Origin of the sequence: Streptomyces sp. NPDC093510, assembly GCF_040683555.1 — a bacterium.
Taxonomy (GTDB): domain Bacteria; phylum Actinomycetota; class Actinomycetes; order Streptomycetales; family Streptomycetaceae; genus Streptomyces.
In genome coordinates this window covers 1-114,855 of record NZ_JBFBEE010000023.1, presented here as the reverse complement: position 1 = coordinate 114,855, position 114,855 = coordinate 1, and the positions used below count along the sequence as shown (strand labels likewise).

Genomic DNA, 114,855 nt, shown 5'->3' with positions numbered 1-114,855 from the left:
GGCAGTGCCGGCCCGCCGTCACAATCCGTCTCGGAACCCTCTGAATCAAGGTTCCGAGACGGGTCCTCAGAGAACCACGGTTGCAGCTGGGCCCGGGGGTGCGAGGACCGTTTCCGCCCCACCCTGCTATGGATTCGAGGATCACCAGTGGGAGGGAAGGATGCCCTGCCAGCAGAAGAACAGCTGACGGCGATGAGAGGCCCCGGGGGCTGGACCTGACACCTCGTCGAAGCGCACCGTGCCGCCGGAGAACGTCGCGTAGTTGCAGTCCTCGGCGCCCTCCGCGGTCACCGTCACGTCGAGCGCGCTGCCGGCGGCCAGTGCCCGCATGGCGCAGACGAGCCCGGGTCGGTGAGGATCGGCGGATGGATGCCGCGCACGACGTGGCGCAGTTCGTACGAGCCCCCCGCGGATGAAACTTCCTGAACTGGCCTGACTTGCTTCGTCGGAGCCCTCCCCACCCTGGCGGGGCGCGAGCGGCGTCGGCTACCTGCCAGTAAGCACATCGGCAAGGTGTTCGTGAAGCTGGGGCTGCCGCCGAGCGACAGCGGACATCGGCGGGTGCTGGCCGTGCTGGCCTGTCTGAACGCGGGGGAGCGGGGTAGCGGGGCCGTCAGGCCGGTGCGGGGTGTGTGCTCGGGGCGTGAGCGAAACGTGAGCAAAACGTGAGCGGCGGATCTCACGCTGGACCGCGTAACGCCCCGCTTTGGACAGGAGTCCCATGCCCGGCCCTACTCCTCGCGCCGCCCGCGCCGGATCGCGCAGACGGTCCCGCCCGCTGGCACATCATATGACGGTCTGTGTCGCGCCCGGCGCGGCGCTGCTGACCCCGACCGCCGCTGGGGCGGCCGGGTCGACCAATGATGACTCCTACCACAACCTCGGCGCACCGGACCGGAACGAGTGGATGTGGGGCGTCGCGAGCAACACCATGCTGTCGGACATGTCCATCCCAGGGACTCACGACACGCTGTCCATCCACGGTGGTAACTACGTGGAGACGCAGGAGAACTACGGCGACAGCGGGCAGACGCTGAGGGCGCAGTTCGACCGCGGGATCCGTGCCATTGACATCCGGGTTCGCTCCATCGGTGGCAAGTTCACGATTCACCACGCGTCGTACTACCAGAAGGCCAACTTCGACGACGTCCTCAAGAAGACGCGGGACTTCCTCAAAGCCAACCCGCACGAGACGATCGTCATGCGACTGAGGGCCGAGTGCCTTGACAAGGACGAAAAGGGCAGCCCGACCGACTGTAAGAACGAGCCGGAGAACGTGACCCAGGAGCAGATCCGGTCGACCTTCGACACTTACGTGAAGGAGTACCCCGGTCTCTTCTATGCCCATTCGGTGAAGGGGGACGGCAAGGCGGGCATTCCCAGGCTGGGGGACGGCCGCGGCAAGCTGGTCCTGGCCGGCTTCGACAATGCGGAAGCCGGCGGATATGGCATCCGCACCCCCGTGCGAGCTACGGCGGAAGTGTCCACCGCGCGGTGACGATTCGAAGCCGGCGGATCCATAGCGTTGCGCACAGCCGCGGCGCTCCGGCTGCGGATTCGGCGGAGGAGTTTTGGTGAGGCTGGTATGGCAGCTTGTGGCCGTCGCGGCCATCGCCCTCATCGGCGGTCAGGGGATCGCCGCGGTGCATGAGGACAACCCCTGGCTCACGCTCGTCCTCAGCGTCCTCAGCGTCCTCAGCGTCCTCAGCGTCCTGACGGCTGCGCTCGCTGTGCTCCTTTACGGGTGGGTGGTACGCCGGACCGAGCGCCTCCCGGCCACGGAGGTGGCCGGGAGGGGGGGCCGGGGCCGGGCTCGGCGTGGGAACACTGATCGGCTTGGCGGTGTTCGGGCTTGTCATCCTGCAACTGGCCACCAACCAACGGGTACTACGAGATCAACGGCCGGGCTCGCCGACCGGAGCGGTAGGGCGAGTCGGTTTCACGGCCGCCGCCGTGGCAGAGGCGACCAAGACTTCTGCGTACACGTTGTGGCGTCCTCAGGCGGTAGAGGAGCGGCAGTTCTCGCGTTCGGTACCGAAGTGAGGCGGATCCACCCGCTTGTCTGCGCCCTACGGCCACGGCTCATGTCCTTCGTCTCGTGGTCATCCTCGTACCGGTGGTCGTCCGGCTGGTCGGAGCAGCTTGTGAGAGAGCGTTCGGCAACCGGCGTCCCAACGTCCCAACGTCCCGGCGTCCCGTTCCACGCCCACGACGTCTGTGCTGGTCAGGGCATGTTTCGGCGTTCCGGCGTCCCGTAGTGGTCGTCATCTGTGGCGGGCGGGACGGATCACCGAACAAGCTGCGGTCATCTCAGAAACCCGCTGGACGAACCACTTCCGCACCCTTCAGCACCATGGAGATCTAGATGCGTTGGCGCCTTGTCACCCGTTCCGCCCGCCTCGCCTTCGCCGCGGTCGCCGCGCTGGCCCTCACCGGCGCCGCGACGGCCGCCGCCACGGCCGACGGCCGCAGCACCGCTGCACCGGCCTGCGTAACCGACGACCTGACCTTCACGGTCACCGAGGAGACGCAGGCGGGCGGCTACCTCTTCCTCACCGCTAAGGCCAAGCCCGGTATCTCCTGCACCCTGGAGGGTGTCTTCCCCTCCGCGTCCTTGGGATCCTCCCCCGACACTGCCGTGTCGCCCGCCGAGCACGCTGTCAGCGAGAGCGTCACCCTCGAAGGCTCCACCACCGCCTACGCCGGCATCTACCCCAAGATCACCAACGACGGCCTCGGCTGGGAATTCGACCAGCTCCACCTCTCCGTCGCCGGCGACGAAGTCAACTCCATCACCCTCGACCTCCCCAAGACCGTTCTGGTCGACCAGCCCATCGCCACCAACTGGCATGCCGACCCCGCCGACGCCGTCCCCTTCTCCAGCTGACGCACTTCTCCGGCTGACCAGTCGTACCAGCTGACCCTTCACCTCACGCGCGCACCAACTCCCGGTCCTCGTCGGAGCCCTTCGGCCCGCCCTTGCAGTCTTAGGACGAAGGGCGATCATCGTTCGGTGCGGGGTTTTCCGATCTTGAGTCGGTCGACGGGTCGAGACGGCCGCTCCGGCGGATGCGCTGGAGTATGTCGCGGGGAAGGACGGTGCCGCGTTCGTATTTGCCGGCGAGGAACTCTTCGAGGTTCGGTTCGGTGTTGATGTCGTCGGCGAAGGTGATGGCGGGTGAGGAACGTCCGCACCGGCTGGCGGCGCGGGGTGAGAACTGGCGAGGAGAGAGCCTCCCGTACGAGGCGGCGGTGAACGCCGAAATAGATCGTGAACGAGGGACGTGAACCAGTAGTTGGATGAGTCCAAGAGACGTCGGCAAACACCGCCGTCCCGGTAAGCGCACGGCGGATCGCCCTGCCATGACGCCCCTCCATCCCTCTGCCTGCCGTCCATCTGCGAGTGCCATCCAGAGTGGGCACCAGCTCCAATGACGTGTCGCTGACCGTTGCGTGACGCAGAGGGTAATTTTTCCAGTCCGGTTCGAAATATGACGAACCTGGCGCCTGTCACTCCTCATTTCTCCGACCCACGCAAGGGAAAACTACGTGACCATTACGTGGCGAGACCAATCCTTTCAGAAACTCGTTGTGGAAGAGCAAGCCGCTGGACTCGACAGCGGCACCTGGACATATCAATTGTCGGATCAGTGGTTCGGCATCGTCACGCCAGTACGAGGTGTGTGTCAAATTGAACGTCGAGACAATCACGGTTGGCGAGGTACCACGCTCACGCCTGGAGAGGTCTGCCGGGTCGCACCCAACAACCTGATCCGGCTCAGCAGGACACCGCCCAGACGTCTCCCATTCGAAGTCGTTTATATCCAGCTTTCCGTAGAATTCCTTCAGCGAGCACTGGACACACACACCGCCGCCCCTGTCCGTGATGTTTCGGAATTGCAGACACTGCGCGCCTTCGATCCACATGTCGCATCCATGGCGCAAACCCTGCTTCACGCCCGAAAGACAGGTGCAGGAGAGCGCTATGCCCTGAGTGCAGCCCATTACCTGGCCGAACACCTGCTCCATCCATTCCGTCCCGCATCACCGGGCACGGGAGGTCTCAGACCGGAACAACTGCTCACCCTGCAGGCTTACATGGAGATGCACCTGTCCGAGAACATCACACTCGACCAGTTAGCCGGAGAAGCACGTCTCAGCCGGTACCACTTCCTGCGCCGATTCTCTGTCACCACGGGAAAGACGCCCATGCGGTACTTGACCGGGTTACGCATCGACGCTGCCCGTCATTTGCTCACAGCGGGCAGCGACCCCATATCCCAGGTCGGCAGGCTCTGTGGTTTCCCGAATCCGGAGAATTTCGCGCGGGTGTTCAGGAAGCACATGGGCTGCTCGCCCTCGGAGTACCGGCAGCGAGGGCAGTGTCCGCCCGCTCCTTGAACGCCGACACGTGACGACGGACCATGGCCCCAGCGAACACGGTGGTGGAGAAGGTGGCAGACACGTGCCGGACGAGGCCCCCGGGCAGAGCGATCAGGGCATTCCCGCTCGCGCTCACCCGCCCGAGAACCTCGTCGTGGCCCTGCTCCGCCGCTGGAGGGTCTGTAGGGTCTTCGGTCTTCGGTGTAAGGGCGTGCAGATCTTGAGTGGGGTCGGAAGCGGGGAATGTCGCGACGTCGGCTGGTGTCCGGAGGCGGGCGGTGGAGGCGTTGATGTAGTGCGTGTGCTTCCAAGGGTGGGTGGACTTTGATCCGCCCCGCCCTGGACACCAGCGGCGCGGATGGTCTTGAGGAGGTCGCCGCTCACGCTGTTCAGCGATATGCCCCGCCGAAATGTTCACGGTAGGCGGCTCGGAATCCGTCCAGCGTTCAGCAGGCGGGACAAGCCTTTCAGGACCGGAGTGGCCCCGGTGAACGAATTCGATCACATCCGACCTCGCAGCGGCCCGTGGGTCAAGGACCGGGCTCGCCGGAGTCCTCAATGGGCGATCTCGGCAGTGGTGAGGAAGCCGATGCCCCAGACGTCGGCGGCCAGCCGGCAGGGCTGGTTCTTCACAATCGAGATTGAGGCGTCACCGTACTTCTTGCAGATGCACGGCGATCGACGTGGAGATCTCCTCAGTCTGGAGGAAGAGCAAAACCGCCCGTCGAGTTCGAACGGGCCATCCAGGAAGCGCGAGCCCGGACCGATGAGGAAGGCCGGGCCGCATAACCAACGTCTCCGCACAACCAGGGGATTGACACGGCCCATGGATTGGGCCGCAGCATCGATACTTCCCCCCTTCACTGCCAACCCCTCCACGAAGAAAGCCCGTTGAGTGAGCTGACCAGCACCCGCATCCGCACCACCGCCGCCAAGCTCGGCCTGCCGCACCTGGCCGAAGCCCTGAACCAGTACATCCAGCGGGCGGACGAGGCCAAGACGGGCTACCTCGACCTGCTCGACTTGGTGCTGGCCGAGGAACTTGCTGGCCGCGACGACCGCCGCTTCCGCAACGGCCTGCGGCTGTCGAAGCTGCCGCACCACAAGACGCTGGAGGACTGCGACTTCGCCTTTCAGCCCGACCTCGACCCACGCAGGGTCAAAGACCTGGCCACCCTCTCCTTCGTCGAGGACAAAGCCAACGTCGCTCTGCTCGGGCCACCCGGAGTCGTCGATCACGATGGCCCCGCCGTCGTGCGGTGCCGTCGCCGGCTGCTCGCGCGGCAGTTCAGGCCGCCGGTCGTTGACCTGCTCGGCCTCCCAGGGCGACTCGGACAAGAAAGAACTGCAGCCGCTGCACCCCGGCTTCCCCGCGCCGGCGACCGGCTCCGCCCCGGCCAGGCAGGTGATCGCCTTGTTCCGCTCCCGCGGCGCCGACAGCCCGGTCAGGTACTCACGAAATCCCCGCCGCTCGCTGTGCCAGGCTGAAGAAGAGGTCATCGAACCGGGCCGCGTACTCCTCCAGCGGCCCCGGCGCAGGCGGACACGGACGGCGAGCAGTCATCTTCAGCCCCCAAGCCAGTTGACTCTTAGCACCGGCCTACGACCAGCCTGACCTGCCGTCAACCCACACCATCGCCGGATTTGACGAACCACCGGTAAGGGGGGGAGGGGGGAGCGATCCTGTGGCCAGCCGAGACAGCCCCGAAGCCGAAGCCGACGATGGCGTCGTACCAGTGGGCGGAGTCCTCGGACACGGCGCTGCCCGGAGCCGGGGCAGCGACATCCGGGAGGGACTCGCAGCAACGGTGCCTGGCCGAGGTCGAACGGGCGATCCGCCAGTTGCTGCACGGCATCATCAAGAACGCGCCTCCGGGTGTCGGCGTCCGCGATCATGCGAAGGTCGACGATGCCGGGCTCGCACACCGCCTCACGGTGGAACACCTGCTTAGGGGCCAGCTCGGCCGACAACGCGAACGGACTGCGCAACACCGGATGCGCGGCAAGAACGACGGAGAGGGCGCGGAGAATGCTCTCTTCTCAGAGGCAGCCCGCAGGTCAACCGTCCGACGGCGTTACGGGTCGGCCCGCTGTCGCCCAGCTCACAACTCCACATCAACGTGAGCTGTTGCCCCGTCAGCGGCAATGCGCCGACATCATGCCCCAAGGAACTCTCGTTCGGCCGAGACGAATGCCACATTCAGGCGATTGCCTCAAAAGTGATCGGAAGGGATGCAAGGAAGCGGAAGTTGATGCTTTCGAGCCACTCGGGCTGCGCCACCTCGCACTTCCAGTTGGTGGTCCGACGCAGCAGCGCCCGCAGTGCGACGTCGATCTCGGTGAGAGCTAGTGAGGCGCCCAGGCAGTAGTGGATGCCGTGCCCGAACGATAGGTGATCAGCAGCCGGTCGGGAGACATCCAATATGTCAGGGTCGGTGTAGCGGCGGGGGTCACGATTCCCTGAACCAAGAACCAGGGTCACCGACTGGCCGGCTTGGATCAGGTGCTCACCGAGGTCGATGTCGGCGAGCGCCTTCCGAGTGGTGAACTGGACCGAACTGTCGTATCTCATCAGTTCGTGCGTGGCGGGTGAAATCAGCTCAGGATCTCTGCGCAGCCGCTGAGTTTGCTCGTCGTCGTTCAACAGGGCGAGGACCGCGTTCCCGATCAGATGTGTGGTAGTCGCCTGCCCCGCGTCGATGAGCAGTAGGAGGTTGGCGAAGACTTCGTCCTCGGTGTAGTCGGCTGCCCGGAGTTGAGGACTGATCATCCGACTGAAGAAGTCGTCGGCCGTGCTGTTCCGACGAGCGGCGGCAGTGCGATCGAAGGACTCCCTCAGTGCCTGTATCCGCGCGTTCTGGGAGTCGGACTGGGTAAAGAACTCATGCAACAGCCCCTGCCAGCTCTCCATGAGGTGGGCGGCGTCGTCAGATACGCCTGCCAGTTTCGCGATGACGCCACGGCTGAGCGGTTCCGAGAAGTCGTGAATGATGTCCATGCGCCCGCTCGGCAGGACCTTGTCGAGTAGTGCGTCGGCCAACTCCTGGACATGAAAGCGTAGTTCCCGGGCGAGGCGAGGAGAAAGGCTCGGCCTGATCAGTCGGCGTAGCCGGGTGTGATGCGGTGGATCATTGAACAGCATCATGTCTGACAATGTGCGAGCCAGCAGTGCAACATCGCCACGGGCCTGTTCGGGGAGGCTCTCGTAGAAATCCGATATTCTGGCTACAGAAAGACGCTTGTCTTTCGAGAGATCGAGGATTTCCGGATGGCCGAACACCGCCCAGGTCTGCATCCATTCATCCCACTGCACCGGTGATTTTGTACGTAACTCGGCATACCATGAGTATGGCTCCGCCGCATGTTCGGGATCGAGCAGGTGAGAAAGATTCGTCGTATGGGGAGCGCGCATGGAAGATCCTCCAGTCCACCGCATCGAAGAAGTCGAAAAAACCCGAGGCGTCTAGTGTGTGGGGGATAGGTCGATAGGAGTCGGCCTTCAGTAAAGAAGAGGCGGATGAAGTCGCGGGCGATCGTCGTTCGTGCGCCTTCACCAACGCCGAGTCGTACTTCGTCTGTATATCGCCGGAACGGCCTGATCAAGCGGACCAGATGGAGTACTGCTATTCACCGTTCACGAAGATCAGATACTCTATACCTTATTGCTCGCGCACAGGATCCTTCCTAATATCGAGACAAGCTAGCAATGCCCGCGAGCTGGCGTCAAGCGTCGTCAGTAAAGCACGGTTGACGGTTATTGCGCTCTTCTGGACACGTATTGCGCGCGCCCTCGCTGGCCCTTCTTGTGGCGTTGACGCTGGGGTGAGCGGATGCCAGAGTGAATCCCCTTCGGTCTGAGTCAAGTTCAGTGACCGTCCGATGAGCGTGTACTGCTCATGTTCGCCCGCCACTCCTGTCCGTAGGAATGCAGTCTGTTTTCGGGAGTTGATACCGGTAGTACCTGATCCGTAGGCAACGCTAGCCGGGTTGCGGACTGAACTGCTTGGACACACCGATCTCCGTGACGACGAATTAGTGTGGGAATTTTGATGACCTTGCCAGAACAGAACTTTGTGTCGAACGCTCCACACGAGGAACTCAGCCCAGTCCATGCAGTCGTGGCTCGGATAGCCGGCAGTGATCCGCTGAGGGTCGCCGTTCGGAGCAGGGGCACCGAGCTGAGCTATGGCGAGCTCGACGCTTGGGCCAGGCGCATCGCAGCGTCTGTCCGTGCGGCAGGTGCGGGCAGAGGCGAGCGAATCGGTGTGCTCGTCGAACCTTCGAACGCGATGATTGCCGCCGTTCTCGGAATCCTGTACGCGGGTGCCGCGTACGTCCCGGCAGACCCGGCCCACCCTGATCAGCGGATCGCTGATGTGTTCGCTGACGCGGGCGTGTCTGCCGTGATCGTCGCAGACGGCACGTCTGCCCGACTGCCCACGCTCACATGCCCGGTCATTCGAGCGGAGGACGCCCGAGAAGGAGAAGAGACCGCGGCGGCGGCAGTCGCGGTGACACCCAATGACGCCGCTTACATCATCTACACTTCGGGCAGCACTGGCGAGCCCAAAGGCGTCCTGGTCGAGCACAGTCAGCTGTCCGCTTCCACTTGGGCACGCCGCGCGGTGTATCCCGGCGCTCCAGTCTTCTTGCTTGTGTCCCCCTTGGCCTTCGATTCCTCGGTTGCCGGGGTGTGGGGGACCTTGAGCGCGGGGGGATGCCTAGTCGTAGCTGCATCTGATGAAATCCGCGATCCTGAGCGGCTGGCCCGCCTGGTGGAACGCTTGCAGGTGACCCGGCTGCTCTGCGTACCGCTCCTCTACAGCGCACTGCTAGACGCGGCGGCACGGCAGGGCACGCGGCTGGATGCGCTGGATACGGTGATCGTGGCCGGCGAGTCGCTAGTTGAGGCATTGGTGGAACGCCATTTCGCCTTGCTCGGCCGCACAGTCGCCCTGGTCAATGAGTACGGCCCGACCGAGGCCACTGTATGGGCTAGCTTCCGCCGTTATGAGGCCCCTGGACCGATATCCATCGGCGGGCCGGTTCCTGGTGTCCGCCTATACCTGCTGAATGAGGAACTGGAGCCGGTCCCACGCGGTGTAAGAGGCGAGTTGTTCATTGGCGGCACAGGGGTAGCCCGAGGATACTTCGGCCGCCCTGAAGCGACTGCCCAGGCTTTCATCGGCGACCCTTTCACCGACGTCGAGGGCGCCAAGATGTACCGCACGGGAGACCTCGCCCTGTGGAAAGAAGATGGTGAGCTGGAATTCCTCGGCCGCCGCGATCAGCAAGTAAAGATCCGTGGCCATCGGATCGAGCTCGGCGCAGTCGAGGCTCATCTGCGTACTGCACCAGGGGTCAGCGACGCCGCCGTAGTGACGAACGCGGAGCGGACCCAGCTTGTCGGGTTCGTCCTGTCAACTCCTGACATTTCTCCAGGACCAATCCGCGAGCATGTGGCCAGCAGGCTGCCGCAGGCCATGGTTCCGAACTGGATTCATGTGCTCGATCGGTTTCCTGTGACTGGCAACGGAAAAATCGACCGAAAACGCCTTAGCACTCTGGCAGAAACCTATCCGGACTCCCAGACAGAGGAGGTAGCCGCCGCCCCCACGGACGACACGACTGGACGGGTGTCCGCCGCGTGGGCCGAGGTACTGAAGCGGAAAGACGTTCCGATCGAGGTGAATTTCTTCGATCTGGGCGGCCACTCGATCAAGCTCTTTGAGCTTCAGAACGCCCTTGAGCGACGTACGGGATTTCGGCTCTCGGTTGTTTCTCTGTTCTCGCATACCACGGTGGCGGCGCAGGCAACGCTGATCCGTAACGGCGTGCACTCGGACGATGGTTCGGCTGTGGTCGGGCAAGCGGCATCGGCGAGGCGCGCTCGCGCGCTGCGAGTACGGCGCCAGCGTTTGGAGGGAGGGGGACGGCGGTGACGGTGGAGTTGACCTGGACCCCATCGCAGTATGGGCGCCTTGGTAGCCCTGGAGACTGCCCGAGTCTTCCTGGCGCGCGGCACCCCAGTGGCACATCTATTCGCTTCGGGTAACCGCAACGCAGCCAGCTACCCACCGCCGGCCGACCCCGAGAACGACGCCGACGACCTGTTAATGGACACCCTGGTCGGGTGGGGACACAGCTCCGTTTCCACAATCTTCGGCGACGAAGACGAGCATGCGGACCGTCAACCATTCAGAACCTCCATACGCCCTGATCCGGAAATCCCTCAACGTCAAGGTAACCAGGCGGAAGGACTCGCCTCATGCAGGCTAATAGGGATGTAACCCCGACATGGGGAAATCCGTAGTGGGGTACGAGGCAAGGGAACCGGGGATTGACGTGACGCGGACGTTCACGACAACTTCTTCGACTCGGGTGGCAATTCGATACGGCTGCTGGCCGTCCTCGCGGCGCTCCAGAAACACCCGGAGTACCAGGACCTCATCACCCTGACCGACCTGTTCCGGCACCCGACGGTGGCCGCCGTGGCTGCCCATCTCGACCAGACGGCCGCGCAGGAGGCGGCCTGGCGCGGCAGCGACCGCCGGGCCGCCCCGCACAAACTCCGTTCCAGGAAAGGCACGATGCGATGACGACCGAGGAAGCCACACAGCACGACCTTGAGCAAGCGGTGGCCGTCGTGGGGATGAGCGGACGCTTCCCCGGCGCCCCCGACCTCGACGCCTACTGGGCCAACCTTCGCGACGGCGTCTGCTCGCTGTCCGAGTTCACCGAGAAGGAACTGCTCGCCGACGGGGCGGACCCGGCCGAGCTGCGCAATCCCGCGTTCGTCCCGGTGCAGGGGCATCTGGCTGACGCGGACCGCTTCGAGGCCGAGCTCTTCGGCTTCAACCGCACCGAGGCGGCCGCCCTGGACCCGCAGCACCGGGTGCTCCTGGAGACCGCCTGGTCGGCGCTGGAGGACGCCGGGTACGCCCCGCTGAACGCCCCGTCCCGCACCGGCGTCTACATGGGCGGCAGCTCGACGGAGCACGCGCTGGCCGCCGAGACGGACCCGGCGCTCGCCGCGTCGATCGGCGCGATCCAGGTGCGTCTGTTCACCGACCGTGAGTTCCTGGCGCCCTGGATCTCCTACCGGCTGGGCCTGGACGGGCCGAGCATGATGGTCCAGACGGCCTGCTCGTCCTCGCTGACGGCGATCCATGTTGCCGTCCAGGCCCTGCTGCTCGGCGAGTGCGACACCGCGCTCGCGGGCGGCGTCGCCATCGGCGCCCCGCGCAAGGAGGGCTACGTCTACTACCAGGGCGGGACCTCCTCCCCTGACGGCCGCTGCCGCCCCTTCGACGAAAAGGCGGCCGGCACGGTGCCGGGCAGCGGGGTGGGCGTGTTGGTGCTGCGGCGGCTGGAGGACGCGCTCGCCGACGGCGACCCGGTGCGCGCGGTGATCCGGGGCACGGCCGTCACCAACGACGGGGCCGGCAAGGTCGGTTTCACCGCTCCGGGCGTGGGCCGGCAGACGGCAGCGATCACCGAGGCGTGGACGGCGGCGGGGCTGGAGCCGTCGGCGGCGCAGTACGTGGAGGCGCACGGGACCGGGACCGAGCTGGGCGACCGGATCGAACTGGCGGCGGCGAGCGCGGCGTTCACCGCCCGATCCGGCCTCGACGGCGGCGTCGGCATCGCGCTCGGTTCGGTGAAGTCGAACATCGGGCACGCCGACGCGGCGGCCGGTGTGGCGGCGCTGATCAAAACGGTCCTGATGCTGGAGCACGCCACCCTGGCCCCGACGGTGAACGTCACGAGCCCGATGGCCGCCCTGCGGGACTCGCCGTTGCGGCTGGTGACCGAGACCCGTCACTGGCCGCGCAGGCCGGACCTGCCCCGGCTGGCCGGCGTGACGTCGGTCGGCATGGGCGGCACGAACGTGCACGTGGTGGTGGAGGAGGCACCGGCCCGCGAGCCGCGCGCGAAGGCCGACGCCCGCCCGACGGCCCTGCCGCTGTCGGCCCGCACCGAGCATCAACTCGCTCTCGTGGCATCACGGTTGGCGGCACGTCTGCGCGAGTCCGACGCCCCCGCCCTCGCCGATGTCGCGCTCACCCTGCGTACCGGCCGGGTCGGGATGCCCGTGCGTGCCTACGTGGTCGCCGCCGGAGTGCGGGAGGCGTCGGACAAGCTCATGGCACTGGCCGAGGGCCACCCGGATCCGGTGCGGGACCCGTCGGGGGAGGCGTGGCTGCGCGGCGAGGAGGTGACCTGGCCGACGCTCGAGGGCGCGGTGCGCCGGGTACGGCTCCCGTCGTACCCGTTCGCGGGTGAGAGCTACGGCGCCCTGACGCTGCGCGGCCCGGCCGCTCAGGCGCCGGCCGAGAGTGCGGCGCCCGCACTGGTGAGCGAACTGGAGTCCACGGTCGCCGAGTTGGTGATCGAGGCGCTGGATCTCGACGGACCCGCCGGTCTGGAGAAGACGTACATCGAGGCAGGCGGCGACTCGCTGACGTCCGTGCATTTGGCCGGACGGCTCCGCGACGAGCTGGGCATCGACGTACCGATCCAGCTGTTCCTGGAACCGGTCACGCTCAAGGAAATGACGATCCGCATCGTGGAGTTCAAGGAAGGCGACGAGGGCGCCGGGCGCTTTGCTCGCCGAGTTACGGCCGTGCGGCGGCCCACCTTCGCCTCGGTGCACGGCGAGGGCGTGACCGAGGTCCACGTGAAGGACCTCACCCTCGACAAGTTCCTCGACGCACGCCTCCTCGCCGACGCCCCCGCGCTGCCCCGCGCCGAGCGGGAGCCGCGCACCGTGCTGCTGACCGGCGCGAACGGCTACCTCGGCCGCTTCCTCGCCCTGGAATGGCTGCGCACCCTGGCGCCGGCTGGCGGCCGGCTGATCGCCCTGGTACGCGGCAAGGACACCGCCGCGGCCCGGCAGCGGCTGGACGCGGCCTTCGACAGCGGCGACCCGGAGCTGGTGCGGACGTACGAGGAACTGGCCGCGGTCCATCTCGAGGTCGTGGCGGGTGACATGGCGGAATCGCGGCTCGGCCTGGACGATGCGGCCTGGGACCGGCTGGCCGACGAGGTCGACCTGATCGTCCACGCCGGTGCGCTGGTGAACCACCTCCTGCCGTACCCGCACCTCTTCGACGCCAACGTCGTCGGCACCGCCGAACTCGTCCGGCTGGCCCTCACCCGCCGGGCGAAGCCGATCACCTACATCTCCAGCGTCGCGGTCGCCGACTCCTGCCGGCCGGCCCTCGACGAGGACACCGACGTCCGCGTCGCCATACCGGCCCTGAACGTCGACGACGGCTACGCCAACGGGTACGCGACCAGTAAATGGGCCGGTGAAGTGCTGCTGCGGGAGGCGCACGACCTGTGCGGACTGCCGGTCACGACCTTCCGGTCCAGCATGATCCTCGCGCACAGCCGGTACGGGGGACAGCTCAACGTCGACGATGTGTTCAGCCGCCTCCTGTTCAGCGTGCTCGCCACCGGGATCGCGCCGCGCAGCTTCTACCGTGCGGACGGCGAACGCGCCCACTACGACGGCCTGCCGGTCGACTTCACCGCCGCCGCCATGGTGGCGCTGGGGGGCCACGGCGCCTCTGAAGCCTCGTCCGGATACCGGACGTTCAGCCTCGTGAACCCCAACGACGACGGCGTCTCCCTCGACGCCATCGTCGACTGGTTCATCCAGGACGGCCACGCCATCGAGCGGGTGGACGACTACGCCGAGTGGTACCAGCGGTTCGAGACGGCGATGCGTACCCTGCCCCAGGCACAGCGGACGTACGCGGCGCTGCCCATCCTGCACGGCTACAAGGAGCCCGAGGACCCGGTACCCGGATCCGTCATCCCCTCCGACCGGTTCCGCGCCGCCGCCCGGGCCGGCGCGATCGCCGGGCACGGGGACATCCCGAGCGTCACGCGCGACCTCGTCGCCAAGTACGCCCGGGACCTGAAGAACCTGATGACAGCGGGGCGCCCCATGGACGGCGGCCACGTCAACCACTGACGTGCTGCCCGGGACGCGGGGCCGGGGCCATCCCCCGTCCTCGGCTCCGCGTCCCGCGGGTCAGGCAGGGGCGAGAGAGGCTGGGGGCGGCCGAGCAGCGCGTCAGGAGCGTGCGATGCGTACGCGTGAGGCCATCCATGGAAGCCATGGCGCGCCTGTTCATCGACGTCGGGTACGAAGCCCCCACCACCGCCGCACTCGTCGAACGGACCGGACTGAGGGGCTCGTTCCGCAGACGCACAAGCTCCAGGAATGGGTCGGCCTCGGGCTCCTGCTCGTACACCGGATGCCCCAGGAACCGATGCTGCGTGCTGGCCGTCCAACTTCCGCTCACCCCAAGGCACGCAGTATGTGCGGCACACGCGCTGGCCCGACGGGATCAGCCTGTTCGAGGACCTGCTCGTGGAGGCCGAGGAGCACGGCGAGCTGCTGCCGCACGCGGTCCCCGCGGAGATCGCACGGCTGGTCGTGGGCGCCTGGACCGGAGTGCAACTGGGGACCGAGGCGCGGCCGGAGAGCCCGGGTCTGTCCGAGGTGATAGCGCGGCGGCTCCAGGACGACGGCATCTACGACGGCAGCCGCGTCCTCTGGTCTGCTCACCCTGACGGCACTGGGTGATGGGTGTAGAGAGAGGTGGTCAACTGGGTCTCTGCCGTGGTGTTTTCGGAGTACGGCGAGGTCGCCTGGACAGCAAATCAACAGCGCCGCAGTCAGTTGCTGCAGCACCTGGTGGAGACGGCCGGGATTGCTGCTCGCCGGCCGAGGTGGCGTCCGGCTGCTGCAGATCCTGAAGGGCTGAACAGTGCCTTCGCGACGGAGATCCCGATCGTCGACTTCCCGGCCGACTCCTCGGTCATGAACGACGTCCGGCTTATCGGCCGGGCGCGAACCGTATCGGCAGAGCCTTGATCCCGTATACGGGGGTCAGATCCGGAAACCATTCGATCGCCGCGTCATCGGTGACGGTGTAGTCCGGTATCCGGTCGAACACCTCCTCCAGCATCGCCGTGAACATCTCTCGCACCATGGCCGCGCCCACGCAATAGTGCTGGCCGGCACCGAAAGCGAGGTGGCGGCCGGCGTCGCGGTTCAGGTCGATCCGGTCCGAGTGCGGGAAGACGGAATCGTCGCGGTTCGCCGCGGCCCACCCGAGCAGCACCTGCTCGCCTCGGGTGATGCGCTGCCCGCCGAGTTCGACGTCCTCGGCGGCAATCCGGCCCGTGCTTTGAACGGGCGAGACCCACCGCAGGAACTCGTCCACGGCGGTGCGGATCATCGAGCGGTCGGACATCAGCCGGGACCGCAGCTCGGGTTGCTGGGCGAGGGTACGGAGCGCGATAGCGGTCAGGCTTGACGTCGGATGGATGCCGAGCAGCAGCAAATACATCATCGAGATGATGTCATCGTCCGGTACCGGTGCTCCGTCGACCTCACAGGTCGCCAGGTGCCCGAGCAATCCCCGCTTGTCGCCGTCCCGTTGCGCGTCGAGTGCTTCTACCAGCTCCAGGCAGATCAGTTGTGCGCATTCGCGGGCTGTCGACGGATCGTGCGGAGCGGCGAAAAGCCCCCGGTAGAGCAGGGAGTCGATGTCGAACCACCGCTCCTCCGGCAGTCCGATGTCCCGCATGGTCAGAATGCTGGGCAGCTTCTCGGTCATCGCCAGAACGATGTCGCACTCGCCGCGCTCGATCACCTCGTCGATACAAGCCGCCGCCAACTGCCGGACCTCGCCGGCGCGCGTGGCGACCTGCTTCGGGGAATAGAACACGGAGATCAGCTTTCGGTACTTCAGGCACTCCGGCGAGTCGAGTTCCAGCGGTATCATCCGGTTGCTCTGCCCGAGTGAGGGAATGGTCACCCCCTGCACCGTACCGTCCGCCCTGTCCTGCGCGGTCTGGAAGGTCTGGGCATCGCGGGCCGCCGAGGAGACCTCACGGTGGCCGGTCGCGACCCAATAGCCGTCCCAGGCGCGACTCCACTGCACCGGGCAGGATTCGCGGAGTTTCGCATAGGTCGGAAACGGATCCACCGCTATCGCCGGGTCATGGCTGTCATAGTCAAACCCTGCTCGCATGTCCACCAAGGAAATCACCTTCGCTGTCACGGAGTTTGCTCGGCATCGCGCTCCGTGACCTTAACAGCCGCATCGACGAGGGAAGATGACGCAGCAATATTGATCGAGTATCGGGCAACGATGGACAACAGCCCATTCTGGGTCTACGAATGCGCATCGATTCTTCGGTGGGGTTTGGTCGTTAAGGGCTTGCCGGGAAACAAGGCGTGGCTCCCGGGGAGAGACCGGAGGGGATCGAGGCCGTCCTGGCTGCGAAGTTCCAGGTGTTGTTGCCGCATCTGGACGAGCGTCGGCGTCGGCCGGCCATAGGGGCGGAAGCGCTGTCGCTGGGGCATGGTGGGATCAGGATCGTCGGCTGCCGCGGCCGGGGTTCGCGAGGGCAGGGTCTCGCGCGGAGCGGCTGAACTGGAGTCCGGTGAAGCTCTGTTGGGGCGGGTGCGTCGTCCTGGTGGGGGCCGGAGGAAGGCTGTGGACCTTGAACAGCGTCACGTCCTCGGCCCGGGCCACCTGGGTCAGTGCTGTGTGTAACCCCTTCGTCCACGCTGAACGTGATCGTGCCGCAGACCCCGTCGGACACGACACCGGCCGACGCGTCCCGTCCAGCGACAGCCGCAGCTCCTCGGGCATGCCGTCCAGCGCGGCGGCCCCCACAGCACGTGGTCCGCGTAACTCACGGGAAGCCTCGGCGTATCCGGTGTGACGCCGCGCCGTCGCGCCGCGTAGGCGCGGGAGAGCCCGCGGGCGAGCAGCCGGCGCGACCAGCCGTCGCTGACCATGCGGTGCATCGAGAGGAGGAGTACGTGGTCGAGCGCGAACAGTCAGGCACGGAAGGGCAGTTAGCCGGTACCGAGAAGGGTCTGGAGCGCGACGCAGAGCGCCTCGCTACTGCCGTGCGTGGTCATCACCCGTTGTGCGTCCCCGTTGCCCCAAATCTTTGCGCAACGGCCTCGCGCAGGTCGGCGCACCCCAGAGACGTCATCATCCTCCGAACGCTGTCCGACGCCTTCGACGTGGGAATGGTGGTACGTCAAATCCGGCGATGGCGTGGGTTGATGGCAGGTCAGGCTGGTCGTAGGCCGGTGGTGGAAGTCAACTGGCGTGCTGGGGGCTGAAGATGACTGCTCGCTGTCCGTGTCCGCCTGCGCCGGGGCCGGGGCCGGGGCCGCTGGAGGAGTACGCGGCCCGGTTCGATGACTCCTTCTTCAGCCTGGCACAGCGGCGGGGATGTCGTGCGTACCTGACCGGGCTGCCGGCGCCGCGGGAGCGGAACGAGACGATCACCTGCCTGGCCGGGGCGGAGCCGGTCGCCGGCGCGGGGATGCCCGGGGTGCAGCGGCTGCAGTTCTTCTTGTCCGAGTCGCCCTGGGAGGCCGAGCAGGTCAACGACCGGCGGCCTGAACTGCCGCGCGAGCAGCCGGCGACGGCGCCGCACGACGGCGGGGTCATCGTGATCGACGACTCCGCGGACCGCAAGGACGGCACGGCCACCGCGCACGTGGGCCGGCAGCGGCTGGGCCGGCTGGGCAAGACGGACAACGCCATCGTCACGGTGACCACGGTGTGGACCGACGGCCGCGTGTACTACCCGCAGCACGCACAGCCGTACACGCCCGCCCACCACCACCCCGCAGCCGGTCCGACCCAGCCACCCGCACCAAGCCAGCCGCACACGGCGCCCGGCCCGGGCCGACAGCCCTGCGGTGAAGAGCAAGCCGAAACCGATCCAGTACTGGCCCGACATCGTCAAGGGGTGCCTCGCCGGAACATGCCTCACGCTCGAACCACCCCGACCTGCAACACCACTTGAAGGTCGCTGGTGCCTGGAGCGTGCCGCTCACCACGCTACGGAAGCCCCCTTCTTCCTCGATGCCGGTTATCGGCAGACGGTCACCCGACTCATCGACGCATGGGCAGCAACGTAGATCCCGCAGCGGGCAATATCTGTCAACTGCCCATATCGGGGAGGACATACATTGCTCCACAGAAGACCTCACGCCCTCGATCTGGGAGTTTGAGGAATCACAGTCATTGGACCAGAAATGCGAGATCAGCATCTCTGCCGAACTGAATCTACTTACCTCTTGTGATCTCTGTATGAGGTCGCGGTTCTCGGGTCGCGCGGATAAGGTTCTGGAGAACGATGAATTTTGATGGGGCATTGCTCGAAGACTGGATGCGCGACCACTATCATGACGCTGCGATAGACATCGGGTCGAGTGGGGTTCTTGACTACTCGCTCGGACAGGTGCGACAACTCGTCGGCATCGAGTCCGGTGATTTGGACGAGATCGTTTTCCGGGACAGTCCGTGCCTGGGCCGGGACGACCTGCGCGAGGCCATCGCCTCGCGCTGGGGGGACGGTGACGCGCGCAGGGTGATGCTTACGCACGGCGGCAGCGAGGCTATCTACGTCGCGCTCCAGACCCTCCTTGAGCCAGGTGACCAAGTCGTCGCCCTGCACCCGGCCTACCACTCGCACGTATCCGTCGCAGAGTCCATGGGGTGCGAAGTTCTGCGCTGGCGGCTGCGCGAGGAGGACAAATTCCGGCCTGACGTGGAGGAACTTGCGAAGCTGGTCACTGCGCGCACAAAGGTTATTGTGGTCAACTTTCCGCACAACCCGACCGGCGCGACACTCGACCTTGCTGGTTTCCGTCGCCTGCTCGAGATTGCTGACAATGTTGGCGCCCATCTCCTGTGGGACGGCGCTTTCACGGACCTGGTCTACGATGACGCACCGCTGCCGGACCCCGGACTGACCTATCCGCGCACTGTGTCGATCGGAACCTTTTCAAAATCTTTTGGTCTACCCGGCATGCGTTTCGGATGGTGCATGGCCGACCCGGAGCTTCTGCGTGCGATGACCAACCTGCGTGACCGCATCACACTCAGCCTCTCTCCGCTTCTCGAGTACATAGCGCTGCGCGTCGTACAGCGTGCAGACGTCTTCATCGCTCCCAGGCTGAAGAACGCCAGGGAGAACCGAGGCCTGTTGGCCGACTGGGCCGCGCGGCACGAGGATCGTGTCGACCTCCCGCTGCCCCTCGGCGGAGTGACGGCATTCCCGCGACTGCGCCCGTGGCGGGACACGACCGAGCTGTGCCGTCGGCTGGGAGAGACCAGCAACATACTGCTCGTCCCCGGCCGGGCATTCGACCACCCGTGCCGCGTCCGGCTCGGTTTCGGCGGCGATCGCAGCCAACTGAGCAAAGGCCTGGACATTTTGGGCGCTGAGTTCGCCGCGAGCCCCCAACCGTGAGGCGGAAAGGAACCCTGACGAACATGCAGAGCATTGAACTCTCAGACGTTGAGTTGAAGACAGTCAACGAAGTACTCGCTTCGCTCACGGCGAAGTTCGACTCGATCAGTGACCCGGAGTTCGTCCGGCAGTGCGCGGTGTACGCACACGAGCTGCCGCAGCGGCTGCGGGCTGAGTTGAACGCGTTCCGCCTGGAGGCTTCCGGTGGCGTGCTGTCCATCCGCGGCTTCCGGATTGACGACGTCGCTATCGGGCCCACTCCCGAGCACTGGCGTTCCCACGTCGGCCGAGCGTCCACGCTCCCCGCGGAGGTGTACTTCATGCTCTGCGCGGCCCTGCTGGGCGACCCCATCGCCTGGGCGACACAGCAGGACGGCCGGATCATGCACGACATCTTTCCGATCAAGGGTCACGAAAATGAGCAGCTTGGCTCCGGCAGCGAAGAACTGCTGACCTGGCACACCGAGGAGGCCTTCCACCCGCTGCGGGCCGACTACCTCGGCCTGGCCTGTCTACGCAATCACGACCAGGTGGCGACGACCTTCGCCTCGGTCGACGACCTCGAGCTCACTGGTGAGATCAGGGACCTGCTCTGTCAGGAGCGGTACCCGATCAAGCCCGACCGCTCGCATCTGCCGCACCACGACGAAGACAGCCGGGAGATGTCGACGCGCGAACGCGAGCTGCTCTCGCGCAGCTACGAATGGATCATGGCCAAGGACAGTGAGCCCGACCGAGTCGCAATCCTCTCCGGCGACCGCGAAGCACCCTATCTGCGCATCGATCCATTCTTCATGGAGGACGCATACGCCGTCCCGGACAGCGCCCGCGCAATGAAGGCCATCGTCGCGGAGGTCGATCGCAACATACGAGATTACGTGCTCGAACCGGGTGAACTGCTCTTCCTGGACAACTACAAGATCGTGCACGGCAGGGTGCCATTCACTGCCCGCTTCGATGGCACGGACCGCTGGCTCAAGAGGCTGAACGTGGCGCGCGACCTGCGGAAGTCGCGCGATCGCAGAATCAGCCACGACGCGCGAGTGATCCATTGACGACCTACAGCGCCTCGGCCCTCGCGGCCGGACGGACCCTACCCGGAAACGACTGGGAGACGTCGGTGTCGACTACCCAAGACTCTGCGATGCAACCGAAAGACAGCCAGGACCGCCGCGTTGACCGGGATTTTCCCCTTTCCCTGGCACAGGAGCGGATCTGGGTCTCCGAGGAGCTCGCCGATGCGGGCTCGCACTATGGGGCCCCGGTTGTGTTCGCCCTGCGCGGCGAGCTGGACCCCGGGCTGCTCGAGGTGGCTCTGACCCACATCGTTGAACGGCACGAAGTGCTGCACTCTGTGGTCTCCATCGCGTCTGGCTCGCCCCGGTTCGTCGTCGTCCCCGCACGCCCCGTACGACTCGATCCACAGGATGTGGCCTCGGAGCAGGAGATGACTGAGCGGGTGAGCGCCGCGACGGCAGCTCCGTTCGACCTCTTGCACGGGCCGCTCGTGCGGTTCGGCTTGTACCGCCTTGGTCCCGCGGATCACCGCCTGCTGGTGGACATACATCACCTGATCTTCGACGGAGTCTCGGCCGGCGTGTTGGTCCAGGAGCTTGCCGAACTTCTTGCCGCAGGGGCCGAGGGCCGCACACCCGAGCTCCCCGTGCTGCCTTTCGCCTACGGGCAGTACGCCGTTGCGCAACGTCGCTCGCTCGACGAGGGCCTGTTGGACAGTCAGGTCGAGCACTGGTGTACCCAGCTCAGGGACGCGTCCTTCACACTTGAACTGCCCACCGATTTCCAGCGTCCCTCACGCATGAGCTTCCAGGGCGCCAGCCACTCCTTCACATTGCCGGCTTCGCTGGGCGTCGAACTCGCGGAGGCGGCCCGCCGCTGGAGCGTCACCCCCTATGTGGTCATGCTCGCTGGCTGGGCTGCCGTTCTCGGCCGCTACGCAGGTCAAGAGGACCTGCTGGTGGGCACCGCCATGGCCGGTCGGACCGAGCCGGGCACCGAGGAAATGATCGGCATGTTCGTCAATGTCCTGGCCCTCCGGGTACGCCCAGAGCGAGATCAGACCTTCCACGGCCTGGTCAACCAGACACGCCGGGCTTCCATCGAAGGTCTCGCCTATCAGGAAGCGCCGATCGAGAAGGTCATCGAGCGACTTCGTACGCCACGCGACCCGAGCCGCAATCCGCTGTTCCAGACCGCGTTCATCTACGACGAGGCGCTTGAGGAGTCCATACACGTCGCGGGACTGACGATCGAGGGCGCCGCACCGCCACCGCGCACCGCCAGCAAACTCGACCTGAGTATCGAGGTCGTCGAGCGGGACGGCCGACTCGAAGCGGAAATCGAGTACGCGACCGACCTGTTCGCGCCGGAGACGATCCGCCGCATCGCAACGCACTACACCACCTTCCTCACCAACGCGGTCCGGTCGCCGAACCGACCGCTGTGCGAGATTCCACTGGCCTCAAAGGAGGAGCACGCTCTGCTGGCAACGCAGCAGAGCGGAGACGGCGCATCATACGATCCCGTCGATCTCCCCTCGCTCTTCGAGGCCCAGGTCGCGCGGCGCCCCGACGCATGCGCGGTCTCCTGCGGCGAATCGCGGTGGAGCTACCGACAACTCAACGAGCGGGCCAACCGGCTTGCCAGAGCCCTGATTGCCCGCGGAATGGGACCCGAGGAGCTGGTGGGGGTTGCGTTGCCCAGCGGCCCGCTCCTCGTCCTGGCCATCCTCGCGATCAGCAAGGCGGGTGCCGCGTTCCTACCGCTCGACCCGGCCTATCCGACCAAGCGAATCGAGTACATCGTCGGCGACGCGCGTCCCGCCCTGCTGCTGACCGATGCCGCCGGCGCCACGGCCCAGCCCTGGACTACGCCGATCCTGGTCCTCGACGAACAGCAGACCGGGCGTGACGCGGACGCGGACGCATCGAACCTCTCCGACGCACAGCGGTCGCACCCACTCACCCTCGCGCACCCGGCATACGTCATTTACACCTCCGGTTCGACCGGGACACCGAAGGGCGTGACGGTCACGCACGAGGGCCTCGCCGGGCTCTCCGGCGCGCAGATAGAGGCGTTCGGCGTACGGTCCGACAGCAGGGTCCTGCAATTCGCCAGTCCGAGTTTCGACGCCTCCGTCTCGGAGCTCTGCATGGCCCTGCTCAGCGGTGCTACGGCGGTGTTCGTCCCGGGTCTTCACGATTTCGTCGGGGGCTCGTTCGAAGCCGCGCTTGTCCGAGAGACCGTGACGCACGTAACCCTGCCGCCCTCGGTACTCGCCTCGCTTTCCCCCGACGAGGATCTGCCCGCGGATTTGACCGTCGTCGTTGCCGGGGAAAGCCTGACCGCCGACCTCGCCGCACGCTGGTCCGGGCGTTGCAGAATGTTCAACGCTTACGGGCCTACCGAGGCCACGGTGTGCGCAACGCTGATCGGCCCGCTGACGGGGAACGAGGGGAACGAACCGCCACCCATCGGCCGGCCGATCGCCGGCACCCAGATCTTCGTCCTGGACGAGGGCCTGCGGCCGCTGCCGGTGGGCGTGGCGGGCGAGCTGTACCTTGGCGGCGTTGGGCTGGCCCGCGGATATCTCAGCCGACCCGACCTCACTGCGGCCGGCTTCGTTGCCTGTCCCTTCGGTCCGGCCGGGGAGCGGATGTATCGCACCGGAGATCGGGCCCGCTGGCGTAGCGACGGGAATCTCGAGTTCGTCGGGCGCCGGGACGACCAGGTCAAGATGAACGGCTTCCGGATCGAGCTCGGCGAGATCGAGAACGTGATCGCAGCGCACCCAGGTGTGGAACAGACCGCCGTCGTGGTACGCGAGGACAGGCCGGGGCTGCGGCAAGTCGTCGCCTACGTAGTGGCCCAGGCGCCCAACGAGGAGATCCTCGCCCACGCCGCGTCACAGTTGCCCGGTTACATGCTCCCGTCCGCCGTGGTGCGCCTGCAGAACCTGCCGTTGACCACGAACGGCAAGGTGGACCGGCGTAACCTGCCTGCTCCGGATGATCGAACAGCTGTCGCCGATCGCGGCCCGGGCACCGCACGCGAGCAGCAACTGTGCAAGCTGATCAGCGAGGTGCTGGACCTCACCGCGGTCGGCGTGGATGAGAGCTTCTTCGAACTCGGCGGCCGGTCTCTGCACGCGGTGCGTCTGCTGAGCCGGATCCGCAGTGTCATGGGTGTGGAGATCGGTATCAAGGCCCTGTTCCAGGCGCCTACCGCGGCGTTGCTCGCGGCGCAGATCGACTCTGGTCAGACCGCCGTCATCACCCGGCCGGCACTCCTCCCGATGGTCCGCTGACCCACGGCACAGAGCAGTAGGGATTTGCTGATTGTGTCAAGCCGTTTGCATGACCGATCGGACCGAGGTGAGCAGCCTCTTGTCGGGCGGCATCATGCGCTCCGATCCTCCCGAAGCGCCAACATTATTTGGGACCAGTCATGATTCCTCTGTCGTTCGGCCAGCTCGGACTGTGGTTCATCCATCAGATGAATCCGGGCAACTCGATGTACACCATGCAGCTCGCTGCGCGGCTGACGGGGCAGCTGGACCGCACAGCCCTTGAGGAGGCATTGCGGGACGTCGTGCAGCGACATGAATCGCTGCGCACGGTGATCCGGGACGGTGAGGGCGGGCCGCACCAGGTTGTCCTGGACATCTCGGAATACGCGGTGAGACTGGAGTACGAGGAGCTTGCCGAGGAAGAGGTGTACGAGGCGATGCACGACGCCTCGGAGCACCTGTTCGACCTTGTGCACGACCTGCCTCTTCGGGCATGGCTGTTCGCACTGGGGCCGCAGGAGCACGTGCTGCTCATATCGATGCACCACATCGTCAGCGATGGCTGGTCGCTCGGGCCGTTCACCCGAGACCTCGCCCGGGCCTACGCGGCGCGGCGCCGTGGTGCCGAGCCGAATATGCCGCCGCTGCCTGTCCAGTACGCCGACTACGCACTCTGGCAGAGGCGGTTGCTGGGCCGCGAGGAGGACCCGGACAGCCTGGCGTCGAGACAGCTCGCGCACTGGCGTTCGGTGCTCGACGGCATTCCCCAGGAACTGCGGTTGCCGGTGGATCACCCGCGCCCGCCGATGTCCGACTTCGCCGGGGGCACCATCGAGTTCACCCTCGACGCCGATCCGCATACGGCACTGGCCGAGGTGGCCCGCACCGAAAATGCGACCATGTTCATGGTGTTGCAGGCCGGGTTTGCGGCCCTGCTGAGCAGGCTCGGTGCGGGCGCCGACATTCCGCTCGGCTCACCTGTGGCCGGCCGCATGGATGATGCGCTGACCGATCTCGTCGGGTACTTCGTCAATATGCTGGTATTCCGCGTCGACGTCTCCGGCGACCCGAGTCTGCGAGACCTGACCAAGCGGGTCCAGGCCGTCGCCCTTGATGCCTACGACAACCAGGACATCCCTTTCGATCGCCTGGTCAGGGAACTCAATCCTGCCCGCTCGCGGACCCGTCACCCGCTTTTCCAGGTCATGTTGACCCTGGAGGACAACACCGACGCCGGGCTCAAGTTCGACGGATTGACCGACGTGCCCTTGGACATCGACGTCGGCAGCTCCATGTTCGACTTGGCGTTGAGCCTGCGGGAGAACTTCGGCCCGGACAAGGAGCCGGCTGGAATGGATGCGCTCCTGGAGTACCAGCTCGACATGTTCGAACCGGAGACCGCACAGCACGTGGCCGACGGTTACCGGCGGATGCTGGCCGCTCTTGCCGCGGACCCGGATGCGCCGATCAGCACAGTCGACGTGCCACGCGTATCGGGTTGAGTGCCCGTTGACGAATGTTGACAACTTACCTAGGGGAGTGAAAGCAGTGGCGAATCCATTCGAGGACCAAGACGGCGTGTACCTGGTCCTTGTCAATGCCGAGGGACAGCACTCGTTGTGGCCCGCCGCCATCACCGTGCCCAAGGGCTGGACCGCAGTGCACGGCGAAGCCGGGCGAGAGGACTGCCTGGAGTACGTGAAACGGAACTGGACGGACATGCGGCCCAAGTCCCTGATCGAGGCAGCGACAACCTCTTGAGGGCCCAGCACGCGCGGAAAGAGACGCAATGAGCGATGTAGAGGTCTCCGACAAAAAAGGACGCCGAAGCAAACGCAGAAGGCTGCTGACCAACCGAAACTTCACCTGCCTATTGGCCGCCCGGCTGGGCTCCAGCATGGCCAACGGCTTCCTGCCGGTCGCGGAGAGCTTCGGCATCCTCCACACCACTGGTTCTGCGAGTGACCTCGGCCTTGTCCTCGGAGTTCAGGCGGCGGTTTCGCTCGCCTTGTCGCTGTTTGCCGGCGTCGCGGCGGACCGCTTTCCGCGTGCCGCTTTGCTCATCGTTTCGTCGATCGTACGCCTGACCGCGGCGGCGACCTTGGCGATAGGCCTCCTCACGGATACTGCAACCCTCGCCTGGTTCTTCGCTCTGGCAGTCGTGTATGGCGGCGCTGACGCGCTGTTCGGTCCGGCCAGCATGGCGATCATGCCGGACGTCGTTGCGAGGGAAGACCTGGACGAGGCCAATGCGCTGGTCGGCGCTTTTTCCTCGCTGGCTTGGACGGTGGCCCCTGCGGCGGCAGGAGTGGTCGTGGCGGCGTACGGTTCGGGAGCCGCTTTCCTGGTGGAGAGCGTGCTGATGGCTTTCATCACTCTCTGTCTCATATTCGCCAAGATCCCCGCCCGGGGCGAAGTCGAACCGGATCACGAAGGCGGGACGGTCACGCAGCTGAAGCAAGGCTGGTGGGAATTTCGAAAGCGCCCCTGGCTATGGCTGCTCACCTTGCAGTGGACGTTGTTCTCGATGGTCCTGCTGGCTCCCCTCGCGGTCCTCGGTCCGTTGGTGGCCGACACCCATCTGGGCGGTCCCGCAGCTTGGGGTGTCATCGGCACCTGCATGACCATCGGCGTGCTCTGCGCGGAGTTCACCTCCGGGCGGATCAAGCCGAAGCAACCGGTGGTCTTCATAGCGTGGCTGCCACCGCTGATCGTCTTCGAGGCGTTGGCCCTCGGTTCTGGCGTGCCGACGGTGGTGGTGGCGGGTGCCGCAGTGCTCTCCGGCTGCGCGATCGGCCTGCAAGGAGTGTTCTTCCAGACCCTCATGCAGCGAGCCGTACCGAGCGCGGTACTCGGCCGGGTGGCCGCCTTCGATCTGATGGCCTCGGAGATCGCCCAGCCGGTCGGCTTCGCCGTAGCCGGCCCACTGGGCATCCTGTTCGGCCTGCGCCCGGTGCTGGTGGGCTGTGCTGTGGTCGCGGTGGTGGGCACGGCACTGTTCGCCCTTGCCCTGACCAAGGTTGAGCAACCAGAGCTACAGGTGCAGAACGAACCGCACGTGCCGGACAGCGGCAGTGAGGCGACGGTCAGCTGAGCGGTACTCGACTGCGGACGAGCCTTTGACGAAGCCGGACCACCGCGGCACGAAGGAATCAGGAAGATGATCTACAAGGACAGATTGGCCATACCCGGTCCGACCCCGCTGCCGCCCGCGGTCATCGCGGCGGCGACGCATCCCATGGTCGACGAGCGCACCGTGGACTTCGCACGCATATTCACACGCATCATCGACGGGCTCAGGCATGTGCTCGGTACCGCGGGGGACGTGCTGGTCTTCACGTCAAGCACCACCGGTGCGTTCGAGAGTGCGGTGCAAAACCTCTTCAGTCCAGGGGAGAAGGTACTCGTGGTGGACAACGGTGCCTTTGGCAGGCGCTGGGTGGAGCTGTGCCGCGCTTACGGCCTCGAGACCGTCGTGCTCGACGTCGCACCGGGTTGCGAACCGGACCCTGCCGTTGTCGAAGCCTGTCTGGAGGCCGACTCGCAGATCGTCGCGGCGATCGTCGTGCACTGCGAGACCTCCACAGGCGTCGTCACCGACCTTGAGGCCTTCGGGCGAGCGACTCGCAACGTGCTGACGATAGTGGACTCGGCCTCCGGGGCCGGCGGCTGCGAAATGCAGGCCGACGCGTGGGGGTTGGACGTCGTGGTCAGCGGGACTCAGAAGGCGCTGATGGCGCCGCCAGGGGTCTCTTTCGTCTCGGTCAGTGAGCGCGCCTGGCGCCGGCACGCCGAGGCCAGGCATATGCGGTACTACTTCGACTGGACGATCACGCGTGACAGCCTGAACCACTCCATCCCGCGCACCCCCTGGACGCCGGCGGTCGGCGTGCTGCTCCAGTTGTCCGCGGCGCTCGAACAGGTACTCGCTGAAGGCATGGAGCAGCGCCACCGGCGGCATGCGGAGCTCGGCCGGATGGCCAGAGCGGGCTTGCGCGGCCTCGGACTCCGGCTGCTGACCCCAGAAGCGGCGCGCAACGGCATCGTGACGGCCGCGTTCACACCACCCGGAGTGGGCGCGCAATCTCTCGTCGATGCGGTGGTCGAGCACACAGGCGTCCAGCTGACCACCGGCAACGGAGAACTGGCCGACCAAGTCGTGCGGATCGGTCACTGCGGCCACGTCGACCCGCTCGACCTGGTCACCGCGCTGGCCGCACTCGAGACCGGGTTCGCAGCCCTCGGCGTCCCGGTGCTGCCGGGCAGTGGCGTCACACCCGTTGTGAAGCTGATGGCAGAGCAGGTGGACGCCGCCGCAGGCCCCTTGACGTCGATGTCGTCCAACCCTGAGGAGTCTGCTGCGTGAACGCCGACGTTCGATCAGCGCGCAACGACGCGCCGAAGCTCATCCCGAGCCTGCTCGAGCAGCACTCGAGGGTGACGCCGCACGCCCCCGCCACCGAGGATGCACAGCGGGCGCTGACCTACGCCGAACTCGCCGCCGAAGCCGAGCACATGGCGGCGCGCCTGGCGGAGGCGGGAGTGCTTCCCGGCGATCGCGTCGGCGTCATGATGCGTCACTCCGTCGACCTGCTTGTCGCGATTCTCGGCGTGCTGCGTGCGAGAGCGGCCTACGTGCCGATCGACCCGGACTACCCCGACCAGCGCAAGAGTTTCCTCGCGGGGGACTCCGGTATCAAGATTCTCATCGTGGACGGAGCGCATGAGGGGCCGACCAGCTTGCCCGTCACGACGCTTGCGCCGGACCGAGGGCGCTCGGCTCCCCGTCCGGGCGCCCCCGCAGCCGCGCCGGACGATCTGGCCTGCGTGATCTACACCTCGGGTTCCACCGGAGCGCCCAAAGGCGTCATGATCACCCATCTGGGCCTGGCGAATCTCGCAGCCGCCGCGAGTGCCGAGTTCGGCATGGGGCCGCGTGATCGCTACCTGATGCTGGCCGCCGCCGCGTTCTCCGCCTCACTCGAGGAGCTGTTCCCCCCACTGGTGCAGGGCGGGACAAGCGTGTTCCCGGCCGACCGGGTCGCGCTCTCCCCGGTGGAGGCCCTGCTCGACTTCCTCACCGCGCACGACGTCACGCTGCTGGAGATGCAGACCGCGCACTGGCACCTGCTGGTCCACCACCTCGTGGACACCGGCGGGGCACTGCCCCCGTCACTGCGCACGGTCGTCATGGGCGGAGACCGCGCCATGCCCGAAGCCGTCCAGCAGTGGAACCGCTTCCGCCTTCCGCTGGTGCACGTCTACGGGCCGACCGAGACCACTGCGACCGCGGCGTACTGGAGCGTGCCGCCCGGACAGACACCCAAGGACGGAGTGCTGTCCATAGGCGATGCCATCGCCGGAACCCGCATGTTCGTCGTCGACGAGCGGCTCGAACTCGTTCCCGCGGATACCGAGGGCGAGCTGCTCATCGGTGGTGACTCGCTGGCACGCGGTTACCTGGGCAGGCCCGACGTCACCGCGGAGAAGTTCGTCGCCGACCGCTACTCGGGGGTACCGGGGGCCAGGTTGTACCGCACCGGCGATCGGGTACGCCGTCTTCCCGACGGTCGGCTGCAATTCCTCGGACGCAGCGACCAGCAAGTCAAGGTGCGTGGTTATCGCGTCGAACCGGGCGAGATCGAGGCTGCGCTCGACCGGCACCCAGCAGTGCGTCAAGCCCTGGTCACGACTGGTCGGGACGCGTCGGGTGAGCAGCGTCTGATCGGCTACGTGACTGCTGACCGGGACACGGTGAGCGTCGGTGAGCTGCGTTCCTTCCTCGCCGACGAACTGCCGACCCATCTGATCCCCTCAGCCCTGATCCGGCTGGACGAGTTTCCGCTGACCACGCATCGCAAGATCGACCACGCGATGCTTCCGCAGCCGCCGAAGCGCCGGCCCGACCTGCCCACCGAGTTCGTGCCGCCGGCAGGTGAGATCGAGCGGCGCATCGGCGCCGCCGCGGCGGAGCTCCTGGGACTCGACGAGATCGGTGTGCTCGACAACCTGCTTGAGCTGGGTGGGGATTCGCTGTTCATGTTGCGGCTGATCAGCTGGATCCGCAAACACTTGGGCATCAGCCTCGGTCCGCGCGAGGTCTTCGACGCGTATTCGGTACGCGGAGTGGCAGCGCTGGCCGACGTGAAGGCGGACGTCACGGCGGTGGGTAAGCCGGGCAGTGGCTGGTGACCATGCTTCCCGACCTGCCAGTGGCAGTGCTTCCGCAGCCGGCGCCCGCCGATCTCATGCCAGCGCTGCATGATGCAGGCGTTCAACTGGCTCCGCCAGCCCGGGCTCAGGGCTTGATCTGGACCGGCGAGGAGCCCTCGGTGCTGGCGGCCGCGCTGGAGCGCGCGCCGTCGGTGCGTTGGGTTCAGCTGGCGAGCACCGGCGTCGAAAGCTACCTGCCGCTCATGGATCAGCGGATCCGCTGGAGCCGGGCCGTGGGCGTCCAGTCCGAGCTGGTGGCTGAACACGCCCTCATGCTCGCGCTGACCGTGCTGCGTCAGGGCACTGCCTCCGTGAAGGCCGGCGCCTGGCTGCCGCGCCCCGCCATCGGGCTGACGAACGCCGAGGTCCTTGTGGTGGGCGGCGGCGGGGTTGCCCGGGCACTGCTCGCACTGCTGCGCCCGTTCAGGGTCCGCCCCAAGGTGGTGTGCCGCAGCGGCGCCCCGATGGCGGGCGCCGAGGTCGGCACGCCCGATCGCCTCGACGAATGGCTGCCCGAGGCCCGTGTGGTCTGCCTCGCGGCGCCGCTGACCGCGGACACGGCCGGGCTGATCGACGCCGTCAGACTCAGGTCCATGCGTCGGGACGCGTGCCTGGTGAACGTGGCGCGCGGCGGGCTCGTCATCACAGATGACCTCGTTCGTGCGCTGACCTCCGGGTGGATCGCCGGCGCCGGCCTGGACGTCACCGACCCCGAGCCGCTTCCTCCGGAGCACCCGCTGTGGTCCCTTCCCACCTGTGTGATCACCGCGCACTGCGCGGGCGATCTGGACCACGCAATCGGACCCTTCGTCGACCTGGTCCGGCGCAACATTCGTCGACTGGCGAACGGCCTCGAGCCGATCGGCCTGGTCGACCGGGAACTCGGTTACTAGCCGACTGTCAGGAAGAGCGGATCACGATGACCGAGTCAACCACTACTCCGAAGGCCCCGTACCCGACCGGAGCACCCATGGGCAACCGACAGACCGAGAGGGTCTCCCTCCTGCAGGAGCAGATCTGGATTGCCGAACAACTCGCCCCGGGCCGCAGCGTTTACGGAATACCCATGGTGATCCGACTGCGTGGCGCGTTGGACACGGAACTCGCCGCGCGCTGCGTGACCGAGATCGTGCGCCGGCATGAGGTGCTGCGCTCCCGGGTGGGCGAGGAAAACGGTGAGCTGTACCTCGTCACAGATCCGCCGCAGCCCTTCGCCCTGCCTGTGTTCGACTTTCGCTCCCGGCCCGACGAGTGGCGTGTGTTCGTCGAGACCGCCGCTCGCGAGCCCTTCGACCTCGTGCACGGCCCGCTGCTGCGGGCTGCTGCGCTACGTCTTGAGGATGACGCCTACGCGTTTTTCCTCAACATGCACCACATCGTTGCGGACGGCTGGTCGCTGCGTCTGTTCTGGACCGAGTTCGCCGCGCTCTACACCGCATGGCACGCGGGCGATGAACCCGATCTGCCTGACCTCACCCTGCAGTACCGCGACTTCGCGGCCGAACAGCGGCGCCTCACCGAGGACGGCGGGTACGGCGACGCGCTCGACGCGTGGGCTCGGGCACTGGCCGGTGCGTCGACGACCCTCGCGCTGCCGGTCGATCACAGTGCAGGAGCGTCCCGGGAGTACCGGGGGGGCGAGTTCACGACAGTGGTGCCAAAGCAGCTCCGGGCTGATGCCTATGCCTGCGCCAAGCGGCTCGGAGTCACGCCGTTCGCGATGCTCGGAGGTGTCTGGGGCGTGCTGCTGGCCCGCTACACCCGTCAGGACGACCTGCTGATCGGAACGCCTCTGGCCGGCCGGACCCGGCCCGAGTACCAGTCGCTCATCGGGCTGTTCGCCAACACCATGCCGTTGCGACTGCGGCTGGACGCGGACGTGCCCTTCGCCTCGCTGGTCCGCGAACTCCAGCTGAGTACTTTCGACGCGCTCTCCTCGCAAGACGCGCCTTTCACCGAGCTTGCCAAACGGGTCGACTCCAAACGCACCTCGCATGAGACCCCGCTCTTCCAGACGGCGTACTCCTTCGAGCAGTCCACGGAGTTCGAGGCCACGCTGCCGGGCTGCGCGGTGACGGAGCTGTACGAGTTGTTCAATGGCGGGGCCCGGCTCCGTCTCGGTCTCGGCGCTGTGGACGCGCTGGGGGAGCTGAGCCTTCAGTTCGAATACGACAGTGCGCTGTTCGACCCGGGCACCATCGAGGCCATGGCCGAGAGCTACCTGGCGCTGCTCGGTGAGGCCGCGGCCCATCCCGAGTTCCCCCTGGGAGCGCTTCGCACGTCGACCGAGGCCGAGCCCGATCGGGAGCTGACCGGTCGGGAGCTGGCCGGTCGGCCCGTGCCGGGGGACGAGCCGGCCACCCTGCACGCGCTGTTCGAGCGACGGGTCCGACAGAGCCCGGATGCGCCGGCGATCGAGCTTGAAGACGGTACTCCAGTCAGTTACGCACAGCTCAACAGCCAGGCCAACCGGCTCGCGCGGCATCTGCGTCAGCTGGGTCTCCGGACGGGCGAGCGGGTGGCGCTCGCCTTGCCCCATGGCTCCTCCTGGCCGTCCGCCGTGCTCGCCGTGCTGAAGGCGGGCGGGGCCTACGTCCCTGTGGCTCCGGACGCGCCCGGCAGCCGCACGGCCCACGTCCTCGCCGAGACCGCGCCCCGCTTGGTGCTCACGGTCGTGGACCTTGCCGAGGACTTTGCCGAGGCCCACCATGTGCTCGCCCTCGACGATCCGGCGGTTGTTTCCTCGATCGAGGCCCAGTCCGGTGAAGATCTCGAGGACATCGCTGTGACAGGCCGTCAGGTCGCGTACGTCCCGTTCACCTCAGGCTCGACGGGAGTGCCCAAGGGCACCCTCGTCACCCATGTCAACCTGACTGCGTTCACCCGTGCCGCGGTGGACACGTTCGATCTGGGCCCGGAAGACAGGATGCTGCAGCTCGCCGCGATGACCTTCGACGTACATGTCGAGGAGCTCTTCCCCACCTGGCTGGCCGGTGGCTGCGTCGTCTTTTTCGATGGCGTGCTCGGCCGGACCAGCTCGGAGGAACTGCTGCACCTCCTCGGAGAGCGCGAGATCACTATGTGTGAGCTCCCCACCGCTTACTGGATCGAAGTAGTGCGCCTGATCGACCCGGCTGTTGTCCCCATTCCGCAAACCTTGCGGCGAGTGCTGGTCGGCGGCGAACGCGCGCCGATCGAGGTCTACCAGCGCTGGTTGGACTTCGGGATTCCGCTCACTAATGTCTATGGGCTCACCGAAACGGCGGTGACCAGCACGACCTACCAGCCTGGTGCTGACTTCGACCGCGAGGCGCTGCCGATCGGACGACCGATGCCGCACGCCGCCGTCTACGTGCTCGACGCTTTGCTCGCACCGGTTGGACGCGGTGTGCCAGGGGAGATCTACCTGGCCGGCCCCGGCGTCTGTGACGGCTTGCTCAACCGGCCCGAGCAGACCGCCGAGCGCTTCTTGGCGGACCCCTTCGCGGCCGAGCCCGGCGCACGTATGTATCGCACCGGCGACCAAGGCCGATGGACTACCGAAGGTGACCTCGAATTTCTCGGCCGCGTGGACCGTCAGCTCAAACTGCGCGGCCATCGGGTCGAGCTCGCCGAGATCGAATCGGTACTCGACGGCCATCCGGACGTGGCGCGCAGCCTGGTCGTGCCTCGGCGCACCGAGGCCGATCCGGCGGCCGAGCTTGAGCTGATCGCGTTCCTGATCGGTGCGTACGCCGACGAGGCAACAGTCGCGGCGTACGTTCGTACCCAGCTTCCCCCACACCTGGTTCCGGCTCAGTTCTCAGTAGTTGAACGGTTCCCGCTCACCTCGCACGGCAAGGTTGACCAAGCAGCCTTGCTCGCGCTGCAGATCCGCGAGCGTGTCGTCCCCGAGGAAGCGCAGGGCAGCGAGCTCGAAGTCAAGATCGCGAAGGTCTACTGTGAGGTACTCAAAGTACCGACGATCGACCTGCGGACGGACATCTTTGCACTGGGTTTCCACTCTCTGGCCGCGCTGCGGCTCGTTTCCCGCCTCAAGAGCGTGTTCACGGTGCAAGTCCCGATTGCCGAGTTCTTCGTGGACTCCTCAGTCACCAACGCCGCCCGACTGATCGTGGCGGCGGGGGCCGACCAACCAGTCGGCTGACTGCGCCATCGGCGCGTACGACCGACGTTCTGCGCGGGATCATGCCGGTCGCTCTCAAAGAGCTCTCCCGCAACTCCTGGAGCCGACCAACAGGGCGACCTCGCTAGAGTGACTTGTCCGCATCCGTCCCGACTCTCGACCGTGAGTGAGACTGTATGAGATCAGGGCGACCGGCGACACTCTCGAGCGGGACAAGCTCCCCGCATGATCAAACTGCCCAACGGCGAACTGACACGTGGCGATGAGTTACAACGTCCGTTCCTGGGACATACGCGAGCGCCCCGACCGGCGCAAGCCGTATATGGCCCGGTGGACGGTCAACGGACGCGAAGAATCCGAGTCATTCATGACTATCGGGCTCGCCGGGAGTCGGCATGCGAAGCTGCTGACGGCGGCGCGCGAAGGCGAGCCTTTCGACGAGCACACGGGTCTGCCAGCGTCTGAGCTGCGGGCTATCAAGCAGCGGACGACGTGGTACGACCTTGCCCACGAATACATCGACCAACGGAGGGACCGTACACCGGGAAACACCCGCCGCACCCTGGCCGACGCATTCGCCACCGGAGTGGCGGAAGGCCCTGGACTGGCTGAAGCGAAACTCTTTGCCCGTCGATATTCCTGTGTGGATCCGGCCGCATGCGCTCGCCGCGCCGGCCAGAGCATTGAGGTCCTCTTCCGGAACTACGCCAAGTTCCTGGATGGCGTGAGGGAGCAGGCCAACTGCTTGATCGAGCAGTCCATGTGGGAGTGGGACCGCGCCAGCAGGGAGGCGGCTCCTGAGGGGTAAGCCATGGTTTTGGTTCACATGGAAGGCGCCTGACGGGTAAAAGCCTAGGTCAGGCGCCTTTTCTCATGCCTCTAGAAGAAGCCGAGCTTCTTCGGTGAGTACGACACCAGGAGGTTCTTCGTCTGTTGGTGGTACATGTCTGAAGTCGCGTGGATCACGCGACGCGGGCCGGGCCCGGCCTTCCGCCGAGCCCGGCCCGTCGGCTCCATGCAGGAGCCGGAGCCGTGTCACGCCGTCAGCGCCGCAGTGTCAGCAGGCCCGGTCGGTAGGGCAGGAGGCCGTAGTCGCCGCCGGAGTTGGGGCTGCGGCCCTGGTACAGCAACTGCAGGTTGCAGGGATCGACGGTCATGGTCTGATCAGGGCTGGTGCGGATCAGTTCGCCGTGGCTGATGTCGTTGGTCCAGGTGGCGCCACTGTTGGCCTTGCCCGCGAAGGGATTGCTCTCGGTCGCGGCCTGGGGTGTCCATGAGCCGTTCAGGCTGGTGGCCGTGAACGAGCGGAAGTAGCGGCCCTGCGAGCCGATCGCCTCGACGATCATGAGGTAGCGGTTCTGGCCCTGCAGCTTGTAGACCTGCGGGGCTTCGAACAGATTGTTCGTCGTATCGCTCATGATCACTGTCGAGGTGGTGCCGAAGCTTCCGGGGAAGTTCCCGATCGGCATACTGGCCCGGTAGATCTTGCCGTTGTCACCGGCGAAGAACAGGTACATGTTCGACCCGTCGGCGATGAGCGTCTGGTCGATGGGGCCCGTACCGGAGTCGGCGATGCTCCCGGAGAAGAGCTCCTGCTCCGACGACCATCCGTTGGGGTTGGTGGGGTCGCTCGATGTCCGGTAGGAGAAGGCGGTCCTGCCCCACTGGTAGGCGAGCACCCAGATGTTCTTCGGCGCGAAGTAGAAGAGCGTGGGCGCGACGGTGGAGGACGACATCGTGTTCTGGCCCGCCGAGGCCATCTCCGACCAATTGGTGAACAGGTTGAAGTTCATCGAACCCCACCTCGTGCCCGTGTCGTGAGTCGTCGCGTAGACGAGTTGCCTGCCGTTGTAGGGGACGACGGTGAAGTCCTTGAGCGAGGCCCACCCGGGCTTGGGCTGCGCCAGCGCGCCCGTTGACGCCCAGCGGTACGTCGATGGAAGATCGCACGGGCCGGGGTTGTCGCCGCCGACCTTGACGAGCTTCCACTGCTGGTTGGTGCCACCCCAGTCGTCGTACTGGACGACATTCGCGTTGTCGGCGGTGGAGGCGCCTTGCACTTCGAGGGCCTTGTTGCTGTGCCGCGAGATGAGCCTCACGTGGCCATCGGAGCTGTCGGCCAGCCGCCACTGCTGATTGGTTCCGTTCAGGTCGGCCCACTGGACGATCGAGCCGCCGTTCGCCGTCGACCAGTTGTGTACGTCGAGGACCTTGCCCGAGTGGCGGGACTTGACGCGGTAGTAACCGCCCCCGGAATCGACGAACTGCCACTGCTGCTGGTTCTGGTCGTTCCGGGCCCACTGGGTGATGCGGGCGCCGTCGTCGGCCGCCATGTTGTGGACATCCAGGGCCTTGCCGCTGTTGCGGTTGACCAGCACGTACGAGGTGTTGGGGTCCACGGTCGCCTTCACGGTCGCCGCGTCGGCGGGCTGAGCGCCGAGGAAGGTTGCCACGAGCAGCAAGGGTGCGAGGGCGGCGAGTAAGCGTCTGAGACGGAGCGGGGACGGGTGGCGGATCCACATCAGGGGGCCTCCTTTGGTGTGGTGGTGTGGGGGGTGAGGTGACCCCGATGACCGCGGAGCGGCCGGGTCGGCGGGGCGGGGACCTCTCCGAAAATGTTTCGGAGGATTTCCGGATTCTTTGACGCCACAAGCTAGGAATGAGGAGCCTTCTGGTCAAGGCCCATCGCCGATCTGTCCACAAACAGCGCCTTCCGCCTCCGTAGATGCGTCCCGGCCCGGGCACCCGCCGAAGGCGGAACCGGAGGTTGACGTCTGGTTCGCCGGAACGCCGATAAGTTTCAGGCCAGTAACGGAACTTGCTCGGGCGTGCATATTGACGATCCACCGTCAATGCCTCAATCATTCCTGTCTGAGGACCCGGCAACAGTTCGAGATGTCGAACCAGGTCGGCCTTGAGCGATCTGTGCCGCACGGCGGTCCGCGTACAGCCGCACGACGAATCCGCATGTCACCCGACGGCCGGCCGGGTGTGCCGTTCCTGCCGATCATCCCCCTGCTCTTCAGACCTTCCGTGATTTCCACCTTGGAGGCACAGCTATGGGCCTGTATGTCCTACCCGGACCCGATACCCGTCGGAAGATCCGCAGCCTGCTGTTGGCGCTGATCATCGGCGTCCTCGGTGCGGCCGCCGCGCTTGTCGCGCCGCCGTCCGCACACGCCGCCGAGAGCACACTCGGCGCCGCGGCAGCGCAGAGCGGCCGCTACTTCGGCACCGCCATCGCCTCGGGCAGACTGGGCGATTCGGCGTACACGTCGATCGCGGGCCGCGAGTTCAACTCGGTGACGGCCGAGAACGAGATGAAGATAGACGCCACCGAACCGCAGAGAGGCCAGTTCAACTTCACCGCCGGTGACCGCGTCTACAACTGGGCGGTGCAGAACGGCAAACAGGTGCGCGGTCACACCCTGGCCTGGCACTCCCAGCAGCCCGGCTGGATGCAGAACCTCAGCGGCGGCACGCTGCGCCAGGCGATGGTCGACCACATCAAGGGCGTGATGACCCACTACAAGGGCAAGATCGCCCAGTGGGACGTCGTGAACGAGGCCTTCGCCGACGGCAGTTCGGGAGCCCGGCGCGACTCCAACCTGCAGCGCACCGGCAACGACTGGATCGAGGTCGCCTTCCGTGCCGCGCGCGCCGCCGACCCGGCCGCCAAGCTCTGCTACAACGACTACAACGTCGAGAACTGGACCTGGGCCAAGACCCAGGCCATGTACGCCATGGTCAAGGACTTCAAGCAGCGCGGCGTGCCGATCGACTGCGTCGGCTTCCAGGCGCACTTCAACAGCGGCAGCCCCTACAACAGCAACTTCCGCACCACCCTGCAGAACTTCGCCGCTCTCGGCGTCGACGTCGCCATCACCGAACTCGACATCCAGGGAGCCCCGGCCGCGACCTACGCCGACGTGACCAACGACTGCCTGGCCGTCCCGCGCTGCCTCGGCATCACCGTCTGGGGTGTGCGCGACACCGACTCCTGGCGACCGGAGCACACGCCACTGCTGTTCAACGGCGACGGCAGCAAGAAGCCCGCCTACACCGCCGTCCTCAACGCACTCAACAACGGCTCTTCTACGCCCCCTTCGGACTCCGAGCCGATCAAGGGCGTCGCTTCGGGCCGCTGCCTGGATGTGCCCGGCGCCGGCACCACCGACGGCACCCAGCTCCAGCTGTGGGACTGCCACAGCGGCACCAACCAGCAGTGGGCCCGCACCGCCGCGGGTGAGCTCAGGGTGTACGGCAACAAGTGCCTGGACGCCGCCGGCACCGGCAACGGCGCCAAGGTCCAGATCCACAGCTGCTGGGGTGGCGACAACCAGAAATGGCGCCTCGACTCCGACGGATCCATCGTCGGCCTCCAGTCCGGCCTCTGCCTCGATGCCGTCGCAGGCGGCACCGCGAACGGCACCCTGATCCAGCTCTACTCCTGCTCGAACGGCAGCAACCAACGCTGGACCCGCACCTGACCGCTGCCGGAGGCGGTCCTATTGGCGTAGGAAAGCGCGGAGCGCCTGCCCCTAGACTGCAGTTACTGCCAGTCTCAACCGGCTGACGGCTGACGGCAGTTCAGTGCATCAGGTGACGCCATGACACAGACGTACGGCTTGGGGCAGGCCCGCCCGCCTCACAGGCACCCTGCTGACCCGAGGCGAACGCCCGAGGCGAGTGAGGCCACGCGACTGCTGTGCGCCGGCACGTACCTCGACGGAGCATTCCGGGAAGCGGTCATCGACGAGCTGTACGTCCACGAGGAGCGCCTCGCGGCCCCGTCGTTCGGCATCGACGCTGCCCGGGTGCTCGCTCATGCCCTGCGCGCCCGGCGTATCGAACTGGCCTGGGCGGCCACCATCCTGTTCCTGTGGGTGGTGGCCGTACCACTCACCGAGGGAGTGGTCGCCTACTATCTGCTGTCCTTCGCGCTGATCGTTCTCGCGGGCTGGATTCGCGGGACAGGACAGCGGCCGGGCTGGGTCCGCCGTGCAGTCGCGTGGAACCTGCGCTGGACCGGGCGGGGCCTCTTCCTCCTGACCCTTCTGGGCTTGCTGTCGCTGACCACCAGCGGGCTGGGAAAGGGCAGTTGGGCCCTGCTGCCCGACGTGACGCGGACACAGGCATGGATCTCCTTCACCCTGCCCCTCCTGATGGCCTGGGCCGTGGCCGGGCAGCGCGGTCAGTTCGCCAAGGCGCTCACCGGTGAGCTGGCGAGATCCCGGTTCCCCGATATCGACTCCGACCCGGCGGAGCAGGCGGAGGGCGTCCGTTTCCGAAGGTTGAGCCGCCGCATCCGCTGGGAACAGCACGCACCCCTGATGATGTATCGACCGGTCGACCCCTTCTGCGGCGCGGGCATGCCGTACAAACCATGGTCTTTCTCCATCGAGTTGCGTCCGCAGGAGAACACCGAACCGACGCCGATGGACAACGGCGCGATCCTGCGCCGCATCGTCCCGCTCCTCGAAGCCCTGCGCGAACCGTCCCCGCACGGAGCGCCGTATCTCGCGGCCGCGGTGCGCGACCGCCTGCGGGAGCTGGAGGTCGAGGAGGTCGTGTTTCTGCCGGTGGATGGGCTGCCGGAGCGGTCCGGTGCCCCGTACACCGCTGAGGCCTTCGAGGAGCACAGGTTCCGTTCGGTCGAGGAGGGCGGCGAGACCCGCCGGCACTTCCTGCGGGTCCGGGTCGGCGGCTGGGACGAGGAGATCGTCACGACCGTGTTCGTACGCGTCCACACGCAGGGCGGGATGCTGATGCTGGAGGTCGCACCGCATGTGCTGCGTCCGGTCAAGCAGCTCTATCAGTATGCCGACAGAGTGGCCCACCAGTACCGGCACAACCACCGCTTCGGGAGGGCGGTCTGGGCGATGGGAAGGGTACCGTCCTCGGCCGGGAGCGCCGTGGTGACGCTGTGGCACGGTTGCCGTTCGCTGTGGGAGATCGCGTCCGGTGGCCACGCCAAGGCTCTCGCGGACGGTCCATGGGCGTCGGTACGAGAACTCGGCTCGGACGACGAAGCGTCGCTCTTCCAGGAGATGGACGTCAGCCGGTACCTCAAGTCCATCCAGGACCGGGTGACCGGAGGGGTGAAACTGGCGCTCTCCGAAGCCGGCTGGCAGACCGACGAGTTGGCGCAGAAGATCGTCAACTTGGCCGAAGGCGCGCAATACATCGAGCACGCGCATGGAGTGGCCATCGGGGACCACAACACTGTCACCAGTAACACTCACACTGCCCACACGAGCGCGACGCGCCGGACCGGGGGAGGCCATGCGAACACCTGACGGGCACCGTAGGGATATCCATATCGGCAGCGTGGAGGGGGCCTTCGCGATAGGCGACCGCAACCACGTGACGTACAACCAAGGCGTCGGGTCGATGAATGATCCGGCGCAGGCAGAACTGCTCGGCCTCGTGCGGCGGTTGCGCGACGATCTCGCCCGTACGGTCACGACCCCGCAGACTGCCCTGCTCAATGCCGAACTGGCAGACGCTGAAGTCGAGATGGTGGCAACGGGTGAGGCCGCGCCCGGCCGTCTCACGCGGCTCCGGCAGGCCCTGGCGGACGCGAGCGCTGTGACCGGGGTGCTGGCATCGGGAGCCGCGGTTGCCGAATCGGTACGGGCACTGCTGGGAGGCTGACCGTGAGCAAGAACAGGGGAGATGCGTACTGGAACGACGAGACGCAACGATGGGAGCCGGGCGTCGCCCCCGCTCCGGCAGCATCAAGCGCGGGGCGGAGCACCGACGAAGCGGGACCCCGAAGTGCTCCGGAGCACTTCGTCGGGTACGGGCCACCGAGCAGTCGGCCGCGCCGCTCGCGTGTCGGCGTGCCGGCCGTCGTCGCGATGGCTGTGCTGCTGGTCGCGGGGCTGGTCGGGGGTCGGCTGCTCTGGGGGGACGACAGCGACGGGGACCAGGCGGCGGGTGGCCGGGCCTCGGCGAGCGCCTCCGCCCCCGCGACCGAGGCGCCGCCGCCTGCGGATGAGCTGACGCCCTCCGTAGAGGCGCCGGAGGGAGATCGGGTGCCGGAGGGGGATCAGGCGCCGGAGGGGGATCAGGCGCCGGAGGGAGATCGGGTGCCGGTGGGATATGAACTCGTGCAGGACGACAAGGGGTTCTCGACCGCCGTTCCGGAAGGCTGGAAACGCAGCGAGGACGGGGTGCAGGTCTACTACACATCCCCGGACCGGCGTCGGATGCTGCAGATCTCCACACCCTCGGGCCTCGAGCTCACTCCCTACCAAGCGTTGCAGCAGGCGTCCGATGGTCTCAGGGCGGACGTGTCGGGCTATGAGGAGGTCGAGCTGAAACAGATGAACGATGGCACGGCCAAACTGGTCTACGCCTACGACAGTAGCTCTCTTGGGGAACGCCGAATGGCCATGGACGTCGCGTTCCTGACCAGCGGCAGCCACCAGTACGCCGTTCTCGCCATCGGCCCCGCCGCAGAGTGGCCTGATCAAGGAACGACGGTAGGAACCGCCCTGCATCATTTCGTGCCCGCGCCGGGTGAGTGAATCGACGAGGCGATCGGCGAACCGCAGGGACGCGTCGATCTGACGGTGGGGGTCACCGCGCCGTCGGTCAACTCCACCTCGTGGAAACACAGATGAAGCTCAGGCACGACTCCGTCCTGCTCCATGACAAAACCGAGAACGGATCGGCCGTCCTCACGCCGCCGGCCGGTGGCCCGGTACTCCTCGCCACGGCCGTCGCGCCGACCTGATGGAGCAGCACCTGACCGGCGCAGCCCCGCCGAACCGCCTTTCTCGAAGGGGGCTTTGGCGACCCGTGGAGAGGGAAGTGCACCCGAACACCGTCCCGGGAATGTGAGGAAAGGCGGACAACCCATGCACGACTACGTGAGCGATCTGCGGGCCCTGGTGGGACACCGGCCTCTGATCCTGCCCGGCGCCGCGGTGCTGCTCACCGACGAAGAGGGACGGGTCCTGCTGTTGGCGCGAGCAGACACCGGAGGATGGGGCCTGCCCGGTGGACTGATGGAACCCGGCGAGCGCCTCGAGGACACAGGCCGACGCGAGGTGCGAGAGGAAACGGGCCTCAGTGTCGGCGAGTTGCAGTTGTTCGGGGTCTACTCCGGAGCGGAGCAGTTCTACCGATACCCCAATGGCGACGAAATCCACAACGTCACCGTCGTCTATCGGGCACCCCTTCCCGAGGGCAGCACGCCGCAGGTGGAGGGCCGGGAGAACACCGACTGGCGTTTCTTTCCCCCTGATCGGCCCCCCACGACGCTCATTGCCCCCGAGAAGCCGATCCTTGCTGACTACGCCCGTGCCGCCGCCCGCTCTCCGCGTCCAGGAACCGCTACAGCCACCTGAGCTGTCGGAGGCCGTGCGGGGGCAGCACATCAAGAGGGGGCGTCATACGGATCCAGATCCGGCGCAGCGTCCGCATCCCCGGTGCAGCGTCCGCATCCTCTCGTACGTGAGGGGTGCTGGTCTCGTACGCGAGGGGTGTTGGTCGCGATCACCTTGCGTACGCTTCCCCGCATGTCCCTGTCTCCACGAGCCGTGCTGGTCGGCGTGGTGGCCGCGGTCCTCGCGGTCGCGGTCCTCGCGCTCGAAAGCTCGTCCGGCGATTCCGCAACCGTCACGGTCCTGTCCGGGGCGCTGACGCTGGCGGGCTTCGTCGCGCTCCGCTGGCGGCGGCGCCGGCCGGTGTGGGTGGCGGTGTTCGTGCTGGCCTGCAGCATGGCCTACTTCCCGATCTCGGAACGCGATGTGCCGGTGCTGCTGGTGGCCTTCGCCTTCGCGCTGTTCACCGTCGCGGCCGAGGGCTATCTGCTCGCCGCCGCCACCCTCGCGGTGTCGACCATGCTGATGATCGCCATTCCGGAGCAGCTCGGCTCATCGGACGGCCGCCACGTGGACGACACCTCGATCTTCCTGCTGCTCGGCTGGTTCGTCGGCCTGGTCGCGGCGGGTCACGCGTACAGCATCAGGCTGGCCTATCTGCGCGAGGTCGAGCAGCGGGCACTGGCGGCGGAGCGCGAACGCGACGTACGGGCACAGCAGTCGGTGATCGAGGAGCGGCTGCGGATCGCGCGCGAGCTGCATGACGTGCTCGGCCACAACATCTCGCTGATCAACGTGCAGTCGAGCGCCGCCATGCACCGGCACGCCAAGGGCAAGGCCGGCGCGGCCGAGATGGTGCCCGCGATGGAGGCCATCCGGGACACCAGCCGCGAGGCGCTGCGCGAACTGCGGGCCACGCTGGGCGTGCTCCGGCAGGTGGACGAGGCGGCGCCGACCGTCCCCGCCGACGTCGGCCTGACAGAGATCGCCGGACTGGCGGACCGGGCGTCCACGGCCGGACTCTCGGTGCGTACGGTGATGGAGGTACCGGAGGAAGTGCCACGGCTGCCGCCCCAGGTGGGGCTGGCGGCGTACCGGATCGTGCAGGAGTCGCTGACGAACATCGTGCGGCACGCGAAGGCGACGGAGGCGGTGGTCACGGTACGGCTGGAGCACGACGGCGCCGACGCCGGTGACAGCGGTGACAGCGGTGACAGCGGTGACAGCGGTGACAGCGGTGGCAGTGGTGGCAGCGGTGCCACGAGCGTGCGCGTACGCATCGAGGACAACGGCAAGGGCATGCCCGACGTGCTCGACGGCGCGGGCCGGCACAGTGCCACGGGCCTCGGCGGCAGCGGCCTCGGCGGCATGGCCGAACGGGCACGGGCCCTCGGCGGCGAACTGACGGCGGAGAACATCCCGGGCCGCACCGGAGGCATCTCCGGCTTCCGGGTGGAGGCACGGATTCCGGTGGAGGACAGAAGATGATCAGGGTTGTGCTGGCCGATGACCAGAGACTCGTGCGGGCCGGGTTCCGCTCGATACTCGACGACGAGGACGACATCGAGGTCGTCGGTGAGGCCGCGAACGGCGTCGAGGCCGTACGCCTTGCCCGCGAACTGCGGCCGGACGTCGTCCTCATGGACATCCGGATGCCGGAGAAGGACGGCATCGAGGCCACCGGTGAGATCGTCGGCGACCAGCGGCTGGAGGGCGTACGGGTGGTCATCCTCACCACCTTTGACGTCGACGACCACGTGTACGGGGCGCTGCGCGCGGGCGCATCGGGCTTCCTGGTCAAGGACACCGAACCGATGGAACTGCTGCACGGCGTACGGGTCGCCGCGCGCGGCGACGCACTGATCGCCCCGACCGTGACGCGGCGCCTGATCGCGGAGTTCGCGGGCCGCGTCAAGCGCCCCGAGCCGGACACTCGGCTCAACAGCCTCACCCAGCGGGAACGCGAGGTGATGGGCCTGGTGGGTGCGGGGCTGACCAACGACGAGATTGCCCAGCGGCTCGTACTGAGCCCGGCAACGGCGAAGACCCATGTGAGCCGGGTGATGACGAAGCTCGGCGTCCGCGACCGCGCCCAACTGGTCGTCCTGGCCTACGAGTCCGGCATGATCACCCCAGGCTGGATGGGACAGCCGGGTCGTTGACGCCGGCCGTGACCTCCGGCTCTGCCTGGAGGCGGCCGGGCGACCTTCCCCGACCGTCCTCAAGTTCATTTGAGATCGGGCCCCGTGCGCCATGCCCGGGGCGTGTCGTGGGGTGGGCTGTGACATCCGCATGCCATGAGCGCCCCGGAGGTGGCCGCAACTCCGGTGGTACGGCGGCTCAGGCGGACGCAACTCCTGGGGTACGCCGGGTCGTTACCCCGGGATGACGCGGCGCACCAAGTCGTCACCGCACTGTGTTCCCAGGTCGAGGGGCCGGGATCGCAGAAGGGGGTGACGGCGGTGGACACGTCGGTGGACGCGGTGGTCGGAGCACTCGCGATCGGGCTGCTCGGCTTCTTCACCGCCGGCTACTTCGTCGTCGCCGGGGCCCGGCTGGGCCTGGGCATGCTGCTGCCCTGGCTGGCCCGCGACCCGCGTGAACGACGGGAGGTGCTGGCCGCCTCGGCACGCGATGGTGCCGCGTGGCTGGTCGCCGCGGCCGGGGTGCTCCTGACCTGCTTGCCGCAGATGGCAGGGGAGTTGCTCCGTGAGCGCTGGCCCGCACTCCTCGTGCTGCTGCTCGGCCTGGCCGTGCGCCGTGCGGGTCTGCTGCGTGCCAACCAGGCGTCGGTGTACGGGTGCTGGCTGACAGTGCTCGGCTGGGTCTGGCTGCTGGCCGCGCTGTTCACCGGCGGAACGACCGGTACGAACGCCGTAGGGACGGTGGCCGTCGTGGCGCTCGCTGTGGCCCTGCTGTTCGCCCTGCATGGGCTGGGCTTCGGGGCCCTGCGGCTCACCGGCAGGCCCTTCGAGCGGGCACGGCTGCTGGCGGGGCGCGGTGGCTCACGTGAGTCGTACGCGCTGACCGCCGTGGCCATGGCGGTGCTGCCGCTGGTCTGTGGCCGCCAACTGCCGCTGTGGGACGCGGCGGTGGACGGGCCGGTGGGCGGGTCACCGGCGTGGCTGGCGTGGCTGCCCTGGGTGGTCGTGCCGCTGCTGACGGCCGTCGCGGCGCTGTTGACCGCCGTGCAGACGCGGGCCCGGCGCACCTCTCCGGACGCTCTCCGCCCGGGTTTCCGCCCGGGTTTCCGCTCGGCCTTCCGCGGCGGCCGACGGGGTGGCCCGCGGAAGGGGACGGGCGGTGGTGCGCCGTAGGGACCCGCCTGGCACAGGACTTCACAGCTTCGGAAATCCGGATCGCGGATTGGCCGACGAAGACGACGAAGACGACGAAGACGACGAAGACGACGAAGACGACGAAGACGATGAAGACGACGCGGACGACGAGACGAACATGCGTAGAGACACGGAGGAGCCGTCATGAGCAACGCACGGACCGGGCCGCGGGCCCACAGGGACACGGCCGGAGGAGGGCCGAAGGGGCCGAGGCCGGGGCCGGGGGTCTTCGAGCGGATCGCCGCCTTCTCCTTCCGTCACAAGTGGCGGGCGCTGTTGCTGTGGGCCGCGGTGCTCATCGGCGTACAGGCGCTGTCCATGGTGGTGGGCAACGACTACCGCAACGACTTCTCCCTCCCCGGCACCGAGTCCCACCAGGCGCAGCAGACGATGGAGGAGAAGGGCGCCGCGCAGGCGGGCGACAGCATTCAGATCGTAGTCCGGGACGAGGACGGCCTGCGGACCGCAGCGCACGAGAAGCGCGTCGCAGCGATGCTGAAGAAGGTCGCCGCACAGGACAGCGTCACCGCGGTGGTGAGCCCGTACGACGACAAGTCCGCCGTCTCCCGCGACGGCACCGTCGGCTACGCGACCGTCACCCTGGACGGCCTGGCCGAGGAGGTGCCCAAGGAGGACCGGGTCGAACTGATAGACGTGGCCCAGGACTTCGAGGGCGACGGGCTGCGGGTCGAGCTGGGCGGCGACGCCATCCGCAGCGCGGAGGAAGGTGAGGGCGGCGCCGCCGAGGGTGCGGGCATGCTCGGCGCGCTGATCATCCTGGTGTTCCTGTTCGGCTCGGTGGTCGCGGCCGGACTGCCGGTGATCACGGCGCTGTTCGCGGTGGGCAGCACCATGGGGCTCATCGTGATGGCCTCGCACTTCGTGACGCTCGCGGACTTCACCCCGCCGCTGATGATGCTGGTCGGGCTGGGTGTCGGCATCGACTACGCGCTGCTGATCTTCTCCCGGTACCGCACGGAGCTGCTGGTCGAGGCGGCCGGGGACGGCTCCCTCGCAGGCGGTGGCGGTGCTGATGAGGGCAGCGGCCGGGCTGCCCGCAAGGACGCCGACCGCGCGAGCCGGCCCGGGCAGGAGCGTGCCGCGCGCGTTGCGCTGGACGCGGCGGGCCGTACCGTCTTCTTCGCGGGTTGCACGGTCATCATCGCGCTGCTCGGCATGTATGCGCTCGGTCTCGGCTCGCTCCAGGGCGTGGCCCTGGCGATGGCCCTGACCGTGCTGGTCACCATGCTCGCCTCGCTGACGCTGCTCCCCGCGCTGCTGAGCGCCTTCGGCGGCCGTATCCGGCGCAATGTGCTCAAGCGGGCCCGCAGGCAGGCGGCCCGCGGCCGCAAGGAGGAGGGCACGGCCTGGCGCCGCTGGGGCGGCGGCGTGCAGCGGCATCCGTGGGCGGCGCTGCTGGTCGCCGTGGTGGCCCTGGGCGCGCTGGCCGCACCCGCGCTGAACATGCGTCTCGGTTTCGCGGACGCCGGGAACGACGCGGAGTCCACCACCAGCCGTCAGGCGTACGACCTGCTCGCGGACGGCTTCGGGCCCGGCTTCAACGGCCCGTTGATCGTCGTCGCGGACGGTTCGGACGCGGACGGCGGTTCGGATGCGGGCGGCGGTTCGGATGCGAACGGTGGTTCGGGTGCGGACGGCGAGGAGAAGGGCGAGCCGGTCAAGGACGCGGCGGGCACGCTTCGTACGACGCTCGAGGACACCACCGGCATCGCGGCCGTCTCACCGGCCATCCCGACGAAGGACCCCTCGGTGGCGCTGCTCATCGCCTACCCGGCCTCCGCGCCGCAGGCCGAGGCGACCTCCGACCTGGTCAGCTCGCTGCGGGACGACATCCTGCCGCGCGTCGAGCAGGAGACCGGCACGCAGTTCCTGGTCGGCGGTGCGACGGCGGCGGCCGAGGACTTCTCGTGGAAGGTGCAGGACCGCGTCCCGGTCTTCGTCGCCATCGTGGTCGGACTCTCTGCATTGCTGCTGATGGCCGTGTTCCGCTCGGTGCTGATCCCGCTGAAGGCGGCACTGCTCAACCTGCTGAGCATCGGGGCCTCGCTGGGCGCGGTCACGCTGGTCTTCCAGGAGGGGTGGTTCGGGGTTCAGCAGGGACCGGTCGAGGCGTTCATACCGGTGATGATCTTCGCGATCGTCTTCGGTCTCTCCATGGACTACGAAGTGTTCCTGCTCTCCCGCATCCACGAGGAGTGGGAGCACACCAAGGATCCCTCGCACGCTGTACGGGAGGGGCTGGCGCACACCGGCAAGGTGATCACGGCCGCCGCGGCCATCATGATCGTGGTCTTCGCGGCCTTCATCCTCAGCCCGGACCGGATGCTGCAGCAGTTCGGCCTGGGCCTGGCGGTGGCCATCCTGCTGGACGCGGTGCTGATCAGGTGCCTGATCGTGCCTGCCGTGATGCAGCTCCTCGGCCGCCACGCCTGGTGGCTCCCGGCGCCGCTGGCCAAGCTGCTGCCGCGGGTGAGGATCGAGCGCCATGAGCAGCGCGGTCCTGAGTCCGGCCAGGGCGCCCCCGAAGCGCCGGGCCAGGGCGACTACGCGGACGCGGGACTGCGCCGCTGACGCAGGCGCCAGCGCAAACAGCAGAGGGCACCGGGAGGAACACCTCCCGGTGCCCTCTGCTGCATCAGGGAAACTGTCAGCGACGACCACTGCCCACCGGAGACATCCCCATGCTTGTCTTGCGTCGCCTCGCCGAACACGATCTGCCGTTACTGGGGCACTGGCTGCGGCAGCCGCACGTGGCCCGATGGTGGAATCATGAGACCTCTGTGGAGGCGGTGGCACGAGACTTCGGTCCTGCCATCAAAGGAGAGGAGCCGTCCGAGGATCTGCTGGCTTACCTCGATGACCGCCCGATCGGCCTCGTGCAGCGTTGCCGCCTGTCGGACTACCCCGAGTACCTGGCAGAGCTCACAGCCCTCATCGAAGTGCCCGACGGCACCGTGACCATCGACTACCTGATCGGGGAGGCCCGGGACACCGGCCGCGGGCTCGGCCCACGGATGATCCGGTCGGTCGTCCGGGCGACCTGGAACGATCATCCCGATACTCCTTGCGTCCTGGTGCCGGTCCCGGTGGCCAACCGATCATCCTGGCGGGCCCTGGAAAAGGCCGGGCTGCGTCGTGTCGCCGAGGGCGACCTCGTGCCGGACAACCCTGTCGATGGCCGTGCTCACTACGTCTACCGAATCGATCGACCACCTCTGGTCTGAGGCAACGGTCCTGGGCGGAGCCGGAGCCAGGCCGGATCCGGAGCCAGGCCGGGGCCAGAGCCGGATCGCGGCGATGGCAACGGCGCCGTGGAGCCGTGCGCCGATCCGAGAGACCCGCGCATATCGCGGACGTATCGAAAACCGCATACGCTCCCACAACCCTCCTGCGTGTTCAGTGGTCGCACGGGCCGGCACCTGTCACCGACTGGCCCGTTGACCAGGAAAGGAACGTGGGGATGGGCTCGGATTCCGTACGTGGTGTCGACCGGCGTCAACTGCTCGGGTGGGGAGGGCTGTCGGCCGTCGGCGTGGTGGCGGCGGGTGCTCGGCCGGTGAGCGCCCGGACCGGCGCCGCCGCCCCGCCCGCCGTCGGTTCCGCCGCCGCCCCGCCGGACACTCGGCCCGGCGGGGCCTACGACCGGTACGTGGCGAAGCTGGCCGCCGAGGACAGATTCTCCGGCGTGGTGCTGCTGTCGCACCGGGGGCGGACCGTGCTGTCGCGCAGCTACGGCATGGCCGACGAGGAGCAGGGGGCCCGCAACCACGAGGGCGTCGCGTTCAACCTCTCCTCCGCGGGGAAGCCGTTCGGCGCCGTGGCCATCCTGCAACTGGCGCAGCGTGGCAAGTTGAGGCTTTCGGACACGGTGGGCACCCATCTGTCCGGTTTCGCCGAGGAGATCGCCGACAAGGTGACGATCCATCACCTGCTGTCCGGCACCTCCGGGTTGAACACCCCGGAGGAGGACCTGCAGCGCGTCTTCCAGAGCCGGGAGGAGGTGCGGGAGTTCTACGAGCGGTGGGCGAGGCAGGCGAAACCGGTGAGCGCCCCCGGTACGCCCACCGACCACGCCGGGGCCGAGGTCGCCATCCCCGCGCTGATCGTGGAGGCCGTGACCGGCACGACCTACTGGGACTACGTCGAGGAGCACGTCTTCCGGCGTTGCGGCATGACAGGCACCGCGTTCTACACCCGGCCGCAGTGGCTCACCGACAAGCACATCGCGCACTCGTACATGCGGCAGGCCGACGGCAGCCGGGTGGACGCCGTCCGCAACTTGGACAAGGGCAGCCCGGACCCGTACCAACTGGGCAAGAACCCGGGCCGCAGCTTCATCGATCCCCCGGGGGACGGCGGCTTCGCGACCGCGCCGGACCTCGTCCGGTTCGCGCACGCGCTGAGCGACGGGACCGTACTGGACCGCCCCTACGCCGAACTGCTCACCGGGGCCAAGGCCCCGCTGCCCCCGCAGGGAGGCGGCCTGGCCGGCCGGACGGCCCCGGCCGACGCGTCGTTCGCGGCGTACATGATGCCGGTCAACCTCGTGGGTGGCCGCTGGGTGCACGGTCGCGCGGGCGTCAACCCCGGCACTGTCGCCAGCTGGAACATCTATCCGGACACCGGCTGGGTCGGCGTCGTCCTCGGCAATCAGGACGACATACCGTTCCAGGAGATCATCGAGCAGGAGATGCGGGCCGTCCTCGGCTGAGGGGTTCCGGGCTCGACGGGCCCACCCGTGCGGCGACGAGGCCGACATCGACGCCTTCACCGGATGCGCCGGACAGACCCTAGTCGGGTTCCGGCACGGTGCCCGCCCCGGCGGGACCCGACGCGGGTGGGGTCGCCAGGCCCGCGGCGTGTCCGGCGAGGCCCGTCGCCATCGCCTGCATGAAGCGGCGGAGGTACCACTGGAAGACCCGGCGCATCCTTCCGCGAGCCACGTACGTGCCGTGCCAGTGGATCCTTGTTCCACCGCCGGGCAGTTCACGCAGTTCGATCGTGGCGTGGTAGTCGGCCATCTGCGGGATTTCCACACCCTCGTACGAGAAGCGGAGTTCGGGCTCGAGGACGAGGTCCGTGATGCGTTCCCGGGTGACGACCTTCCCCGTACGGTAGGCGCGGGTGGCTCCGACTCCGTCCTGGCCGTCGGGTGAGAGGTCACGCGACCGGCCGGTGTCCAGCGCGTCGATGCGTGACCACTCGGGCCAGCTCCGCGGGTTGCGCAGCAGCGCCCAGATCGCCTCCGGCGGTGCCGTCGATTCGGCCGTGACGTCATACGAGTGCATGTCGACGCTCCTCACGGTGTCCGGTATCCGAAGAAAATGATCATGAGGGGAGCCTAAGCACATCCTGGCGCCGGGCCCATGCGTGAGATTGCGGTGGGGCGGTCAGGAATTGCGGTGGCCGGAGCGGTAGGCCGAGGGGCGCACTCCGGTCTGCCGGAGGAATGTGGCCGACAGGGCGCCGGGACCGCCGAAGCCGCACCGCGACGCGATCCGGGCGACCGGCAGGTCGGTGCCGCACAACAGTCGTTTCGCCTCCTCTACGCGCAGCCTCGTGAGGTATCTGTACGGCGTCATCCCGGTGGCAGCCTTGAAGACCCGGACGAAGTGGTAGACGCTCAGGTGCACTTCGTCGGCGATCTCGGCCAAGGTGACCGGCTCTGCGAGCCGGTCACGCATCATCGCGACGGCGGCGCTGACGCGCGCGTCTTCCCGCGAACGGGAACGCGAAAGCAGACGTGCACCCGGACCCGAGTCCGAGCCCGTGGATGCGGGCGTGCCCGAAGCGGTGCCTCGCGCATGGCGGGTGAGCAGGTGCACGGTCAGGAAGGCCGCCGCGGATTCGGCGTACAGGTCACCGGCCAACTCGTCGAGAGAGCCGAGAGCGCGGACAGTCTCCTCGATCAGCGGGTCCCCTGCCGCCAGGGAGGCGGCCAAGACCTCGTAGTCCACCGGGCGGCCGCCCAGTTGTGTCGCGACCGTGTCGACGGTGTCACGCGGAATGTGTATCTGTACGCTCCGCATTGCCCCGGTCGCACGGTAGCGGCGAAGGACGGGCCGGCCCGGGAGGCTCATCTCCAGCCGTCCCGGTGCCCATGTGTGGCGCGTGGTCCGACCGTCACGCCGTGTCTCCATCGCTGCCCGCCCCGCCACAGGCAGCACCAAGTGCAGGTCTGCCGCACCCGGCAGTTCCATGTCCTCGGCCACGGGAACATGCTCGAACCGCTGGACGAGCAGGGACTGCCATCCTGCGGTCTCCCAACTGCAGTACGTCCGCCGAACGTAACGAGCCATGTCGAAACCGGCGTACGGCTGGAGATCGAAACGAGGGGAGTCGAACACCATGGCATCGAGGTTACGGCCGAGCGCGACGGCCGGGGGAGCACGCCGACTGCGCCCCGGGCCGTCGCGCCTGCACGGACTGGAACGTCACGCGCCGTCGGAGACCTCCACTGTGGTGACGACGCGGGTCAGGGAAGGGCGGCGGGGTACGGAGCCGAAGCCGAAGCGGACCGGAGGGTGCACGTCGCTCAGCGCGCCCAGACGCTGCCCGTCCCAGGCCGCGTCCGCCGCGGTGATCGAGCGCAGGTCCCGGGCGGCGTACCACTCACGGCGCCCTGCCCCCGCGCTGCCACGGGTCCGCACACCGCGCATCAGTACGCGGGCCGGCGCGTCGCACAGCGCGGCCCATCCGGTGCTGCCCGCCAGGCGGCCGGGGACAAGCCTCAGCAGACGCCCCAGCGCGGTGGACGGGCCGGGCGTGAAGGTGAGCAACAGCGGGCCGGCTGTCACATCCCAGCGGTCACGCGCGGGGCCGACGGTGACAGGGCAGATGACGACTTCGTCGAACCGGTACGTGGCGGTGACGAACTGCGCCACTTCCTCCGAGGGCGCCAACAGCACCCGGTGCCCGTCGGCCCGCTCCACCATGACATCGGCGAAGGGCCCCAGCGGGGACAGCGGCCAGTACCCGACGACGATGCGTACGCCGCCGGTCGTCCCCAGCCCCGCGATCCATCCGTCGAAGCGCATGCGGCGCGCTGTGCTCGTCGGTGTCACCGATGTCACCGGGCGGCGGTGGGCGCCCCCGGCACCCGCCGGTCCCCGCCGTTGTGGTCCTGCCACAGGCGGTACACGTCCACGGCGCCGTCCCGTGGCTCGTGACGCATCGGGAGGCGGCGCTCCTGCCACGGCTTGGCGAACTCGTCGTAGAACGTGCTCAGTTCGAAGTACTTCCGGTCGTCGACGTAGTGCGCCTCATAGGCGTCCCTGGTCGTGACGAAGACGACCTCGTCCGGAGAGCAGTAGTAGAGCGCTCCCAGGCACATCGGGCACGGCTGCGCCAGTACGTAGACGGTGGCACCCGTCAGGTGCTCGGTGCCGAGCCGCGTGCAGGCGTCACGGATGGCCAGCACCTCCGCGTGGGCAGTGGGGTCGTGGCTCTGGGCCACCTGATTGGCGCGTTCGGCGATGATCTCGCCGTCCTTCACGATGACGGTGGCGAAGGGGCGGCCGCCGTTCTGCACGTTCCGACGGGCCAGGTCGATGGTGCGTTGTACGTAGTCCACGTCGTGCCTCCGGTGGGGTCTTCGGTGCCGGTGCTCGTCGGCCGCGGCCGGTTCCGGCGTCGCGTGCCGACGTACTCAGTCTGCGTAACCTGGGCGCACAGCGTCCAAGACGCGCTCACCACGCCCGATACAGATGCCACCTATGTATGGCTACGTACGCACCTTCGGCCGGCCCCTCAGGCCGCGTGACGCTTTTCGGGGCGCTCCCCGCGGTCCTCGGCCCGGCTCCCGGGGTGCTTCTTGCGGCGCTTCTGCGGCGCCGCGTCGCGGTGCCCCGTACGTTTCTGCCCGTGAATGAGTCGTAGGTGTCCTCGATGGCGGCCGGCCGGCGGTGCGGCACGTCCGTTCAACCGGTCCTCGACCCGGTCCATGCCGATCAGCAGAAGTCCCATGACCGGCAACAACAAGAGAGCGACAACTAACATCTGCGGCGACCTCCCCGCGGCGTCCCCTCTCGCCTGCCCCACTCGAACGCCTTCACGGACCGGAAAATGTGAAGGTCCCGCAACGCCGCAACGCCGCAACGCCGCAACGCCGCAACGCCGCTCGCCGTCCGCCGTCCGCTCTCTCCCAGGTTGGGTCTCCCAGGTTCGGTCTCCCAGGTTTCGTCCGCGTCGGCGGGGACATCAGGTTCCCACTCCGTCGACACGGGAGAGGATCAGAGCGAATGTCCGACGACTTCGAGGTCTCCGGAAACCCGAACAGGCGGATTTCCGCCACAGATCTCATCGGCTGCACGGTGGAGGCGAGTGACGGTCCGACCGGGCAAGTCGACCCCGCCTCCGAGGAAGTGGCGCCCGACCACCTCGTCATCGACACCGGCGGGACGCTGCTGAGCAAGAAAGTACTGCTGCCCATCTGGGTCATCGCGCACGTCGACGAAGCGAACCGCACCGTGCATGTCCCCCGCACGAAGGACCACATCAAGGACGCCCCGCGCTTCGACAGAGACCTCCGCGTCACCGATCCCAGCTACCGCGCACGCATCGACGAACACTACGTCGACGAGTCCGGGGGCTGATCGACGGCGACGGTGGCCGGTCTGTCCTGGGCTTGCCGTGGGCGAGGTGCCCGGCGTCTTCGGGGCAGCAGGTGGGGCCATGTGCGCCGCGCCCATGGCACGGGCGAGGTCGGGTGCCGGGTGCGGGTGCCGGGTGATCGGCCTCAGTTTGCGGCAGGCAGGCCTTTGCGCAGCAGGTCCTGGCGCTGTTGTGCGTACCCCTGGTCGTTGAGGACGATCACGGTCAGCGGAAGGGCGTAGCGGACAGCGGTGTGCAGGTCGGCCGGGTTCATCATCAGGTCGCCGTCACCGGTGAGGTGGGTGACTCGGCATGCGGGGGCGGGCGAAGCGGGCTCCGACAGCCACGGGCAGGGCCTGGCCGATCGCTCCGAAATCCGTGCTGACACAGGTCCAGCGGTCCGGACCGGCCGCGGGCAAGGCCTGGCAGGCGGACACCGCGGCCTGACCACCCCCGATGACCACCGCCGCCTCGGCGAGTTTGTGACCTCATCGTCGAGGGGGTGGGCTGAGGTGCCGCTCGGAGCCTTTGCGGGCCGCGACGACGGCCGCAGGTGCTGCCACGAAGGCGAGGGCGCCGCACAGAACGGCGAGGATCGGGTAGCTGGTGATGGCGACGACGATGCCGGAGACCAGGCCGCCGACGGCGCCCGCGACGGCGATGGCGACGTCGACCAGTCCCTGGACCTTGGCGCGGGTGGCAAGGGGCGTGCTGTTGGTGACGATCGCGGTGCCGGTGACCAAGCCGAAGCTCCAGCCGACGCCGAGCAGGACGAGGGCGAGGGTGATCAGGGGGAGGGAGTGGCCGGGCGCGAGGGCGGCGACCACTCCGGCGGTGAGCAGCGTGCCGGCCGTCGCCACGCTCATCGCGGTGGCACCGAATCGGTCGACGAGGCGACCGGCCACCGGCGACGGCAGGTACATGGAGCCCGTATGCAGGGCGATGACCAGGCCGGACGCGGCGGTGCCGAAGCCGTGGGCGTGCATGTGGATGGGCGTCATGGTCATCACGGCGACCATGACGAGCTGGCTGAGGACGAGGACCACGACGCCGACCAGCAGGCCGGGGCCGGACTTGGAGGAGGAATGCGCGGACGCTCCCTCGTCCGGGGCCGCGGGCAGGGTGCGGGCGAGCACCAGCGGGTCTGGGCGCAGCCATACGAGGAGGGTGAGCGCGGCCAGCGTGAACGCGACCGTGGAGAGGAGGAACAGGCCGGTCAGCTCGGGCAGGTGGAGCGCCGTCGCGAGGTGTCCGGTGGGGGTGGCGAGCAGAGGCCCGGCGATACCGCCCGCGGTGGTGGCGACGATGACGGTGGAGGTGGCGCGGGCGCGTTGACGGGGCGCGGCGAGGTCGGCTCCCGCGTACCGGGCCTGGAGGTTGGACGTGGTGCCGGCGCCATAGAGGAACAGGGAGATCAACAGCAGCACGGGGCTGTCGAGCACGGCCGCGAAGACGACTCCCGCACCGCCGACGGCACCGGTGAGATATCCGGCGGCCAGGCCGGGGCGGCGGCCGAGGCGCTGGGAGACACGTCCGATGACGACGGCCGCCACGGCGGAGCCCGCGGTGAGCAGGGCGATGGGCAGCCCGGACAGGGAGGTGCTGTCGAGCATCTGCCCGGCAAGGAGACCGGCGACGGTGACACCGGCGGCGAGGCCGACACCGCTGAGGACTTGCGATACGAGCAGCACGATCAGGGTGCGCTTCTGCACCGCGGATATGGCGGGGGAGAGCGCGGTGGTGGGCGGGGTTCGTGTGGAGGCGAGGGCCGGGTGGGCCATGGGGTCCGTACTTTCGGGAGGCCGAGTCGCCGGGAGGCCGGGGTGGGGGGCATCGGGTGGGGCGGCCCGGTGGCCGTCAGGCGGTGGTCGGAGGTGGAACGGAAGAGGGCGAGACGGAAGAGCACGGGCGAACTGGCCGGTGATGCCGACCAGTTGCCGCCCGTCGTCGGGGTCGGGGCCGTGGTCCTGGTCGAGGGGCATCGCGCCGTCCGGAGCGGTCGTGACGTGCTGGTCCAGGACGAATCGGCCCCGGCAGAGCTGGGCGCCGAGCGAGGTGAGAACCGGGCGCAGGGTGTAGTCGGCCAGGTCCACGCGTCCCGCGTCAGCGCGTGCGGTCGGGCATGCCGTAGGCGTCGGCGATCAGCTCGGTGGAACGCAACCGGGCCTGGACGGAGTGGCCGACGCTGCCGATCATGAGTTCGTCGGCGCCGGAGTCCCGCTGGACCTGGTTCAGGTGGGAGGTGATCTGCGCGGGGGTGCCGTGCGGGATGTGGGTCAACCAGCTGTCGACGGCCTGGCGTTCCTGGGCGTCGTAGGCGTAGGCGTCCACTTCCTCGGGGGACGGCAGGAGGTAGGACTTGCGCTGGAACATGCGGAGCATGGCGTGCGCGAGGGTGCCTGCCTGTCGGCGGGCCTCACACGCGTCCTCCGATGCGGCGACGGTGAAGCTGACCAGTGCGTACGGCTCGGCCAGGGCTTCGGACGGAGTGAACCGCTCGCGGTACAGGCGCAGGGCGGCCACGACGTCGCGCGGGTTGAAGTGCGCGGCGAAGGCGAACGGCAGGCCGAGCCGGGCGGCGAGCTGCGCGGAGTAGCCGGATGAGCCGAGCAGCCACACAGGCAGGCGGCCGGTGGGCGGGGTGACACCGTTGAGCCGGTCCTGGGCGGGCCCAGGCACGGCGTACACGCGGTCGGCGTAGGGGTGCTCGGCCGGGAAGTCGTCGCCGAGGAAGTGCAGCAGTTCAAGGACCTGCTGGGGGAAGTCCTCGGCGTCGCTCACGCCGCGGCGCAGGGCGGCGGCCGTGGCGTGATCGGTGCCCGGGGCCCGGCCGAGGCCCAGGTCGATGCGGCCGGGGGCGAGGGCCTCCAGCATGCCGAACTGTTCGGCGACGACCAGCGGCGGATGGTTGGGCAGCATGATCCCGCCCGCGCCGAGCCGCAGCCTGCTGGTCTCCGCGGTGAGCCGGGACAGCAGGACGGGCGGGCTGGAGGTGGAGACGCCGGGCATGGCGTGGTGCTCGTTCATCCAGTAGCGGGTGAAGCCGCGCCGGTCGGCGAGCCGGGCGAGTTCGATGCTGCCGGCGAGCGCCTCCGTGGCGGTCTGGCCGGTGCCGGTCATGGCGGAGTCCAGTACGGACAGGGCGGCGGGCGCGGAGCCGTGGCGGGTGCCGCGGATCGGGTCGGTCATGGTCGTGCGGTCCTTCGGGTTGAGGCGTGCGGCGCGCGGCGTGCGACGTGCGGCGTGCGGCGGAGTGGTGGCGCCGGGCGCCGGCCGACAGAGACACGCCGCGACTGTCGGCCGGCGCCCGGCCGTGTCCGGCGTACGCGCCCGACATACGTGGGGTCAGCCGTGTCCGGCGTACGCGCCCGACGTACGTGGGGTCAGCCGCGTACGCCGAAGTCGACGCGGTCGGTGATACCGGCGGCGGCAAAGGCGGCGACCAACTCGTCGCGGCCCTCGGTGAAGTGGGCCCAGCTGTCGTAGTGGACGGGGACGACGCGGCCGGCGTCGAGGATCTTCGCGGCCTGGGCGGCCTGGGCGCTGTCCAGGACGATCACCTTGCCGTCGAAGACTTCGGCGAAGCGGGGCGCTCCGGCGAAGAGGAGGGCCGTGTCGATCGGTGCGAAGCGCTCGGCGATGTCCTCGACCGCGTCGAGGGAGGCGTTGTCGCCGCTGACGTAGACGGTGGGCAGGCCCTCGCCGGTCAGGACGAAGCCGACGACCTCGCCGCAGATCGGTTCGACCTCCTCGCGCGGGCCGGGGCCGTGGATGGCGGGCACGCCAGTCACGGTGACCGTGCCGGGTCCGCCGTCCCGGCGCTCGAGCTCGACCGACTGCCAGTCGGCGAGGCCAGTGGCCGCATCCCCGAGACGCTCCCCGCCGCCGGGGGTGGTGAGCGTCAGCGGTACATCGGCGAGCAGGGCCCGGCCGGAGGTGTCGAGGTTGTCGGCGTGCTCGTCGTGCGAGAGCAGGACCACGTCGACGCGGCCGACATCGGCCGGGCTGCCGTCAGACGCCGCCGTCTTGGTCAGCACGACGGCCGGGGCCTGGTGGTCGCCGGGACCGTCGAAGGTCGGGTCGGTGAGAAAGCGCAGCCCGCCGTACTCGAAAAGGGCGGTCGGGCCGCCGAAAACGCGGACGGGGAACGGAGCGGTCTGCGGGGTCGGGGAAGACACGAAAAGATTCCTCACGGATAGTGTGCGTGTTAACCGTGAGTCGACTGTACGCGGGCCTCACGGATGAGTGCAACCGGTACCGTGAGAACTGGTAGGGGGACCTCGCAGTGCTCGGAGGCCAGATTCCCGGCACCGGCCCGGCCGTTCTACACCCTGTGCGCGTCTCGCACCTGGGCGACGACCCCGGGAGACCTTCACCGCCACGGTGCTGCTCAAGCTGGAAGCCGAGGGAGGGCTGTCGTTGGCAGACAGCGTGGCGGAATGGCTGCCCGGGGTGGTGCGCGGCAAGGGCTATCGGCCAGGGAGAATCACCCTGCGGCACCTGCTCAACCACACGAGCGGCATCTTCGACCACAACATGGACCGAGGCTTCCCGCTCTGGGCGAGACCAGTTGGGGCCTGTTGGGAGACGGACCCTGGCGCCGACGCGCAGCGTCGACGGCAGCGCAGCGCCGACCAAGGCTGCGAGCAGGACGGTCCAGCCGACGCGATATTCCCAGCGGCGCCGACGGTCATCCGGGATGCTGGTCGTCATGGATGAGGTCAAGGTCATCGTCGCCCACTCAGAGCGCGCCACCCTGCGCGTCGGCGACATGTTCCTGAAGGTGGACGGTGATCAGGCGCGCATCGACGCCGAGGTCGAGGCGATGACCCTGGCGCCGGTCCCGACCCCGCAGGTCCTGTGGCGCAAGCCGCACGTCCTTGCGATCGCCGCGGTCCGGGGGAGAACGCTCGGCCGCCTCGGCGAGCCGTCGACCACGCCACCGGCGGCGTGGGCCGCGGCGGGTGCGGCCATCCGGAAACTGCACGACGCGCCGTTGCCGCCCCGGCCCGGGCGGGGCGGCCGGGCCCCCGACCAGTTGGCGGCGGAACTCGACCGCGAGTGCGAGTTGCTCGTGGCGAACGACCTCCTGCCCGCCGACCTGGTCACCCGCAACCGCCAGGTCGCCGAGGCCGCCCTCCGGCTGTTGACTCCCGTGTTCACGCACGGCGACCTGCAGATCGCTCACGTCTTCGCGGATGAGGACGAGATCACGGGCATCATCGACTGGTCCGAGGCGGGCCAGGGCGACGCCTTGTACGACCTCGCCACCTTCACGCTCGGCCACGAAGAGCACCTCGGCGACGTCATCGCCGGCTACGGCGCCGACGTGGACCTCGACGTGATTCGCGCGTGGTGGTCGTTGCGAAGCCTGCTGGGAGTCCGCTGGCTGCTCGAGCACGGCTTCGACGCGTTCGCGCCGGGCTGCGAGGTCGACGTGCTGCGCTCCCGGATGTGAGGAGCTGGGGCCCGACTGCTACGTAGTGCGCGCACATCTCCGGAGCTTCCTGCGAGGCGGGGTTGGGGTCGGGGTCGGGGTCGGGGTCGGGGTTCAGAGGCTCTCAGGAACTCCGGGGAACGAGCTAGGCGCCGTCGTTGCCATCACGCAGGGAATGGACCATGCTCCGCAGGATCCGGTACGCGCCTGTCCGCTCAGTCTCGGTCATGCCGGCCAGCATCCTGACCTCGACGGACCGGACCGCAGCGGTCGCCTTCTCGAGACTCCGCCGGCCGCGAGGCGTGAGTCGTGCGGGAAGAACCTTCCCGACGGGTGCCTCCGCGGGCCTGGTCACGTACCCCTCTCGTTCCAGGTTCTGGAGCAGCACGTTCATCGTCTGCCGTGTCACGAACGCGCCCCGCGCGAGCTCGGAGTTCGACAAGCCCGGCCGCTGAGCCAGCAGTTCGAGGCAGGAGTAGTGCGTCACGCTCATCCCGAGTGGCCGCAGCACCTCCTCCATGGCTACGCGGAGGGCGCTCGACGCCTCTTTGAGCAGGTAGCCCAGTGACGTCTCCAGGTCGATACCGGCACCGTCTTGTTTCATGTCAGCATTCTGACATAGGTTCACCTGTGTCAGGAAGCTGACACGACAAGAAGGAGCATCATCATGCCCGTCACCGGCCCCGACTTCATCTCGCTCCAGGTGCGCGACCTCGGCGCTTCGCAGGCGTTCTACGAGCAGTACCTCGGCCTCGTCCGCTCGCAGGCCGGGCCCCCGCACGCCGTCGTCTTCGAGACGAAGCCGATCGCGTTCGCGCTCCGCGACATCGTTCCCGGCACCGATCTCGCATCTGTTGCTCAGCCCGGCATCGGTGCCGCGATCTGGCTGCACGCCACCGACGTCCAGGCCATTCACGACGCTCTCGTCGCCGACGGTCACACCATCGTCTCCGCGCCGATCGACGGGCCCTTCGGCTGGACATTCACCTTCGCCGACCCCGACGGCTACCAGGTCACCCTCCACGACCGCGCCTGACCGGCCTACTGTCGGTCGGGCGGCCGCCGCTTGGGAGTGGTCGGGCCCGGGTCGCCGCCGGGTTCGGGCGTCCTGGCACACCGCCTGCCGCCAACGCGTCCAGCAAGACACCTGCGGGCACCGATGCTGGGGCGGTGACCCGCTCCACGGCGCCCGCAGAGTCCTGCGCACGGTGTCGGCCCGCCCCGGTCAGCCCATCGCGGCGGGCTCCGGAGCAGGGACGGTTCCCTGTGCGGTCCGAGCCGCCGACGGGTCGAAGCGCATGGGCGTGATCTGCTTGACGTCGTAACGGCTCCGCATGCGCTTGACCGCCTCGGGGTCCACCGAGTCACCGGCCGACCAGATCTCCGCGATCTCTTCGAAGTAGTGCTCGTGCTCGGGGGACGGGGAGCTCTGGAACAGCATGCGCACCGGTTTGTCCGTGGCGTTCCTGAAGGCGTGCGGGGTGTTGGGCGGCACGAACATGCTGCTGCCCGCGGGGGCGCGTACGACCCTGTCCCCGTCGACGGACTCCCAGTCGAGCCAGTCATCCGTACGTTCGGCGGGCTCGAACGCCAGCAGTTCCAACTCGCCTTCGAGGATGTAGAAGAACTCCTCCGACTGTTCGTGGAAGTGGCCGCCGGTGTCGAAGCCGGGCGGCACGACCACCTCGAAGATGGAGGCGGAGGAACCCTGCGCCCCCGTGGCCTTGAAGGTCACTTCTTGCGCCTTCGTGACCAGCTTGTGCCCCTCACCCGGCAGGCGAATGAGGTCGCTCATGCGATCAACTCCTTGAGTGGAACCGTAAGAACCGTAAGAACCGTAGTGACCGAAGTAAGGCTACGACCCTTACCTTGAGCGGCGCTCGGGCCGAGGGTGGCGGGGGGCAGTGCGGAGCGGCGTCACGTGCTGGTCATCGGCACCGGACGGGGGAACCGGCGCCTCATCAGCTGGGGTCTGGATTTACTAGGACGTCCAACTATATAGTCGGGAGAGAAGGTCCGCGGTGCAGGGAAGTCGGTGTGAATCCGACACGGTCCCGCCACTGTGACCGGGGAGTTCGCCGTCGAGCAGTACGCCACTGACGCGTTGGATGTCGGGAAGGCGGGCGGCGCGCGCTGATCCGGGAGTCAGGATACCGGCCGCGGAATGTCCGTGTTGTCCACGAGGATGGAGCTGACACGCATGGCACCGGCGCGTATCCACGCCACTGATGATCCGCGGCAACCGGCATTTCACGGTTTTCACGGCTTCCACGGCTTCCACGGCCGGGATTTCTCCCGCCCCGTAACCGCCCCTGTCGGCTGACGGCCCTTCGCCATACGCGCTCTCGCGCGGTCACGTGCACACGAGCCACCGCTCGCCTGTGCCCTGTCTCCGCGCGCCATCCCGGATCACCTGACGAGAGCAGGCATTCATGGTCCGCATGCAAGACCGCGCCGCTGTGCGCGAGTTGACCCACTTCGTCGGCGGCAGGCACACCGAGGGGACCTCGGGGGCCTATGGCGACGTGTACGACCCGAACACCGGCCGGATCCAGGCGCGCGTCCCCCTCGCGAACCGGTCGGAGACCGAGGCGGTCATCGCCGACGCCGTCCGCGCCCAGCGCGAGTGGGGGGAATGGAATCCGCAGCGGCGCGCCCGTGTCCTGCTGAAGTTCCTCACCCTCGTCGACCGGCAGAAGGACACGCTGGCCCGACTCCTGTCGTCCGAGCACGGCAAGACCGTCGCCGACGCGCACGGGGACATCCAACGCGGCCTGGAAGTGGTCGAGTTCGCCGCCGGTATCCCGCACCTCCTCAAGGGAGAGTTCACCGACAACGCGGGCACCGGCATCGACGTCCACTCGCTGCGCTCGCCGCTCGGCGTCGTCGCGGGCATCACGCCCTTCAACTTCCCGGCGATGATTCCGCTGTGGAAGGCCGCGCCCGCGCTCGCCTGCGGCAACGCCTTCATCCTCAAGCCGTCCGAGCGCGACCCGTCCGTCCCGCTGCGGCTGGCCGAACTGTTCCTGGAGGCGGGCTTGCCGCCCGGCGTCCTGAACGTCGTCAACGGCGGCAAGGAAACCGTGGACACCCTCCTTGAGGACCCGCGCGTCCAGGCGCTCGGCTTCGTCGGCTCCACGCCGGTCGCCGCACACATCTACGCCACCGCGGCCGCGCGCGGCAAGCGCGCCCAGTGTTTCGGCGGCGCCAAGAACCACATGATCGTGATGCCGGACGCCGACCTCGACCAGGCCGTGGACGCCCTCATCGGCGCCGGGTACGGCTCGGCGGGGGAGCGCTGCATGGCCATCTCCGTCGCCGTTCCGGTGGGCGAGGACACAGCTGATGCCCTTGTCGCCCGCCTGAAGGAGCGTATCGGCACCCTGCGCATCGGACCCGGCGACGACCCTCAGGCGGACTTCGGCCCCCTGGTCGGCCAGGACGCCGTCGACCGTGTCCGTTCGTACGTCGATCTCGGTGTGAAGGAAGGCGCCGAGCTCGTCGTCGACGGGCGGGACTTCAGGCTGGACGGTCATGAGCAGGGGTTCTTCACCGGGGCCAGCCTCTTCGACCGGGTCACGCCCGGCATGCGGATCTACCAGGAGGAGATCTTCGGACCGGTCCTGTGCGTGGTTCGCGCGGCCGACTACGAAGAGGCACTGCGACTGCCGAGCGAGCACACCTACGGCAACGGCGTCGCGATCTTCACGCGCGACGGCGACACGGCCCGCGACTTCACCCGCCGCGTGAACACCGGCATGGTCGGCGTCAACGTCCCCATCCCGGTTCCGGTCGCCTACCACACCTTCGGCGGCTGGAAGGCGTCCGGTTTCGGTGACCTGAACCAGCACGGCCCGGACGCCATCCGCTTCTACACCCGCACGAAGACGGTCACCTCGCGCTGGCCCGCCGGGCTCCGCGCAGGCGCGAGCTTCACGATCCCGACCATGGAGTGAGCGGCATGACCCACACCATGCTCACAAAGGACCAACAAGCCCTGATCGAGACGGTGTTGGACTTCGCCCAGGACCACATCGCCCCGCACGCGGTGGACTGGGACCGGGACAAGCACTTCCCCGTCGATGTCCTGCGCAAGGCGGCCGGGCTCGGCCTCGGCGGGGTGTATGTCCGGGAGGAGTCCGCAGGGTCCGCCCTCAGCCGCGAGGACGGTGTCCTCGTCTTCGAGGCGCTCGCCTCGGGCTGCCCCTCCATCGCGGGCTATCTGTCCATCCACAACATGGTCGCCTGGATGATCGACCGCTATGGCGACCCCGACCAGCGTGCTGCCTGGCTGCCCCGGCTGTGCGCCATGGACGACCTGGCCAGCTACTGCCTGACCGAGCCCGGCACCGGCTCGGACGCGGCGGCTCTCACCACCAGGGCCGTCCGTGACGGGCAGGACTGGCTGCTCACGGGCGTGAAACAGTTCATCTCCGGAGCCGGCGCGTCCCAGCTCTACGTCGTCATGGCCCGCACAGGAGGCGACGGTGCCGACGGGATCTCCGCCTTCGTGGTCGACAAGGACGACACGGGTGTCTCCTTCGGCCCGAACGAGCAGAAGATGGGCTGGAACGCGCAGCCCACCAGGCAGGTCATCCTGGACGGCGTCCGCGTACCCGGCAACCGGCTCCTGGGGCGGGAAGGCCGGGGGTTCCGCATCGCCATGAACGGCCTCAACGGCGGCCGTCTCGGTATCGCCGCCTGCTCCCTCGGCGGGGCCCGCAGCGCGCTCGACCGCAGCCTGGTCCACCTCGCCGACCGCGAGGCGTTCGGCCGCCGCCTCCTGGACGCCGGGGCGTTGCGCTTCCGCCTGGCCGACATGGCGACCGAACTCGCCGCCGCCCGTGCCCTCGTACGACAGGCGGCGCAAGCCCTCGACCGCGGCGACCCGCAAGCGCCGTACCTGTGCGCCATGGCGAAGAGGTACGCGACGGACACCGGCTACTCCGTGGCCGACCGCGCACTCCAACTGCACGGAGGGTACGGCTATGTGAGCGAGTACGGCATCGAGAAGATCGTCCGCGACCTACGGGTCCATCAGATCCTGGAAGGGACCAACGAGATCATGCGTGTCATCGTCGCCCGCGGTCTGACGGAGGTGTACGGATGACCGGCGACGACCGGCACGTCCTGCTGCGTACCGAAGGCCGCGCCGCCCACATCACCCTCAACCGGCCCCGCGCACTCAACTCCCTCACCCACGCGATGGTGCGCCGTGTCGACGAGGCGCTGACGGCGTGGGAGCACGACGACCGTGTCGAAACCGTCGTCATGAGCGGGGAAGGAGAGCGGGGGCTGTGCGCGGGCGGCGACATCCGCGCCATCCACGACGACGTACGCGATGCGCACGGAACGGCGACCGCCGCGTTCTGGCGCGACGAGTACCACCTCAACGCCCGGATCGCCCGCTACCCGAAACCGTACGTCGCCCTCATGGACGGCATCGTGATGGGAGGCGGCGTCGGCATCTCCGCCCACGGCAGCGTCCGCATCGTCACCGAACGCTCGCGTGTCGCCATGCCGGAGACCGGAATCGGCTTCGTCCCCGACGTGGGCGGCACCTATCTGCTCGCCCTGGCGCCGGGGGAGTGGGGCACGCACCTCGCGCTGACCGGAGCGCCGATCGGCGCGCGCGACTCCCTGCTGTGCGGACTCGCCGACCATCACATGCCGTCCGCCTCGCTCCCCGCCTTCGCCGCGGATCTCTCCCGCATGCCAGTACGAGAGGCACTGCTACGGCACGTACAACAGGAGACGCCACCGGGCGAGTTGGCCGAGCAGCGGCAGTGGATCGACACCTGCTACGCCGCCGACACCGTGGAGGAGATCGTGGGCCGGCTGCTCGGACACGGCGACCCCGCGGCCAAGGAGGCCGCCGAGACGCTGCTCGCCAAGTCGCCCACCGCACTCAAGGTCACACTCGCCGCCCTGCGCCGCGCCCGTCGGCTCGGGTCGCTGGAACGCGTCCTGGACCAGGAGTACCGCGTCTCCTGCGCGGCCCTGACCGCCCCCGACCTGGCGGAGGGCATCCGCGCCCAGGTCATCGACAAGGATCGCGATCCCCGCTGGTCGCCCGCGACGCTCGGCGAGGTCACGGGCGCCGATGTGGACCGGTTCTTCGCACCGCTCGGCGCACGGGAACTGGGCCTCGCCGCGCACGACGACACCACGACGGAGGTGGTCTGGTGAGCAGGACCGTCGCCTTCATCGGGCTCGGCCACATGGGCAGACCGATGGCCGCCAACCTCGTCCGGTCCGGCCACCGGGTACTCGGCCACGACCTCGAACCCGCCGCTGTCGGGAACGCCGTGAAGGCCGGCGTCGAGGCGGTGCCGCGGGCGGCCGACGCCGTCGCTGAGGCGGACATCGTCCTCACCATGCTCCCGGCAGGGCGCCACGTCCTCGGTCTCTACGACGACATCCTCGTCGCGGCCTGCCCCGGCACCCTCTTCGTGGACTGCTCGACCATCGACGTGAGCGACGCCCGCGCAGCCCACGAGCGGGCCCTCGCCGCGGGCATGCGCGCCCTCGACGCACCCGTGTCCGGAGGCGTGGTCGGCGCGGAAGCCGCCACGCTCACCTTCATGGCCGGCGGGGGAGAGGCGGAGTTCGCCGAGGCCCGGCCGCTCCTCGACGCCATGGGTAAGAAGGCCGTGCACTGCGGCGGCGCCGGTGCCGGCCAGGCCGCCAAGATCTGCAACAACATGATCCTGGGCGTCTCCATGATCGCCGTGAGCGAGGCGTTCGTCCTCGCCGAACACCTCGGACTGTCCCACCAGGCCCTGTACGACGTGGCGTCGACGGCGTCCGGACAGTGCTGGGCACTCAGCGTCAACTGCCCGGTGCCGGGGCCGGTTCCCACCAGCCCTGCCAACCGCGACTACCGTCCTGGCTTCGCGGCCGCGCTCATGGCGAAGGACCTCGGCCTGGCCGCCAACGCGATCGAAGGGGGCGGTGTACGTGCCGAACTGGGCCTGAAAGCCGCGGAGGTGTACCAGGCGTACGCCGAACAGGTGGGCGCCTCCGAGGACTTCTCCGGCATCGTCCGCACCATCCGGAGTACCGTCGAAGCCCCTCAGGGAGACCCGACATGAGTACCGAAGCCGGGCAGCACCACGAGACGATCCTCGTCGAACGCACCGGGCGCACCGCCCTGATCACCCTGAACCGTCCGCGGGCACTGAACGCGCTGAACCTCACCGTCATGAAGGAGGTCGTCGCCGCGGCAGAGGAACTCGACCGGGACCCGGAGTGCGGCTGCCTCATCATCACCGGCTCCGCCAAAGCCTTCGCGGCGGGCGCCGACATCAAAGAGATGCAGCCCCGCGACTACATGGACATGTACCTCGCCGACTGGTTCGCGACCTGGGACCGTCTCGGGCAGCTGCGCACCCCGACGGTCGCCGCCGTCGCCGGGTACGCGCTGGGCGGTGGCTGCGAACTGGCGATGCTCTGCGACATTCTGCTCGCCGCCGACACGGCCGTCTTCGGGCAGCCGGAGATCAAGCTCGGCGTGATCCCCGGCATCGGTGGCTCCCAGCGGCTCACCCGTGCCGTCGGCAAGGCGAAAGCCATGGAGCTGTGCCTGACCGGACGCACCATGGACGCCGCCGAGGCGGAGCGCGCCGGGCTGGTCTCCCGCGTCGTCCCCGCCGACGACCTGCTCACCGAAGCGCGAGCCGTCGCGGAGACTGTGGCGAACATGTCACTGCCCGTCGCGATGATGGCGAAGGAATCAGTCGGCCGGGCCTTCGAGACGACCCTCACCGAAGGAGTGCGTTTCGAACGGCGCCTGTTCCACGCCGCCTTCGCGACCGCCGACCAGAAGGAGGGCATGCAGGCGTTCGTCGAGAAACGCCCCGCTGACTTCCGGCACCGCTGACCGGGGGCCGTGCGCGGGTGTCATTGGCGTACTCAATGCCCGGCGACCCGACTGCGGCCGGATCATCCTGAAGGCGTACGCGTACAGGCGCATGCGTACAGGGCGCGGAACAGACCGCCAATCTGCTCCGCGCCCCCACCGAGCAGCCCGCGGACCCCTCATCCCGGGTGCCTTGACCCCCATCACTCATCGGGCATCACTCATCGGCGGCCCGAGTCACGGCCCCTCCGCCCGACGCAGGGCCAGGGCGGTGCGGGCGGTGACGAGGGTTCGAAGCACCCCCAGAAGGACCCCGAGCGCGCCTACCGTGACCAGCAGCCGCCCGGCATCGGGCACGAACAGCAGCACCTCACGTAGCGTCGCGCCCATCTGCTCGGGCAGGACGAAGCAGGCGAGACCCGCCACCGACAGACAGCCGGTGACCGCCGCGCCGCCGCCGACCACCACGCGGCGCAGCGCGCGCCGCCGACCGTTGCGGAGCCGAGTGCGCGGACGCACCACCCGGCGGACCGACCATCCGGCGGCGATGGCGAGGACGGCGATGACCGTCCCGAGCGCGGCAAGCGTCCAGGTCAGCCACCCGTCGGCGTCCACTTGTCGGGGCGCGCCGCCGAGCAGGATGGCGGCTGCACCGAACGCGGTGTTGTTGAGCAGGTTGTCCTTGTTCATCGCGAAGGCGTTGTGCTGGGCGACGACGGCGAGGTTCCGCTCCGGGACGAGGACCACGATGCTGTGATAGCCGGGCGTGGCACCGGAATGCCAGATCATGCGCACACTCGGACCCTCCAGCATGTCATCCCGCCAGCCCAGACCGTATCGGTGGCGGTCATGGACGGAGAGGGTCCCCTTGTGCATCTCACGGAAGCCCTCAGGGGACAGCATGCCTCCTGAGTCGCCGCGTGCGCCTTTGAGCTGGGCGATTGCGAAGGAGCTCATGTCATCGAGGCTCGCGCCGAGATAGCCGTAAGGCACACCTGATGTGTCGAAGTCCGAGGCGAATGAGCGGGGTTGGCCGAAGAAGAACCGATGACCCGGCGGCAGGCTGCGCCGCTCGGCCTCCCCGGAGTCCGTGATGGCTCCCTTCATTCCCAACGGCTTCAGAACGTCTTCGCGCAGCTGCTCGCCGAACGGCCGCCTGGTGACGTTCTCCAAAAGGGCGCCGAGCAGCATGTAGTTGGCGTTGCTGTACGCGTGCCGCTCGCCGGGCGGGGCGGACAAGGTGACGCCGGCCAGTTCTCGGGCAAGGCGCTGGACGCCGCCCGGCTCGTTGTCGAAACGGTCCGCGCGTGTGATGCCGTCCCGCTCCGACAGGCCGCTCGACTGGTTGAGCAACTGCCTTACGGTGACAGGCCGTTCACCCTCGCCCTTGGGGTGGAACCACGGCAGGTGTCGCCGTACGGGCTCATCCAGCCTGACCGTGCCCGCCTCGACCTGTCGCATCACGGCGAGTGCGGTGACCGGCTTGGCCAGGGAGCCGACGAGGAAGGGGGTGCGCGAGGTGACCGGCTCGCCGCGACCGTCGCGGCCCCATGTGCCGCGGTGCGCGACCTCGTCCCCGCGGATGACGGAGTAGGCGAGGCCGGGCACGCCGGCCCGCTGCATCTGCTCGCGCACGAAGGAGTCGGCCTGCGCCCGTAACTCCCCTGCCGCGGCGGGCTGCATGGCAGCGGCGGGCTCCACGGCAGCGGCGGTGAGAGGTGTGAACGCCATCAGGAGCGTCAGGCACACCACGCCGATCCCTCGTAACCACTTCGATCCCGACCGCGAGGATGTCGTCGTCCGCGCATCACGCATCGCTTGTCCCACCCCTTGCTCACGAGCAGGGCGGTGTGCCCTGGGAGTCATAACCGTATGTGCATACGGTTATAGATGGCAATACGGCGGTACGGTTACTCCATGCCACGCGTCGCCGATCACGAAGAACGCCGCCAGCAGGTCGCCGCCGCTGCGGGCAAACTCATCGCCACCGAAGGGCTGAAGGCGGCAACAGTCGCCAGGACAGCCGCCGAAGCCGGGATCTCGGTCGGCCTCGTCCAGCACTACTTCCGCACCAAGGACGAGATGCTGCTCTTCACCTACCGCCACGTCCTGGAATCGGTCGAGCACAGGCTCGCCGAACTCGTCGTCCGGTCGGAGAAGGCGGGCGCGCGCATCGAGCACACCCTTCTCCACGGACTGGCCGAGACGATGCCGCTGGATGCGCAACGCCGCCAGGAGTGCCGCATCGGCCTCGCCTTCACCGGCCGTGCCGTCGACGAACCGGCCCTCGCCGAGGCCAAGGCGGGCGCCCTGCGACGGCTGCGCTCCCTGATCGCGACAGCGGTCACCAACGCCAAGGAGTGCGGCGAAGTACCTGCCGCGACGGATGCCACCATCGCCGCGGCCCGCATCGCCGCGTACGCCGACGGGCTCACCGCGCATCTGTGCGCGGACCCGGACGGACTGCACCCCGACGACGCACGTGCCGCTCTCCGCGACCACCTTGCCGGAGTGTTCACGGGCATGTGCCGACTGCGGGAAACGGCCCCGGGTGACTGACCCCGTCCGAGCGGTGGATCGGAGGTCCGGGCCGAAGCCGGTTTATCGCGCCAGGTCCCTCACGACCTAGGGCCCGCCCCTACTCTGCGCACACCTCCGCGAACACCTCGCCGATCTGCTGGAAGTCATCGCGCGTGAGGTAGCCGTCGCCAGTGCGGTCGAACCAGGTGAACAGGAAGGTGAACTTCTGCTCAGTGCTGTTCCGCGCCATGGCGGTCTCCTATGCGAGGCGGCCGAAGATGTGGTTGGCCGGTGAGTCGAGATCGTCGCCGTAGAAGAACTCGGAGACGGCTTTGTGGTACTCGCTTCGCGACAGGGCGCCGGAGGCGTCGAGGTCGAGCGCGTTGAACACCGCGGCGCACTCGTCGTCGGCGGCCCGTCCCGTGCTTCCGAAGATGTGGGTGAACTCGGTGCGGCTGATCGCACCGTCGCCGTCGCTGTCGGCCAGGTCGAAGAAGCGGTCGGCGACCGGCGCGAGCTCCTCGGGGTAGTGGGTGCGATCGGTGAAGGTGGCGGCGAACGCCTGCGTGACCTCCGCCGAGGTCACCCTGTCGTCCTTGTCGGCGTCGGCGGGGGCTATCACGGACTCCCAGAAGCTGTGCATGGTCTCGTACATCTGCCGTGCCTGCGGGGAGTCGGGGAGAAGGCCCCTGGCCTGGACGTAGCGCCCGCTCATCTCGACGACGTCCTGCCGCGTGATCGCGCCGTCGCCGTCGACGTCCGCGGCGCGGAACCACCGCTCGTACTTGCGTGTGCGCAGCTCACTCATAGGCGCACGGTAAATCCGCGTCAGCGGTCCGACCATGCCTGTTCCCGGCCGTCGGCGTGACGAGGAGGAGCCGCCGCTCGATCAGCCCCACGTCATGTTGATCTCACGCTCGAAGTTGATGTAGCCGGCGCGTCGAAAGGCGTTCGCCATCGGGGTGTTGCCGAGGTCCGTGGACGCACGGATGCGGGGAACGTGCTGTCCGGCGAGGACTCGGGTGCCCTCGGCGAGGATGTCGTCGATGTAGCCGTTGCCGCGGTGGGAGGGCAGGACAGCGACGTAGGCGATGACCGGGTTGCAGTCGTTGTGGGCGGGGATGACGAACCCCACTGGCTCTCCATGGGGGAGTGTTGCGATGCGCCACCAGTCCCGCGGGCTCGCGTAACGGGCCAGTTCGTCCTCGTAGTGCCGGACGGCCGCTTCGTGCGCGGACATCCGGGCCAGTTCGGCACGGCCATGCGCGTCCAACGTCCCTTGAAGAACCGAGGCCATCAGAGCCACGAGTTCCTCGCCGTCGTGGACCGGCCGGAAGGCAAGGCGCCTGCTGGGCTCGGGCACCGGGCTCGGAGGATGCCATTCCAGGCGCAGCCGTTCGACGAAGAGCCGGGCACCGGTCCGCTCCAGTACCGTCATGCGGTCTCGGACGGCTTGTCCGGCTGCCGCGTTCTCACGCCAGTCCGGCGGGACGAAACGGCTGTACTCAGGGCGACGCGCCCCGTCCGGAAGGGCGGCCGCCATCGCGGTGCGCAGCAGGTGCACTCCGATGTCCACGTGATCGGAGCCCGAGGGGCTGTCCTCGATGTCGACGATGTCCAGGACGAGTGGCGGGTCGTCGGCGGATCGGCTCCACCAGGCTGCCCTGGCCAGCAGACGGTCGCCGCGCAGGGCGACCCACATCCATTCCGGACGTCGGCGGCCGGCGGCAAGGTCGCCCGCCAACTCCTCGTCGAGGACGTAGGGCAGTTGGGAGAAGAGGTCGAGTTCTTCGCGGCCGGTGATCGCACGTATGGTCAGGGCGTTCTTCCTCATCCTTCAATCCCGGTCATCGCCGTTCTCCGGCCACGCCGCAGCTCGGTCAAGTTCCCGTCACTCGGTCACTCGGTCACTCGGTCACTCACTCACTCATCGGGAGTCGCCGTTCCGTCGGCGGTTCACCAGGCCGTTCAGCAACGTGGCCGCGGTCGTCGAGTCGTCGACGGTGACCACGTATTCGCGTCCCCCCACCGTGCGGACCGAGAGCGCCTCCCCGGAACGCAGCACCACGCCCCGCCGGTTCGGACGTATCCGGTAGCCCCAGCCGCCAAAGTCTCCCATGGCGTTGACCTGGACGGTGGCTGCACCGACGATCCTGCGGAGTGGCAGGGCCGTGAGCCGGGGCCGGGGCAGGAACGTCGAGGATACGGTCAGTCCGCGCCGGTCGACGGTGACTCGGACACCGGCGAACGGTACGCAGGTCAGGCCGAGGACGAGCGGCAGCAGTCCTGCCTGCCAGGGGCCGAACACCACGGCGAACAGCCCACTGAGCGTCACGGCACCGGCAGTGAGCAACAGTGCGCGGGACCTCACGGTGCGGCTCCAGGCCGCAACCTCACCCTCGGCCAGCGGCAGCGCGGGGGAGGGACGCACGGGCTCGGGCCGCGGCGCGCCGCCCGTCAGCCACCAGGCCAGTGTGCCGATGGTCCCGCCCGCGAGCAGCAGCACGGCCATGTGCCACATCGGCAGTTGTACTTCGGCCGGGTCGTGGACGTCCGTGTTGACAAGGACGGTGAGGACCAAGGGGTAGCCGATGGTGACCGCTGTGCCGGCGCCGACCGCGGCGGTCAGCCTGGCCCCCGGACTCTCCTTGGAGACCAGGGTCAGCACCATGAACAGCAGCCCCAGAGCAACGAGCAGGCCACCGCCGAACCACAGCGCGGCGGTCCGGCCCATGAAGCCGTCAGCTCCGCCATCATCGGAGAAGTGGGTGGCGATCCGCCCCGGCAACCGGTCGTAGCGCGCCAGGAAGACACCGACGTAGGCGGCGGCAGCGATACCGAACGGAACGGCCGACAGGACGCACCTGCGCATCACGGTCATTCGACTGCCCTCCTCGCGTCCAACCTTACTCAAGGTCCTTCGACACCCAGAGGCATCAGAAGCAGGCACTCACCACGGGTTGTTGACCAGAGCGGGTGCGAGTTCGCGCCACTCCTGTCGCGGCAGTTCGGCCGCAGCAGAGGTCAGTACTTGCAGGCACACGTGACTGGCCCCCGCTTGGAGGTGCTGCTGAACGCGTCGACGGATCGCCTCCGTGTCTCCATAGGCGACGATCGCATCCACCAGCCGGCGGCTCGGTCCGCCGACGATGTCCTCGTCCCCGAAGCCGAGCCGACGCACGTTCGCCACCTGGTGCGGCGCTGCTGCGAGATATCCGGCGACATGTGCCGTGGCCACTTCCCGGCCCCGACCGAGGTCATGGTCGAGCACGACGGCCTGCTCGACACCGAGGAACGCGTCCGGACCCATGATCTGTCGTGCCTTCACGGTGTGTTCGACGGGCACGAAATACGTGTGCGCGCCCCAGGTGCGTTCGGCGGCCAACTTCAGCATCTTCGGCCCCAGGGCGGCCAGTAGGCGGCGCGGGGCCGGCTCCGGTACCGGGCTGTGGGCGGGGGACGCGTCCATGGCTTCCAGGTACGAGCGCATCGTGGTGACCGCCCTGCCGCGGGTCGGAACGGGGTAGCCGTCCACCTCGTGAACGGTGTCATCGACGCGGTGTCCGCCCAGGCCGAGTACGTAGCGCCCGGGGAAGGCCTCACTCAGCGTCCGCGTCGCGGCAGCGGTGGCAATCGGTTCGCGGAAGGCGATGTTGGCGATGCCGGACGCGACGACGATACGACGGGTCGCTGACAGCAGGAGCCATGCCTGACCCACCGTGTCTCGGCCGAAGCCCTCTCCGTACCAAAGGGCGCCGTAGCCCAACTCCTCGATCTCCGCAGCGGATTCCCGCACACGGCCGGCGGGCTGCTGGTCATAGGCAAAGGTCCAGATTCCGACTCGGCCGAGCGTTGCCGATGGGGCGTTCGTCATGGGTACTCCTCGGTAAGACGGGACGTTCCGGAGAGGTTCTCCGGTTGAGGTCCGCTACGATACGGAGAACTTCTCCGCTTGGGTATCCCCCCAAGGCACCTGAAGGGCAGGACGGATGACAACCGGACGCGGTGGCGCCGCTCAAACGCCGAGGCGCACGAAGCCAACGGAGCGCACGGGGCGCACGGGGCGTGCGGGGCGTGCGGGGCGTGCGGAGCGCACGGACGCGCTCCGCAACCGGGAACATCTGCTGATCGCCGCGTATGAGGTGTTCACCGAATCCGGCCCCGCGGCGTCCCTCAACGAGATCGCCCGCCGGGCCGGCGTGGGCCCAGGAACCCTGTACCGGCACTTCCCGAACCGCCAGACCCTGCTGACCGCCGTACTCAGGGACCGGATTCAGGCCCTGTGCGCGCATGCAGAGGAGCTGCGCACCTCGGACTCCGCCGACGACGCCCTGGCCGAATGGCTTGATGCGTTCCTGGCTCATGCCCGCGCCAACCACGGCATGGGCAGCGCGCTGATGATCAACGAGCCCGGCACGCCGGACCTGGACTGTCATCGGCTGATCCTGGACGCGGCAGCCGGTCTGCTCACCCGGGCGCAGTATCAGGGAACCGCTCGCGCCGACGTGACCGCCGACGACCTGACCCAACTCATCACGGGCATTGCCCTGTCCACGGCCCGCGACGAAGACGCCGGATCGGCCAGGCGGTTGCTGGCTCTCATGCTCGACGCCGTGCACGCGGCGCCGCGCTGAACGGCTGTCACGCCGGACCATGGCGGGTCTTGTTGGTGCCGGGGCGTAGCGGAGACGCCAGGGCGTAACGGGGAAGCTAGCCTCCCGAGTACTGCGCGCGGGCACGGGGCGGCGCCCCGGGCCTTGCCGACTACTCGGCGACCAAGTCAGGGGTCGAGAGGTACACCATGGGGGTCGCACGGGACCTCGGGCGGCCCCGGAACATCACGGCCAATGTTGGGGAGGCCGGACTGATGGAGGGAGGCGTGGAAGGGCCAGGCCCCGAGACCCTCAAGGCCCTGGTCGGCTCGCTGTCCTTGCAGCGCATGGGTCGCCCCGAAGAATCGCCGCGGCGATCGCCTTTCTGGCGAGCCCCGCCGCGTCGTACGTCACGGGCGCGGTGCTGGACGCCCACGGTGGCTACAACGCCTGAACCGGAAAGCTCTGCCGCGCGCCCCGGAGGGCATCGCGTCCTCGGGGTGCGCACCGCCGACGACCGCAGACCTGCGCCCTGCCCCAGCCCCACCAGGCCGAACGAACGCCTCGCGGTCTGCTGGGAACGACGTATCGAACTCCCCGGCACCTGCGTCCCGTTGGCCTGGGTCTCGGTGTCTTGCGACCTCATCTGCTGGGCGCGCCTCAACACACCCTGACTCTCAGCGGCCTCCGCCCTCACACAGTTGACCGGTCTGGGGAGGGGCAGCAGAGGGCTGCGAGGCAGGAGTGCACGCCGCTTCCTGGGCCGCCATCACTTCGTCGCCGTACTCGAAGGCCCATGCGCCGAAGGCGTCAATGGGTGCCAACAGGGTCTGGCCCAGCTCGGTGAGTCGGTACTCGACCCGTGACGCGTCGGTAGGCGCGTGCCGGTCGACCAGGCCGTTGAACTGCAGCCGCCGCAAGGTCTCGGTGAGGACTTTGGAGCTGATGCCTCCGATCCGCTCCCGTAGTTCGACCGGGCGCATGGGGCCGTCCCGCAGCGCCCAGAGCACCACGGCGTTCCAGGTGTTGGAGAGCAGGTCGAAGGCGAGGCGGGCGCGGCAGTCGGCGAGGAAGTTGTCGGTTGTCACGTACCAAATGGTGCCTGACAGGCGCTCTAGCGTCGGTTCGAACGGTGAAGCAGACGCCGTTGTTGTTGCAGGTACGGAGAAGGGATCGTGCGATGAGAATCGGCGTACTGGGAACGGGCGGCATGGCCGAGGCGCTGGCCACGCATTGGGTGCGGGCTGGACACGAGGTGACCGTCGGGGGACGTGATGCACACAAGGCGGAGCTGCTCGCGTCGCGTATCGGGGGGAGCGCGAAGTCTGCCGGTCTGCTTGAGGCGGCCGATTTCGGCCAGGTGGTATTGGCCGCGCTGCCCTTCGGGGCGGGAGCCGACGTGGTGAGGGAACTGCGCGCGGCCCTGAAGGGCAAGGCGCTGATCGACTGTTCGAACCCGGTCGGGCCGGGGTTTCGACTGCTGACGGAAGGGGGTCCCTCGGCCGCGCAGCGACTGGCCGCGGCGGCACCGGAAGCCCATGTGGTGAAGGCGTTCAACCTCTGCCACAAGGATGTGTGGCGCATGCGGCCGCCCGCCTTCGACGGGAGGCCGCTGGCTGTGCCGGTCTGCGGGGACGACGAGCAGGCCCTCGCACGCGTACGCGAATTGGTGCAGGACGTGGGCTGTGAACCGGTGACCGGCGGCGGACTCGGCCAAGCGGGCCTCCTGGAAGCGACCGCGGCGCTGTTCATCGCGCTGTGGGTCGGCGAGGGAGCGGACGCCCAGGCCATCGCACCTCCGCTCGCTTATGCGACCGGACCGAGCCACCACGCAACGGCAGAGGTCGCGGGGGCCGCCCGCTAGATGTACTGGTCGGGGACGTTGATCAATCGTGAGAACGGGGGCTGGTTGCCGCAAGCGGTGTGCGGACGATGCTGGTTGTACTGGTGCAGCCACGGTGGCAGAGCGTCTCGGCGTTGTTGCTCGCTGGTGTAGCAGCGGGCGTAGGCCCAGCCGTCGGCCATGGTGCGGTGGAAGCGCTCGACCTCGCCGTTGGTCTGCGGACGGTAAGGGCGCGTGAACTTCGGCGTGATCGAGAGGGCGTCGCACGTGTCGCGCCACAAGTAGGACCGGTAGGCGCCTCCGTTGTCCGAGAGCACCCTCTCGATGGTGACGCCGCGCTCGGCGAACCACTCCACCGCGCGATGCAGCACGCTGACTGCGGTCATGGCCGTCTCGTCATTGTGGACCTCGGTGTAGGCGACGCGAGAGTGGTCGTCGATGACGGTGTGCACAAACGCGTATCCGAGCTTCGGGCCGCCGTAGGCGTTGCGTGACTTGCACGGAGTCTCGCGACGCGGTGCTTCTCGCCTTGGCGGCGGCCGACGTAGCGCCAGCCGCCGCCATCGGGAATGTTCCCGAGCTTCTTCACGTCCACGTGCATCAGCGATCCCGGGTGGTCGTGCTCATACCGCCGGACGGGTTCACCAGTCGCGCGATCGACGTAGGCAAGTCGGTTCAGTCGGGCTGATCGCAGGATTCGGTGCACTGTCGACGGGGCGATGTCGAGTCTCGCGGCGAGCTGGACCGGCCCTTCTCGCAGTCGCAGTCGCAGGTTGACGCACCCTGGAATCGGGCCGTGACTTCGCTGATCGGCCAGCCGTCGTCAACGACGAGTCGCGCGACTTTCAGACGGTGGCGCGGGGTGAGGGCAGCGTTCGGATGTGACATTTCTGAGCTCCTGGACAGACTGAAGGGCCGACCATCGTGTGTGGCCGGCCCTTCGACAACTAGACGTGTGGGTAGGGGCGTGCAGATCAGTCCACCGGGGAGACTCGGATGAGGTTGCCGTCGGGGTCGGTGATCACAAACGTGCGGCCGAAGACAGCGTCGTGCGGCTCCTCCACGACATGGACTCCCTTCGAGACCCAACTCGTGAAGATCTCGTCAATCGCAGTCGCTGCTCCGGAGACCATCAGCCCGACTTCGCTTGTGCGAGGGGTGCTCGGGACCGCTTGCTCGCTGTAGCCCGTCCACAGCGCGAACAGGACACCGGGGGCAACCTCGAAAGCTACGTAGTGGGGACTGATGAAGGTCGGTTCGATCTCGAACAGGTCGCTGTAGAAGGCGGTAGCGGCCTCGGCGTCGCGGACGCCGATCAGGAACAGGTTGGGTGCGGGCATAGAGCGCTCCTCAGATCGTTGAAGTCTCGGTACCGCTCCAGTTGATCGCCTCATCACGACAGAACCTGTCACCTTTTCTGCGAACATTAGTCAGCATGAAGGCTTCGAGGCTGTTGCACCTCTTGCTGCTCCTGCAGACCCGTCAGCGCATCACCACCACCGAGCTCGCCGAGCGTCTGGAAGTGTCTCGGCGGACCGTGCTGCGGGATGTCGAGGCGCTCTCGACAGCAGGTGTGCCTGTCTATGCCGAACGCGGGCGGAACGGCGGGATCGTCTTGCTCCCCAGTGCACGACTCAACGCATCCCATCTGGAACCGCCAGAGCTGGAGGCCCTCTCCGTAGCCGGTTTGGACAGCGCGCAACTTGAGCGTATGGGCCTGTCTGCGGTGTGGGAGTCGGCCGCGCGCAAGATAGCCGCCCGGCAGGCTGTAGCGCCTGGGTCGCCGAGCCTGCCGCAACTGGCGGACCTGGTGCTGGTGGACAGCACCGCGTGGTTTGCTGGCTCAGAGGCAGCGGTCGACGTATCGGATCTGGCCTCGGCCCTGCGAGGCCGACGACGGCTGCGAATCCAGTACCGGCGCAGCGCCGAGAATCAGGCCTCAACGCGGGTGGTCGACCCGTACGGGATCGTGGCGAAATCAGGCCGCTGGTATCTCATCGCCGATGACCAGGGGGACAGTCGACTGTTCGCTCTGGAACGACTCTCGTCCTACGAGCAACTCGACGCGCCCGCTGCTCTCCGACCAGGCGAAACCCTCCGCACCAGATGGACCGCATTGAAGGAACGCACTGAGGGGCAAGGTCGCGTGAGTGTGACCGTCCGTCTGCCAGAAAATGGCCTCGACCTGGCATGGCGCATCCTCGGCAACCGCATCCACGATATCTCCGACGCGGAGAACGGCTGGTGCACTGTCGTCGTCCGCTACCCCGACATCGAGTCAGTGCGTCAGCTCCTCCAGTTCGGCGACCACATCGAGATACTCACCCCACAGACAGCCCGCGAACGCATCAGTCAGCTCGCCAGAGACCTGGCTGAAAGGCACTCAACCCCAGCCTCATGATTGCCGATTGGAACGTCCTGCCCTCCATCAACGTCTCCGGTCAGTACAGCTAGAGGCACCCAGCCGACCACCACCAATCTAGGCGTCGACGACGCTGACCCACCCGGGGCCACGGCGCTGTGGCCCCGGGTGCGCGGGCCGAGCGTTGCCCAACCCTTGACGTTGCGCTTCCGACGTAGCACTTCGCCGTGTCGGCTCAATCCCACTCCGCGTGAGTGTGCGAGCGATGCGTCCACTGGACCGCGTGGTGCGGATGCGGCGGGTACCGCGTGACGTCACTGGGTGAGCACTTCGCGGAGGTCTTCCTCGCCCAGCCCCTGCGGGCAGCCCCTGCGGGTGGTCTGGTGTCCGAGTGGTCCCCTTCCTGCCCAGCCTTGCCCCGGCCCTCTGCCTCGCTGCCACCCTGTGGCTGATCCGCGCGCCCGCCCCCACTTCGGTTTGGGTAACGTCGTCGGGGGAGTGCGGGGGCGCCAAGTTGGGCGCGGCCGGAGGGGGCGGATGGTGTTGGTGCGTCGGGAGCGGTTTCCGGTTCTGATCGAGAGGTTCTTGCTCTGGTTGCAGGACGCCGACGAGGACCTGAACGACAACTGGCCCGAAGACACCGAGGAGTTGCTCTCGGCGGCGCCCGGACGTGTGGACATCAGGTCGGGTGGCCATACGCACCATGCCGCGTTCACAGTCGAGGTCTGGGACGGGCCGCCTGAGGCGGATCGCACGGTGGCCTGGGAAGCGGTGGGGGAGGCCGAGTTGGAGTCGCCCAGTGGCAGCCTCCAGCTCCACACCGCAGGCGGGCCGGACGAGAACGTGATCGACCTGGGCGTCGCAGGCCGGCGATGGCGCTTGCGCGCGCATGTAGTGGGGCGGCGAGAGGTCGCCGAGCTCGCTCGGCAAGGTGTGCCCGACGGGGTGGAGCGCTTCCTGCTGCAGTTCTGGCCGGTGTGACGGTCTCTTCGTAGAGCAGGATGCCGAGGCGATCCGCCCCGTTCCCCAACGTGCGCGTGATCGGCCGGTTGGCCATGTGGCCCGCCGGACGGCCGCTGCTCAGTCGGCGGGCAGACCGAACCAGCGGAGGAGTACGGGTCGCGCGTCGTCGGGGGCGTCCTCGGGGCCCCGGGCGTAGCGCGCGAGCAGAGCCAGGTACTCGTCGTGGAACGCGTCCAGCTCACCCTGCGTGAGGTGGATGAGGCTGCGTGAACCCCGCATCCAGCCTTCGGCTTCCGCCTGCCCGGCGGTGAACCGGCGGACGAGGTCGACGTCCTCCTCCATCCTCATCCGGTCCAGCTCGGCCGAGATGGCGCGCTCGGCCTCCGTCATCTCACCCTGCGGCGGCCTGCGGATGTCGAGGCCGCGCACTCCGCGCCACCAGCGTTCGCGTCCGGTGGAGCGCTCGGGGATGTCCTCGATGAGCCCACTGCGCTCCAGCATGCGCAGGTGGTAGCTGAGCGTTCCGGTGTTCTCGCCGAGGGCGGCCGCCAGAGTGGTCGAGGTGGCCGGGCCCACTGCGCCGAGGTGACGCAGGATGCGCAGGCGCAGGGGGTGTGCGAGGGCCTTGAGCACCTCAGGGCTGTCGACCGTGCGCCGTGCTGTGGCTTCTGCTCTCCGCTCTTTGGTCATGGCGGCAGTCTAACCAGATAACAGCGAATCCTCTGCAGACCTTCCTCTGCAGAGGATTCTCTGCAATGATGTGTGTATGACGACGACCCGAGAGACCTCGAACCGCGCATTCCACCGCCGCTTCGCAAGCGCCGCCGCCGGGGCGCTGCTTGTCGGCCTCGCGCTGGGTGCCGGGCCCGCGCATGGAGCTGAACGGGCGTCGGATCTGCCCGAGTTCGACTTCTCCGCCTGCCCGACCGTCGACGAGCTGCCCGCTGGTGCGGACCCCGGGGCCTGGCGCTGCGAGGTCATGCACGCCACGGGACATCTGCGCATGGGCACTGTCGACGAGCCGCTCACCGAACCCTTGAAGATCACCTTTGCGGAGGGCCGCGTGGACGGTGAATTCCGTCAGGTCTTCGGAGAGATAACCGCCGCGCCCATTCGAGTGGCCGGCACCCCGTTGACCCTGACTCCGCAGTACGGCGGCTATTCGGACTTCCTCTCCGACGACACCCGACGCGGCGAGTTCGACATCAAGTTCGCCCTGGGCTCGGCGTACAGGCTGCCGGCGTTGCCGTCGTCGGACTGCTCGGTGGGCACCGATGAGGACGCGGTCCACCTGGTGCTCAAAGACACCGTTCCCACCCGGGTGATATCCAAGGATCCCCTGGTGGTCGCCTTCGGTGCCCAGGACGCGGAGTTCACCGCCCCGAAGACCAGCGGCTGCGGTCGGCTGGGCCGCGTGCTCGACCGGACCCTGGGCCTGCCGTCCACAGCCGGGGCGAACACCTTCGACATGGATGTCACGGTGGGCATCCGGCCCTACGCGTAGGCGTTCGGTTGAGTGCTCGCGTGGCGAGCGGCGCTCCGTAGGGCCGGTAGGGCCGGTCCTCCTCGCACGGCGCCGAAAGTATCGTCGGCCTCCTTGCGCCGGAGGGGGAGAAACAGCCGTAGGCGGTGGTTTCCTGGACGTGATCAGGCCGCCAGGCGGGTCGGCGGCCGGCTGTCCGCAACGGCTACCACCGAGAGCACGCGGTTGACCACGGCCGCCGGGCCGGTGCTCGCTTCGAGAACGGTCACCTCGTCGAATGCCCCGAGGAACTCGCCGCGGCGTGACACCACAACCGCACTGCAAATCCTGGCAGTTGCTCAGAACCAGCGTCGGTGGCGCTACGCTGCTGTGTCGTGCAGGAGACACGCCTCGACACTGCTCGGATCCGGGCGGCCCGCCGGATAATCGACCCGGTCTTTCTCGACACTCCGCTGTACCGCTGCGAGGCGCTGGAGCCCGACCTTGGGTGCACGGTGAGCATCAAGCTCGAAACGGCGAACCCGGTCCGCAGCTTCAAGGCCCGCGGCACCGAGGTCGTCGCGAGCCTGCTGGCCGAGAACGGCTCGCGAGCCGTGGTGTGCGCGAGCGCGGGCAACCTTGGCCAAGCTCTCGCGTGGTCCGGTCGTGGCCGGGGGCTCGACGTCACAGTCGTGGCATCCCGCTTCGCGACTCGGGCCAAGCTTGATCGGATCCGCGCACTGGACGCCGGGTTGGAGCTGGTGGACGGTGACCACGAGGTGGCTCGCGAGCGGGCGGCGGCCATAGCGCGGTGCGACGGCATCCGGCTGGCCGAGGACAGCCTGGACATCGAGACCTGCGAGGGCGCGGCGACCATCGGCCTGGAACTGGTGGACACGGTGCCGGCGTTCGACGCCGTCCTGATCGCTCTCGGCGGAGGGGCGCTGGCCACCGGCGTGGGTCATGTGGTGAAGGCATTGGCACCCGAAGTCGAGGTGATCTGCGTCCAGCCGCTGGGCGCACCGGCGATGACACACTCGTGGCGCCAGCGGCGTGTCGTCACCACCGACTCGACCGACACGATCGCTGACGGCGTCGCCGGCCGACGTCCCATCCCGGCCGTCCTGGACGACCTCCTCCTGGTCGCTGACGACGCCGTCCTGGTCCAGGAGGCGTCGATCACCGCCGGTATGAGGATGCTCCTCGACCACGCCGGCCTCGTCGTCGAACCGTCGGCCGCGCTCGGCATCGCGGCGATCCTCGAAGACCGTGACCGCTTCGCCGGCAAACACGTCGTCACCATCGTGTGCGGCAGCAACGTCGACGTAGACACCTACCACCAATGGGTCGGCGCGGCTCCCGTCCACAGGTCTTGACCATTATTCGCGAGGATCGTCTGCCGGACGATGCGGGCGACCTGCCGCGCACCTCCGTGGCCGAGTTCGCGCAGGCGGGGCGAGAGACCGTCCGGCGCGGTGGTGCACGCCGCGAGGGCGCGGAATCGCTCCTTCGCGGTGGTGCACGCCGCGAGGGTGCGGAACCGCTCCTTCCTGAAGGATCGCCGTGCTGCCGGGCGAGGTGATCAGGGTGTCCGCCCTCAGCAGGGCCGCCTCGAAGTCGTACGCGGAGCATGGCCCGATGCGAGCGGGCCCGGGCAGCGTGGCAGCCAGTTCGGTGCGGGTCCACATCGGCAGGTTGCCGCAGGCGGCTGCGATCGGAGGCCCGGCGCTGATGAGCGCATTGGCCAGGGGGAACACGACCGTGCGCAGGTAGGCGTCGGAAGCGCCGCCGACCAGGTGGCTGTGCAGCCCGCCGACGCTGATCACTGCCCCGGCTCCGCCGTGTCCGCGCCGGGGCGGTGAAACGATCGGCTCCACCCAGCGCACGTCGGCCAACCGGCGCAGAGGGCTGGTCGGCGGCAGTGCACCCGTGGGGCTGCGTTGAGCGCAGTACACCGCCTGTGCGGTCGGCACCTCCGAGTCGGTGGTTCTCAGATACGGCAAGCTGTCGACGTAGACCACCGGCGTGCCCGAGTGGGCGATGCTGTCGGCGGACGCGGGTCATTGATGACGAGGGCGGCTGTAGCTGCCGACGTGTTGGAGGGGTGAGTTTGGAGGGGTGAGTGAACCGGTGCCGTACGAATGCGTGTCCCGTCACAGCCGTCACGGCCGTCACGCTCCCCGCCCCTCCGTCGCGCGACGCTCGCGGCCCGGGTACCAAGCGACCACCAGTGCGCCGACCGCCACCACCAGTACGGCCAGCACCCGCATCGCGGTGTCGAGGGCGGTGGTGAAGTCTGTGACGACGGCGTGCCGCAGGTCGGGCGAGGTCAGGCCCTGAGCTGCAAGGCGGTGTTCGGCGGCGGGAACGGTCGTCGGCGCGTCGGGCCCGCGGAGTTGCGCCGGGAGGCCCGCCGTGAACACCCCGGCCACCACGCTGCCACTGACCGCCACGCCCAGCGCGCTGCCCAACTCCCGTGCCAGGCTCTGCAACCCCGAGCCCACCCCGGCCCGGTGCGCAGGCAGCGCGGACATCATGCCGTGCGACAGCAACGGCGTGGCCAGGCCGCACCCGGCCGCGGTGAGCGTGGCCCCGAGCGCGTACAAGGAGTACGGGGTGCTCGGGCCGACCAGCGAGACCGTGCCCAGCCCGGCCGCAAGGACCGCCAGTCCTGTTCCGAGCGTCACCCGCGGACCGGTGCGCCGCTCCAGCGCCGCCGCGCAGCGGGGCGCGAGCAGCAGCGCGCCCGCCATCGGCAGCAACCGCACCCCCGCGCCCAGCGGTGAGTAGCCCTTGGCGTACTGCAGGTACTGCCCGTTGACGTAGAACAGGCCGAACATCCCGACGAACACCAACGCCATGCCGATGGCCCCAGCCCGCACCACGGGCACGGTGAACAGCCGGGGATCCAGCATGGGATGTGTGCGCCGCAGCTCCCAGCCGACCCAGGCCGCCAGCAGCAGCACCGCCACGCCGAACCCGCCCAACACCCGCGCGCTGCCCCAACCGGCCTGCGGACCGGAGACGATGCCCCACAGCAGGGCGAGGAAACCGGCCGTCAGGAGGCCCGCTGACACCATCGACACCGGCCGGTCGTGCCGGGGCGGCGCCGGGGAGAACGCCACCACCAGGACAAGTGCGGCCAGAGACAACGGCACCACGCACCAGAACAGCGCCCGCCACGAACCGAGCTGCAGTGCCGCGCCTCCGCCGACGTTGCCCAGTACGGCTGCCAGGCCCGTCATCGACGCCCACACCGCCACCAGCCGCGGCCGACGGTGCTCCGGCGCGCCGCCCACCATCAGGGCCAGCGTCGTCGGCAGCACCGCGGCGGCGCCCACCCCGCTGACCACCCGACCCGCGATCACCGCGCCGATGCCCGGCGCCACGGCGCACAGCACGCATCCGGCGGTGAACAGGCCCATGCCCGCGGCCAGCACCCGTTTGCGACCGAGCCGGTCGGCGAGCGCACCGCCAGGAATGAGCAGGCAGGCGAAGAACACCACGTAGCCGTCGACCACCCACATCACCGACTCGGCCGACGGACGCAGCGCGCTGCGCGACAGCGCGGGGATGGCCAGGTTCACCGCCGAGACCATGCCCACCACCAAGGTGACGCACAGACACATCACGGCGACCGTCAGCGGGCCAGGGCCAGGGCCAGGGCCAGGGCCAGGGCCAGGGCCAGGGCCGGGGGCTTCGGGGGCGAGGGTCTTCCTGTCCGTGATCTTGGAGTTGTGATTGTGGTTGTGGTTTAGGTTTTGCTTGAGGTTGAGGCTTTTGGGGTCGGGGCTCACCGTTCGTCTCCCACCTGACGCAGGCCGTCGTCCTCCTGTGGGGCCGGGCCCATGTGCGGGTGAGGGTCCGGTGCGGCGCGGACGAGTTCCGCGTGGAACGCCAGGCGGTCGCCGCGGATGCGCAGGAACTCCAGGCCGACCGGGCGTCCGTCGGGCATCCTGGTCAGCCGTTCGACGGTGAACAGCGCCGAGCCAGCCGGGATGTCCAGCAGCTGGCACGTGCGCGGGTCACTGGCCACCGCGTGCACGGTGACGCTCGCCGAGCCGAGCCGGCCGCCGGTGGACTCCTCGATGAGTCCGAACAGGTCCCGTCCGGCCAGATCGGCGGTGAGCAGCGGCTCTCCGATGTCCGCCGCAAGGTAGGTCAGGTCCAGAGACAGCGGTACACCGTCCAGCAGCCGCAGCCGTTCGATGTAGACCACCTGCCCGCCGTCGGGGACGTGCAGTTTGCGCGCCACCTCGCCGGGCGGGCGCACCACGTCCGCGACCCGGACCCGATTGATCACTTCGCCGTGCGTGCCCAGCGTTTCGGCCAGGCCGGTCAGCCGCTCCAAGGTGTGCTCGTAGGGCCGCCGCACGATCACCGTGCCCACGCCCTGGCGTCGCTCGACCACGCCTTCGTCGCGCAACACGCCCAGTGCCTCGCGGACGGTGTTCCGCGACACGGCGAAGTCGGCGATCAGAATCCGTTCGTCCGGCAGCACGCCCGAGGCGAACGCCCCGGAGGCGATCTGACGGCGCAGCACTTCGGCGACCTGCCGGGCCCGGTCCGCCCGGGACCGTCGCGGGCTCTCAGGTGCCCGGCCGTGCGCAGGCGTGCTGCCCGAGTCCCCGACGGGGCGCGGGGAGACGGGCTCGATGGGCGAGGCGTTCATGGAACCTCCGTTACACGTCGGGCGGGGGAGGGGCGGGCGGGTCTGAGCGTGTTCAGTTGGGCGGGACAGAGGGCGTCTGGACGCGGCCGACTGTTCGCACTCGACCGGCTGTCCGCACGCGGCCGGCTGTACGCGTGCGGCCGGCTGTGCGGACTGACGGTCTCCGGACTGACCGTGTCCGGTCGGGATGCAGAAGCCCCGCCGATACGGCCGTATTCAGTCGGCGGCCGTGCCCGGGTGCGGGGCCAACAGTCATGCCCGGCGGCGACTGCGGCGTCTGCGGCGTCTGCCAAATCTAGGGCGCCGAGGTTTCCGGCACGTTACGCCACCTATCCTGACCTGCGACGACGCCGGTGACGTGCAATGCGGCGGGGAGCGTGTACGCGTTGTGCCACCCAGCCGCCGCGCGACACGGCCGACGAGCGCGGGCGAGTGCTGATTAATGAAGTCGGTCGGCGCCCCTTCCCGAACCCCGTCCTCCATTTCCACTTGTCGAAACTCTTGTTCCGTCTTTCGGACTCGCTTAAGGTCGGCGGCTCTCGGCCGCCCCGTGCGCGGCCGGGCCTTCCCTGTGTGAACACGAAGGAGCGCGCGGTGGTGCAGCAGGCGTGGCATGACGGGTCGTCGGACGAGGTCAGCGGACGGGAGGGCCGGGCGCCTGACCCCGCGCCGACCCCAGGAGACCCCGCACCGATCCCAGGAGACCCCGCACCGATCCCACAAAACCCCGCACCAGCCCCAGCGGGCCCCGCGGCAGACACGGTTCCGGGCGTGCCTCCGGGCCCGGGCCGCCCCCAGGACGACGGGGCGCGCCGCGTGGACCGTCGCCGCTTCGTCGTCGGGGCCGGACTCGTCGGGACCGGCGGTCTGCTCGCCGCCGCCGGGGCGGAACCGGTGGCCGCCGCCGAACGCGACAGTCACCGCGCCTTCGGCCCCGAGGACTTCCGCGGCAAGCGGCTGCTGCTCGTACCGGACGTCGTCCTGTTGCCCGAAGGACCAGTCAAGGACCGTGCGGTGCTCGTCCAGGACGGCACCTTCCGCGCCGTCGGTCCGGTTCGCGAGCTCACCCACAAGCACCGCGACGCCCGCACGGTGCGGCTGAAGGGGCATCTGCTCATGCCGGGCTTCGTGGACGCCCACCATCATCTGACGCAGAGCTTCGGCAAGGCCCAGGCGTTCGGGCAGCCCTCGGAGATCTTCAAGACCGTCTGGGAGCCGCTGGAACACGCCCTGGACGAGGAGACCGCACACCTCGCGGCGAAGCTCGCGGCTCTGGAGGCGCTGCGCGGCGGGTTCACCACCGCCGCCGACGCCGGTACGCGCGCGCCCGTCGACGTGGGCGTCGTCGCCGAGGCCGCCGAGAAGGCCGGACTGCGTTGTGTGCTGTCGAAGGTCGTCTCCGACGGGAAGGGCGGCAAGGAACACCTGGAGCGCTTCCAAAGCTCCCGGCTCATCCACCCCTCGCTGGCGATACCCGTCCCCGAGGACGCCACCGCAGAAGTGCTCAAGAGGACCGCCGACCTGTGCGCGGACGCCGACGCGGTCCTCCAGGTCCACGTCAACGAACACCTGGCCGCCGTCGAACGCTCGCTCAAGAGCGTGGGCCGCCGCCCGGTGGCCTACCTGCACCACATCGGCGCCCTCAACCCGCACACCCTCGGCGCCCACGCCACCCTGCTCACCCCCGACGAGATGCGCATGCTCGCCGACACCGGGGCCGCGGTCAGCTACAACCCGGTGGCCAGTGCCTGGAAGGGCAACGCCGTCGCGCACGCCCTGATGTGGCAGACCATGGGCATCCGCTTCGGCACCGGCACCGACGGCACCCGCGGCGGCGGCTTCCGCCTGATCGACGCCGCGGAGAGCGCCCAGCGCCTGACCTACGGACTGATGTCCGGCGACTCCTCGTGCGGTGCAGGCCGCGGCTGGCTCACCCACGCCACCGCCCTGAGCGCCGACGCCGTCGGACTCGGCGAGGTGACAGGCGAGATAACCGTCGGCAAAGCCGCCGACTTCCTGCTCGTCAACCTTGAGGTGCCCGAACTCACCCCCTCCTACGACCTGTCATGGGAACTGGTCCGGCTGGCCGACCGCGACCAGATCACCGCGGTCTTCGTCGACGGCAAGCTACGGCTGTGGCACGGCTGGCCCACCGACTGGGACGGGCCCGCGCTGGTCCGCAAGGCCGCCGAAGTGGGGCCGCGGGTCGTCGAGCGCGCCCGCATCCAGCGGGTGGACCCCGACCCGGACGGCACCGCCCGCCACCGTCGGCGCTCCCGCTCGTAACCCGCCCCCACGCCGCTGCCGGTGGCCCGTTGTCCGTACGCCGCGTGTGCGCTTGGACCCCCACGGCCGCGCTTGCTCTGCTCGTCGGCAACAGGGCCGACACATGGAGTCTGCTGAGCGTCGTCCTCGCGCTGAGTGTCCTCGTCCCTGTCTGGTACCGGTCGGCGGTCAACGCAACATGTGGGCGATGGTCTCGCGGCTGTCCCGGATTCCACACCACGAACGGGCCTCCGCCCTCGACCAGTACCGGGCGGACCCCGCGGGGGACCTCCCCCTGCCCCACCACGAGGCCCGTACCGCCCGACTGGCCTCAGCGCCAGGTTTGTCGTTCCTGGCTGCGAGGGTCGTCGATCAGGGTCCATTCGGTGTCGATGCGCATCGTGGCCCGGCGTTCGTCGTCGTACGGGGCCCAGCCGGGGTCGCCGGTCCTGGCGAACCGGATCCATGCCTCGTGCATCCGGGCGGCGAGCTCCGCGGGGGGCTCGTCGGGGCCGAGCAGGGCGGCGGGTCCGCGCAGCTGGGGAAGGTGGGTGACGTCGAAGACGAAAGGCAGCTCGACCGCGTGGGTGGCGCCGAGCTCGCCGTTCAGGGCGTGGGAGCGCCAGGCGAACTCGTAGGCGTACGTGGTGGATGCGGGGTGGGCGGTGTGTGCACCGGCCAAGGCCCAGCTGCCTGCACCGAAGAGTGCATCGCCCATGATGGCGGAGCGCAGCTCGCCGTTGGACGCCTCGGGGCGTGTCTTCCGGTACGTCTCGACGAGTCGCGCCGGCGTCGGATGTAAGCGTGCCGCCACGTCGTCGACGTCCCCGGTGGTCGAGGTGGCGTACTTGCCCACCGGCACCAGATAGAGGTTGCCCTCCTCGGTGTTGGTCCCTATGAGCAGGTCGACGGCGTTGCCGCGGCCGACGGCGATGGATTCGGCGGGCTGCGTGTCGAGGACCAGGCTGAAGGGGCTGAGCCCGATCAGCGGGTCGCGGTGCGTCTCGGTCCGCAGGTCGATGCCCGCGAGCCGGGAGGCGGCCTCGACCAGGCGGTCGTCGGAAACGGCCGCGAAGGCGTCGAGCCGGGGCTCGATGCCCAGGGCCTCGGCTGCCGCCCTGGTGACGCGGCCGGCCTGCTCGGTGCTGAACGCCCCCAGGCCGCTGCCGCTCTGGACGATCGCCCGGCGGAAGAGCCCGGCGGCTTCCGGGGCGGCGAGGACGCCGCCGACGATGGTCGCCCCGGCCGACTGGCCGAAGAGGGTGACGTTGTGCGGGTCACCGCCGAAAGCGGCGATGTTCTCCCGCACCCAGCGCAGCGCGGCGACGACGTCGAGCAGCCCGCGGTTTGCGGGTGCGCCGTGGAGGTCCAGGAACCCGGCGATACCGAGCCGGTAGTTGAGGGTGACGAGCACGACGCCGTCGCGGGCGAAGGCGGAGCCGTCGTACAGCGCGGCCCGCGTCGATCCGGCGACGAACCCACCGCCGTGGACGAACACCATGACGGGCAGGCCGCCTGCGGTGGTGGCGGTGACGGTGGAGGGCGTCCATACGTTGGCGGTGAGGTAGTCCTCGCCGCGGCTCCAACCGGCGCCGAAGTAGGGGGACATGTCGATACCGCCGAGCTTGCGCTCCGACTGCGGCGCGTTGGGCCCCGGCGAGGTGGCGTCCCGTACGCCGTCCCAGGGCTCGTGCGGCTGGGGTGGCGCGAATCGGCCGACGCCGAGGGGCGGGGCGGCGTAGGGGATGTTGAGGAAGGCAGCCGTGGCGCCCCGGCGCAGGCCGCGGACGGCTCCCCGCGTCGTGGTCACGATGGGGTTGGGGTTGGGGTTGGGGTTGGGGTTGGGGTCGGGGTGGTGGCTCATGTCTTGGGTGTCTCCGCTCTTTCCACTCTTTGCGTCTTTCCGCGGGACTCAGGGCCGCTGGGTGTACGGGGCGAAGGGGGCCCAGCCCTTGATGGCGAACTTGTCTCCCTCGCGCGCCACTTCGGCGGCGCCGTGGCCGCCCAGATGCGCGGGGATCACGAGTGCGTTGGCGTCGGCCGCCCAGCCCAGGACCTTGCGGCGGGTGGCGCGGGCGGCCGCGGGGTCCTCGCAGAAGCAGCTGTTGGAGTCGGGCTCGAGGATCTGCACGGGGCTGTGCAGCATGTCCCCGACGAAGACCGCGCGGTCCGTCCCGGAGGTGAGGGTCAGCACGGAGGAGCCGGGGGTGTGTCCGGGAGCCGCGTCGAGGCGGAGGTCGGCGTCGATCTGGTGGCTGTTCTCCCACAGCAACGTCTGGCCGGCCCGGTGCACCGGGGCCACGCTGTCCTCGAAGACATTCTGATTGCCCCGGCCGAGCAGCGGCTTGTGGTCGTTCTCGGGATTCCAGAAGTCGAAGTCGTCCTTCGGCATCAGATAGGTCGCGTTGGGAAATGTGGGGACCCATTGCCGACCGTTCAGGTACGTGTTCCAGCCGACGTGATCGATGTGGAGATGTGTGTTGATCACGATGTCGACGTCCTCGGGCTCGACGCCGACGCGCGCGAGATTGGCCAGGAAGCCTGTTTCGAGACGGTTCCATACCGGCGCGTACGGGCGGTCCTTGTGATTGCCCACGCCGGTGTCGACGAGGATGGTCTTTCCTCCGCTGTGGAGCAACCAGGTCTGGATCGCGGAATTCACGGTATTGGTCTCGGAGTCGAAGAAGTGCGGGGTCAGCCAGGAGGTGCCGTCGTCCCATACTTCCTTCGGGCTTTCGGGGAAGAAGGTGTCGGGCGTCATTTCGACGGAACCGAAGTATTCCCAGACCCGGGTGACGGTGACGTCGCCGAGCGTGATGCGGTCCATTGGGTGTCCTTGCGAGAGGTGGCGGCTTCGAGAACCGAGGCTTTTCCCGGAACCGTACGAGCGGCCTCGGAGCGCGCGGTATCCGTAACGTGACTGCACCTGCGTACATGGCCTGAGGCACGGGACTCGGCCGCTTGTAGCCTGGACGGGCCAGGGCGGGGCGACTCCGGCCGAACGCCGCAATTCCGGGAGACTCCGTGGACGAGAACACAGACGAACGCGGTGCGGTCATGGGAACGCGGCCCGAGCCGGACCCGAAGCCGGACCCGGAGTCGGACGCGGGGGACCCGATCGTCGGCCGGGACGCGGAATTGGCACGCCTCTTCCGTGCGGTGGACCCGGTCTCGGCCGACCGGGTGCTGGTGTTGGCCGGCGATGTGGGGACGGGCAAGAGCGCCCTGCTGGAGCACGCGGTGCGCCGGGCTGCGGCCGGCGGTGCCCGCGTACTGCGTGCCGAGGGGAGCGAGTCGGAGTCGAGCCTGGCGTTCTCCGCGCTGCATCAGTTGCTGCGGCCGGTGTCGGCCGACGCCGACGGACTGCCGGGCAGGCAGCGCGCCGCTCTGCGGGATGCCTTCGGTGAGGGGGCGGGCACGTCGGAACCCGACCTCATGCTGGTCGGGGTCGCCGTCCTGAGTCTGCTGTCGGGCCTGGGCGACCACCATCCGGTGCTCGTAGTGCTGGACGATGCGCAGTGGTTCGATCGTGCCTCCTTGGACGTGCTGTCCTTTGTGGCCAGGAGGTTGGAAGGCGAGCCGGTCACGATGGTGGTCGGGGCCCGTAGCGGCGAGCGTCTCCTGGGCTTCGACCGCCACGTGCCCGTGCTCACTCTGGAACCGCTCGACCACGCCGCGGCAAAGCAGTTGCTCGACCTGCAGCCGACGAGCCTCACACCCCACACCAGATCGCGGGTCCTCGACCAGGCAGGCGGCAACCCGCTGGCGCTGGTGGAACTGACGAGGGCGGCCTCGGCGCAGGCCGCGGCTGCGGGGGAGTCGTCCACTGGCCCGCTGTCCATAGGCTCGCCGTTCGTAGGCTCGCCGTTCGTAGGCTCGCCGTCCGTAGGCCCGCTGTCCGCAAGTGCGCTGTCCGCAGGCCCACTTCCCCTCACCGATCACCTGGAGCAGATCTTCGCCGCCCGCCTGGATGGCCTCCCGGCCTCCACCGCGCGGGCGCTGCTGCTCCTGGCCGCCATGGACAGCGCCGACTCCGCGAGCACGGTCTCCGCGGCCGCTGTCCCGGCGAGGCTGCCGGACGCCGAGGACGCGGCCTGGCTGCCGGCCGAACGGGCCGGCCTGGTCCGGCTGACCGGCGGCCGAGAGGTCCGGTTCCGCCACCCGCTGGTCCGGTCCGCCGTGTATCACGCTGCCCCCTTCAGCGCCCGGCGCGAGGCTCACCTCACGCTCGCCGAGATACTGCGGGACGAACCCGACCGGAGAGCCTGGCATCTCGCGGCCGCCTGCCGGCACCCGGACGCGGCCGTGTCGGCGGAGCTGGAGCGCACCGCCGGACGGGCCCGCCGCCGGGGCGGCCATGCGGCGGCCGCCCAAGCCCTGCAGCGCGCCGCGGAACTCGCACCGCACCGCGAGGACGCTGCCCGGCTGCTGGTCGAAGCCGCTGCGGCAGCCGTGTTCACCGGCGACATGGCTTGGGTCGAGGAACTGGTCGCCGCGGCACGCACACGCACGGACGACGCGGCTCTGCTGGCCTCCGCCGCCGTACAGGCCGGACGGCTGGCGGTTCTGACCGCGCGCCACACCGTGGTCTTCTCCCGACTGGCCGAGGTGGCCGCGGAGTTGACGGCGACTCAGCCCGAGGCTGCTCTTGACCTCGTGGCCGGTGCCGCCGTGGTCCGCTTCTACTCCGGAGAGGAATCCCAGCTCCACCGCATCCGGGACATCCTGCGACGTCTTCCCGAGAACGCCTCCCACGCGGCCTTGCGCACCTGGGTGAGGGTCGTGTCGGACCCGTACGGCGACCGGGCCCAACTCGTAGCCCTGCTACCGCAGTTGAGCGCCGAGGCGGAAGGCCGGCCGGAGCGGCTCACCGCCGTCGGGATCATGGCGTGGCTCCTGGACGAAACCCCTCGGGCCGTCCGCGCCTTCGACGAGGCCTTCGGCCGCTGGGAACTGCAGGGGACGCTGCCCGAGGGGCTGGGCGGCGCAGTGGCCTGGTCCTATGTGGAGCGAGGGCGGTGGGAACAGGCCCGTGAGGCCTGCGCCCGCACCACCGCTGTCGGCCGGGCGGCCGGCCTCGACCACGCCGTGGCCTGTGCGGCCGCCGTGGACGCCACTCTGCTGGCGTTCCAGGGCGACGTTTCCTCGTCGCGGACCCGGGCCGAGGACGCGCTCACCCTGATCGATCCGCTGGAGAGCCGCTCGGTCGCCGTCTACGCCCATCGTGCGCTCGGTGCCGCCGCAGCCGCGGAAGGCGACTACGAGACCGCGTACGGCCAACTCCGCATGGTCTTCACGGCAGATGGGTCGCCCGTGCACTACCACGCCTCCTATCCGGCCCTCGCCGACCTGGCCGCCGCCGCTGTGCGCTGCGGCCGCCACGAGGAGGCTGCCGCGATCGTCGAGCGCTCGGCACGCGCGCTGGCGGACAACGCTTCGCCTCGTCTGCGTGCGCTGATCAGCCGAGCCCGTGGCCTCCTGGCGGACCCGGAGGACGCCGAGCCGCATTTCCGGGCGGCGCCGGCGGACCCGCTCCTGGAGTACTGGCCCTTCGAACGCGCACAGGCCCTGCTCGACCTCGCCGAGTGGCTGCGGCGCCGTCGGCGCATCGCAGAGGCGCGGGGGCCGCTCACCGAGGCCCTGGGGACCTTCCGTCGTCTGGGCGCGCACCCGTGGATCGAGCGTGCCCGGGCCGAATCGCGCGCCGCCGGCCTCGACGTCACGGACGCGGTCCCCGACGCGCTCGCCGAACTCTCCTCGCAGCAGCGGCAGATCGTCCGGCTCGCCGCCCGCGGGCTGACCAACCGTGAGATCGGCGAGAAGCTCTTCCTCTCCCCGCGCACGGTCAGCTCACACCTCTACCGCAGCTTCCCCAAGCTGGGCATCACCGCCCGTTCCCAGCTGCGCGACCTCGTCGAGGCGACCCTCGCGACGGACACCCGCCAGGGAGGGACGCTGGTTGCAGCCCATGTCAACGGGGCCGGGGCCGCACCCGGCTCTACGCAGGGTGCGGCGGCGCGGGCGGGGACCACACGCCCATCCACTGTTCCGCGCCCCACTCCTCGAACCGTTGCACCTCGGTGAACCCCAGCTTCGCCGCGAGGCGCATCGAGCGGTCATTGGCGGTCTGGGTGCAGAGCACCACCGGCTCGCCGGGAACCGCGTCGGCGAACCAGCCGAGCGCCGCCGCGCACGCCTCGGCCGCGTACCCGTGCCCCCACGCCTCCGGCAGGAACATGTAGCCCAGCTCGGCCTCCTCGGCCTCGTCGGCGTCCGGGCGGATGTGTCCCGGGCGCTCCGCGTCGCGGCGTTCGATTGTGACCGAGCCGATCATCGATCCGGCGAGATCGATCACGAAAACGCCAGGACGCCGCCCGGGCAGCTCAGGGACCTCGCGTTCGAGTTCGTCAATGGGGCGAGGGCCACCGAGGTAGGTGCGCACCTCCGGCGACGCGAACAGCTCGATGAACACCGCACGGTCTCGGGCCTCGGACTCGCGGAGCACGAGCCGTTCGGTCCTTATCGGGGCGGGTGGCCAGGCGACGGGTCCGAGTTCTGCCATGGCGGGCAACCTATCGCACGCCTGTGAGAGCGATCGGATGGACGGCTTGCTCGGGGACCAGGCCCAGGGGCTTGCGGGTGGAGCGCTCGGCGGTTCTGCGGGCGAGCTGGCCGACGATGTTGGTGGCGGGCTGGATCTCCTCGCGCGGCGTGCTGTGGGGCACCGTGGGCGGCACGTGGGGCTGGGCGGCGAACGCGGCGACGGTGGGCAGCGCGGTTGCGGCGAGGGTGCCGAGAACGATGAGGAGGGCTCGTAGACGCGCGGACACGGGGGAGTCCTTCCGGGGCGGCGGACGCGGACTTGGGCATTGCTCGCCACCGAGGGGCACGGGCGGGGAGCCCCTCGGTGGCGGGCGTCAGGACTGTGCCTCACTGGTCGGGACTGGACGGGGAGCCGCAGGTCAGGCCGCGGGCGCCAGGTCGACCTTGCCCGGGTCGATGCTCGGGGCAACCGGCGTCGGGGCGGGCTTGGACTCGTCGGCCGGCTTCGGCGTCGGCGTTGGTGTCGGCTTCGGCTTGGCGGTCTCGTCGGCGGGCTTGGGTGCGGTGTCCGGGGAGACGTCGGGGAGCGGCTCCGGGGCCGGGGTGGGCTCCGGGTCCGGGTCCGGCGTGGGGTCGGGGTCCGGCGTCGGGTCCGGCTCAGGGGTGGGGTCCGGCTCAGGGGTGGGGGTGGGGTCAGGCTTGGGGGTTGGGTCCGGCTTGGGGGTGGGGTCTTCCTTCGCCTTGTCCACCCAGGAGCTGAGCTTGCCGTCCGGGGACAGCACGATGTGCAGCCCGTTGTTCTCACCGGAGGCGGAGCGCCCGTTCGCGTCCAGGGTGCCGATGCCGGCACTGCCGACGGTGCCGCCGTATATGTCGGCCTGCCAGTGGTTGGTGGAGAGCTTGTACACCTTGGCCATGGAGCCGTCGGCGAGGGTGTCGATGCGGACCAGCTCACGCTTGCCCGGCTTCGGCTTCGGCTTGGGCTTCGGGGTGGGCTTGGGTGCGGGCTTGGCCCGATCCGCCCAGGAGGTCACCACACCGCGCGGAGTGAGCTTGACGTGCAGACCGTTCAGGTTCGCCAGCGAGTTCTTGCCGAACGCGTTCAGGCCGCCGATCTTCTTGCCGTGGAAGAGGATGTCGGCCTGGTACTTGTTCTTGCCGAGTTTGTAGACCTTGACCGTGTGCCCCTTCGAGGCGAGCTTCACGGTCTTGACGTAGACGCGCTTGTGCTGGTGCTTGTGCTTGTGCTTGTGCTGTGTCTTGGCGTGCGCCGCAGCCTCCACCGTGGCGACGCCGGGCTCGTGCTGAGTGGCCGCGATGGCGCCGGAGGCGGCACCGAGAGTGATGGCGGTGGCGGTGGCGGCGGTGACGATGCTGGTACGCAGGGCGCGAGAGGTCATACGCATGGGAAGGAAGGCCCTTCAGGGTCTCGGATTCTCGTGATCCTCGTGGAGTGGCCGCCCCGTTGCGGCGACATCTACGAAGTTACGCACCTCACATCAAGGCGACCCATAAGGAATGTAACGAGCAAAAGGTATATAAGCCGCAGAATCCTCACGGGATCGGCCGCCTGACCGAAAGGCCTCTCGCCCCACCCACTGTGACTGAAGCCATACGCACCGTCGCATGCGCCTACTCGTCAAGCGGGGCCACGGACCGCCACGATCCGGCCGTCGCGCACCATGCAGTTGCCGGGCCACAGGTCCCACTCGGCGAACCGGGGCTCGGTCACCTCGTCCAGCGAATCGGCGTGGGCGGCCACGATCTTACGGATGACGTCGTACTCGCGCAGCAGGGCGGCGGCGCTGAGGATCATCCGGTCACGGCTGTCACTCTTGCGCGGAATCATCGGCCTACCCCTTCGATGACGAGGTGGCCTGGAGCGGCGGTGAGCGGGGCTACCTGTCGGTAACTCGGCGTCGTACGCCGTCGCCTTCCCGGCGGCCGAAGCGGTGGTGGTGGAGGCGGTGAGGGCGGACGACGCCGCTGCGGCTCTGGCGAACGCGTTCCACGCGGCTGTGCCGCCCACGGCGAGTGAGAAGGCCAGCGCGCCTGTTCCGAGGAGCAGGCGCCGATGGTGGACACGGACACGGACACGCTTCGTGCTTCGAGTGGGTGTCATGGTGCGATCTTCGAGCGGGCTCTTGCGGAACTGCACGCCTTATTGCGGGCTCGCAAAAAGTCCCGAAGGGCGGTACGAGGCGGCGTCGTTGCTAGTGCTGGTGTGCGTGAGCAGGCGCATGTGCGGTCAGGAGAGGCGGGTCACCGCTCCTGAGACGAACCACTGGACGAGGGCGGCGGCCAGGTGCACGCCGGCCCGTGCGGCTTCCAGCGATTCGGGGACCGTGGCGCTCTGCGCACCGTGCCGGGAGGTCTGCCCCTCCCACAGGGCCCGCATCATCGCCTCCATCGGTGCGATCGGATCACCGCTCGGCGGGGTCACGAAGGCGGTGGCGAACTTGTGCCGGGCGTTCCTGATCTCTCCGAGCATCGTGCCGAGGGTGGCCTTGGCGTTGTTCGGCTGGACGACGGCGTGCGCGGCGGACTCCACGGCCTTGATGGACTCGCTGTACGCACGCACCGGGTCGGGGCTCCGCCCGTAGGCCGCCTGCCAGGCTGCGGCAAGGTGATCGGCGGCCGACCCGGCGGCGGACGCGGTCGCCGCGTCGGCGACGGTGTGGCGCACCGCGTCCCGCACGACGGGGGTGACTCGCTCCTCCAGTCCGTCCGCGGCCTCGCCGACCCGATAGGCGGACCCGGCGTCGTCGAGAATCCGGCCGAGTTCCTCGGCCTCCCGCGGCGTCGCGGCGCGGGCGCGGAGCACTTCGTCCACCACGTCGAGCAGCTGTACGCCGACGGCCCTGACGAGCGGCCCCACGTAGTCCGCCTCCGCCCAACGGGCGTCCGAGAACGGAGCGATCCGCAGGCGCAGGCAGATGGGACGGGCTGTGCTGTGCATCGGTGAACCCTTGTAGTGGAGCACGCCTTTGACCCAGCGCTGAAGCGGCACGAGGAGGTGCTTGGGCACGTCCTCGAAGGGGCCGTCGTGCTCGGGAGCGGCGGCGAGGCCGGCACGGACGGAGAAGCGCGGGCGGTTTCCGGTCGTCATGACCAGAAGGTACCGGCGGACGGCATGTGTCGGATAATACGTCGGGTTCGGGCCGCTTCCTGGCTCGCTCGACGGCCACACGGGGATTCACTCGACGGCACATGAGAGTTCGCCCGACGGCACACGAGGGTTCGCTCGACGGCACACCGGGAAACGAAGCGGACGCTGTCGTCCGACCGCGTTGTCCGCCCGTGTTGTCCGACCGCTTTCGTCCACCAAGTCACCCACGGCGCCCCAGGCCGCGCCGAGTTCGGAGTTCCGGCAGTGCTTTTCGACGTCAACCGCAGCGCGCTCGTCGACACCTTCGGCGAGGACCGGATCGCGACGCTGCCCATCGCCGCCTTCCCGCCCTCCGCCGCCGACACGGAGGGTGCCCGCCTCCTGCAGACCGTCGGCGCCCCCACCGGAACGCTCTGGCTGCGCGAACCCGACGAGGACTCCGGACTGCTGCCCCTCGTCCAGGATGTCGTCGACGCCGAGGACTTCGAGGACGCGCCGCAGGATGCAGGCCAATGGCCCGTCATCGGCTGGCTGCTCAACGCCCACCTCGCCCTCGACCCCGGTTCAGGCAAGGTGTACGCCTTCGACGCCGATGAGGAGGCCGTGCGGGAACTCCACACGGACGTCTCCTCCCTCGTCCACGTCACACTCCGGTTCCAGCGCCTGCTCGAGGAGTTCTCCTTCAGCGGCGACGAAAGCGACGAGGAAGCCGGCTTCGAGCGCCTGGAGCGCGAGGTCGAGCGTGTCGCCCAGGAGACGAGCAGCATCGACCCGCTCCCCTTCCGGGACGACGAGACCGTCTGGTCGGTGATCGGAGAGGAGATCGCCATGGGTCAGCGTTTCAAGGGCGACAGCCCGGGTGCCCGTTCGCTCCACCGGTGACCGCCGACGCGGCACGATCGGCGGTCACGCAACGCTGCGGCCGTGCGGCCGGGCGGCGTTCGGTCAGGGCTTCACGGCCACCGCGCCGAACTGGGGGAGTACGACAGCGGAGTCCGGCTCGGCGCGCCATTGCGAGCACGACACGAGGCCGGGAGTGAGGAGCTCCAGTCCTTCGAAGAACGCGCTGATCTCTGCGCGGCTTCGGGCGGTGATCGGCGGGGTGGCGTTCTCGTTCCAGAACTTCATGGCCTCGACGTTGCCCTCACCGCCGAGGTCGGTGTCGGTGGTCGGGTGCGTCATCGCCAGATAGCTGCCGGAGGGCACCGAGGCCATGACTCGGCGCACGATGTCCAGTGCCTTGCCCGTGTCGAGGATGAAGTTGAGGATGCCCAGCATCATGACCGCGACGGGCTGTTCGAGGTCGAGGGTCGCTGACGCGCCCTCGATGACGCTGCCCGGGTGGTGGACGTCGGCATCGATGTAGTCGGTGGCTCCCTGCGGGGTGCCGACCAGCAGGCTGCGGGCGTGGACGAGCACGATGGGGTCGTTGTCGACGTAGACGATCCGTGACTCGGGTGCGATCCGCTGCGCGATCTCGTGGGTGTTGTCCAGGGTCGGCAGTCCGGTGCCGACGTCCAGGAACTGCCGCACGCCGCACTCGCCGGTCAGGAACCGGACGGCGCGGCCGAGGAACTCACGGTCCGCACGCGCCACGTCCCGGATCACGGGGAACATCGTGGCGACCTGGTCACCGACCTGCTGGTCGACCTCGTAGTGGTCTTTCCCGCCGATCCAGTAGTTCCACACCCGTGCGTTGTGAGCGACACCTGTGTTCAGCCTGCCCGACACATCTGACGGGTGTTGGTTCCCACTCACGTCTTTCCCTCTCCGCGCGCACGAGTTGCCATGATGGCCATTGTGATGGGCCTGGACCACAGTGTCCGGGGATTCCGCCGCATCCGCAGGCGCCCTCAAGCCCTCCGTCCCAGCCGCTCGTTCCAGGGCGTGGGCGTCTGTGCAGGTCAACGGCCGTTCCGGTGTTCCAACGTCCCGTACCACCGGCCTTTTGTGGCGGGCGGGACAGATCGCGGCCCAGGCTGTGGGTCGTCCGAGCAGCTCACTCGCCGGACGGCTACCACTCACGCACCACTCACGAATCACCCGCGCACCACTCACACACCACTCAGGAATCACCTGCGCACCACTCACACACCACTCACGAATCACCCACGCACCACTCACCGCACTCATGGAGTTCTCGATGCGTTCGCGTCTTGCCACCCGTTCCACTCGTTCCACCCGTCTCGTCCTGACCGCAGTGGCCGCCGCGGCCCTCGCCACCACCGCCGCCACCACCGCCGCCGGCACCGCCCTCGCCGTCGGCGGCCAGAGCAAGGCCCCCGTCGAGCAGGTCTGCGGGAGCACCGACCTGACCTTCAAGGTCACCGAGAAGACACAGGCCGGCGGCTACCTCCTCGTGACCGCCAAGGCCAAGCCCGGCATCACCTGCTACCTCGAGGGCACCATCCCCGCCGCGGCCTTCGGCTCCCACTCCGACCGGCAGGTCGCCCCCATCGAGCAGGCCGTCACCGACACCATCAAGCTCTCCGGTTCCACCGCCGCCTACGCCGGCATCAATCCCAAGTCGACCAACGGCGACTTCGGCGCGGAGTTCGACCAGATGGTCATCGCTGTCGCCGGGGACGAGGCGGGCGCCATCTCCGTGCGCCTGCCCAGCACGACCCTGGTCGACAAGCCGCTGAGCACCAACTGGCACGCCGACCCGGCCGACGCCGTTCCGGTCGGCTGACGCCGTTCCGGTCAGCTGACGCTGTTCCGTTCAGCCGACGCCCCGTGCCGTGCGGCCCGCCCTCCTGCGCCACCACAGGCGGGAAGGGGCCGCACGGCTCGGCCGGTCCGCGTTTCCCGCCAGGCGTTATTCTGTGGCGGCGGTCGACGACATAGCCCGTGACCAGTGGCTTTTCAGGACGAAGCGGCCGCGTACATGCAGAAAGCTCAGGTTATGGACTACCAGGCCGTTCTCGAAGAAGTCGCAGCCTTCGCCCGGCCGCTCGTGGGCCGCGGCCAGGTGGCGCGGTACATTCCGGCTCTCGCGGGCGTGGACGCCGAGCGCTTCGGCATCGCGGTGGCCGACGTCAACGGTGACGTGCACGGGGTGGGGGACTGGCAGGAGCCCTTCTCCGTCCAGTCCATCTCGAAGGCCTTCAGCCTCGCGCTCGTCCTGGCGGAGGGCGGCGAGCGGATCTGGGACCGGGTCGGCACGGAGCCGTCCGGCAACCCCTTCAACTCGCTGGTCCAGCTCGAGTACGAGAACGGCATCCCGCGGAACCCGTTCATCAACGCCGGTGCGCTGGTCGTCACCGACCGGCTGCAGAGCCTCACCGGAGACGCCGCCACGACGATGCTGGAGTTCCTGCGCACGGAGAGCGGCAACCCGGACGTCGCCGTCGATCCCGTGGTGGCGGCCTCCGAGGCCGAGCACGGCGACCGCAACGCGGCTCTCGCGCACTTCATGGCGAGCTACGGCAACCTCGACAATCCCGTGTCCACGGTGCTCGAGCACTACTTCCGGCAGTGCGCGATCCGTATGAGCTGCCGCGATCTCGCCCTCGCGGGGGCCTTCCTGGCCCGGCACGGGCTGCGTGGCGACGGCACGCGTCTGCTGCCCGCGCGCGAGGCGAAGCAGGTCAACGCGGTCATGCTCACCTGCGGTACGTATGACGCGGCGGGCAGCTTCGCCTACCGCGTCGGTCTGCCCGGCAAGAGCGGTGTCGGCGGCGGCATCGTCGCGGTGATCCCCGGCCGCTGCACCCTGTGTGTCTGGAGCCCGGGCCTGGACACGTACGGCAACTCCGTGGCGGGCGTGGCGGCGCTCGACCACTTCACGACGGTGACGGGCTGGTCGGTGTTCTAGCCGGTGTTCTAGCCGGTGTTCCGGCCGTCGTCCCGACAGGAGCCGTGCAGCATGTGTCGGGTGGACGCCCTCGCCTCGATGACACGCTGACGGCATGAACGAAGCGACGATCAGCGACGGCTACGTGTCCGAGTTCGTGGAGAAGGGGTTTCTCCGTGTCGAGGGGGCGTTCTCCCGTCACCTCGCTGCCGAGTGCCGGGACATCATGTGGCGAGACATCGACGGCGAGCCCGATGACCCGTCGACGTGGCAGAACCCCGTGGTGCGGCTCGGCGCCTATGGCCAGGAGCCCTTCCGCGCCGCCGCCAACTCCACACGCCTGCGTGCCGCGCTCGACGTACTCGTAGGGGAGGGGCGCTGGGCGCCCCTCGGCGGGCTCGGTACGTTCCCGGTGCGGTTCCCCAGCGACATGGAGCCGGGCGACGACGGATGGCACATCGACGCGAGTTTCCCGGGCGACGATCCCGCAGACTTTATGTCCTACCGGGTGAACGTGGCCTCCCGCGGGCGGTGGCTGCTGATGCTGTTCCTGATGTCCGACGTGGGGGAAGACGACGCGCCCACCCGGATACGCGTCGGGTCCCACCTGGACGTCGCCGCGCTTCTCGCACCCGAGGGTGAGGCCGGCCTGCCCTTCATGGACCTCGCGGAGCGCGCCGTGCCCGCCACCGATCACCGGCCGCTCGCCCTGGCCACCGGCCGGGCCGGGGACGTCTACCTCTGCCACCCCTTCCTCGTGCACGCCGCGCAGGCGCACCGAGGTGTCGAGCCCCGCTTCATGGCGCAGCCGCCGCTGCTTCCCGTGCCGGGGCAGGGGCCGAGCATCGAACGGCCCGACGGCGAGCGCTCCCCGGTGGAGACCGCGATCCTGCGAGGCGTCGGACGCCGACTCCGGTAGAAGCCGACGTGTCACTGCGAGAAGCCGACGTGTCCCTGCGAGAGACCGACGTGTCCCTGCGAGAAGCCGACGGGTTACTGCTCGCCGACGGGTGGCTGCCGGGCGAGGAACTCCTTGAACGCCGCCCTCTGCTTCGGGCCCATGAAGCCTTGGCGGACATCGCGGGCCTTCTCCTGGAGCCAGTCCACCTCGCCCGGCTCCAGGAGCTCGGCGACCACGACACCCTCGCGGGCCACCGCCGTGCGTCCTCCGGCGCGACGCCGAAAGAGCGTGAACGCGCCGAACTCCCTCGGGTGGTCCAGCTCCGGCTCCGCAGTCGCGGTCCGGCCCCCGTCCCCGACGTCATTCCGCGGGTAGGCGGTGGGGGCCCAGTGTTCCCAGAGCGCCAGCGTGGCCGAGGGCACCAGCACCGCGTGTTCCGCCTCCCGGTCCCCCTCCCACAGGAACGTGACATTGACGGGCTCGCCGACCGCCTGGGCCAGCCCGAGCGCCTTCCCCACGTCATCGTCGATCGGGTGGTCCACCACGACGTTGATCCGTATGCCCATGGCTCGCGAGACTATCGGCTGCGTCGGGGCCGCCCCGCGTCGCCGCCGTGGCATGGCCCGTGACCTGGGAAAATGTCGCAACTGTATAAGATGTGGAGGAACTTCACCGGCCGCAGCAGCGAGGTACGACAATGAGCCAGCCCGCACCGACTCCGGTCGTTCGACGCGTGGACGCAAGACACCGTTACGAGATCCTGGTCGACGACAAGGCCGCCGGATTCACCGCGTACCGCGACCGCGACGACCGGCGCGTGTTCTTCCACACCGAGATCGACGACGCCTACGCGGGGCAGGGCCTCGCCTCGATCCTCGTACGGGAGGCGTTGGACGACGTGCGGAGCGCGGGCCTGCGCATCGTGCCGGTCTGCCCCTATGTGGCCAAGTTCCTGAAGAAGCACGAGGAGTACGCCGATCTCGCCGACGAGGTGACCCCCGAGGTCGTGGAGTGGCTGGACGGTGCGCTGAAGCGCTGAAGCGCTGACGCGAGGCGCGGCGGGCGATCGAGCGGGGCCATGATGGGCGAGGGCTTGCCCGGGGACGGGGACGGGGACGGGGACGGGGACGCGGCCGGGGACGAGGGCTGGGGCAGGGAAGGGGAAGGCAACGGCACGTCGAGCCTTCCCCCTCTGATGGGGCGCGCCGCGCAGCTCGCGGTCATCGACGCCGCCCTCGCGGGCATCCGTTCCACCGGCACATCCGTGATCCTGCGCGGCGACCCCGGCACGGGGCGGACCGCGCTGTTGAGGTCGGCCGAGGAGACAGCGCGTCGCGCCGGGTTGCGTGTGCTGCGGATGACCGGCGCCGAGGCCGAGTCGGGGCTGCCGTTCGCCGCCCTCCACCAGGTCCTCTGGCCGCTGCTCGCCGATGCGCGAGGGCTGACGGAGGAGCAACGGCGCGCCCTGGAAAGCGCGTTGGGTATCCGTGAGGAGGCGCCGCCCGAAGGGTTCACCGTGGCGAGCGCCGCCCTCACCCTGCTCGCCCACGCCGCCGCGCGTCGACCCGTCGTCGTACTGCTCGACGACCTGCAGTGGGCCGATCCGTCCAGCATCGCCGTGTTCGGATACGTACAACGGCATCTGGCCCCGCTTCCCGTCGTCGCCATCGGCGCGACCCGGCGAGCGGGCGACACGGCCGGCCGCGCACCGGCCGCAGCCAGGGAGAAGCGCGACGCCACCCAGGGACCGCCGGGGCAGGTGATCGAGCTGCCGCCGTTGGACGCGGCACAGGCCGAGCGGCTGCTTCGTAAGATCCACCCCTCTCTGCCCGAGGGGGCGCGCCGCAGAGTGCTGCGGGCCGCCGGCGGCAACCCGCTCGCGCTGCACGAACTGCCGGAGCAGCTGCGGCGGTTGACCGCGGACCGCGCCGAGTTCCTCGCGGGCCCCACCCCGCCGCGGCTGACCGAATCCTTCGACACCCTGCCCCTGGGAGAGCGCCTCGGGCGGCTGTACGAGGACAGGCTGCGCGCCCTGCCCGATGCCGCCCGGAGCCTGCTGCTGGTGGCCGCCCTCGGCGACGCGTCCACCCGGGACGGCACCGTGCTGCGGGACATGGCGGACCGTGAGCCGGGCACGCCGTGGTCCGAGGTCCGGGACGACATCGAGAACTCCGGTCTCGCGCACACCGACCCGGAGAGCGGACGCGTGGCCTTCCACCATCCGCTGGTGCGCGCCTGCCTGGTGCACATCGCCTCACCGGCGGAGCGCCGCGCCGCCCACCGCCTGCTCGCCGACGCGCTGCCCGCGAGAAGCCCCCGCCGAGCCCTGCACCTGGCCGCCGCGACACTCGGCACGGACGGCGAACTGGCCGCACTGCTCCACGCCGAGGCCGACAGCATGGCAGCCCAGGGCGGCGACCCCGAGGCGGCGGAGCTGATGGCGCGGGCGGCCCGGCTGAGTCCTGACCCGGCGAGCAGAACCGCACGCCTCGTCGGCGCCGCGGCGATCGCCGTACGGAGCGGCCGACCGCACCTCGCGGCGGAACTCGTCGCCGAGGCCGAGACGGAGGCCTGCCCCGGAAAGCCCGAACCCGCCGCCCCGTACGCCTTCGCCGTCGCCTGCTCCCGCCTCCAGCTCGACGCCGACCCGAACCCCTCGATCGAGCTGCTCCCCGCCGTCCTGGACGCGCCGCCGGCACCGGAGGGCGAGGACGAGCGGGCCGCACTGCGCGAACCGATGCTCTTCCTTCTCCTGGTCGCGGCCGCACTCACCGGCGACGAACGAGCATGGGCCGCCGTCGAACGCCACGCGCCGCACGCCTCCCCGGCGGCCGCGCTGTGCCGGGACGCCTGGGCCGGTCCGGGCCGGGCCGATTCCGGGAGGACGACCGGTCAGGGGCGGGCCCTCCACGAAGTGCCGCTCCGGCTGCGCGAGATGGTCGCGGCTCTGCCGTCGGACCGTGAGACCACCGCTGCCTGGCTCCTGCTGTGGGCGGCCACCGCCGTCGACGCCGTCGGCGAGCACGACGCGCTCTGGAGCGCCTTCGCGCGCCGCCACGCGTACGCCACGCAGACGTTCATCGACAGCCTGGGCGGCCCACGACGATGTCCTCCACGGACGCTGGGACGCCGCCCTCACCGCCTCCCGGGCGGGCGCACGGACCTCCGCGGAGCACGGGTACGCGCTGGCCGAGACGCTGTTCCTGCAGAACGTCGGACAGGTCCTCGCCGCACGAGGGGACCGCGTCGGACTGGCCGACCTGGAGTCCGCACTCGGCACGCACGCCGGGGCCCGGGGCCTGCGCCCGGTCACCGAGCGGCTGCGCGGGGCGAAGGTGCTGTGCGCGCTCGGCCACGGTCTCGTCGAGGAGGCGTGGCACCACGCACGCGGTCTCGTGCCGCCCGGCGAGATCGACGAGATTCCCGACCGGAGCCCGTGGCTCCATCTGTCGCTGGTCGACTGGGTGCAGGCCGCGGTCGACAGCGGGCGGCGAGCGGAGGCCCGGCGCCGCCTGCTCGCGGTCCGCTCGTCCGGTATCGCCCGCGTATCGGCGCACCACACCTTCCTGGTGACCGTCGCGGAGGCCCTCGCCGCGGAGGAGGACGAGGCCAAGGAGCGGTACGAGGCCGTGTACGCCCTGCCGGGCGCGGAGAGTTGGCCCTTCCCGCTCGCCCGGGCCCGCCTGGCCCACGCCGTGTGGCTCCAGCGGCACGGTCGTCCGGAGCGGGCGGCTGAGCACTGCCGGGCCGCGCTCACCGTGTTCACCCGCCTCGGCGCCGCGCCCTGGGCCGCACAGGCGTCCCGGCAACTCGCCGCGGCCACTGCGGACGCCGGGATGCCCGGGGCGGACCGGACGGCCATGGGGCACCGGCCGAGCGAAGAGCACCGGCCGAGCGAAGAGCACCGGCCGACCGAAGAGCACTGGCACCCCTCACTCTCGGCACAGGAGACCCGCATCGCCGAACTCGCGGCGCAAGGGCTGACCAACCGGCAGATCGGTGAGCGGCTCGGTCTGTCGCCGCGGACGATCGGCGCGCACCTCTACCGCGTCTTCCCGAAGCTCGGGATCACGACGCGGGCGGGCATCGCTCGTGCCCTCGAAGGCGGAGTCGAAGGCGACCGCACCGGCTCAGGAGTCCGGCAGGGCCCTCGCCAGAGCGGCCCGTGAAGTGACGCCCAACTTCGGGAAGATCCGGTACAGATGGGCCCCGACTGTCCGCGGTGACAGCCGCAGCGTCGCGCCGACCTCCTTGTTCGTCAGGCCGGTGGAGACGAGCCGGGCGATGCGGAGCTCCTGGGCCGTCAGCACGCCGGCCGGAACAACGGTGACGTTCGGAGCAGCAGGTGCGGGTCGCGGCACTGCCAGGCGTTCGGCGGCCCGCAGTTCCGCCCGGCACTGCGCCACCCAGGGCTCGGCGCGCAGCTCCCGAAAAGCGCGGGCCGCGGCGCGCAACGATTCCGCCGCCTCGGCGTACCGCCCCCGGCGGCGCAGCCGTGCACCGTGCGACAGACGCAGCCGCGCGAGGTCGAAGACCCACTCGCCGGAGCCCCGCACCGCGCAGGCCGCCGCGTACGCCGCGTCGGCGTCCTCGTCGTCGGCGGTGACCGCGGTCGCGGCGGCCAGCAGGAAGGCGTGGTGCGCGGAGACGGAGTCCATCCCCGCCGCCCGCCCGGCCGCGACATGGGCGAGTGCCTCCGCGCGGCGGCCGGAGTACAGACTCGCGACGACGAAGTCGAAGAAGGGCAGGTGGAACCAGGCGAGGCCGCCCGGCAGTTCGCCCGGCGCCATCAGGCGCCGCAGCAGCGCGTACGCCTCCTCGTGCCGCCCGTGCGCCAGGGCGGCCAGGGCTTCGAGGCGGTCCAGGTGGTCGGTGACGAACCGCATCCGTGCCCGCGCCGCCGCCGGTTCGATCCGTGCCCGCACCGTGCGCAGCCCCCGCTCGTCGCCGCGGCCCGCAAGGAAGTGCGCGTAGTAGTGCCGGAAGAGCAGGGCATTGCAGTGATAGCCGAGTTCCTCCGCGATGTCGGCCTCGCGCAGGCACTCCTCCGCGGCGTCCCAGCGGCCCCGCAGGAACGCCTGATGGGACCGCGCCTTGGCGACGGACCCCTGCGTGGCGTACGTGTGCTCGTCGTTGAAGAGCCGCCACAGCTCGTCGTCGGCGGCGTCCACCGCCGACGCCGCCCACAACAGCAGCCACGCGCCGGCGGTCTCCCGCTGCACCGCCATACGCGCCACGAGCGCCCGCAGGTCCGCCTCCGCGCCGTGCGCCGTGCGCGGCGGGTCCGACCAGGCACGATGACAGAGCAGGGCCGCGGGGGAGAGGTGCTCCCGATGCCGCTCCAGCGCCTCCCACCCCCGCGGGTCGCCCGTGTACGCCGAGGCCAGCAGCAATTTGAACGCCATCTGCTCGACGAGGTCGCCGAACACCGGCGCACCGGGCGCGGTCAGCGCGGCCAGGGCCCCCGGCAACAGCGCGAACGACGAGGCGAAGTCGACGTGATGACTCTGGTCGACGTACACGACCGCGTAGGCGAACAACGGGGCGATGTCGTCGGGCACCGGGCCGCGACGGATCTCCGTCACCAGTTCCGCCGCGTGCGCGAGGCGTCCGCCGCGGGCCGACATCACGGCGGCCCACGTCAGCCGCCGCGCCCGGTCGTCCGGGCCGGCCCCGAGAGCCGCCGCACGGTCGAGGAGCAGCGCCGCCTCCGCGTCACCGCCGCGCAACGCGATGCGGGTCCCGGCTTCCTGGAGCCGCGCGGCGAGCGGTTCGTCCGTGCCGTCCGCGGCGGACGCCTCGTGCAGCAGCCGACGGGGATCGTCCGTGCGCAGCCCCTCCGCCAGCATCAGGTGCGCGGCGCGCCGCTCCGCCGCCGACGCGGAGGCGATCACCGCACTGCGTACCAGAGGGTGCCGGAAGACCAGCCGCCCCGCGGCGTCCAGCCGGGCGAGACCGCTCGCCTCGATACGGCCGAGAACCCATTCGGCACGGTCGCGCGCCGCCCGTCTGACAGCGTCGCTCCCGAGGGTGGCGGCCCCGTCCAGCGCGGTGAGCAGCAGGGCCCGCGCCGCGTCCTCGGGAAGTGATAGCAGCCGCCGTGCGAACAGCGCCTCCAGGCGCTCTCCCAGCGGCAGCCGCTCCGGCAGCGGTACGACGCCCCTGCGGTGCTCGGCCGCCAACTGGCCGGGAAGTTCGGCCAGGGCCAGCGGGTTGCCCGCCGCCTCGTCCACGACGCGCCGGGCGGTGGCGGCCGCGAGCCCCGGGTGCCAGCGCCGCAGCAGCGCGCGGGCATCCTCGCCCGACAGCGCCTCGACGTCCACCGGGTGTGCGGGCCAGCCCTCCAGGGCGGAGCGGTCGGGCCTGCTCGTGCACACCATGACCACGGGGAGTTCGGCGATCCGCTGGTGGAGGAAGACGAAGACGGCCGCGCTGGACGGGTCCACCCAGTGCAGGTCGTCGACGAGGACGAGGACCGGACGGCGGCGCGCCTCCTCCGCGAGCAGCGCCAGCGCGGCCGCGCCCACCATGAACCCCTCCGGGGGAAGCCCGTCCCGCAGACCGAGGGCCCGTTCGAGCGCGAGCCGCTGGTGCGGGGGCAGCGCACGGGAGTTCTCCCGCAGCGGCCGCAGCACATGGTGCAGCGCGCCGAAGGCGATGCCGGACTCCGACGCGTCGCCCTCGACGCGCAGAACGGTGAAGGCGTCCCGTGCGGCGCGCACGGCCGTCCAGTCCAGCAAGGTGGTCTTCCCGATACCGGCCTCGCCGCGCAGCACCGTCGCCGAGCCGCCCGCCCCGGTCCGCGCGCGCTCCAGGGACCGCTCCAGCAGCGCCTGTTCGCGCCGACGGCCGACGAGTGTCCTGTCGCCCTGCCCGTTCCCCATGACCTTCCCCTTGTCGGCTCGGTTCGGCTCGCGGACCGTCCGACCGCACTCTGTCGCGTACGCCCCGGACCACCGCGACACCACCGTGACACCGTCGTGATGCCCCACCGTGCACGGCTTGTGCCCCTGCCCGCAGGGAACCCCGCACGCTCTCCTCATCGACGGCCGGCCATCGCAGGCTGGCGGCGTGAGCCCGACGACGACCATGACCATCCGCCCCGCCGCCTCCGACGACACCCCTCGCGAGGGGAGCGCGGTCCACACGCACGGCTTCCTCCACGCACGTACGGTGCGGGGCACAGCGCAGTCCGTACGGCACTGCCCTGAAGGTGACGCGATCACCGACCCGTACGTCCTGCTGGGCATCCACAGCGTCGGGAGGGCCGCCCTCGTCCGGCGGGGGATCACCGAGGTCTGTCTGCCGGGTGACCTCTTCGCCTGCGACGGAGCGGAGCCGTTCGTGCTGGACGAGGAGGGCGGCTTCGAACTGCACCTCGTGCGGATCCCGAGGCGCGTGCTCACCCTCACCGACCGTCAGGTGCGGGACCTCGGCGGCCGGGCCCCCTTCGCGGACGGGACGGTCGCGCCGCTGCTCGGTCCGCTGCTGCGCGACGTCGCCGGAGCCCGGTCCGGCGACCCGTCACGGACGGCGCTCCGGCTGGCGGGCGCGGTCGCAGACCTGGTCGGGCTGCTCGCGGTCGAGGACGCCGGGAGCGGAACGAGGGACGGTGGGCAGGACCGCGAGGCCCTGATCGGCCGGCTGTGCGCGTACGTCGACGCGAACCTGTGGGACAGGAACCTGACCCCGGCGAGTGTCGCCGAGGCCCAGCACATCTCGATCCGCTATCTGCACAAGCTCTTCGAGGGGCGGGGCAGCACGGTCGGCCGGTGGATCCAGCACCGCCGCCTGGAGGAGGCGCGGCGCGAACTGGCCCGCCCCGGGCGCGACGACATCACGGTGTCGGCGGTCGCACGGCGCTGGGGTTTCGCCAGCGCCACGCACTTCAGCCGCAGCTTCCGCGCGGCGTACGGCATGTCGCCCAGCGACTGGCGCGACGGCAGGACCAGACCGGTCGAGGCGTGCGCAACCGTGTGCCCCTGACGGCACGGTCGGCGCGCGGCCGGGTGCGACCGCTGTCGGCGCGCTCTTCGACCGGTGTCAGCGGGCTCCCGGCTCGACCGCCACCAGACGCCGCCACTGCTGTGGCGAGTGACCGTGGACGGCCTTGAAGGCGCGGCTGAAGTGCGCCGCGCTGCGAAAGCCCCACCGGGACGCCACCACGGCGATGGAGGGGCTCACCCGCCCGCGCCGCGCGAGCTCGTCGGCGCACCTCTCGACGCGCTGACGCTGGATCAGCCTGCCCACGGTGACACCCTCGGCCTCGAACAGGCGGTGGAGGTAGCGGACCGAGACGAGATGCGCCGCGGCGATGCGTTCCGCGGACAGCTCCGGGTCGCCGAGGTGGCGTTCGATGTACTCGAGGATCGTGACGACCAGGGGGTGGCGGCCCGCTCCCGGCGGTCCCTCCGCGTCCTGGGCGAGATCCTCGACCAGACCGGCGACGAGGTCCGCGATGACGCCTCCGAGCCGCTCGGCCACCGGAGCCGGCACCCGGGACTGCGACGCGTCCAACCTCGGGAGCAGGACGGGCAGGAGCGCGGCCGCACCCCCGGACGGCGTGACGGCCCGAGCCGTGAGCGAGCGCAGCGGAGCCGCGGGCAGATGCAGTGCATGCAGGGGAATCCGGAAGAGGAGAGTCCGGGACCGGGCCTTCCGCTCGACCGAGAAGGCGCGGCGCAGGTCGATCAGGGCCAGTTCCCCGCTCTCCACGGGCGTGCCGCGCCCGTCCTGCGCAAGGTGCGCTGTCCCGTCGAGGGGCACCAGCAGCGCGACCGCGTCCGCCGGGCCGGTCGCGGCTTGCGCGGGTGAGCGCGGTCTTCGCACGAGGCGCAGCGGCCCGGCCTCGCAGGCGAGCATGCGTACGTATCCGAAGTGGTGGAGCGTCACGGTTCCGTTCGCGCGCGCGGCCGGGTCGGCGGCTTCGACGACGGGCGTGAGCCACTGCGAGAAGGCGGCCTCCACGTCGGCCGATGTCTCGGCGCCGGGTGATGCGGCGGTCACGGGTCGAGCGTTCACGAAGGGCTCCCTTCAACCGTCCCCGGGCCGGTGCGCGGTGCGTGGCGGAGGGGGACGGTCGCCCCTGGCCCACGGCCCTCGACGCGAGTCTCGGCCGACCGGCGGCGCAGGCGTTAGGTCATATGACTGCCCTTCGCCGCGCGGGCCGACCGCCGATGAGGGAGGCGCCCGAACTGTGCACGCAGCGGCATGGATCCGTAGGGTGGCCGCGCCCCTTTCGGGCCGGCGGCGTCCTAGGGTGAGTACTCCGTGCCCGGCGGAGCCGCGAACGGCCCAGTGATCCGCCCCTCGTGCAGGAGTCCTCGTGGAAGCAGACGTTCCGGCCGCCCGGGAGACACCTGTCCTCGAACGGCGGACGCGCGCCTTCGCCGAGGCGTACGCGTGCCCCGCGCCCGTGGAGTCCGACGCCACCGCGTCCCGGACCCGTATGGCGGCCCTCTGGGACGGCGGCGGCTCCGACGAACCGGACGTCGAGGAGGAGTGGCTGGCGCTGCCGGGGCCCGACGGCAGACGCATCCGGGTACGGATCCTGCGCCCCGCGGGCACGGACGAACCCCTGCCTGTCGTGCTCTACCTGCACGGACTCGGCTGGATGCTCACTGACGCGTACGCGCACCGGCGGCTGGTGGCGGATCTGGTCCTCGGCGCGGACGCCGCGGTCGTCGTTCCCGAGTACGACATACCGGAGGACGCGCGGCACCCGCACGCCGTGGAGCGTGCCTACACCATCGCCCGGTGGGTCGCCGGGCACGGCGCGGAATGCGGCCTGGACGGGACCAGGATGGCGGTCGTCGGCGCCAGCGCCGGCGCCCAGCAGGCGGCGACCCTCACCCTCGTGGCGCGGGAGCGCGGCGGGCCGGACTTCCGCCACCAGGTGCTGGTGTGCCCGGTGACGGACGCGTCGATGGACACCCCGTCGTACCACCGGTTCGCGGACGGGTACTTCCTGAGCAGGGCCGCCATGCGCGGTTACTGGCAGCAGTACGCGCCGGACCGCGAGAGCCGGACGCACGATGTCGTCTCGCCGCTGCGCGCACCGGTGAGCCGGCTGCGCGGGCTGCCGGCCGCGCTGGTCCTCACGGCCGAGGCCGATGTTCTCCGCGACGAGGGCGAGGCGTACGCGGCACGCCTGAGGGAAGCGGACGTGCCGGTCGTGTCGATCCGCTACCAGGGAACGATCCACGGCTTCGTCCTGTTCGACCTCCTCCGCCGCACGGAGGCGTCGAGGGCCGCCCGCATCCAGGTGACGGACACACTGCATGCCGCCCTGCACGCGGCCTGAGAGCCTGTGTCAGCCCGCGTCGGCCTCCTTGGCGCCGGGGCTTTCGCGGTGGCGCCGCCACTCGCTGGGGGACGCGCCGTACGCCGCCTGGAAGCGGCGGCTGAAGTGGCTGGGGCTGCTGAAACCGCAGCGGGCGGCGACCGCCGCGACGGTGAGGCGGTCGTAGCGGGGCGCGGCCAGCATCTCGCGTGCCTTGGCGAGGCGTTCGGTGATGAGCCACTGTTCGAGGCTGATGCCCGCGTCGTTGAGCAGGAGGTAGAGCCTGCGCACGGAGACGGCGTGCTCCCGGGCGATCCGCTCGGGCGTCAGATCGCGGTCCGCGAGGTGGCGGCGCGCGAAGGCCAGGATCCGCGTGAGCAGCGTCTCGTCCATCGTCGACCGGACGGCGGGGGCGTCCTCGGCGTGCGCGGCCGACAGGAGCAGCGCGCGGACGAGTTCGGTGGTGGCCGTGGCGAGGGCCCCGGCGCCCGGGTCGGACTCCAGGCGCCCCGGATCGCGCCACATCCCTCGCAGGTGGTTCAGGACGAGGTCGTACATCGGGCTCGCGCGCAGCCGCTGCGAGGCCTGCACGACCGCCTCCACCGGTACGTCGAGGCGGCTCATGTCGAACATCACGGACTGGGACGCGCCGTCGCCCGACCAGCCGTACACGCGGGGCGACAGCTCGTGGAAGACGCAGATGTCGTCCGGGCCCAGGACCTGCTGCCGCCCCGCGACTTCGGCGCGGTGGGCGCCCTGCGGCTGGAGCGAGACGGAGACGACGGGGCTGCTCCGGTGGTGACGCACATGCCGTTCGTACCGCCGCACCTCGAAGCCCGAGTTGCGGGTGGAGAAGAGATCGAGGCCACCCACGCGCCACAGCTCCATGCGCGCGTGGATGCCCGCTTCAGGCTCCTCGTGGACGACCTCGTTGGGCACCGACGAGTCGGTCAGCGCGTGGTGGAACGCGTCCACGCGCTCGCGCGGCGCCACGGTGGAAAGATCGACGAGCAGCACGGAACCCCCAAGACAAGTACCCCCGGGGAGGACATTCTGCCTTATTGAAAACTCAAGTACACCGGCCCCATCGGAACCAGCAGAAGCACCAGCACCGCCAGCGCGGAAGCGAACCCCAGCAGGCTCCGCAGGAGGAGCCGTCGCCGCAGTACGCGGTACGTCTCCTCGTACTCGGCACGCAGTTGCCGCCCCCGGCGGGCGATGTGCTGCCAGCCGTGCCGGGTGAGCGACAGATGCTCCTCGGTGTAGAGGCGCTCCACCTCGGCGCGTTGCGTGTCGGTCAGCCAGGGGAGCCGCCGGGTGAAGTGCCGCGCCGCCGTGCGGCCGTCGGCGCGGGCGGCCTCCACGAGGAGATGGCCCTCGATCTCGTTGATGAAGGCACGTACACGCACCGGGCGGTCGTCCATCGCCGTCATCGCAGGGCCCGCTGCTCGGCCGCCGCGATCTCAGGGTGGTGCAGGTCGAACGCCGGTGACTCCGAGCGGATGCGGGGGATCGTCTCGAAGTTGTGCCGCGGGGGCGGGCAGGACGTCGCCCACTCCAGCGAACGGCCGTAACCCCACGGGTCGTCGACCTCGATCTTCTTGCCGTACTTGG

The 114,855-nt window shown here is 69.2% G+C and carries 98 protein-coding genes, 7 pseudogenes and 1 riboswitch; of the genes and pseudogenes, 61 read left to right on the top strand and 44 right to left on the bottom strand.

The window, feature by feature from the left end:
* Nucleotides 1–141 precede the first annotated feature (141 nt).
* Nucleotides 142–330, bottom strand: a complete 189-nt coding sequence (locus tag AB0N81_RS31575; protein ID WP_365364321.1) for a hypothetical protein — start codon at nt 328–330, stop codon at nt 142–144.
* A 460-nt stretch (nt 331–790) separates the two neighbouring features.
* On the opposite strand from AB0N81_RS31575, the gene AB0N81_RS31570 reads away from it, so the two are divergent.
* From AB0N81_RS31570 to AB0N81_RS31560, 3 genes are all read left to right on the top strand, one after another.
* Nucleotides 791–1,498 carry a phosphatidylinositol-specific phospholipase C domain-containing protein gene (locus AB0N81_RS31570; protein ID WP_365364319.1) on the top strand — a complete coding sequence of 236 codons (708 nt, stop codon included), beginning with the start codon at nt 791–793 and terminating at the stop codon, nt 1,496–1,498.
* Between the two features lie 867 nt (nt 1,499–2,365).
* Complete coding sequence (locus AB0N81_RS31565; RefSeq protein WP_365364317.1) at nt 2,366–2,887, top strand: DUF4232 domain-containing protein; 522 nt, start codon at nt 2,366–2,368, stop codon at nt 2,885–2,887.
* A 662-nt stretch (nt 2,888–3,549) separates the two neighbouring features.
* Nucleotides 3,550–4,401: an AraC family transcriptional regulator gene (locus AB0N81_RS31560; RefSeq protein ID WP_365364315.1), complete on the top strand. Its 852-nt coding sequence runs from the start codon at nt 3,550–3,552 to the stop codon at nt 4,399–4,401.
* A gap of 543 nt (nt 4,402–4,944) precedes the next feature.
* Here the strand turns inward: AB0N81_RS31560 and AB0N81_RS31555 are convergent.
* Nucleotides 4,945–5,107: pseudogene (locus AB0N81_RS31555) on the bottom strand (helix-hairpin-helix domain-containing protein); the annotation flags it as partial.
* Nucleotides 5,108–5,274: 167 nt separating this feature from the next.
* Here AB0N81_RS31555 and AB0N81_RS31550 point away from each other — a divergent pair.
* A pseudogene (locus AB0N81_RS31550) lies at nt 5,275–5,613 on the top strand (ATP-binding protein); the annotation flags it as partial.
* Between the two features lie 970 nt (nt 5,614–6,583).
* Here AB0N81_RS31550 and AB0N81_RS31545 read toward each other — a convergent pair.
* Entirely contained in the window at nt 6,584–7,795 is a 1,212-nt protein-coding gene (locus tag AB0N81_RS31545) for a cytochrome P450 (protein WP_365364313.1), read from the bottom strand.
* 661 nt (nt 7,796–8,456) lie between these two features.
* On the opposite strand from AB0N81_RS31545, the gene AB0N81_RS31540 reads away from it, so the two are divergent.
* From AB0N81_RS31540 to AB0N81_RS31520, 5 genes and pseudogenes are all read left to right on the top strand, one after another.
* Nucleotides 8,457–10,325, top strand: a complete 1,869-nt coding sequence (locus AB0N81_RS31540) for a non-ribosomal peptide synthetase (protein WP_365364379.1) — start codon at nt 8,457–8,459, stop codon at nt 10,323–10,325.
* A gap of 423 nt (nt 10,326–10,748) precedes the next feature.
* Nucleotides 10,749–10,982: pseudogene (locus AB0N81_RS31535) on the top strand (acyl carrier protein); the annotation flags it as partial.
* Entirely contained in the window at nt 10,979–14,368 is a 3,390-nt protein-coding gene (locus AB0N81_RS31530; protein WP_365364311.1) for a thioester reductase domain-containing protein, read from the top strand. The pseudogene AB0N81_RS31535 and the gene AB0N81_RS31530, both read left to right, overlap by 4 nt.
* 351 nt (nt 14,369–14,719) lie before the next feature.
* A complete protein-coding gene (locus AB0N81_RS31525; RefSeq protein ID WP_365364309.1) occupies nt 14,720–14,986 on the top strand; it encodes a hypothetical protein in 267 nt (88 codons plus the stop codon).
* Nucleotides 14,987–15,001: 15 nt separating this feature from the next.
* Nucleotides 15,002–15,277 carry a hypothetical protein gene (locus tag AB0N81_RS31520; protein WP_365364307.1) on the top strand — a complete coding sequence of 92 codons (276 nt, stop codon included), beginning with the start codon at nt 15,002–15,004 and terminating at the stop codon, nt 15,275–15,277.
* Here AB0N81_RS31520 and AB0N81_RS31515 read toward each other — a convergent pair.
* The gene (locus AB0N81_RS31515; protein ID WP_365364305.1) at nt 15,240–16,472 is read right to left on the bottom strand and encodes a cytochrome P450; all 1,233 of its coding nucleotides are present in this window, start codon (nt 16,470–16,472) and stop codon (nt 15,240–15,242) included. The genes AB0N81_RS31520 and AB0N81_RS31515 overlap by 38 nt on opposite strands.
* A gap of 215 nt (nt 16,473–16,687) precedes the next feature.
* On the opposite strand from AB0N81_RS31515, the pseudogene AB0N81_RS31510 reads away from it, so the two are divergent.
* A pseudogene (locus tag AB0N81_RS31510) lies at nt 16,688–16,910 on the top strand (ISAzo13 family transposase); the annotation flags it as partial.
* 44 nt (nt 16,911–16,954) lie between these two features.
* Here AB0N81_RS31510 and AB0N81_RS31505 read toward each other — a convergent pair.
* A complete protein-coding gene (locus AB0N81_RS31505; protein ID WP_365364377.1) occupies nt 16,955–17,260 on the bottom strand; it encodes a condensation domain-containing protein in 306 nt (101 codons plus the stop codon).
* A 296-nt stretch (nt 17,261–17,556) separates the two neighbouring features.
* Here AB0N81_RS31505 and AB0N81_RS31500 point away from each other — a divergent pair, with 296 nt between their 5' ends.
* From AB0N81_RS31500 to AB0N81_RS31445, 12 genes are all read left to right on the top strand, one after another.
* Nucleotides 17,557–18,249: a transposase gene (locus AB0N81_RS31500; RefSeq protein WP_365364303.1), complete on the top strand. Its 693-nt coding sequence runs from the start codon at nt 17,557–17,559 to the stop codon at nt 18,247–18,249.
* A gap of 333 nt (nt 18,250–18,582) precedes the next feature.
* Nucleotides 18,583–19,701, top strand: coding sequence for a capreomycidine synthase (gene vioD / locus AB0N81_RS31495; RefSeq protein WP_365364301.1), 1,119 nt, complete (start codon nt 18,583–18,585; stop codon nt 19,699–19,701).
* Between the two features lie 23 nt (nt 19,702–19,724).
* The gene (gene gntD, locus AB0N81_RS31490) at nt 19,725–20,756 is read left to right on the top strand and encodes a guanitoxin biosynthesis L-enduracididine beta-hydroxylase GntD (RefSeq protein ID WP_365364299.1); all 1,032 of its coding nucleotides are present in this window, start codon (nt 19,725–19,727) and stop codon (nt 20,754–20,756) included.
* Between the two features lie 89 nt (nt 20,757–20,845).
* Nucleotides 20,846–24,025, top strand: coding sequence for an amino acid adenylation domain-containing protein (locus tag AB0N81_RS31485; protein WP_365364297.1), 3,180 nt, complete (start codon nt 20,846–20,848; stop codon nt 24,023–24,025).
* A gap of 140 nt (nt 24,026–24,165) precedes the next feature.
* The gene (locus tag AB0N81_RS31480) at nt 24,166–25,509 is read left to right on the top strand and encodes a condensation domain-containing protein (RefSeq protein WP_365364295.1); all 1,344 of its coding nucleotides are present in this window, start codon (nt 24,166–24,168) and stop codon (nt 25,507–25,509) included.
* 46 nt (nt 25,510–25,555) lie between these two features.
* Nucleotides 25,556–25,768: an MbtH family protein gene (locus tag AB0N81_RS31475; protein WP_365364293.1), complete on the top strand. Its 213-nt coding sequence runs from the start codon at nt 25,556–25,558 to the stop codon at nt 25,766–25,768.
* A gap of 28 nt (nt 25,769–25,796) precedes the next feature.
* On the top strand, nt 25,797–27,101 hold the full coding sequence (locus AB0N81_RS31470; protein ID WP_365364291.1) for an MFS transporter: 1,305 nt from the start codon (nt 25,797–25,799) through the stop codon (nt 27,099–27,101).
* Between the two features lie 66 nt (nt 27,102–27,167).
* Entirely contained in the window at nt 27,168–28,373 is a 1,206-nt protein-coding gene (locus tag AB0N81_RS31465; RefSeq protein WP_365364289.1) for an alanine--glyoxylate aminotransferase family protein, read from the top strand.
* A complete protein-coding gene (locus AB0N81_RS31460) occupies nt 28,370–30,199 on the top strand; it encodes a non-ribosomal peptide synthetase (RefSeq protein ID WP_365364287.1) in 1,830 nt (609 codons plus the stop codon). Before AB0N81_RS31465 ends, AB0N81_RS31460 begins: the two co-directional genes overlap by 4 nt.
* A 2-nt stretch (nt 30,200–30,201) precedes the next feature.
* On the top strand, nt 30,202–31,113 hold the full coding sequence (locus tag AB0N81_RS31455) for an NAD(P)-dependent oxidoreductase (protein ID WP_365364375.1): 912 nt from the start codon (nt 30,202–30,204) through the stop codon (nt 31,111–31,113).
* Between the two features lie 77 nt (nt 31,114–31,190).
* Nucleotides 31,191–34,367, top strand: coding sequence for an amino acid adenylation domain-containing protein (locus AB0N81_RS31450; RefSeq protein WP_365364285.1), 3,177 nt, complete (start codon nt 31,191–31,193; stop codon nt 34,365–34,367).
* A 241-nt stretch (nt 34,368–34,608) separates the two neighbouring features.
* Nucleotides 34,609–35,154, top strand: a complete 546-nt coding sequence (locus tag AB0N81_RS31445) for a hypothetical protein (RefSeq protein ID WP_365364283.1) — start codon at nt 34,609–34,611, stop codon at nt 35,152–35,154.
* 235 nt (nt 35,155–35,389) lie between these two features.
* Here AB0N81_RS31445 and AB0N81_RS31440 read toward each other — a convergent pair whose 3' ends face one another.
* Nucleotides 35,390–36,868 (bottom strand): non-reducing end alpha-L-arabinofuranosidase family hydrolase, encoded by a 1,479-nt coding sequence (locus AB0N81_RS31440; RefSeq protein ID WP_365364281.1) that lies wholly within the window; start codon nt 36,866–36,868, stop codon nt 35,390–35,392.
* 537 nt (nt 36,869–37,405) lie between these two features.
* Between AB0N81_RS31440 and AB0N81_RS31435 the strand changes: the two genes are divergently transcribed.
* The 11 genes from AB0N81_RS31435 (at nt 37,406) to AB0N81_RS31385 (ending at nt 50,752) form a co-directional block, all read left to right on the top strand.
* Nucleotides 37,406–38,836: an endo-1,4-beta-xylanase gene (locus AB0N81_RS31435; protein ID WP_365364279.1), complete on the top strand. Its 1,431-nt coding sequence runs from the start codon at nt 37,406–37,408 to the stop codon at nt 38,834–38,836.
* A gap of 120 nt (nt 38,837–38,956) precedes the next feature.
* Nucleotides 38,957–40,645 carry a hypothetical protein gene (locus AB0N81_RS31430; protein ID WP_365364277.1) on the top strand — a complete coding sequence of 563 codons (1,689 nt, stop codon included), beginning with the start codon at nt 38,957–38,959 and terminating at the stop codon, nt 40,643–40,645.
* Entirely contained in the window at nt 40,632–41,003 is a 372-nt protein-coding gene (locus AB0N81_RS31425) for a hypothetical protein (RefSeq protein WP_365364275.1), read from the top strand. The genes AB0N81_RS31430 and AB0N81_RS31425 overlap by 14 nt, the downstream gene beginning before the upstream one ends.
* Before the next feature lie 188 nt (nt 41,004–41,191).
* Nucleotides 41,192–41,881 carry a hypothetical protein gene (locus AB0N81_RS31420; protein WP_365364273.1) on the top strand — a complete coding sequence of 230 codons (690 nt, stop codon included), beginning with the start codon at nt 41,192–41,194 and terminating at the stop codon, nt 41,879–41,881.
* Nucleotides 41,882–42,214: 333 nt separating this feature from the next.
* Entirely contained in the window at nt 42,215–42,706 is a 492-nt protein-coding gene (locus tag AB0N81_RS31415; protein WP_365364271.1) for an NUDIX hydrolase, read from the top strand.
* A 171-nt stretch (nt 42,707–42,877) separates the two neighbouring features.
* The gene (locus tag AB0N81_RS31410; RefSeq protein ID WP_365364269.1) at nt 42,878–44,170 is read left to right on the top strand and encodes a histidine kinase; all 1,293 of its coding nucleotides are present in this window, start codon (nt 42,878–42,880) and stop codon (nt 44,168–44,170) included.
* Entirely contained in the window at nt 44,167–44,844 is a 678-nt protein-coding gene (locus tag AB0N81_RS31405) for a response regulator transcription factor (RefSeq protein ID WP_365364267.1), read from the top strand. Before AB0N81_RS31410 ends, AB0N81_RS31405 begins: the two co-directional genes overlap by 4 nt.
* A 300-nt stretch (nt 44,845–45,144) precedes the next feature.
* Nucleotides 45,145–45,999 carry a cytochrome d ubiquinol oxidase subunit II gene (locus AB0N81_RS31400; RefSeq protein ID WP_365364265.1) on the top strand — a complete coding sequence of 285 codons (855 nt, stop codon included), beginning with the start codon at nt 45,145–45,147 and terminating at the stop codon, nt 45,997–45,999.
* A gap of 339 nt (nt 46,000–46,338) precedes the next feature.
* Nucleotides 46,339–48,612, top strand: a complete 2,274-nt coding sequence (locus tag AB0N81_RS31395) for an MMPL family transporter (RefSeq protein WP_365364373.1) — start codon at nt 46,339–46,341, stop codon at nt 48,610–48,612.
* A 110-nt stretch (nt 48,613–48,722) separates the two neighbouring features.
* Nucleotides 48,723–49,265 carry a GNAT family N-acetyltransferase gene (locus tag AB0N81_RS31390; protein WP_365364263.1) on the top strand — a complete coding sequence of 181 codons (543 nt, stop codon included), beginning with the start codon at nt 48,723–48,725 and terminating at the stop codon, nt 49,263–49,265.
* A gap of 236 nt (nt 49,266–49,501) precedes the next feature.
* Complete coding sequence (locus AB0N81_RS31385) at nt 49,502–50,752, top strand: serine hydrolase domain-containing protein (protein WP_365364261.1); 1,251 nt, start codon at nt 49,502–49,504, stop codon at nt 50,750–50,752.
* A gap of 79 nt (nt 50,753–50,831) precedes the next feature.
* Here the strand turns inward: AB0N81_RS31385 and AB0N81_RS31380 are convergent, their stop codons facing one another.
* From AB0N81_RS31380 to AB0N81_RS31365, 4 genes are all read right to left on the bottom strand, one after another.
* Nucleotides 50,832–51,329, bottom strand: coding sequence for an SRPBCC family protein (locus AB0N81_RS31380; RefSeq protein WP_365364259.1), 498 nt, complete (start codon nt 51,327–51,329; stop codon nt 50,832–50,834).
* 102 nt (nt 51,330–51,431) lie between these two features.
* Nucleotides 51,432–52,391, bottom strand: a complete 960-nt coding sequence (locus AB0N81_RS31375) for an AraC family transcriptional regulator (RefSeq protein ID WP_365364257.1) — start codon at nt 52,389–52,391, stop codon at nt 51,432–51,434.
* 84 nt (nt 52,392–52,475) lie between these two features.
* Nucleotides 52,476–53,078 carry a hypothetical protein gene (locus AB0N81_RS31370; protein ID WP_365364255.1) on the bottom strand — a complete coding sequence of 201 codons (603 nt, stop codon included), beginning with the start codon at nt 53,076–53,078 and terminating at the stop codon, nt 52,476–52,478.
* 32 nt (nt 53,079–53,110) lie between these two features.
* Entirely contained in the window at nt 53,111–53,614 is a 504-nt protein-coding gene (locus AB0N81_RS31365) for a nucleoside deaminase (protein WP_365364253.1), read from the bottom strand.
* A 667-nt stretch (nt 53,615–54,281) separates the two neighbouring features.
* Between AB0N81_RS31365 and AB0N81_RS31360 the strand changes: the two genes are divergently transcribed.
* Complete coding sequence (locus tag AB0N81_RS31360; RefSeq protein WP_365364251.1) at nt 54,282–54,635, top strand: PRC-barrel domain-containing protein; 354 nt, start codon at nt 54,282–54,284, stop codon at nt 54,633–54,635.
* Between the two features lie 143 nt (nt 54,636–54,778).
* On the opposite strand, the gene AB0N81_RS31355 is transcribed toward AB0N81_RS31360, so the two are convergent.
* The 5 genes from AB0N81_RS31355 to AB0N81_RS31335 all read right to left on the bottom strand — a co-directional run bounded on the left by AB0N81_RS31355 (nt 54,779) and on the right by AB0N81_RS31335 (nt 58,811).
* Complete coding sequence (locus AB0N81_RS31355) at nt 54,779–54,976, bottom strand: thiamine pyrophosphate-dependent enzyme (protein ID WP_365364371.1); 198 nt, start codon at nt 54,974–54,976, stop codon at nt 54,779–54,781.
* The gene (locus AB0N81_RS31350; protein ID WP_365364249.1) at nt 54,921–55,097 is read right to left on the bottom strand and encodes a thiamine pyrophosphate-dependent enzyme; all 177 of its coding nucleotides are present in this window, start codon (nt 55,095–55,097) and stop codon (nt 54,921–54,923) included. The genes AB0N81_RS31355 and AB0N81_RS31350 overlap by 56 nt, the downstream gene beginning before the upstream one ends.
* A gap of 24 nt (nt 55,098–55,121) precedes the next feature.
* Complete coding sequence (locus tag AB0N81_RS31345; RefSeq protein ID WP_365364247.1) at nt 55,122–56,726, bottom strand: MFS transporter; 1,605 nt, start codon at nt 56,724–56,726, stop codon at nt 55,122–55,124.
* Nucleotides 56,727–56,736: 10 nt separating this feature from the next.
* Nucleotides 56,737–57,822, bottom strand: coding sequence for an LLM class flavin-dependent oxidoreductase (locus AB0N81_RS31340; protein ID WP_365364245.1), 1,086 nt, complete (start codon nt 57,820–57,822; stop codon nt 56,737–56,739).
* Between the two features lie 194 nt (nt 57,823–58,016).
* Complete coding sequence (locus AB0N81_RS31335) at nt 58,017–58,811, bottom strand: MBL fold metallo-hydrolase (RefSeq protein WP_365364243.1); 795 nt, start codon at nt 58,809–58,811, stop codon at nt 58,017–58,019.
* Nucleotides 58,812–58,899: 88 nt separating this feature from the next.
* Here AB0N81_RS31335 and AB0N81_RS31330 point away from each other — a divergent pair.
* Together AB0N81_RS31330 and AB0N81_RS31325 are read left to right on the top strand one after the other, a co-directional pair.
* Nucleotides 58,900–59,169, top strand: a pseudogene (locus tag AB0N81_RS31330) (serine hydrolase domain-containing protein); the annotation flags it as partial.
* A gap of 175 nt (nt 59,170–59,344) precedes the next feature.
* The gene (locus AB0N81_RS31325; RefSeq protein ID WP_365364241.1) at nt 59,345–60,091 is read left to right on the top strand and encodes an aminoglycoside phosphotransferase family protein; all 747 of its coding nucleotides are present in this window, start codon (nt 59,345–59,347) and stop codon (nt 60,089–60,091) included.
* Between the two features lie 124 nt (nt 60,092–60,215).
* On the opposite strand, the gene AB0N81_RS31320 is transcribed toward AB0N81_RS31325, so the two are convergent.
* Nucleotides 60,216–60,674 carry a MarR family transcriptional regulator gene (locus AB0N81_RS31320; protein WP_365364239.1) on the bottom strand — a complete coding sequence of 153 codons (459 nt, stop codon included), beginning with the start codon at nt 60,672–60,674 and terminating at the stop codon, nt 60,216–60,218.
* A gap of 63 nt (nt 60,675–60,737) precedes the next feature.
* Between AB0N81_RS31320 and AB0N81_RS31315 the strand changes: the two genes are divergently transcribed.
* Nucleotides 60,738–61,106: a VOC family protein gene (locus tag AB0N81_RS31315; protein WP_365364237.1), complete on the top strand. Its 369-nt coding sequence runs from the start codon at nt 60,738–60,740 to the stop codon at nt 61,104–61,106.
* Nucleotides 61,107–61,295: 189 nt separating this feature from the next.
* Here the strand turns inward: AB0N81_RS31315 and AB0N81_RS31310 are convergent, their stop codons facing one another.
* On the bottom strand, nt 61,296–61,865 hold the full coding sequence (locus tag AB0N81_RS31310; protein WP_365364235.1) for a cupin domain-containing protein: 570 nt from the start codon (nt 61,863–61,865) through the stop codon (nt 61,296–61,298).
* Nucleotides 61,866–62,052: 187 nt separating this feature from the next.
* Nucleotides 62,053–62,247: riboswitch (cobalamin riboswitch) on the top strand.
* 255 nt (nt 62,248–62,502) lie between these two features.
* On the opposite strand from AB0N81_RS31310, the gene AB0N81_RS31305 reads away from it, so the two are divergent.
* From AB0N81_RS31305 to AB0N81_RS31285, 5 genes are read left to right on the top strand one after another with little or no spacing between them, the layout of a single operon-like run.
* A complete protein-coding gene (locus AB0N81_RS31305) occupies nt 62,503–64,026 on the top strand; it encodes a CoA-acylating methylmalonate-semialdehyde dehydrogenase (RefSeq protein ID WP_365364233.1) in 1,524 nt (507 codons plus the stop codon).
* A 5-nt stretch (nt 64,027–64,031) separates the two neighbouring features.
* Entirely contained in the window at nt 64,032–65,180 is a 1,149-nt protein-coding gene (locus tag AB0N81_RS31300) for an acyl-CoA dehydrogenase family protein (RefSeq protein ID WP_365364231.1), read from the top strand.
* Nucleotides 65,177–66,259, top strand: coding sequence for an enoyl-CoA hydratase/isomerase family protein (locus AB0N81_RS31295; RefSeq protein WP_365364229.1), 1,083 nt, complete (start codon nt 65,177–65,179; stop codon nt 66,257–66,259). Before AB0N81_RS31300 ends, AB0N81_RS31295 begins: the two co-directional genes overlap by 4 nt.
* Nucleotides 66,256–67,164, top strand: coding sequence for a 3-hydroxyisobutyrate dehydrogenase (gene mmsB / locus AB0N81_RS31290; RefSeq protein ID WP_365364227.1), 909 nt, complete (start codon nt 66,256–66,258; stop codon nt 67,162–67,164). The genes AB0N81_RS31295 and mmsB overlap by 4 nt, the downstream gene beginning before the upstream one ends.
* Entirely contained in the window at nt 67,161–67,952 is a 792-nt protein-coding gene (locus AB0N81_RS31285; protein WP_365364225.1) for an enoyl-CoA hydratase, read from the top strand. The genes mmsB and AB0N81_RS31285 overlap by 4 nt, the downstream gene beginning before the upstream one ends.
* 216 nt (nt 67,953–68,168) lie before the next feature.
* Here AB0N81_RS31285 and AB0N81_RS31280 read toward each other — a convergent pair whose 3' ends face one another.
* Nucleotides 68,169–69,662, bottom strand: a complete 1,494-nt coding sequence (locus tag AB0N81_RS31280; RefSeq protein ID WP_365364223.1) for a serine hydrolase domain-containing protein — start codon at nt 69,660–69,662, stop codon at nt 68,169–68,171.
* A gap of 186 nt (nt 69,663–69,848) precedes the next feature.
* Between AB0N81_RS31280 and AB0N81_RS31275 the strand changes: the two genes are divergently transcribed.
* The gene (locus AB0N81_RS31275; protein WP_365364221.1) at nt 69,849–70,490 is read left to right on the top strand and encodes a TetR/AcrR family transcriptional regulator; all 642 of its coding nucleotides are present in this window, start codon (nt 69,849–69,851) and stop codon (nt 70,488–70,490) included.
* Between the two features lie 79 nt (nt 70,491–70,569).
* On the opposite strand, the gene AB0N81_RS31270 is transcribed toward AB0N81_RS31275, so the two are convergent.
* The 5 genes from AB0N81_RS31270 to AB0N81_RS31250 all read right to left on the bottom strand — a co-directional run bounded on the left by AB0N81_RS31270 (nt 70,570) and on the right by AB0N81_RS31250 (nt 74,325).
* Entirely contained in the window at nt 70,570–70,701 is a 132-nt protein-coding gene (locus tag AB0N81_RS31270; protein ID WP_365364219.1) for a hypothetical protein, read from the bottom strand.
* A 9-nt stretch (nt 70,702–70,710) separates the two neighbouring features.
* Nucleotides 70,711–71,259, bottom strand: a complete 549-nt coding sequence (locus AB0N81_RS31265) for an EF-hand domain-containing protein (RefSeq protein ID WP_365364217.1) — start codon at nt 71,257–71,259, stop codon at nt 70,711–70,713.
* A gap of 81 nt (nt 71,260–71,340) precedes the next feature.
* Nucleotides 71,341–72,285: a GNAT family N-acetyltransferase gene (locus AB0N81_RS31260; RefSeq protein ID WP_365364215.1), complete on the bottom strand. Its 945-nt coding sequence runs from the start codon at nt 72,283–72,285 to the stop codon at nt 71,341–71,343.
* Nucleotides 72,286–72,378: 93 nt separating this feature from the next.
* A complete protein-coding gene (locus tag AB0N81_RS31255) occupies nt 72,379–73,332 on the bottom strand; it encodes a DUF1648 domain-containing protein (RefSeq protein ID WP_365364213.1) in 954 nt (317 codons plus the stop codon).
* Between the two features lie 69 nt (nt 73,333–73,401).
* The gene (locus AB0N81_RS31250; protein WP_365364211.1) at nt 73,402–74,325 is read right to left on the bottom strand and encodes a TIGR03620 family F420-dependent LLM class oxidoreductase; all 924 of its coding nucleotides are present in this window, start codon (nt 74,323–74,325) and stop codon (nt 73,402–73,404) included.
* Nucleotides 74,326–74,440: 115 nt separating this feature from the next.
* On the opposite strand from AB0N81_RS31250, the gene AB0N81_RS31245 reads away from it, so the two are divergent.
* Together AB0N81_RS31245 and AB0N81_RS31240 are read left to right on the top strand one after the other, a co-directional pair.
* Nucleotides 74,441–75,085: a TetR family transcriptional regulator gene (locus AB0N81_RS31245; RefSeq protein ID WP_365364209.1), complete on the top strand. Its 645-nt coding sequence runs from the start codon at nt 74,441–74,443 to the stop codon at nt 75,083–75,085.
* Nucleotides 75,086–75,176: 91 nt separating this feature from the next.
* Nucleotides 75,177–75,497 (top strand): SDR family oxidoreductase, encoded by a 321-nt coding sequence (locus AB0N81_RS31240; protein WP_365364369.1) that lies wholly within the window; start codon nt 75,177–75,179, stop codon nt 75,495–75,497.
* Nucleotides 75,498–75,720: 223 nt separating this feature from the next.
* Here AB0N81_RS31240 and AB0N81_RS31235 read toward each other — a convergent pair whose 3' ends face one another.
* Entirely contained in the window at nt 75,721–76,131 is a 411-nt protein-coding gene (locus AB0N81_RS31235) for a helix-turn-helix domain-containing protein (protein WP_365364207.1), read from the bottom strand.
* Nucleotides 76,132–76,223: 92 nt separating this feature from the next.
* Here AB0N81_RS31235 and AB0N81_RS31230 point away from each other — a divergent pair, with 92 nt between their 5' ends.
* On the top strand, nt 76,224–76,907 hold the full coding sequence (locus AB0N81_RS31230) for an NAD(P)-binding domain-containing protein (RefSeq protein WP_365364367.1): 684 nt from the start codon (nt 76,224–76,226) through the stop codon (nt 76,905–76,907).
* Here the strand turns inward: AB0N81_RS31230 and AB0N81_RS31225 are convergent.
* Nucleotides 76,904–77,774: pseudogene (locus AB0N81_RS31225) on the bottom strand (IS481 family transposase). The gene AB0N81_RS31230 and the pseudogene AB0N81_RS31225 overlap by 4 nt on opposite strands.
* 86 nt (nt 77,775–77,860) lie before the next feature.
* The gene (locus tag AB0N81_RS31220; protein WP_030981285.1) at nt 77,861–78,226 is read right to left on the bottom strand and encodes a VOC family protein; all 366 of its coding nucleotides are present in this window, start codon (nt 78,224–78,226) and stop codon (nt 77,861–77,863) included.
* 95 nt (nt 78,227–78,321) lie between these two features.
* On the opposite strand from AB0N81_RS31220, the gene AB0N81_RS31215 reads away from it, so the two are divergent.
* The gene (locus AB0N81_RS31215) at nt 78,322–79,287 is read left to right on the top strand and encodes a YafY family protein (RefSeq protein ID WP_365364205.1); all 966 of its coding nucleotides are present in this window, start codon (nt 78,322–78,324) and stop codon (nt 79,285–79,287) included.
* 498 nt (nt 79,288–79,785) lie between these two features.
* A complete protein-coding gene (locus tag AB0N81_RS31210) occupies nt 79,786–80,229 on the top strand; it encodes a hypothetical protein (protein ID WP_365364203.1) in 444 nt (147 codons plus the stop codon).
* Nucleotides 80,230–80,328: 99 nt separating this feature from the next.
* Here the strand turns inward: AB0N81_RS31210 and AB0N81_RS31205 are convergent, their stop codons facing one another.
* Complete coding sequence (locus tag AB0N81_RS31205) at nt 80,329–80,901, bottom strand: helix-turn-helix domain-containing protein (protein ID WP_365364201.1); 573 nt, start codon at nt 80,899–80,901, stop codon at nt 80,329–80,331.
* A gap of 76 nt (nt 80,902–80,977) precedes the next feature.
* On the opposite strand from AB0N81_RS31205, the gene AB0N81_RS31200 reads away from it, so the two are divergent.
* Nucleotides 80,978–81,715, top strand: a complete 738-nt coding sequence (locus AB0N81_RS31200; RefSeq protein ID WP_365364199.1) for a hypothetical protein — start codon at nt 80,978–80,980, stop codon at nt 81,713–81,715.
* A 143-nt stretch (nt 81,716–81,858) separates the two neighbouring features.
* On the opposite strand, the gene AB0N81_RS31195 is transcribed toward AB0N81_RS31200, so the two are convergent.
* A complete protein-coding gene (locus AB0N81_RS31195) occupies nt 81,859–82,005 on the bottom strand; it encodes a hypothetical protein (RefSeq protein ID WP_365364197.1) in 147 nt (48 codons plus the stop codon).
* 63 nt (nt 82,006–82,068) lie between these two features.
* Between AB0N81_RS31195 and AB0N81_RS31190 the strand changes: the two genes are divergently transcribed.
* Nucleotides 82,069–83,049, top strand: coding sequence for a pyridoxal-phosphate dependent enzyme (locus tag AB0N81_RS31190; RefSeq protein ID WP_365364195.1), 981 nt, complete (start codon nt 82,069–82,071; stop codon nt 83,047–83,049).
* 795 nt (nt 83,050–83,844) lie between these two features.
* Here the strand turns inward: AB0N81_RS31190 and AB0N81_RS31185 are convergent.
* Together AB0N81_RS31185 and AB0N81_RS31180 are read right to left on the bottom strand one after the other, a co-directional pair.
* Nucleotides 83,845–85,302 carry an MFS transporter gene (locus AB0N81_RS31185; protein WP_365364193.1) on the bottom strand — a complete coding sequence of 486 codons (1,458 nt, stop codon included), beginning with the start codon at nt 85,300–85,302 and terminating at the stop codon, nt 83,845–83,847.
* Nucleotides 85,303–85,466: 164 nt separating this feature from the next.
* Nucleotides 85,467–86,345 (bottom strand): GntR family transcriptional regulator, encoded by an 879-nt coding sequence (locus AB0N81_RS31180; RefSeq protein ID WP_365364191.1) that lies wholly within the window; start codon nt 86,343–86,345, stop codon nt 85,467–85,469.
* Nucleotides 86,346–87,116: 771 nt separating this feature from the next.
* Between AB0N81_RS31180 and AB0N81_RS31175 the strand changes: the two genes are divergently transcribed.
* The gene (locus AB0N81_RS31175) at nt 87,117–88,631 is read left to right on the top strand and encodes an amidohydrolase family protein (RefSeq protein ID WP_365364189.1); all 1,515 of its coding nucleotides are present in this window, start codon (nt 87,117–87,119) and stop codon (nt 88,629–88,631) included.
* 310 nt (nt 88,632–88,941) lie between these two features.
* On the opposite strand, the gene AB0N81_RS31170 is transcribed toward AB0N81_RS31175, so the two are convergent.
* Together AB0N81_RS31170 and AB0N81_RS31165 are read right to left on the bottom strand one after the other, a co-directional pair.
* Nucleotides 88,942–90,474: a carboxylesterase/lipase family protein gene (locus tag AB0N81_RS31170; RefSeq protein ID WP_365364187.1), complete on the bottom strand. Its 1,533-nt coding sequence runs from the start codon at nt 90,472–90,474 to the stop codon at nt 88,942–88,944.
* A gap of 48 nt (nt 90,475–90,522) precedes the next feature.
* Nucleotides 90,523–91,437, bottom strand: coding sequence for an MBL fold metallo-hydrolase (locus tag AB0N81_RS31165; RefSeq protein WP_365364185.1), 915 nt, complete (start codon nt 91,435–91,437; stop codon nt 90,523–90,525).
* Nucleotides 91,438–91,667: 230 nt separating this feature from the next.
* On the opposite strand from AB0N81_RS31165, the gene AB0N81_RS31160 reads away from it, so the two are divergent.
* Complete coding sequence (locus AB0N81_RS31160) at nt 91,668–94,694, top strand: AAA family ATPase (RefSeq protein WP_365364365.1); 3,027 nt, start codon at nt 91,668–91,670, stop codon at nt 94,692–94,694.
* On the opposite strand, the gene AB0N81_RS31155 is transcribed toward AB0N81_RS31160, so the two are convergent.
* The 5 genes from AB0N81_RS31155 to AB0N81_RS31135 all read right to left on the bottom strand — a co-directional run bounded on the left by AB0N81_RS31155 (nt 94,609) and on the right by AB0N81_RS31135 (nt 98,262).
* Complete coding sequence (locus AB0N81_RS31155; RefSeq protein WP_365364183.1) at nt 94,609–95,172, bottom strand: GNAT family N-acetyltransferase; 564 nt, start codon at nt 95,170–95,172, stop codon at nt 94,609–94,611. The two genes, AB0N81_RS31160 and AB0N81_RS31155, sit on opposite strands and share 86 nt — an antisense overlap.
* A gap of 10 nt (nt 95,173–95,182) precedes the next feature.
* Complete coding sequence (locus tag AB0N81_RS31150) at nt 95,183–95,440, bottom strand: hypothetical protein (protein WP_365364181.1); 258 nt, start codon at nt 95,438–95,440, stop codon at nt 95,183–95,185.
* 132 nt (nt 95,441–95,572) lie between these two features.
* Nucleotides 95,573–96,559 carry a hypothetical protein gene (locus tag AB0N81_RS31145; protein ID WP_365364179.1) on the bottom strand — a complete coding sequence of 329 codons (987 nt, stop codon included), beginning with the start codon at nt 96,557–96,559 and terminating at the stop codon, nt 95,573–95,575.
* Between the two features lie 233 nt (nt 96,560–96,792).
* Nucleotides 96,793–97,002, bottom strand: a complete 210-nt coding sequence (locus AB0N81_RS31140; protein ID WP_365364177.1) for a hypothetical protein — start codon at nt 97,000–97,002, stop codon at nt 96,793–96,795.
* Nucleotides 97,003–97,401: 399 nt separating this feature from the next.
* Nucleotides 97,402–98,262: a hypothetical protein gene (locus AB0N81_RS31135; protein WP_365364175.1), complete on the bottom strand. Its 861-nt coding sequence runs from the start codon at nt 98,260–98,262 to the stop codon at nt 97,402–97,404.
* Nucleotides 98,263–98,526: 264 nt separating this feature from the next.
* On the opposite strand from AB0N81_RS31135, the gene AB0N81_RS31130 reads away from it, so the two are divergent.
* Complete coding sequence (locus AB0N81_RS31130) at nt 98,527–99,144, top strand: SUKH-4 family immunity protein (RefSeq protein WP_365364173.1); 618 nt, start codon at nt 98,527–98,529, stop codon at nt 99,142–99,144.
* Between the two features lie 63 nt (nt 99,145–99,207).
* On the opposite strand, the gene AB0N81_RS31125 is transcribed toward AB0N81_RS31130, so the two are convergent.
* On the bottom strand, nt 99,208–100,020 hold the full coding sequence (locus AB0N81_RS31125; protein ID WP_365364171.1) for an SAM-dependent methyltransferase: 813 nt from the start codon (nt 100,018–100,020) through the stop codon (nt 99,208–99,210).
* A gap of 385 nt (nt 100,021–100,405) precedes the next feature.
* Here AB0N81_RS31125 and AB0N81_RS31120 point away from each other — a divergent pair, with 385 nt between their 5' ends.
* The 3 genes from AB0N81_RS31120 to AB0N81_RS31110 all read left to right on the top strand — a co-directional run bounded on the left by AB0N81_RS31120 (nt 100,406) and on the right by AB0N81_RS31110 (nt 102,977).
* Complete coding sequence (locus AB0N81_RS31120) at nt 100,406–100,954, top strand: DUF4232 domain-containing protein (RefSeq protein WP_365364169.1); 549 nt, start codon at nt 100,406–100,408, stop codon at nt 100,952–100,954.
* Nucleotides 100,955–101,167: 213 nt separating this feature from the next.
* Entirely contained in the window at nt 101,168–102,079 is a 912-nt protein-coding gene (locus AB0N81_RS31115) for a glutaminase (protein WP_365364364.1), read from the top strand.
* 94 nt (nt 102,080–102,173) lie between these two features.
* A complete protein-coding gene (locus AB0N81_RS31110; RefSeq protein ID WP_365364167.1) occupies nt 102,174–102,977 on the top strand; it encodes a phytanoyl-CoA dioxygenase family protein in 804 nt (267 codons plus the stop codon).
* A gap of 74 nt (nt 102,978–103,051) precedes the next feature.
* Here AB0N81_RS31110 and AB0N81_RS31105 read toward each other — a convergent pair whose 3' ends face one another.
* Nucleotides 103,052–103,525 carry a hypothetical protein gene (locus AB0N81_RS31105; RefSeq protein ID WP_365364165.1) on the bottom strand — a complete coding sequence of 158 codons (474 nt, stop codon included), beginning with the start codon at nt 103,523–103,525 and terminating at the stop codon, nt 103,052–103,054.
* A 131-nt stretch (nt 103,526–103,656) separates the two neighbouring features.
* On the opposite strand from AB0N81_RS31105, the gene AB0N81_RS31100 reads away from it, so the two are divergent.
* From AB0N81_RS31100 to AB0N81_RS31090, 3 genes are all read left to right on the top strand, one after another.
* A complete protein-coding gene (locus AB0N81_RS31100) occupies nt 103,657–103,998 on the top strand; it encodes a GNAT family N-acetyltransferase (RefSeq protein WP_365364162.1) in 342 nt (113 codons plus the stop codon).
* Between the two features lie 54 nt (nt 103,999–104,052).
* Nucleotides 104,053–106,695 (top strand): ATP-binding protein, encoded by a 2,643-nt coding sequence (locus tag AB0N81_RS31095; protein ID WP_365364159.1) that lies wholly within the window; start codon nt 104,053–104,055, stop codon nt 106,693–106,695.
* Nucleotides 106,696–106,795: 100 nt separating this feature from the next.
* Complete coding sequence (locus AB0N81_RS31090) at nt 106,796–107,128, top strand: helix-turn-helix transcriptional regulator (protein WP_365364362.1); 333 nt, start codon at nt 106,796–106,798, stop codon at nt 107,126–107,128.
* On the opposite strand, the gene AB0N81_RS31085 is transcribed toward AB0N81_RS31090, so the two are convergent.
* Nucleotides 107,090–109,843 (bottom strand): AAA family ATPase, encoded by a 2,754-nt coding sequence (locus AB0N81_RS31085; RefSeq protein ID WP_365364157.1) that lies wholly within the window; start codon nt 109,841–109,843, stop codon nt 107,090–107,092. The genes AB0N81_RS31090 and AB0N81_RS31085 overlap by 39 nt on opposite strands.
* Before the next feature lie 187 nt (nt 109,844–110,030).
* Here AB0N81_RS31085 and AB0N81_RS31080 point away from each other — a divergent pair, with 187 nt between their 5' ends.
* Nucleotides 110,031–110,945 (top strand): AraC family transcriptional regulator, encoded by a 915-nt coding sequence (locus AB0N81_RS31080; RefSeq protein WP_365364155.1) that lies wholly within the window; start codon nt 110,031–110,033, stop codon nt 110,943–110,945.
* Nucleotides 110,946–111,002: 57 nt separating this feature from the next.
* Here AB0N81_RS31080 and AB0N81_RS31075 read toward each other — a convergent pair whose 3' ends face one another.
* Nucleotides 111,003–111,980 carry a helix-turn-helix domain-containing protein gene (locus AB0N81_RS31075; RefSeq protein WP_365364153.1) on the bottom strand — a complete coding sequence of 326 codons (978 nt, stop codon included), beginning with the start codon at nt 111,978–111,980 and terminating at the stop codon, nt 111,003–111,005.
* Nucleotides 111,981–112,284: 304 nt separating this feature from the next.
* On the opposite strand from AB0N81_RS31075, the gene AB0N81_RS31070 reads away from it, so the two are divergent.
* On the top strand, nt 112,285–113,262 hold the full coding sequence (locus tag AB0N81_RS31070; RefSeq protein WP_365364151.1) for an alpha/beta hydrolase: 978 nt from the start codon (nt 112,285–112,287) through the stop codon (nt 113,260–113,262).
* Nucleotides 113,263–113,271: 9 nt separating this feature from the next.
* On the opposite strand, the gene AB0N81_RS31065 is transcribed toward AB0N81_RS31070, so the two are convergent.
* The 3 genes and pseudogenes from AB0N81_RS31065 to AB0N81_RS31055 all read right to left on the bottom strand — a co-directional run.
* Entirely contained in the window at nt 113,272–114,258 is a 987-nt protein-coding gene (locus tag AB0N81_RS31065) for a helix-turn-helix domain-containing protein (protein ID WP_365364149.1), read from the bottom strand.
* Between the two features lie 41 nt (nt 114,259–114,299).
* Nucleotides 114,300–114,665, bottom strand: coding sequence for a hypothetical protein (locus AB0N81_RS31060; RefSeq protein WP_365364147.1), 366 nt, complete (start codon nt 114,663–114,665; stop codon nt 114,300–114,302).
* Between the two features lie 5 nt (nt 114,666–114,670).
* Nucleotides 114,671–114,855: pseudogene (locus AB0N81_RS31055) on the bottom strand (cytochrome ubiquinol oxidase subunit I); the annotation flags it as partial.

Bases quoted from the DNA above. Each gene is read 5' to 3' on its own strand.
- AB0N81_RS31205 (WP_365364201.1), bottom strand. From the start codon at position 80,901: ATGACCAAAGAGCGGAGAGCAGAAGCCACAGCACGGCGCACGGTCGAC.
- AB0N81_RS31285 (WP_365364225.1), top strand. From the start codon at position 67,161: ATGAGTACCGAAGCCGGGCAGCACCACGAGACGATCCTCGTCGAACGC.
- AB0N81_RS31280 (WP_365364223.1), bottom strand. From the start codon at position 69,662: ATGGCGTTCACACCTCTCACCGCCGCTGCCGTGGAGCCCGCCGCTGCC.
- AB0N81_RS31315 (WP_365364237.1), top strand. From the start codon at position 60,738: ATGCCCGTCACCGGCCCCGACTTCATCTCGCTCCAGGTGCGCGACCTC.
- AB0N81_RS31395 (WP_365364373.1), top strand. From the start codon at position 46,339: ATGGTGGTGGGCAACGACTACCGCAACGACTTCTCCCTCCCCGGCACC.
- AB0N81_RS31155 (WP_365364183.1), bottom strand. From the start codon at position 95,172: ATGGCAGAACTCGGACCCGTCGCCTGGCCACCCGCCCCGATAAGGACC.
- AB0N81_RS31445 (WP_365364283.1), top strand. From the start codon at position 34,609: ATGAGTTACAACGTCCGTTCCTGGGACATACGCGAGCGCCCCGACCGG.
- AB0N81_RS31255 (WP_365364213.1), bottom strand. From the start codon at position 73,332: ATGACCGTGATGCGCAGGTGCGTCCTGTCGGCCGTTCCGTTCGGTATC.
- AB0N81_RS31575 (WP_365364321.1), bottom strand. From the start codon at position 330: ATGCGGGCACTGGCCGCCGGCAGCGCGCTCGACGTGACGGTGACCGCG.
- AB0N81_RS31360 (WP_365364251.1), top strand. From the start codon at position 54,282: ATGTCCGACGACTTCGAGGTCTCCGGAAACCCGAACAGGCGGATTTCC.
- AB0N81_RS31415 (WP_365364271.1), top strand. From the start codon at position 42,215: ATGCACGACTACGTGAGCGATCTGCGGGCCCTGGTGGGACACCGGCCT.
- AB0N81_RS31385 (WP_365364261.1), top strand. From the start codon at position 49,502: ATGGGCTCGGATTCCGTACGTGGTGTCGACCGGCGTCAACTGCTCGGG.
- AB0N81_RS31390 (WP_365364263.1), top strand. From the start codon at position 48,723: ATGCTTGTCTTGCGTCGCCTCGCCGAACACGATCTGCCGTTACTGGGG.
- AB0N81_RS31085 (WP_365364157.1), bottom strand. From the start codon at position 109,843: ATGGGGAACGGGCAGGGCGACAGGACACTCGTCGGCCGTCGGCGCGAA.
- AB0N81_RS31325 (WP_365364241.1), top strand. From the start codon at position 59,345: ATGGATGAGGTCAAGGTCATCGTCGCCCACTCAGAGCGCGCCACCCTG.
- AB0N81_RS31090 (WP_365364362.1), top strand. From the start codon at position 106,796: ATGCCCGGGGCGGACCGGACGGCCATGGGGCACCGGCCGAGCGAAGAG.
- AB0N81_RS31160 (WP_365364365.1), top strand. From the start codon at position 91,668: ATGGGAACGCGGCCCGAGCCGGACCCGAAGCCGGACCCGGAGTCGGAC.
- AB0N81_RS31210 (WP_365364203.1), top strand. From the start codon at position 79,786: ATGGTGTTGGTGCGTCGGGAGCGGTTTCCGGTTCTGATCGAGAGGTTC.
- AB0N81_RS31545 (WP_365364313.1), bottom strand. From the start codon at position 7,795: ATGCGCGCTCCCCATACGACGAATCTTTCTCACCTGCTCGATCCCGAA.
- AB0N81_RS31220 (WP_030981285.1), bottom strand. From the start codon at position 78,226: ATGCCCGCACCCAACCTGTTCCTGATCGGCGTCCGCGACGCCGAGGCC.
- AB0N81_RS31270 (WP_365364219.1), bottom strand. From the start codon at position 70,701: ATGGCGCGGAACAGCACTGAGCAGAAGTTCACCTTCCTGTTCACCTGG.
- AB0N81_RS31435 (WP_365364279.1), top strand. From the start codon at position 37,406: ATGGGCCTGTATGTCCTACCCGGACCCGATACCCGTCGGAAGATCCGC.
- AB0N81_RS31430 (WP_365364277.1), top strand. From the start codon at position 38,957: ATGACACAGACGTACGGCTTGGGGCAGGCCCGCCCGCCTCACAGGCAC.
- AB0N81_RS31135 (WP_365364175.1), bottom strand. From the start codon at position 98,262: ATGACGACCGGAAACCGCCCGCGCTTCTCCGTCCGTGCCGGCCTCGCC.
- AB0N81_RS31275 (WP_365364221.1), top strand. From the start codon at position 69,849: ATGCCACGCGTCGCCGATCACGAAGAACGCCGCCAGCAGGTCGCCGCC.
- AB0N81_RS31230 (WP_365364367.1), top strand. From the start codon at position 76,224: ATGAGAATCGGCGTACTGGGAACGGGCGGCATGGCCGAGGCGCTGGCC.
- AB0N81_RS31170 (WP_365364187.1), bottom strand. From the start codon at position 90,474: ATGAGCCACCACCCCGACCCCAACCCCAACCCCAACCCCAACCCCAAC.
- AB0N81_RS31245 (WP_365364209.1), top strand. From the start codon at position 74,441: ATGACAACCGGACGCGGTGGCGCCGCTCAAACGCCGAGGCGCACGAAG.
- AB0N81_RS31115 (WP_365364364.1), top strand. From the start codon at position 101,168: ATGGACTACCAGGCCGTTCTCGAAGAAGTCGCAGCCTTCGCCCGGCCG.
- AB0N81_RS31215 (WP_365364205.1), top strand. From the start codon at position 78,322: ATGAAGGCTTCGAGGCTGTTGCACCTCTTGCTGCTCCTGCAGACCCGT.
- vioD (WP_365364301.1), top strand. From the start codon at position 18,583: ATGAATTTTGATGGGGCATTGCTCGAAGACTGGATGCGCGACCACTAT.
- AB0N81_RS31110 (WP_365364167.1), top strand. From the start codon at position 102,174: ATGAACGAAGCGACGATCAGCGACGGCTACGTGTCCGAGTTCGTGGAG.
- AB0N81_RS31570 (WP_365364319.1), top strand. From the start codon at position 791: ATGACGGTCTGTGTCGCGCCCGGCGCGGCGCTGCTGACCCCGACCGCC.
- AB0N81_RS31450 (WP_365364285.1), top strand. From the start codon at position 31,191: ATGGGCAACCGACAGACCGAGAGGGTCTCCCTCCTGCAGGAGCAGATC.
- AB0N81_RS31120 (WP_365364169.1), top strand. From the start codon at position 100,406: ATGCGTTCGCGTCTTGCCACCCGTTCCACTCGTTCCACCCGTCTCGTC.
- AB0N81_RS31140 (WP_365364177.1), bottom strand. From the start codon at position 97,002: ATGATTCCGCGCAAGAGTGACAGCCGTGACCGGATGATCCTCAGCGCC.
- AB0N81_RS31180 (WP_365364191.1), bottom strand. From the start codon at position 86,345: ATGAACGCCTCGCCCATCGAGCCCGTCTCCCCGCGCCCCGTCGGGGAC.
- AB0N81_RS31185 (WP_365364193.1), bottom strand. From the start codon at position 85,302: ATGTGTCTGTGCGTCACCTTGGTGGTGGGCATGGTCTCGGCGGTGAAC.
- AB0N81_RS31105 (WP_365364165.1), bottom strand. From the start codon at position 103,525: ATGGGCATACGGATCAACGTCGTGGTGGACCACCCGATCGACGATGAC.
- AB0N81_RS31165 (WP_365364185.1), bottom strand. From the start codon at position 91,437: ATGGACCGCATCACGCTCGGCGACGTCACCGTCACCCGGGTCTGGGAA.
- AB0N81_RS31480 (WP_365364295.1), top strand. From the start codon at position 24,166: ATGATTCCTCTGTCGTTCGGCCAGCTCGGACTGTGGTTCATCCATCAG.
- AB0N81_RS31320 (WP_365364239.1), bottom strand. From the start codon at position 60,674: ATGAAACAAGACGGTGCCGGTATCGACCTGGAGACGTCACTGGGCTAC.
- AB0N81_RS31100 (WP_365364162.1), top strand. From the start codon at position 103,657: ATGAGCCAGCCCGCACCGACTCCGGTCGTTCGACGCGTGGACGCAAGA.
- AB0N81_RS31265 (WP_365364217.1), bottom strand. From the start codon at position 71,259: ATGAGTGAGCTGCGCACACGCAAGTACGAGCGGTGGTTCCGCGCCGCG.
- AB0N81_RS31530 (WP_365364311.1), top strand. From the start codon at position 10,979: ATGACGACCGAGGAAGCCACACAGCACGACCTTGAGCAAGCGGTGGCC.
- AB0N81_RS31440 (WP_365364281.1), bottom strand. From the start codon at position 36,868: ATGTGGATCCGCCACCCGTCCCCGCTCCGTCTCAGACGCTTACTCGCC.
- AB0N81_RS31405 (WP_365364267.1), top strand. From the start codon at position 44,167: ATGATCAGGGTTGTGCTGGCCGATGACCAGAGACTCGTGCGGGCCGGG.
- AB0N81_RS31250 (WP_365364211.1), bottom strand. From the start codon at position 74,325: ATGACGAACGCCCCATCGGCAACGCTCGGCCGAGTCGGAATCTGGACC.
- AB0N81_RS31410 (WP_365364269.1), top strand. From the start codon at position 42,878: ATGTCCCTGTCTCCACGAGCCGTGCTGGTCGGCGTGGTGGCCGCGGTC.
- AB0N81_RS31565 (WP_365364317.1), top strand. From the start codon at position 2,366: ATGCGTTGGCGCCTTGTCACCCGTTCCGCCCGCCTCGCCTTCGCCGCG.
- AB0N81_RS31260 (WP_365364215.1), bottom strand. From the start codon at position 72,285: ATGAGGAAGAACGCCCTGACCATACGTGCGATCACCGGCCGCGAAGAA.
- AB0N81_RS31425 (WP_365364275.1), top strand. From the start codon at position 40,632: ATGCGAACACCTGACGGGCACCGTAGGGATATCCATATCGGCAGCGTG.
- AB0N81_RS31295 (WP_365364229.1), top strand. From the start codon at position 65,177: ATGACCGGCGACGACCGGCACGTCCTGCTGCGTACCGAAGGCCGCGCC.
- AB0N81_RS31485 (WP_365364297.1), top strand. From the start codon at position 20,846: ATGCAACCGAAAGACAGCCAGGACCGCCGCGTTGACCGGGATTTTCCC.
- AB0N81_RS31380 (WP_365364259.1), bottom strand. From the start codon at position 51,329: ATGCACTCGTATGACGTCACGGCCGAATCGACGGCACCGCCGGAGGCG.
- AB0N81_RS31465 (WP_365364289.1), top strand. From the start codon at position 27,168: ATGATCTACAAGGACAGATTGGCCATACCCGGTCCGACCCCGCTGCCG.
- AB0N81_RS31500 (WP_365364303.1), top strand. From the start codon at position 17,557: ATGACTGCTCGCTGTCCGTGTCCGCCTGCGCCGGGGCCGGGGCCGGGG.
- AB0N81_RS31370 (WP_365364255.1), bottom strand. From the start codon at position 53,078: ATGCGCTTCGACGGATGGATCGCGGGGCTGGGGACGACCGGCGGCGTA.
- AB0N81_RS31300 (WP_365364231.1), top strand. From the start codon at position 64,032: ATGACCCACACCATGCTCACAAAGGACCAACAAGCCCTGATCGAGACG.
- AB0N81_RS31310 (WP_365364235.1), bottom strand. From the start codon at position 61,865: ATGAGCGACCTCATTCGCCTGCCGGGTGAGGGGCACAAGCTGGTCACG.
- AB0N81_RS31340 (WP_365364245.1), bottom strand. From the start codon at position 57,822: ATGACCGACCCGATCCGCGGCACCCGCCACGGCTCCGCGCCCGCCGCC.
- AB0N81_RS31455 (WP_365364375.1), top strand. From the start codon at position 30,202: ATGCTTCCCGACCTGCCAGTGGCAGTGCTTCCGCAGCCGGCGCCCGCC.
- gntD (WP_365364299.1), top strand. From the start codon at position 19,725: ATGCAGAGCATTGAACTCTCAGACGTTGAGTTGAAGACAGTCAACGAA.
- AB0N81_RS31305 (WP_365364233.1), top strand. From the start codon at position 62,503: ATGGTCCGCATGCAAGACCGCGCCGCTGTGCGCGAGTTGACCCACTTC.
- AB0N81_RS31145 (WP_365364179.1), bottom strand. From the start codon at position 96,559: ATGCGTATGACCTCTCGCGCCCTGCGTACCAGCATCGTCACCGCCGCC.
- AB0N81_RS31200 (WP_365364199.1), top strand. From the start codon at position 80,978: ATGACGACGACCCGAGAGACCTCGAACCGCGCATTCCACCGCCGCTTC.
- AB0N81_RS31060 (WP_365364147.1), bottom strand. From the start codon at position 114,665: ATGGACGACCGCCCGGTGCGTGTACGTGCCTTCATCAACGAGATCGAG.
- AB0N81_RS31375 (WP_365364257.1), bottom strand. From the start codon at position 52,391: ATGGTGTTCGACTCCCCTCGTTTCGATCTCCAGCCGTACGCCGGTTTC.
- AB0N81_RS31470 (WP_365364291.1), top strand. From the start codon at position 25,797: ATGAGCGATGTAGAGGTCTCCGACAAAAAAGGACGCCGAAGCAAACGC.